Source organism: Pedobacter sp. NEAU-ZC8, from assembly GCF_059278965.1.
The window spans coordinates 57,672-173,014 of sequence record NZ_JCAJXC010000005.1 but is presented as its reverse complement, the minus strand read 5'-3'; the positions used below and the strand labels follow the sequence as shown (position 1 = coordinate 173,014).

The window sequence follows — 115,343 nt, the reverse complement described above, 5'->3', positions numbered from 1 at the left end:
GGGCCTCTGATTTGATGGAAGCGCCGAAGAATAAGGAACCTAAAGTATCAAAGACCTCCGGATCACCGCTGGTTACAAAGCGCTGCCCAGCTTCCAGGCTAAGATGCCCTTCAATCTCCGGATGCCGGGAGAGGTAATCTTTCAGGCTGTCCGCTACGATATCGCCCTGGCTCAGCAAGGTAATACCTTCCGGTAGATACGCTTTCAGCTTCGGAATGAGCAGTGGGTAATGCGTGCAGGCCAACAGTATGCAGTCTATACCGGCTGTTTTATCCAACAGCCTTTGCAGGTAGGTTTGTACAAAATAGTCGGCACCGGGGTTCAGGTGTTCGTTGTTCTCGATCAGCGGAACCCACATCGGACAACTTTGCTGAACGACCTCAACATGCGGATATAGCTTATTAATCTCCAGTTGATAAGAAGCGGATTTCACCGTACCCCTGGTGCCCAACACGCCAACTTTATTGCTGGTCGTATATTGATCGATCACTTCTGCTGTTGGCCGGATTACGCCAAGCACCCGGTGATCTGGATATTTATGTGGAAGGATATGCTGCTGAATGGACCGGAGTGCTTTCGCGGAAGCCGTATTGCAAGCCAGTATAACAAGCGAGCAGCCCTGAGCAAACAACCATTCCACACAGTCTAAAGTATACCGGTACACCGTTTCATAGGAATGATCCCCGTAAGGTGCCCTGGCATTGTCCCCGAAGTAGATGTAGTTATATTCCGGGAGTTGCGGAATAATGGATTTGAATACGGTAAGGCCACCGTAACCTGAATCGAAAATACCAATAGCGTTGTTTCTCATGAGGGCAAAAAAAAGCGGAACCAGACCTGAGTCTGATTCCGCAATTTACACTTAATTCTTAAGATTATTTCTTTGTCGCAGGTGCAGCAGCTGCTGGTGCAGGCGTTGCAGAAGCTGAAATACCTAACTTGGTTTTTACGGCATCAGTGATGTCATCACCACCTTCGAAGTAAACCACGTTGTTTCCATCTTGTTGTGCAGCTACGTCAAGTACATAAGCTAGACCTTTTTCTTTAGCAACAGTTTTAATGGCGTTGCTTAGTTTTCTAAGGATTGGCTCAGTTAATTCACCTTGTTTTTGAGCTAATTCTTGTTGCGCTTTCACAGAAGCATCTTTAATTCTGGTATCAAGATCTTTTAACTCGGTATCCATTGCTTGCAACTCTTTACCTACAGTCTCTTTATTCGCTTCACTTAAGGTTTTTTGTTTGGCGATAGCCGCTTGATATTTCGTTTGAAACTCAGCCTGCATTTTCTCAATTTCTCCCGACTTGGTTTTATTCAGATTTTCTAGCGTAGTCTGTGTTGTTTTAGCCTCTGGCATCAACATTAAAATTGTCTGTGAATTCAGGTGTGCTACCTTTTGTTGTGCATTCGCAATGTTAGCAGTGAATACCAATCCTGCTGCTACAAAGAATACATTAATTAACTTTCTCATTTTATTCTTGTTTGTGATTTTATGTTTGATTTTGTGTTTACTTAACTAACGCGCCCGGCTTGTACCCTAGTCTGGTGATGATGTCATTGCTGACGTCATAGTTTGCACTAGAGTAGATCATCATCGTAGCGCCGCTGCTTTTATCGAAGATGAAGTCCAGGAGTTTTCCTTTTGCATACTCTGCTATGGTGTTAGACACTTTTTCCTGAATAGGTTTAAGCAGCTTTACACGTGATTGAAAAAGATCGCCTTCAGGACCAAATTTAGAACGTTGAAATTCTTTAGCGGCTTTCTCTTTTTCGATGATTTCATTCTCCCGGCGTTTACGCATATCGTCTGTCAGCAATACCTGATCAGCCTGATAAGCTTTGTACATTTTGTCCAATTCCGCAAAGGAGTTGTCAGCTTGTTTCTGCCATTGTTGTGCGAGTACGTCAAGCTGGTTTTGTGCTGATTTGTACTCAGGCATGTGTTTTAAAATATATTCGGAATCTACATAAGCGAACTTTTGTGCAAATGCACTCATTCCGGCAATAAGCAAGAAGCTTAATAAAAGATACTTTTTCATAAGTGTGATTAGTTAAATCCTCCTAATTGTTGTGCAATACTAAAGTGGAACTGGCCTTTGTTGGCATCAGGTATACCAGGTATTTTATCAAATCCATAACCATAATCAATGCCAAGTAATCCAAATATCGGTAAAAATATTTTCGCACCTACACCCACCGATCTTCTGATGTTGAAAGGATTGAAGTCACTGAACTTATCCCAGGTGTTACCACCCTCTGCAAAAGTTACCAGGAACGCTGTTGCCGATTGTGAGGCAATTACTGGATATCGTAGTTCTAGTACATACTTGTTAAAGATTGGGCTACCTGATTGTCTGGCGGTATTCTGATTTGCACCAACCGGAATTACAGAGTTGTTAGAATAACCACGCATTGCAATCAGCTCAGATCCTTGTAAGAAGTCAAACCCTTGCATACCATCACCACCCAATTTGAAACGTTCGAATGGAGACTGACCTACAGCTGAACTATACGAACCTAAGAAACCAAACTGTGCCTGTGCTTTCAATACTAACTTGCCAGTGATACGTTGAAACCATTGCGACTCGAATTTCCACTTGTGATATTCAGTGAACTTATAACGCTCTTTATCGGATGCTGTTGCATAGTTCGTATTATTAAATAACGAATATGGTGGCGTAGCCTGTACCGTGAATCTGAAGTACGAACCACCGGTAGGGAAAATTGGGGAATCCCTTGAATCCCTGCTCAGCTCTTGTGTTAAGTTGAAGTTATATGAGGTACCAGTTGAAAACAAGAAACCACTGTAATTCTCCAGAATGTACTGCTGTGCATTGATGGCATGCGACAACTGGAAGTAGTTATCCGGCCAGTTCAACCTTCTACCCAAACTTACGGTAACACCGTTCATGCGGATACTCTGGTTTTCAGTTGTAGTAAGCCTGTATTTCTGAGAAGAAGTGAAAGCACTTAATCCAAAACTTACCGGTTTCTTACCACCTAACCATGGCTCGGAGAAGGAGAAGCTGTAAGACTGGTAGTACGAACCGTTGGTCTGCCCTCTAAGGCTTAGCTTTTGTCCATCACCTTTTGGAAGTGGTCTGTATGCCTTACCATTGAAGATATTTCTTAAAGAGAAGTTGTTGAAGGTTAAACCTAAAGTACCGATTACACGGCCACCACCAAAACCACCTGAAAGCTCAATTTGATCTGAAGGTTTTTCTTCTACGGTGTACTCAATATCTACCGTACCATCTGCAGGGTTCGGCTTCGGTGTAGGTACTGTTTTCGATTCGTCGAAGTTACCCAGCTGACCGATCTCCCTTACGGTACGGATCAATTGTTCTTTTGAAAACTTCTCTCCCGGTTTGGTACGGATCTCACGTAATACTACACGATCATTCGTAATGGTGTTACCTTTTACCGTGATCTTGTTGTTGGTGTACTGCGGACCTTCATAGATACGCAACTCCAGATCTACCGTATCACTGTAAATTTTAGTCTGTACAGGATCTACGTTAAACGTAAGATAACCGTCGTTCAGGTAAATACTTGAAACGTCATCACTGTTACCATCGCCTCTAAGTTTCTTTTCCAGTTTCAATTCACTGAATACATCACCCTTTTCTATACCCAATACTTTCTCCAGGTATTCCGTGCTGTATTTGGCATTACCTGCCCAGTTAATGTTACCGAAGTAATACTTGTTACCTTCAAAAACCTCAATGTCGATCGCAACAGCTTTATCACTATACTGATAAACACTATCCCTGATGATCACCGCATCGCGGAAACCCTTGTCCTGCATTTTCTCTACCAAGGCAAGCTTATCTTCTTCGTATTTCTCTTTATTGAATTTTCCAGAACCGAAGATCTTGTAGAAGGCCTGTTGGTGAGTCTTCTTCAGGAACTTTCTAAGCTTCGCTGAACTAAACTCCTTATTGCCGGTAAAGTTGATCTTACGAACCTTTACCTTACGTCCGCGATCAATATCAACTTCCAGGATCTGGCTGTTTTCCGCATTCGGATCATCTTTGGCTTTGAATTCTATGTTGGTAAAGAAGTAGCCTTTATCAGAAAGATATTTCTTAATGGTTGTCGAGGTGCTGTTATAAAGGTTCTCGTTGATGATCGACTTACCAGATTTGGAGTTCAATCTTTCCAGAATGTCGGTGTTTTGAGATTTACTTACGCCTTTAAGCTCGAAAGAACTTAATCTTGGGCGTTCTACCACCTGTATATCAAAGAAAACACTATCTTCTTCAAGTCTGGTGATGTTAATTTCAATATCATCAAACAATCCATTTGCCCAAAGCGTTTTTATGGCATTAGACGTAGCATCTCCGGGCAAGGTAACTCGCTCACCTTTGATTAATTTAGAAAGTGTGATAATGACCTCTTTGTCCAGATATTTAGTACCACTTAAGGTTGTACCGCCAATGATATACTCCTTTGGATTGAAGTAATCGAGCTCCGTTCCAGAGACTTTTAAGGAAGGTGTAGCTTGTGGAGTGGCAGGTGGACGCGTGATCTGTGCTACTGCCGGAAACCCACACAATAGCAGTAATATAAGTTGGTATATTCTTTTCATTTATTTCTAAAAAACGATGCTAAGTTAATTTAAACACATGTTAAAAAGTGTTAAAAGTAAAATTAGTTCAGTTGTTCACTAATCTTTCCGAAGCGTCTTTCGCGCTTCTGGTAATCAACAATAGCTTCATAAAGATCCTCTGAACGGAAGTCTGGCCAGAGCACATCAGTAAAATATAATTCCGTATAGGCCATCTGCCAAAGAAGAAAATTACTGATACGATGCTCACCGCTGGTGCGGATCATGAGTTCCGGATCGGGAATATTGGTTGTGGTAAGTTGAGCTGCAAAGGCATCTTCATTGATCTGATCAACCTCAATCTGTCCGTCTTTTACCTGCTGTGCAAGTTTACGGGCGGCTTCGGTGATCTCCCATTTCGCACTATAACTTAAAGCCAGCGTGAGCGTACAACTGGTGTTGTTCTCCGTTTTCTGCATGGCGCTCTTAAGGTCGTCAATACAGCGTTGCGGAAGGGAAGCAATGTTGCCTATTGCGTTTAATTTGATGTTATTCTTGGTAAGTGTTTCAAGCTCTTGATTGATCGTGGAAATGAGCAATTCCATCAGGAAGTTCACTTCTTCAATCGGGCGGTTCCAGTTCTCTGTAGAAAATGCATACAGGGTAAGGTGTTTCACACCGATCTCCACACAGCCTTCCATGATGTCTTTAACCGACAGCACGCCACTTTCATGTCCTACACCGCGAAATTTCCCCTGATTTTTGGCCCAGCGTCCATTTCCATCCATAATGATGGCAATATGTTCCGGTAACCTGGATAAGTCAATTTGTTCTTTAAATCCCATTAATTTATATACGAAAACGCCGAAGCTCTGAAGTAGTTTTTAGAACTGCAAAGGTATAAGATATGCCTTTACGTTCCAAATTGTTAATGTCAAGTTCTGCGCTGATAAAACCTTAGTAGACAATCTGATACTTTTTAATGTTTTAAGAAGTTGAAACAGTCTTCTGTAAACGAAAATGATAGCCCGATAGTACCAAACATATAACTATCACGCTTTTTTCCATCACCACGCTGTGTATCCCTGGCCCCAATCTGGTTAGGTGAAGGATCAGAAATGATGTTGAAAGCGTGTTCATACTCCGTTAACAAAGGTTTTTCTGAAGAAGGAACATATTTCCTCGCATAATAGCCGCTCACATCGTCCAGATAGTCGGTTAGTGGGGTACGATAGCCAAGTTCCGCCAGTATACTGAAACTCGTGTTCTTTATCCTGGCTTTGAAGCCAGCACCATAGATCGCCGAAAGTGTGTAGGTACGATATCGCTGGCTTTGCCCTTCCGACTGCCATTTGTAAGTCTTGTAGAATTGATCGTATGTCGCCGTTGGCTTGAAGATTAAACCTCCTGCTCCGCCAAACACATAAGGACTGATGTTTCTTCTTCCACCGCCGGTAAAGTAATCCAGAAAATTAAAATCCAGCTGAAAGCTAATTTCATTTAGGGGAGTTTTGAAGTTGATGTTTCGTTCCCGGGATTGCGTTAAGTTAGATTTGGCATCGTCACCGGAAATGGTACCGTGCATATAATGAAGTCCTAATCCCCAGTATGGGTCGAAGTTCGCTTTCACGAACACCCCTGCTGCCAGGCCACTCATCTTAATAGGATTGTTCGGGTTAAGTTCACCCATGTATCCTGCCCCACCCACCTTAGCGCCAACTTCCCAAACCTGCGCATGCAGACCCAGGCTCGAGATTAGTAAAGTTATTCCTAGACTTATAAACTTCTTTGTAAACTTCATATTAGTAATTACGGGTATCTATGCCCCAGAGCAACTTATTCCTTAACGTGGTTAAGTAAGTTTCACCATTTAGCCGGATCAAGTTTACATGGAAGGAAGCCTTGGAAAGTTTGATTTTAACAGAACGGTCTACCGTTTCCGTCCTCGAATCGCAGGAAACCAGAAATTTGGCACTTCTTGCTTCGACCTTAAAGGTCAGGGTCGCATCATCGGGAACAATAAGCGGTCGCACGTTTAGGTTATGGGGAGCTATAGGTGTAATAACAAAATTTTGTGAACTGGGTAGTATAATCGGTCCGCCGCAACTTAAAGAATACGCGGTAGACCCCGTTGGTGTAGCAATAAGTAAGCCATCTGCCCAGTAAGAGTTGATAAATTCATCGTTCATGTAAGCATGAATGATCATCATTGCTGAATCATCGCGACGATGAATCGTTACATCATTTAACGCAAAGTTCTCATCTCCAAACAGATTGTATTTCGATGCCAGACTCAACACACTGCGCTTATCCAGGGTATAATTTTTATTGATCAATGCCGCAATTGCGGTCCTTACTTCGTTTTTGTTGATGCTGGCTAGAAAACCTAAACGACCAAAGTTGATCCCAATCACGGGAATGCCCGAATCGCGCACCAGTGCAAGGGTATCCAGGAGTGTACCATCACCACCGAGGCTGATCAGCAGGTCTGCTCTTTCAATCAGTTCTGCGTTATTTTGAAAGGTCGTGAAACCCTCACAAACCTTGCATTTGCTTTTTATGAATTCATGATATTCCTGATAGATAACGGCTTTAATCTGGTAGAAATCCAGGGCATCAAAAACCTCCTGTACATAGGGTAAAACAGTGTCATTAAATGCTCTTCCGTAAATTGCAATTCTCATGGAGGATTTTAAACGTTTAAGTAGTTCATCAAAGAGTTGTAACGGTCTTCTGTACCATTGTCAATCTTTGTGGTGTTGTAAACTGCCTTCACCTCATAGTTGTATCTTTCAAATGAAGCTATAATTCCAGACAGCTCGGTCTTGTTGATCTTAAGGGTGACCTCAAGCTTGGTAGAGTCCGGGAATGCACGGACAAAAGAAGAGAGCACCTGCGCATTGTCAGCCTCAACAACCTGAGACATGTGTGCAAGTGAGTTATTGCGGTTACTGATCTCCAGCACAATTGTTCCACCGGGTTCCTGAAGGGAAAAGATCTCTGCGGTGTATTTGATCAGATCTCTTTCCGTTATTGTTCCAAGAAAATTATTGCTGGCATCCAATACTGGTATAATGCAAAGCTGCAGCTGGTCCATCAGGCGAATTACATCGTAGATGTGCGTATCATGAAACACAAAGGGATTGAGCAGCCTTAATGGCCTATCCGAAATCCGGATTTCCGGGTCACGGATCTCCAGAAGCTCATCCTCGGTAATCACACCCAGGTATTGGTTATCATTCACAATAGGCAGCTGAAATACCTTGAACTCATTCATTCTGGACAAGCCACGCTGAATCGTATCAGCAGGGCTAAGTGGTACAATGACGTTAGATATGAGTTCAGCAGCTACCATTTATTTCAATAATATTCGGTTTAAAAATTTTCCAAGGTATTCATTAAACTCCTCAGGTCGTTCCATCATCGGTGCATGACCGCATTTATCCACCCAGTTTAATTCTGAGTTCGGCAATAACTGATGGAATTCCTCTGCCACATCTGGCGGAGTCACTTTATCCTGCTTACCCCATATTAAAGATACCGGAATAGTGATCTTCGGAATCTCCTTAGACATATTATGACGGATCGCCGATTTCGCAAGTGCAAGAATCCGGATCACCCTAGATCGGTCGTTCACCGATTTAAAGACCTCATCAACCAGCTCTTTTGTTGCTGTTGCAGGGTCGTAAAAGGTGTAAGCAACTTTCTCCTTGATGTACTCGTAACTTTCCCTTCTCGGAAAAGAGCCACCAAAGGCATTCTCATATAACCCAGAACTACCTGTAAGCACAAGCGCTTTTACATGTGCCTGGTGCGCCACGGTAAAGGAAAGTCCTACATGACCACCTAAGGAATTTCCGATCAGCACCACCTGGCTTAACTTTTTATGTTTAATAAATTTAAAGACGTATTTAGAAAGGCTTTTTACACCCAGGGTTAAAATAGGAAGTTCGTATATCGGTAAGATCGGAACAAGGATGTGATAACGATCTTTAAAATGGTCAATGGTTGCCTCCCAATTGCTCAATTCTCCCATCAATCCATGAAGTAATACCAGGGTCTCGCCTTTTCCTGCTTCTATATATTTGAACCCGTTTTCTTCTATTACTTCGTATTTCATCAGTTTGTATTAGTTTTCTACGCGGAGCCATGCAGGCCCCATATGTATCTTTTTAGTTAAACAGCTTATCGGATGAACAGCCGCTGAACAAAGAGATGTCACTAAGTTAGCAGACATATGCTACATTATGGCATTTATGTCGGATTTTTGTCCTTCAGCTGCCAAAATCCGAGCACAATTTATGCCAATTGCGATTTAACCACTTCCGCAATTAATTTGCCGTCAGCCTTACCTGCGAGTTCTTTATTTGCAAGACCCATAACTTTGCCCATATCTTTCACCGAACTGGCGCCTGTTTGCGAAACGATTCCAGCGATCACCGCTTCCACCTCCGCCCGATCCATCTGCTTCGGCAGGAACTGACTGATGACTTCAATTTCTTCATCTTCAACCTGCGCTAAATCCGCCCGGCCCTGTGTTTTATAGATGTCGGAGGATTCTCGCCGTTGCTTAATCAACTTCTGAATTATTTTAACCTCAGCTTCTTCCGTAATCTCCTCTGCCGGACCTTTCTCCGTTTTCGCAAGCAGTAAAGCTGCTTTAATCGCCCTTAGACCTCTTAATTGTGCCTGATCTTTAGCAAGCATGGCTTTTTTGATCTCCTGATCAATTGTATTGGAAAGCATATCTCTGTAATTAATGTTGATTATTTTTATACGTCAGTGATGCCGAGGCCTGTGCCGTTGGCATGATCAGCATATCGTTGATGTTCACATGAGCAGGCCTGCTTGCAGCAAACCAGATGGCATCTGCAATATCCTGCGCCATAAGTGGCTCCAGACCTTCGTACACGCTTTTTGCACGCTGCTCATCACCTTTAAAGCGCACGATCGAAAACTCCGTCTCCACCATCCCCGGATTGATCGCCGTTACCTTAATCCCATGTGGAAGCAGATCCATACGCATCCCTTTATTCAGCGCATCAACCGCGTGTTTCGTGGCACAATAAACATTTCCATTTGGATACACCTCTTTGCCCGCAATGGAGCCGATATTAACGATATGTCCAGTCTTGTACGAAATCATCCAATTGGATACGACCTTGGTTACATACAACAATCCCTTCACATTGGTATCTATCATGGTATCCCAATCCTCCGTATCACCTTTGTCAATCGGATCCAAACCCTGGCTCAAACCGGCATTGTTAATCAACACATCAACTTTCTTCCAGGCTTCTGGGAGCGACTCCAGCGCTTCCGTGATGGATTCCTTTTTGCGCACATCCGCGACGAGTGACTTTACCTCGATCTGGTGTGTATCCTGAAGTTCCTTTGTAATATCATCCAGCAATGCAGTTCTTCGGGCTACTAAAACCAGGTTATAGCCCTGTTGCGCAAACGTTCGGGCGCATGCTGCGCCGATGCCTGAAGTTGCTCCTGTGATCAATGCTATTTTTGAATTCATAACGATTATTGTTTCACAAAGCTAGAATTATTTCCAGCTGAGCGGTTATTCAAAAAACAAACTAAATGTCACATGACGCAACATCAACTTATTCAATGGATTTGAATATGGATTGTTGTTGTCATGTTCTAAAATGCTGTTGAAGCTAGACGAATATTTGATTTCAGGCGACATTTTAAAGTATTCAAAATAAAGATCCATACCCAGTCCAGCTTCATAAGAAAGGAAGTTTTTCTTATTCTGCAGTAGCATTTCCATCGAGGTTTTGCCGTCATTGCTCCGTTTTTTGGCAGAGGTGATATCCATGGAGTACTTCAAGCCTCCGATCATGTATGCACGGAAATTTTTGCGGCGGTCAGATTTCAGTTTAAAGCCTAAAGGGAAATCGATTACGGTGGTTTGCACCACTTGCTCGCGTGCAGGTTGTTCTGGCTCCCCACCTATCGTTTCATTCCTGATAAATTGATAATGTAAAATCCTATCGTTGAAAACAAGTGTTGGGGTTAAACGCAGATCTGCATGACTGCTTACACGCTTGTTGACCACAAAGCCTAATCCATATCCAATTTTATCCTCCGCATTTATGTAGCGAAAACCATCATGCACTAGTGCGGGAGGATTTTGAGTTAAGTCATAATATTGATCCCCCCAATCAGGCTTCTTCAAAACCTTATATTCAGAGCTAAGCACCTGGAAGGTAAATCCGAAATGTATATCTTTTTCATCAACACCACCGCCCCAGTTTTGCGCTTTCGCACTTGTTATGGCACCAAAGAACGCAATCAGGAGTATTAAGGTTTTTCTCATTTTATACCAGTATAGATTGAACTAATACCAAACGTTAAAGTAATCTGTTTGGTTTGACTGAAGCCTACCCTTTCCATCAACTGGGTAAAGGCGGTACCATCCGGGAAGGCCGCAACCGACTCAGGAAGATATTGATAGGCCCGGGCGTCTTTGGAAAATACTTTCCCGAAAAATGGCGTGATGTGCTTAAAATAAAAGTTGTACAGCTGCTTCACCGGGAAACCCTGCGGTTTTGAAAATTCAAGAATAACGATCTTGCCACCTGGTTTTAATACACGGCGCATATCGGCAAGCCCCTTTTCCAGATTTTCGTAGTTGCGTACACCATAGGCTACCGTAATGGCATCAAACTGATTGTCTTCGAAAGGCAGCATTTCCGAATCGCCAAGACGTACCGAGAATACATGTTCCAGCTTACGCTCCCTGATCTTTCTCTTGGCCACCTCAAGCATTCCAGCAGATATATCTACCCCGGTAATCTTTTCAGGCTTTAAGATCTTGATGGCTTCAAATGCAAAATCTCCCGTTCCGGTTGCCACATCTAAAATGGATTTAGGTTGCTGTGCTTTTAACTGCCGAATGGCCTTTTTACGCCAAAGGATATCAATACCAAGCGACATGAAATGATTAAGAAAATCATAGGTGCCGGAGATGTTGTTAAACATGGTAGCTACCTGTTCTTTCTTGGTAACCGTCTGATTGTGGTACGGGGTTATTTTTTCATTCATGGTGATTGGCAAAGATAAGTAATTGTTGAAAACTAATTTTCTACCTTTGTGAAATGATTATAAAATCAGCAACATTCGTTTGCAGCAATACCAAGGTATCGGCATTGCCAATCGCAAATATGCCTGAGTATGCTTTTATCGGGCGCTCAAATGTCGGCAAATCCTCCCTGATCAATATGCTGGTAAACCAGCACGGATTGGCGAAGACCTCCCAGAAACCTGGAAAAACACAGCTTATAAACCACTTCCTGATCAATGAGAAATGGTATATCGTCGATTTACCTGGCTATGGATATGCCAAGGTCTCGAAATCCAGCAGAGAAGCCTGGGAGAAGTTCATCCGCAACTACATCACTAAACGCGAAAGCCTGCAATGCATCTTTGTTTTAATTGATAGCAGGCTGGAGCCACAAAAGATTGATATTGAATTCTGCTGCTGGTTAGGTGAAATTCAGGTGCCATTTGCACTGGTATTTACTAAGGCAGATAAACAGTCTGCTCCAAAAACCGACGCCAACGTCGCTTTATTCAAAAAACAACTTTCAGGTTGGTTTGAGGAAATCCCGCCTTACTTTGTAACCTCCGCAGAAAAAGGTCAGGGTAAAGAAGCAGTGCTTCAGTTTATTGATGAGGTTAACCAGGATTTCGTAATGCCTGTTCTAACGCCAAAAGAAGATTTATAGAAGATGAAGAAATTCTTTTCGCTGGTACTCTTCGCCCACTCCATATTCGCACTACCCTTCGCGATGATTGGATTTTTTCTGGGCGTAACTACCAGCACTCAACCATTCAACTGGTTTTTACTTTTACTCGTACTGCTATGTATGGTATTTGCGCGAAATGCCGCCATGGCTTTCAACAGATACCTGGACCGCGATATTGACGCCAAAAACCCTCGAACGGTAATGCGTGACATCCCGGCAGGCCGCGTGTCGGCCAATGAAGCGCTCATATTTGTCATTGTCAACTGCCTGCTTTTTGTCATTGCCACAGCTTTTATTAATGATCTGTGTTTATACCTTTCTCCTGTTGCACTTTTTGTTGTACTCTTCTACAGCTACACGAAACGGTTTACCGCATTGTGCCACCTGGTACTCGGGCTGGGTCTCTCCCTTGCACCCATTGGCGCATACATTGCCGTAACCGGTGCTTTTGACATTGTACCTGTATTGTACTCCTTTGCCGTCCTGTTTTGGGTAAGTGGCTTCGACATCATCTATGCGCTGCAGGATGAAGACTTTGACCGGGCTGAAAAGCTACACTCTATCCCTGCTGCCTTGGGCATTAAAAATGCCCTGAGGCTTTCTGTGGTGTTGCATATCTGCTCCGCCATCTGCGTGATCCTGCCAATTTTCTTTAGCGAGTTTAGCTTTGTTTACTATATCGGTGTTGCTTTCTTTTGTTTCATGCTTACCTATCAGCATTTGCTGGTAAAGCCGAACGACATCAGTAAAGTAGACCGTGCCTTTGCTACGACCAATGGCTATGCATCTGTCGTGTTCGCATTGTGTTTTCTACTCGATGCGTTTCTAAGAACCAACTATAATTTCTAAACCATGATCGATTTAATAATTCCGAAAAAAACAAGAACATACATTCCACAGGAGCTTGAAATTAAATGGGAAACCCTGGCGCCTATCTTTGACGAATTGCAGAACAGAGCACTACCAACAGTGGCCGATCTGGAGCAATGGTTGAAAGATAAAAGTGAACTTGAAGCAGCACTGGAAGAAGACTTCGCATGGCGCTACATCAGAATGACCTGCGACACCAATAACGAAACACTGGTTCAGGCTTTTCAATACTTTGCAACGGAAATCGAACCCAAAATAGCGCCGATCAATAATACGCTAAATAAAAAATTAGTGAACCACGAGCTCGTTGATGAGCTCGATCAGGATAAATACTTCGTATACCTTCGTGCGATCAAAAAATCGCTCGAGATCTATCGTGATGAAAACGTCCCGCTATTTACCAAATTACAGGTCGCACAACAGAAGTACCAGGCGATCAGCGGCGCGATGAGTGTACACCTCAATGATCAGGAATATACGCTGGAACAAGCAGCGGCCTTTCTGAAGGATGTAAACCGCGAGGTACGTCAGCAAGCCTGGGAAGCAATTCAACAACGCCGCCTGGTTGATAAGGATGAACTGAATGTGCTGTTTGATGAGTTGATCACCATGCGTCATGAAGTGAGTTTAAACGCCGGCTTTGAGAACTATCGCGACTACATGTTTCAGGCTTTGGGCAGATTCGACTATACACCGAAAGACTGCTACAAATTTGCAGAAGCTATAGAGAAAGAAGTTGTGCCGATCTTAAAAGATCAGGCAGACAAACGTGCTGCAGACTTGGGTATTTCCCCGCTGAAACCATGGGATATGGATGTAAGTACAAGTGGTAAACCCGCATTGAAGCCCTTTGCGAACGGGGAAGAGCTAGTTGATAAAACCATAACCTGCTTTGAGCGCATCGATCCTAAACTCGGACAGATGCTGGCAACCATGAAAGCAAACAAGCTTTTCGACGTAGAAAGCCGTAAAGGCAAGGCACCTGGTGGCTACAATTACCCACTAGCAGAAACCGGGGCCCCGTTCATCTTCATGAACTCGGCAAACACCCTTCGTGATCTTACCACCATGGTACATGAAGGTGGTCATGCGGTACATACCTTTTTAACGGCAAACCTGGAGTTGAACGACTTTAAGCACTGCCCTTCTGAAGTTGCCGAGCTAGCTTCCATGAGCATGGAGTTGATTACTATGGACCAGTGGGATGTCTACTTTGACAAGGAGGAAGACCTGATCCGCGCCAAACGCGAACAGCTGATCGATGTACTGAAAACCTTGCCTTGGGTGGCAGTTATAGACCAGTTTCAACATTGGATCTATACCAATCCCGGGCATAACGCTGCAGAACGGGAATCCGCCTTCAAGCAGATCTACAGCAGATTTGGTGCAGGCTTTGCCGATTGGGAAGGTCTGGAAGCGTCCTATGGCAATCTTTGGCAGAAACAGTTACACCTGTTTGAAGTACCTTTTTATTACATTGAATATGCAATTGCTCAACTTGGCGCGATAGCGATCTATAAAAACTACAAGGAAGACCCCGCTAAAGCTTTAAAGCAATACCTTGAAGCATTGGCATTAGGGTATACCAAACCAATGAATGAGATCTATGAGACTGCAGGGATCAAGTTTGATTTCAGTGTTGATTATGTTGCTGAACTTGCTGACTTCATCAAAAATGAATTGGCCAGGTTAGATTAGTAATACAACAATTTATCTAAGTTTGAATCCATAACACACGGAAACTGATATATGCTTGAGAAACTCCTCAGAAAGAAATCCATTACTAAAATCTTAGAAGATGCAGATAAGGGCTATGGCGAACATGGCACCTCGCTGCACAAAACCCTTGGCGTCAGAGACCTTACTGCTTTTGGTATTGCCGCCATCATCGGGGCCGGGATTTTTAGTACCATCGGAAAAGCCAGTGCTGACGGCGGTCCGGCGGTGATCTTTCTATTTATCTTTACCGCATTAGCTTGTAGTTTCGCTGCATTTGCCTATGCTGAATTCGCCTCCATGGTGCCCGTTTCCGGAAGTGCCTATACCTACTCCTATGTTGCTTTTGGAGAGCTCGTGGCCTGGATCATCGGCTGGTCGCTGATCATGGAATATGCCATCGGAAACATTACCGTTGCCATTTCCTGGTCCGACTACTTCACGGGACTGCTCTCCTCCATACAGATACCGGCTTTAAACATCCAGGGCATACACCTGCCGGATTGGATGACCATGGACTACCTGACGGCATTGAACGCACATGAACATGCAGAGGCGCTGGTGGCGGCAGGTAAGGACTACTCTAACCTGGACGACGCAACCAGGATTGCAAATAACGCCTGGATTACAGCGCCAAAGATCGGCGACTTCCATGTGGTTGCAGATATCCCCGCACTAGGCATCATCATCTTTATTACCTGGCTTGTTTACCGTGGTATGAAAGAATCCAGAAATGCGAGCAATGCGATGGTGGTCATTAAACTTGCTGTAATCCTGTTGGTGCTTTCTGTTGGTGTTTTCTATGTCGAAGTGAGTAACTGGGATCCTTTTGCGCCAAACGGCGTTAGTGGAATTTTGAAAGGTGTTTCGGCGGTATTCTTTGCCTATATCGGCTTCGATGCCATCTCTACCACCGCTGAAGAGTGTAAAAATCCGCAGCGTGACCTGCCACGAGGAATGATGTGGGCCATCATCATCTGTACCCTTCTATATGTTGCCATTGCACTGGTACTAACCGGTATCGTTAACTATAGCCTGCTGGCCGTGGGTGATCCCCTGGCTTTTGTATTCGATCAGATCGATCTGAAGCTGATGAGTGGTATTATCGCTGTTAGTGCGGTGTTCGCCATGGCAAGCGTGCTGTTGGTGTTCCAAATGGGACAGCCAAGGATCTGGATGAGCATGAGCCGTGATGGCCTGTTGCCAAAGGCTTTTTCCAGGATCCACCCTAAATACCAAACGCCATCTTTTTCAACCGTGGTTGTTGGTTTCGTAGTGGCGGTACCTTCCCTGTTTATGAACCTGACCATTGTTACTGATCTTTGCTCCATTGGTACACTATTCGCCTTCGTTTTGGTATGTGCAGGGGTGTTGGTCTTGCAGGACCGCACAGACATTCAGCGCAAGTTTAAAATCCCTTATGTAAACAGTAAATACATTATTCCACCGGCGTTTATCGCTGCGCTTGTGCTTGGTTTCAGCATGTTCAAGGCAGAATCTACGGCTTTCATCACCAACCAACCGCAGCTGTACAGTCCCGTTGGCTTCGTTACTTCTCTAAATGCTGATGAGCTTAAAGCCGTTCAGGAGCAGATTAAACTGGATGAACAAAAGGCAAACCTGATTGAGAAGAATGTTGATACCGAAGCCTATTTGAACCGCTTAACCGAGGCACAGTACAAGGACTTTGTAGATCGTGCGCATGTAGATCAGGAGAAGAAATATGAATACGGCTGGAGCTTGTTTAAGCACAAGATTCCAATGTGGATCTTCTTTTTCATATGCTGTGCCATCACCTACTACTGCATCAAAAAGAACCTTTCTTTGATCCCGGTACTTGGACTGATGTGCTGCTTATACATGATGTGTGAGCTGGGCATTTCAAACTGGATCGGTTTCGGAATCTGGCTGATTGTTGGACTGGTTGTTTACTTCTGCTACGGCTACAGACATAGTAAATTGAATCAAGTGCCTTCGGCAAGCTAGCAAACAACTTTTCAAGTATACGAATCCTGACGATCAATGATTGTCAGGATTTTTTGTTTATATGCACCGATGAAGCTCCAAATTAGCTTCGCCTACTTTTCCCGGTTACCTATCTTTTTTACCCTATTTTTATTGGTGAAAGAAACGGCAGTGTGGTAACATAAAAATATGCATGTATAAGTCTAGGAGAAAATAACCTTGAATGATGTATATTCGCAATATTTTTTCCTTTAACGTTTCACTCAAATATGCTCTCAACAAAAACTGACCGTCAGAATGAATTAGATTTACTTAGGGTAATTGCCGCATTGTCCGTTTTTATCTTTCACTACACCGATTCATTTAATTATGCCAGCAATATTGTTCCTGGCAATTTAGGTATAGGTGTGTTTTTTAGGTATGGTTACCTGGGTGTACCGCTCTTTTTTGTAATAAGTGGCTACGTGGTCACCAGGACTGCTATGAACAAGTCGTTCACTGATTTTGCCCTTTCAAGAATCACCCGTCTGTATCCGGTATTCTGGCTGAGTTGTGTTATCGCTTTTGTACTACCGAGGGTTTTCCCTCAGGTGCCTACCTTTTTGCCCTGGCCATCTTTTAAAGGGTTTTTAGTTAATTGTACGATGATACCATCCGCTTTCGGCACAGAGCTGATCAATCCTGTATTCTGGTCATTGCTGGAAGAAGTGCACTTTTATCTGCTTATATCAGCGATTATCATTTTCAAATTATGGGATAAAATGATGCCGGTACTTATTTGCTGGCTGATTGTTTATTTGGTAGTAGGTGCTTTGGGCTTACTGAGGGCTGACGATAAAGTGGGAATATTAGTCCCAAAGCATAGTTTATACTTTATCGCAGGAATACTGTTCTATCTGGTAAAAATAAACTACACGGACAAATGGAAATTGAACACCTTTTTGCTGGTTGTCTTGGGATTATGCCTTACACAGGCCTTTTTTATGGCGAAATATGCCAACCTTTATTATAAATCGGTTGACGCAGTAAGCGCGTATGGCTATTATTTTATTATTCTATCTATATTCTCGACATTTTTTCTAATTGCAAACGACAAGTTTTCCATAAGATCTAATAACGTATTGAGGAAATTGGGAGATATCACCTATCCGTTTTATCTTTTACATTTATATGGATTAGGCTTGTATTGGGCTTTGAGAAATACAGTGCAAAGCCAGGTGCTTCTCCTTTCTATATTGGTGATTATGGTTTGCATTTCGAATTTGGTCAACAAATATTTTGAAAAACCAGCAACAAAGTGGTTCACAAAAATCCTGAAGTTTATATCGTCCATTTTACCGCAAAGAACTACGCTCACGATGAACGTCATAAAATCAAAAGGTACTTCGTAGATACAAATGCAGCGTGTATAGCTCATACAGGAATACAAATCCAAGTGTATTACCACTTTAGAATTAACAGCTAAACAAGTATAGCTATATTAGGATAGGACAGCTTTGGATCAAACGCACATCAACCCCACATCAAACCCACATCAAACGCACATCAAGCGCACACGACGTGTGTGTTTCATGTGCGTTTGATGTGTTTATGTGCTCAGGTTGATGTGTCTTATTTTCAACTCTATACTTCCCCTATCTGGGCGTACACTAAGATTAACTCTGTTCGTTCTTCAATCCAAGCTATCTGCAGAACCGGCTCTACTTATTGCATAAAAAAGCCGCTTCCAATTTTACAGGAAGCGGCTTTGAAGCTATACTTAAAATCCAGTTTAAGCTGGAAGCCTGGTAAGTTCAATATCGTCTGTGGAAACGAAGATTAATGGCACTTTCTCCACATCAACATAACTGGAGTCCAGGCCGAAACTTCGCTCCTCAGAAAGACTCAGACGTTTCAGTAAGAAGTAATAAGTCATTATGCTGCGCTCATAAAGATTTAAGGTTGTAAACCTGGAAAGGTGCTTCTCCAACAGAATAAACCTGAAATCCCCGGCAATCCGGTGTTTCTTCAAGGAAGCATACTGACTGGTGATGTCGACCTCACCGTTGGCCACCAGGTCTTCCACCACTTTCCGGAACAGGATGTTGATGCGCTGTTCTACACGGAAGCCAAGTTTGAAGTCGATCCGGATCAGTTTCCCCGGGATCAGGAACTCGACCTTGTATTCCCGTGTAAAAGGTTCATCTACCACATCCACGTGAACCAGCCAGTAGATATCCGCCCTTTTTGGTTCCTTTTGCAATATGGAATAAATGATCTTGGATTCAATTTCTGTTTTGAAGTTTGCGCTGGTTAGGTAGACCAATTGAGAGGAATGTTTCGCAATGGTAGTGTCCTCGCTCAACTCGCTGATCAGCTCGAAATAGTCATCGATACCGACATATTTAACAAATCTGTTTTTGATCTTTCTGGCAACGTACCAGCCCCACATGACGCTAAACAAGGCTGCGCCAATGAGCAGCGTTACAAATCCACCATGAAGGAATTTCGTCATGTTACCTACCAAAAAGGATAGTTCAAGCGCACCGTAGATCGCCAGGAAGATCACAATGATGTACAAAGGCACTTTCTTGGCCTTCATGTAATAAGCGATCAGAATGGTGGTGGCAAGGAAGGTCAGGTTGATGGCAAGTCCGTATGCCCCTTCCATATTGATCGACTTCTTAAACAATAATACCACGGCAATACAGCCAGCGCACAACAGCCAGTTGATCGATGGCACGTAGATTTGCCCCTTGTGATTGCTTGGATAAGAGATCAGCACTTTAGGCCAGAGGTTCAAACGTACTGCTTCAGAAATCAGGGTAAAGGATCCGGTGATCATTGCCTGGCTGGCAATAATGGCGGCTAAAGTTGCCAATGCAACCATGAATAGCAGGTACTGCGGAGGCACAATTTCGTAAAACGGATTGATGTTGGCGTTGTAATCGGGGTGTTTTAATAACCATACCCCCTGTCCCAGGTAGTTGATGATCAGTGTGATTTTAACAAATACCCAGCTAACCCGTATGTTATCCTTACCGCAGTGTCCAAGATCTGAATACAAGGCTTCAGCTCCCGTGGTACATAGAAATACACCGCCAAGGATGACCAGCGCCATAGGATTGGTAGCCAGTAAATGTCCCGCATAATAAGGGTTAAGTGCTTTCAGGATACTAAGATCCTGCACCACGTATAACATTCCCAGTACACCAAGTGTGCTGAACCAAAGCAGCATTATGGGTCCGAACATCTTACCAACCAGGCTGGTACCATATTGCTGTATAATGAACAAACCTGTTATGATGGCAATAACAATTGGGATCACCTGAACGGCAGGAAACTTGAACTGGAGTCCTTCAATCGCCGTAGTGACCGTAATGCTGGGCGTGATGATCCCATCCGCAAGCAAAGCACAGCCGCCAAGAATGGCCGGAACAACCAACCACTTTGCTTTTTTACGCACCAAAGAGTAAAGCGAAAGGATACCACCCTCCCCTTTGTTATCTGCGCGCAGGGTGATGGCGACGTATTTAATTGTTGTTTGTAAGGTCAGCGTCCATATAATACAGGATAGAGCGCCAAGCACAATCATTGGTGTAATTGGTTGCCCTGCGTCACTGACGGTATTAAAGATGGCTCTTAAGGTGTATAATGGAGATGTTCCGATATCTCCGTAAACGATTCCCAGACTGATGAGTAGACCGGCTCCGGAGAGCTTTTGAATATTCGTTGTACTTGACACTGAAAAAAATTGAAGTAAAAATCGTGTTCAAAAATGCACTTTATTAAGGAAAGAAATGTGGTTATGTTAATTTTTGTTAAATCTCAACATTGTAAACATTTCCGGGATGTTTATTGTTTATTTATTTATACTTTTGGCGCTATCGATGAGAAAAAACCTGACTAAATCTAAGCTGCTTCAATTCTTCTGCATATTATGCATTGGTATTTTATGCAACAGTAGTGTTTTTGCTCAGCGGTCGGACAGTTTGAACTATTTCAGCAGATCTAAAAAGACGCCAAAGCCGACAACCATCAAGCCAAACTTACCTTCGTATCGTCCGCTTTTTGATGGTTTTACTTTTCTTCCCAACAATAACCCTTTAGCAAGTAAAGGTGCTACGAAAAGCGAAAAGAACTTAACCTTCATTAAAGTTTCACCAAGCACTATTGACGATCAGATTACCGTGGTCTATAAGCTGGAGCGTGAAAGCAATATTTCCATCAAGATCATGGACCTTTTAGGTAATGAGGTGACTACGCTGGCTACCGAGCGCTCAGGCAGCGGGGAGCAGACCAAAACTTTTTCTATTGCCAACCGTTTAAGCAGCGGAATCTATTTCGTTCGGATCGTTGCTGGTGCAGAAACTTCAGTAAAACGCATCTCCGTTTTATAATTCTGCTAATCTTTTTTACTTTCGGTTATGAAAATCATTGCAATTGGGCGCAACTATGCTGCGCACGCTCAAGAATTAAACAATCCTATACCAAGCTCGCCGGTAATATTTCTTAAACCTGATACTGCACTCTTAAAGGACAATCGTCCATTCTACATTCCAGATTTTTCATCAGATATCCATTACGAACTGGAAGTCGTTTTGAAGATCTGTAAGGAAGGCAAGCACATTCAGGAGAAGTTCGCTTCAAACTATTACGAAGAAATCGGCTTAGGAATTGATTTTACGGCACGTGATATTCAAAGTATTCACAAAGAAAAAGGCCTGCCTTGGGAACTCGCTAAAGCTTTCGACAATTCCGCAGCGGTTAGTAACTTCATTCCCAAATCCTCGGTTACGAACATGTACGAGCTTCCGTTTGAACTTAAGATCAACAAGGAAAGCAGGCAGAACGGCAACACTAAAAATATGCTGTACTCCTTCGAAAAGATCATTGCTTTTGTTTCGCAATATATTACCCTTAAAAAAGGCGATATGATCTTTACTGGTACACCGGAAGGTGTGGGTCAGGTTCATCCTGGAGACAGACTTGAAGCCTGGTTAGAAGGGCAACAATTATTGAATTTTGAAATTAAATAAGCTTGATGCGTAGATCATTCCTGTTCCTTATCCTATTTTTTGCAGTTATCCCGGCTTCTAAAAGCCAACTTTTAATCAGCAACAACAAATATCCTTTGGTCGACTTCCGGCCACCATTAAACATCAGTCCTCCTGCTTTGTCGGGTTCATTTGGAGAGCTAAGGGCTAATCACTTCCATTCGGGTATTGATTTAAGGACCAATCAGCAGGAAGGTTATCCGGTTTATGCCATTGCAGATGGTTATGTAGCAAGGATCAGGATTCAAAGCAGTGGATTTGGAAACGCATTGTATATCAATCATCCAAATGGATATACCTCGGTTTACGGCCATTTGCAGCGATACAACGCTAAACTTTCTGCGAAAGCGAAAGCAATCCAATATGAAAAGAAATCCTTTGATATCGATGAATTTCCTGCAGCGGATCTTATCCCGGTGTATAAGGGTGAGATCATCGCCTATTCCGGGAACACTGGCAGTTCTGGGGGGCCACACCTGCATTTCGAGATCCGCGATACAAAAACGGAGGCAACCATCAATCCGCAGCTCTTTGGCATTGAAGTGCCCGACCGGGTTAAACCAGTGATATCCGGCTTATACGCCTATCGTTTGGATCACCAGCCATTCAGCGAATTTACGCAGAAGATCCCTATCCCCCTGGTGGGTAGCGGTGGCGCTTACCGGGTGAACAATACCGTAAGTTTAAGCGGTGAAATTGGCTTCGGTATCGTTACTACGGATAGACACACCGGGATGTCTGGCACAAACGGCGTTTACTCCATCACCCTTGAAGTGGATGGCAGAGCGGTATTTACCTCGGCATTAGAGCGCTTCTCCTTTGAGAATAGTAAAGGCATCAACAGTCATATCGATTATCCTACGTTCCTGAATACACGGAGAAGCATTCAGAAGAGCTTCGTGGATCCTGGAAATCCATTGCAGATCTATAGCAACCTGGAAAACCGCGGCCGCATCAGTTTCAATGACGGCCTATTGCACGATCTAAAATATACCGTTACCGATGTTAAAGGTAATACCAGCACCATCAGTTTCAAGGTACAAGCAGCAGAGAACCCCGTGGTAGCTACAGTTCGCCCATTGAAAGGCATACTGTTCCCGTATAACCAGGTAAATGAATTCAAAACAGACAGTGTGTTTGTGCAGATCCAGCGTGGCAATCTGTACAACGACCTGGATTTTGTTTATAAAGCAGGCAATCAACTTGCGCCCCGTGGATACTCTGTGATCCATCACATACAAAATCGCTTAACACCTTTACATACTGGCTTTGACCTTTGGATTAAGCCAACCGCTTACTTGGGCGGCCTGGAAGAAAAGGCATTAATTGTGAGTACAACGGGTGCATCGCAAGGCGGCAGATATGAAGATGGTTTTGTGAAGGCAAAGCCACGTAACTTCGGAAGCTTCTACATCGCTGTAGATACCATTGCACCAACCATCACACCGCTGAACATTACCGATGGCAAGAGTATGCGTGGCTTTGGTAAGATGAATTTTAAGATCCGGGATAACCTCTCCGGCATCAAAAGCTTCAACGGATATATCGATGATAAGTGGGTGCTGATGGAGTTTGATGCGAAAACCGCGACGTTGTCACACACGTTTGATGGTAGTCTATCAAATGGGAAACATAACTTAACGCTCATTGTTGTAGATATGAAAGATAATTCAAAAACATTGGCGCTATCATTTTATAAATAAAAGATATGACAGAACTATCGGCAGGCATGCAGGCACCTGCAATCAATTCCAAAGACCAGGATGGCAATCCCATCAGCTTAGAGCAGTTTCGTGGCAAAACTGTGGTACTATACTTTTACCCGAAGGATGATACCCCAGGCTGTACGGCAGAGGCTTGCGACTTTAGAGATAACTACCAGCAGTTACTTAGTAAGGACATTGCAGTTTTAGGGGTTAGTGTGGATGATGAAGAATCTCACAAGAAGTTCATTAGTAAACACAGCTTACCCTTTCCGCTGATTTCCGATACAGATCACAAGATCGTAAATGACTATGGTGTTTGGGTTGAAAAGAACATGTATGGAAAGAAGTACATGGGTATCAACCGTAGAACATTCATCATTGATGAACAAGGTGTAATTAAAACGGTAGTTAAAAAGGTAGACACTAAAAATGCTTCTGCGCAGGTGCTAGAACTACTTTCAGTTTAATAAAAAAATTAAGCCTTAAATAATACCTTTACAAATATTAACTATTCCAGCTAAATGAAACATACAATCAAAGAATTAGAAGATATTGCTTCTCAAGTCAGAAGGGATATCGTACGAATGGTGCATGGCTGTCAATCAGGTCACCCGGGAGGGTCACTTGGCTGTGCGGATTTCATGACTGCCCTGTATTTTGAAGTTATGAACCACAACACCGACTTCAATATGGATGGCATCGGAGAAGATTTATTCTTCTTGTCTAACGGGCACATCTCCCCGGTTTGGTACAGTGTACTTGCAAGGTCGGGCTATTTTGATATTGCAGAACTGGCAACTTTCAGAAAGCTTAACGCAAGGTTACAAGGGCACCCGACAACGCATGAGCACCTTCCAGGTGTGAGAATTGCTTCCGGATCTCTGGGTCAGGGCTTCTCTGTTGCGATCGGTGCTGCCATGGCGAAGAAGTTGAATAAGGACAAATCTTTGGTATTTACGCTGCATGGTGATGGAGAGTTACAGGAAGGTCAGAATTGGGAAGCAATCATGTTTGCACCTTTCAACAAAGTTGACAACCTGATTTCTACAATCGATTATAATGGTCAGCAGATTGATGGCCCAACAGAAAAAGTATTATCCTTGGACAACCTTCAGGCTAAGTTTGAAGCGTTTGGCTGGCATGTAATTACTTCTGACGGTAACGATATGGATAATATCTGTAAGGCATTGCACTACGCAAAATCACTTACCGGAAAAGGAAGGCCAATTCTTAACCTGATGAGTACACAGATGGGTTATGGAGTTGACTACATGGTTGGCTCACATAAATGGCACGGCACTGCGCCAAATGATGCGCAGTTAGAAAGCGCATTGGGTCAAATCTCTAGTTCATTATCCGACTATTAATCAGAATCACGTGAAAAAGTATACATATACAGAAAAAAAAGACACCAGATCTGGCTTTGGTGCCGGACTGCATGAAGCAGGAAAACGCAACGAGAACGTCGTAGCACTATGTGCCGATTTGAAGGGTTCATTGAAAATGGACGACTTCGCGAATGAATTTCCTGATCGCTACATTCAGGTTGGTATTGCAGAAGCAAACATGATCGGGATGGCAGCAGGTTTAACCATCGGCGGCAAAATCCCTTTCACCGGAACGTTTGCGAACTTCTCTACTGGCCGTGTTTATGACCAGATCAGACAGTCTGTTGCCTACTCGAACAAGAACGTAAAGATCTGTGCTTCTCACGCCGGTTTAACCTTGGGTGAAGATGGTGCAACACACCAGATCCTTGAAGATATTGGGTTGATGAAAATGCTGCCTGGCATGACCGTGATTAATCCATGCGATTATAACCAGACCAAAGCGGCTACCTTAGCGATCCTTGAACATGAGGGCCCTGTTTACCTGCGTTTTGGTCGCCCTAGTGTGCCAATCTTTACGCCTGCGGATCAGGACTTCCAGATCGGTAAAGCCTGGATGGTTAATGAAGGTAAAGATGTAACCATCATTGCCACCGGCCACATGGTTTGGAAAGCGATTGAGGCTGGTGAGGAACTTGAAAAGCTTGGCATAGATGCGGAGATCATCAACATTCACACGATTAAACCGCTGGATGAGGAAGCAATCCTGAAATCTGTACAGAAAACTGGCTGTGTGGTTACTTGTGAAGAGCACAACAAGTTTGGTGGACTAGGTGAAAGCGTTGCCCGCTTACTTACTACACAGTTCCCTGCACCTCAGGAATTCGTGGCCGTAAACGACAGTTTCGGTGAGAGTGGTACCCCGGATGAATTGATGACGAAGTACGGTTTAGATACTGTGAACATTGTTGAGGCTGTTCAAGCTGTCTTGAAACGTAAAAAATAATCTATGAAGCAGGTTGAAGACGCAGAAATTCTACAAAAGTTTTCAGATGAAAAAACCCGTCAGGAGGCCTTCGGCCTGCTTCTAAATAAATACCAGCAGAAAATATACTGGCATATCCGCCGTATGGTCATCAACCATGATGACACGGATGACCTTGTGCAAGACGTCTTTGTGAAGGTCTGGAAGAACCTGGGTAACTTCAGGAACGACTCACAGCTGTATACCTGGATCTATAGAATTGCTAGCAACGAATCCATTACCTTCCTGAACAAACAGAAGCGCCAGAACAATACCCCACTGGATGAGGTATCGCAGGAAGTCGTAGAACGTTTGGTAGAACCCTCCTACTTCAATGGCACAGAAATCCAGCTGAAACTGCAGCGTGCCATTCTGACCTTACCAGAGAAACAAAGACTGATTTTTAATATGAAGTACTTCGATGAAATGAAGTATGAAGAGATTTCTGAAGTATTGGGTACCTCGGTAGGTGCGCTTAAAGCTTCATTTCACATTGCGGTGAAAAAAATCGAAGCTTTCATGCTAAATGAAGACATCAGGTTTTAAACCTTTTAGCAATAACATCATCTATATAAGCGTAATGGATAATAATTTAGAACATAATGATTGGAAAGATGAGGCACCACATCTCTCCCGTTTGCCTAAGGTAAATCCTTTTGCTGTTCCTGAGCAGTATTTCGAAGGCTTAAGTGACAAGATCCGCGCAGCGGTTTTTGTAGATGAACTGAAAGCTAAAGCCGGTTTTCCGGAATCCAAAGTTCCCGCAGGCTACTTCGAGCAGCTTCCTGATGAGATCAATGCTAAAATCACCCTTGATGCGCTTCAGTTGCCCAAAGATGCAGGCTATACTGTTCCTGAAGGCTACTTTGATCGGATTAATACCACGATCCTGCAGGCGGTATCACAAGCAGCTACACCGGAAGTAAAGGTTAGGAAACTCTGGCCATCAAAATTGACCAGATACGCGGCAGCGGCATGTTTGGCCCTAATCACCAGCTTTGCCGTTTACCTGAACCAGGACAGGCTATTTAAGACTGCTGAAAAGGTAAGCAACACTGCCGCGCTGAATGAAGATCCGATGTTGTGGGATATCGAAGAGGACCTGATCATGGAGCAAATGGAAAGCGGAAGTTCCGGTATGATCACCAACACCTCTGCCACTTCCGCCGAACTGGAGGACTATATAATCAATCACTATTCGCAATATGAGATTGCATCGAACCTATAAGCAATGACGATTTGGGCGATAAAAGAAAATTAAAGAACATGAAAAATTTATGGATTGCAGTTTTACTCGTTTTCATACCAGCAATACTAAAGGCACAGGACCGCAGTGGCAGAAGTGAAGAGATTGAGTCTTACAAAATTGCTTATCTAACACAGAAACTGGACCTCTCCCCTAGTGAGGCTAAGGTTTTCTGGCCAATATACAACGAGTGGCAAAAGGAACTTCGTGGCCTATGGTCGGAAAGAAATAAGAATGTAATCAGCCATCGTAAAACGGATGAGATTGAAGCGCTTTCAGATAATGAAATCCATGCGCTGATTACCAATGAGATTAACTACAAACAACGCAACCTGAACATCGAAAAGAAATATTACAGTAAGTTGAAATCAAGCTTGCCTTTAAAGGTTGTCGGCAAATATTACCGAGCTCAGGAAACCTTCAAAAAGGAACTACTTAACCGGTTCGGAAGAGGTAGAAACAATGCTGGTAGCAAATAAACCTTAGATATACACATAAAAAAAGCGTTCATTTTCATGAACGCTTTTTTTATGTGTATATACTGGATTACAATTGTTTGTCTAACTTTCCTGATAGTACAGACTTAGGAACTGCGCCAACTTGTTTATCTACAACTTCACCGTTTTTGAAGAACAATAAAGCAGGGATATTACGGATGCCAAATTTGGTAGAGATCTGTGGATTGTTATCAACGTTAACTTTACCAACAACTGCTTTTCCTTCGTATTCTTTGGAGATTTCGTCTACAACTGGACCTACCATGCGACAAGGACCGCACCATTCTGCCCAAAAATCTACCAACACTGGTTTATCTGAATTTAATACAACTTCCTCGAAGTTTGCATCTGTAATTTCTAAAGCCATAATTTATATTTCTGATTAAGTTTCTTACTATCCTAAATGGATGATCTGATTTTACAAAGATAATAATCAATACTTATGCCACGGTATGCTTTGCAGGCTTTATGACATTAGTTCAACTTGTACGTAACAACGTTCAATGCAGTAACCTTCTCCAGGAATTCATTATTCGGATTTATCCTTAATGACTTGGAAGGCAAATCCAGAACAACATTCTGTTCCCTATCGTATACAGCGAAATGTAATTGGCAGTTTTGCTGTTCGGTACTCGACTTATTCTCTTCTATGATCCCGTTGATTTCGGCCATAAAGTCGTCGTTTATACCTTCTATGGGGATCTGGATGGTAATGCATTTTGCCAGCTTGTCACGTAGTTCAGACAGAAGTGCCATAGAGGTTACCTTGAACTCCCAATCGCCTTCTTTGCGGAAACGCTCGCCTACCCTTCCGCGGATTTGGAGAAAATAACCTTCCGTCAGGAACTGCTTGAACTTAATAAAATCATCACCAAATAACGCCAGCTCACAGCTTTCATCATAATCTTCAAACATGAAGGTTCCGAAAGGTTTACCGGTTTTGGTCATGCGTTGTGCAGCAGCAACAACCAGTCCTCCAACAACCAACTCCTTGTTCTTTAAAGCTTCGAACTCCGCAAGGGTTTCTTCATTTGTATCGCCTGTGCGGATCTTATTGATTATAGACAGGTGTTTAACATTATGTAAACAGAAGTTGTTCAACTCGAAACGATAGTTGTCTAATGGGTGACCAGACAGGAATATTCCGATTGCATCTTTCTCGTATTTGAGCTTGTCGATCAGGGTCCACTCTGGTGCTACAGGCAAACTTGGTTCCAGGATGAGATCTGCAACGGTACCACCGAATAAAGAGGATTGTGCTGATGATTCATTGTTCTGGAAGTCGTTCGCATACTTGATCAGCTTTTCAATACCATTCATCTTATCATTGATACCGATAAAGAAGTATTGTGCCCGGTGATAACCGAAGCCATCAAAAGCCCCGCTATATACAAAGCTTTCGTAAGCTTTCTTATTCACGGTACGGGTATTTGCACGTTTGGCGAAGTCATGAACACTTTTAAACGGTCCATTTAACTTACGCTCCTCGATAATACTTTCCACGGCCTTTTCACCCACGCCCTTCACGGCAGACAAACCAAAACGTACCTGTCCCCTGTCGTTTACGGAGAACTTAATGTCCGACTCATTTACATCGGGTCCAAGTACCTGAACACCCATCTGGCGACATTCTTCCATAAAGAAGGCCACCTGTTTGATGTCGTTCATGTTGTTGGATAGTACCGCAGCCATATACTCCGCTGGATAGTGTGCCTTCAGGTATGCCGTCTGGTAAGCAATCCAGGCGTAACAAGTAGAGTGCGACTTGTTGAAGGCGTAAGAAGCAAAGGCTTCCCAGTCTTTCCAGATCTTCTCCAGGGTGGCCGGTGAATGTCCCTTAGCTGCTGCTTGAGACACGAACTTCGGCTTCATCTTATCGAGTACATCCTTTTGTTTCTTACCCATCGCCTTACGCAGAACGTCGGCCTCACCTTTGGTGAAGTCAGCCAGCTTTTGCGAGAGCAACATCACCTGCTCCTGGTACACGGTGATACCATAAGTTTCTTTCAGGTACTCCTCACAGGCATCAAGGTCATATTTAATTTCTTCTTCGCCGTTCTTACGTCGTACGAAACTTGGAATGTACTCCAGTGGTCCCGGCCGGTACAAAGCGTTCATGGCAATTAAGTCCCCGAAGACGGTAGGCTTAAGTTCCTTCATGTACTTCTGCATACCGCTGGATTCGTACTGGAAGATACCTATGGTTTCACCCCTTTGGAAAAGCTCGTAGGTTTTTACGTCATCAATCGGGAACTGATCCGGGTCCAGCTGAATACCGGTACGCAAACGCACCAGTTTCACGGTATCCTTGATCAAGGTCAGGGTTTTCAACCCCAGGAAGTCCATTTTGAGCAATCCGGCGCTTTCCACCACCGAGTTGTCAAACTGGGTAACATATAAATTGGAGTCCTTAGCAGTTGCTACAGGAACAAAGTTTGTAATATCATCTGGCGTAATGATTACACCACAGGCGTGAATACCAGTATTTCTTAAGGATCCCTCGAGGATCTTCGCCTGCTGAATGGTCTCCCCGCTGAGGTTTCCAGCAGAAGCGGCGGCCTTCAGTTCCAGTACGCGTTCATATTCATCGGCACGAAGTCCGCCTTTTAAAGCTGCCTCATCAAGTGAGAATATCTTGGCGAGTTTCATGTTCGGGATCAGCTTGGCGATCTTGTCCGCCTCAAATAACGGTAGGTCAAGCACCCTTGCAGTATCCCTTATGGATGATTTCGCAGCCATTGTACCATAGGTGATGATCTGCGCCACCTGGTTTGCACCGTACTTATTGATTACATAATCCATGACACGGCTCCTGCCCTCGTCATCAAAGTCGATATCGATATCGGGCATGGAAACCCTGTCCGGGTTCAGGAAACGCTCAAATAGCAGGTCGTACTTGATCGGATCGATGTTGGTGATCCATAAACAGTATGCGACAACGGAACCCGCCGCAGATCCCCGGCCCGGTCCTACGGATACGTCCAGCTTTCTAGCCTGTGCAATGAAATCCTGTACAATCAGGAAGTAACCAGGGTATCCCGTCTTCTCAATAGTTTTTAATTCGAAGTCCAGGCGCTCGTCTATCTCTGGCGTAATGACCCCATAACGGCGCTTTGCCCCTTCGTAGGTAAGATGTCTGAGGTATTTGTTCTCCCCACGTTTGCCGCCGTCAACGTCATCTTCAGCTACAATAAACTCCTCAGGAATATCGAACTTGGGAAGTAATACTTCCCTGGCAAGTTTAAAGGACTCAACTTTATCTGCAATCTCCTGTGTATGGTAAATGGCCTCCGGCAGATCATTGAAGAGCTGCTTCATCTCTTCAGGCGATTTGAAGTAGTACTCTTGGTTTGGCAAGCCATAACGATAGCCACGGCCGCGACCTATTGGTGTGGCCTGCTTTTCGCCATCTTTAACGCACAACAAGATATCATGCGCATTGGCGTCCTTTTTATCGATGTAATAAGTATTATTGGTAGCCACCAGCTTCAGGCCGTGTTTACGCGCCAGCTGGATCAGTGTTCTGTTCGCAATATCTTCATCCTCCTGGTTATGGCGCATGATCTCGATATAGAAATCATCACCAAACTCGCCTTTCCACCATTCAAGTGCGGCTTCAGCCTGATGCTCACCAAGGTTCAGGATCTTACTGGCAATCTCCCCATATAAGTTACCAGACAGCACAATCAGGTCTTCTTTATACTGGGAAATCAGCTCGCGGTCTACCCTTGGCACATAGTAGAAGCCTTTGGTATAGGCTATGGAAGATAGTTTAGCCAGGTTATGGTAGCCATTCTTGTTCTTCGCAAGCAGCACCATCTGGTAGCCGTTGTCTTTTTTAGATTTATCCAGGTGATTATCGCAAACGAAGAACTCACAGCCAATGATAGGCTTCAGCAGAACCTCAGTAGGCGTTTCACCCGCTTCAAGGGCAGCCTTATTCTTTGCCTCCGCAGCTTTATTATGGTTGGCCACCTGGCTCACAAAGTGAAATGCGCCCATCATATTGGCATGGTCAGTCATGGCGACTGCAGGCATTTTATACTTTGCCGCAGCTTTGATAAGCCCGGGAATGTTTATGGTAGATTGTAATACGGAGAACTGCGTGTGGTTATGCAAATGAATAAAATTCGCATTGCTGAGTTCTCGTTTGTTGTCGTTTAAAGTAGCGCGGGAAATCACTTCCGCTGGTTTCTGTAAGCGACGTTTGATCTCTTCAGAAGCAGCCTTCAGGTTAATGTGTGTTAAACCTACGGTTTCAATAACACCCGGATTAGCCTGTTTGAAGTTGCGGAGGTATTCCTGATCAAGACCAAGTTCTTCCGGACGGAAAGCATCGGACTTCAGCAACTGCAGGAAACAGCGGGATGTTGCCTCTACGTCTGCGGTAGCGTTATGGGCTTCAGCGAAAGGTACGCCAAAAAGGTAGCTGTGGAGCTCTGTTAAGGTGGGCAGCTTGAATTTACCACCACGACCACCAGGCAGTTGCAGCAGATTCGCGGTCACCTCGGTACAGGTATCCAGTACCGGCATGTCGGTCAGCCTCGTTTCTATGCCCAAGCGGTGAAATTCACAGGCCATTACATTGACGTCGAAGCCGATATTCTGGCCTACAGCAAACCTGGATTTCGAAAGCGCGATGTTGAATTCGGCCAACACTGCTTCCAGTTCTTCACCTTCTTCCTGTGCAAGCTCCGTACATATTCCGTGAATCTTTTCCGCATCGTAGGGGATGTTAAAGCCATTTGGCTTTACTAGATAACTCTTATGTTCCAGCAACTTACCCAGATCATCATGCAGCTGCCAGGCCACTTGAATGCATCGCGGCCAGTTTTCCGTGTCCGTGATTGGTGCATTGTAGTTACGTGGTAAACCGGTGGTTTCTGTGTCGAAGATAAGATACATAGGAGTTTAAGCGTATTCTGAATTGGAGATCCAAAATTACTCAAATACCTGCTTAAAATACCGAATATTTCAATTTAGACTTTTGCCTTACAGTTTAGCCCTATTAGTTAATTTGTTCTTTAGACAGCTTCGGAATAGGATGTTCCTGAGAGATAAGTTTGTGGGTCTCGTAACCTTTTTGCTTGCAACGATAGATGATCTCATCCAGCAATTCCTGATCCAGGTAAGGCTTTCTGGACATGATGAACAGGAACTTGCATTCCGGATGACCGATAACCGCGTAAGAATAATCTTCGGCCAATTCAATAACCCAGTAATCTACCTTAAAAGGCCAGATAAACTGCAATTTGAACTCTGCGTTATTGGTGCCTTTAACAACATAGAGTTTCGATCGGATATATTTTGCGGTTTGCTCCCCCGCAACTTTGAAGTTCGTAAACACTGCGTAGTAACCGTCCGGATGGATTACATAGGTCTCCGTAGTCTGTCGCCAATGCTTATCCATGAAAGTAGATATGGAATATAATGTATACCATTTCCCTGCAAATGACAATATATCTACCCTTTCTACAGGTGTATTTTCCATAACTGTATTCTCTATTATTAAGCCCCCGGTGCCGGAATGTTAAATCTAGATAAATAACCACTTATTAGAAATAAAGTTTTAAAAACGATTTTTTAAAGCACCCAAAATTGATACCTTCGAAAGGGTCGCGAGGTACGCTTTTTGCCCTATGGAGCAGGCAAACAGGTCCCTTACCGGAGGGTTGAAGGACATTAAAACCGCTAACTTAAATTGGAAAATATGAAAATAACTGTAGTAGGTGCAGGAGCTGTCGGCGCAACATGCGCGGATAACATCGCCCGCAAGGAGCTGGCACAAGAGCTTGTGTTGTTGGACATTAAAGAAGGTTTTGCTGAAGGAAAAGCAATCGACATGATGCAGACCGCAGCACTCTTAGGCTTTGACACAAAGATCACCGGAGTAACCAACGACTACAGCCAGACCGCCGGATCTGCCGTTGCAGTAATCACCTCGGGGTTACCCAGGAAACCAGGTATGACACGCGAAGAATTGATCGGTATCAATGCTGGCATCGTAAAAGGTGTAGCAGAAAATATACTTAAATACTCCCCAGAGGCCATCATTGTAGTCATTAGTAATCCTATGGATACCATGACCTACCTGGCATTAAGATCCTTAAACTTACCGAAGAACAGAATTATCGGAATGGGTGGTATCCTGGACAGTGCGAGGTTCAAATACTACCTCAGCAAAGCGCTAGACTGCAATTCCAGCGATCTACAAGGCTTCGTAATCGGGGGCCATGGCGATACCACCATGATTCCACTGACCAGATATACAACCTACCAGAGCCTGCCAGTAAGTAACTTGCTTGATGAAGCTACGCTGGAGAAAGTTGCTGCAGATACCATGGTGGGTGGTGCAACATTGACCGGATTGTTAGGTACATCAGCATGGTACGCGCCGGGTGCCGCAGGTGCTGCACTGGTAGAAAGTATTGTACGTGATGAAAAGAAGATCTTTACCTGCTGTGTTGCCCTGGAGGGCGAATATGGCCAGGCAGACATCTGTCTGGGCGTACCGGTTGTTGTGGGCAAAGACGGCTGGGAGTCTATCATAGACTTCAAACTGACCCCTGAGGAACAAGCAAAATTTGACCGGAGTGCAGATGCTGTTCGCAGCATGAACAATGTGCTTACAGAAATGAAATTAATCTAATTGAATGAGAACAATTCGTGTCCCATTAAAACTGATAAACTTACAAGACGACGGTTTCCACCTCCTGGTGGAAATTGTTGTTTTTGGGGAAAGCCATTGGGCAGTATTAGATACCGGTGCTTCAAGATCGGTATTTGATAAAACTCTTTTGGAGAAAAATATTGCAGCAGATGATATTGAAGCTGTTAACACAGCGGATGAAAATGTTGCAACGACCTTATTTAGCACTTCCACAACCGCAGTCGCCACCATACCCAAGCTGAAGATCGGAAAGTTAAAACTGAAGAAGTATCAAGCTGTAGGGCTAGACTTGCAAAGCGTAAATGAGGCCTATGAACATTTAGGTCATCCGCTCGTTGCAGGGATTATTGGCGGTGATATCCTGATCAGGTACAAAGCGAAGATTGATTATAAACGGCTGCTGCTTAAGTTATATAAATAACTCCACCAGCTGTTCCCACTCTTCGTCCAACGTGATGGCTGGCCTTTTCTCCCCTGCTCTGCTATACCAGTAATCCGCATTCCAGATGTCTCCTTCTTTCCTGTGCAAGTAAGCATGGAGATGCGCTGAACGCTTGTCGCCCAGCTGATCAATGAGATCATGTGCCGCTTTCCAATCACCTTTGCCATCATACCAAAGTGACTGCAGATGCAGGGAAAGATTTTCCGGCAGTTCATCACTACTTAAACATGCTTTAAATTCTTCCAGGTTTTTCATAACGGCTAAATTTACTACTTTCCTGCAGGTATGGTCTTCTGATTACGTAACCCAAGCTGCTTAATCAAATCCCGGTAAGTCACCAGCTCGAACTGCTTACCCGCCATTTCCTGGAAATCCTTAGAAAGCACCATATCTAATTCCGTTTGCCGGTGACTACTTGCATTGCTGCTCATCATGCTGCTGTTCATATCTGTCATGGCGTCCATCTCGGGTGTCGCCTGTGCAATATGCAGAATTACCATATTTGCAGGCGCCGCAGCGGATAAATTCTCAAGCACCTTCATAAAGGCTTGTTTCTTTGTCGCAACGGGTTCGCCCCACATGTCATTATACGCTTCTCCGAAATAGGTTACCTCGCTTAAAGGCGATATCCCAAGCTTGTACTTCTTAGCCAGCTTTTCCGTAAGGCTACGCAGTTCTGGTGTAGACAAGGCAATCCCCATGTGCGGATCAATATAGGAGATCTGCAAACCGGAAGAAATCGCACGTTCAATCTGTGCACTCAGCTCCCGCTCTACTTCTTCAAGCTTGTATTTATTCTTCTGAAAGGCCGTGGTCGAAGGCAGGAAATACCCCAGGCTATCCACCAGGCTAGGCACAGCTGATTGCCCTAATACCGGGCCCCAGCGATAGTTCTTCCACTCCGCCGTCAGGGTTAAATGAACCCCTACCGCTACATTCGGATACTTCTTTAATACTTCTACCGCTTCCTGGTACCAGGGACAAGCAAACATCACAGAAGCGGAAAAGGGAATACCGGTTTTACCCACTTCATCAATGGCCGTATTCACCGCATGGTTCATACCGATGTCGTCAAACCGTAGGAGTACTTTAGGGAGTTTGCCAGATGCGCTTTGCGCAACAGCATGTAAACTGCCGATTAGCAGCATCAAAAAGAGGAAATGCTTTTTCATAGGATATTTGGTTATTCCTAATATCCGTTATTATCCCCTAAAGTGAATAACCAAGCAAAAAAACTTATCCAATTTTCAGGGAAGTCATGGTCAGAGAACCAGCAACGGCTTTATCATTAAAGAAGGATAGTTCATCAGCGGCGGTCCTCAATCCCAGCGTATACATCAGCGGCATATAGTGCTCCGGTGTGGGAACGGCCATCAAAGCATCAGTTCCCAAACTCTGGTAGTTAAAGAGTGGCTCATAGTGCTGCTCCATGATCAATGATTTAAACTTCTCGTTGATGTTCAGCGCCCAGTCGTAACCATATTCCGGTTCGTCCATTTTATCCCAGGCCACCATCCGGAGGTTATGTACCATATTACCCGATCCGATGATCAGCACCCCTTTTTTGCGCAAGGCACTGAGCTCCTTCGCCAATTCAAAATGGTAAGCCGGACCTTTTGTATAATCAATGCTCAACTGCAACACTGGGACATTTGCCTGGGGATACATGTGCCGAACTACAGTCCAGGTGCCATGGTCCAATCCCCAGTCATGATCAAGCTCCACCTGCGTAGAATGAAACAGCGAAGCCGTTTCCCTGGCAAGATCAGGCATTCCGGGTGCCGGATATTGTACATCGAACAAGGCCTGCGGAAATCCGCCAAAATCATGAATGGTCTCCGGGAAATCCATCGCCGTGATCTTCGTACCCCTGGATAACCAATGCGCAGAGACAACTAACACCGCTGCCGGTACAGGTATCTTTTCCGCCATAGCTTTCCAGCCACGTGAAAAGTCGTTATCCTGAATACCGTTCATTGGAGAGCCATGGCCAATAAACAATACCGGCATCACATATTCCTTTTCAGGTAATTGGTTCGTGAAGGTTTTGAATGATCTTAGACTGTCCATGATTGCTCCTTTTTTGTATGTAGTACAAATTTAACCTATCCTTGAAGGCTTTCCATTGACCCAGGTTAAGAAAGCCAGGTGTTGAGCGCTTATTTATTAACTTCGCAGCTTTAGTTAGACTTAAATCGGTAAGATGCCGAAAAAGCAATTGCAGGAATACACCAATAAAAAACCATGACTTCAAGAAAGACCAATACACCAGCAGCCAAAACGTATGAAAACCTGATCGAGCGAATTGACTTCAGTCTGGAAAGAACTGATCGTGCTTATGAATCCACCGAATTCCGCTCCTGCACCTTCAATGACCTTTCTGGCGTAGCCTTTACTGATTGTCTCTTCTCCTCCTGCAACTTGAGCAATGCCCAGGTGAGCAAAGCAAAAGCACAGGACTTAACCTTCCGTGACTGCAAGCTGATCGGCATCAACTTTTACCAAATGCTGGACTTCGGTTTTTCCTTACACTTCGAAAACTGCCTGCTGGACTATGCAAGTTTCGACAAGAAGAAAATGAACAAAAGCAGCTTTAAAAACTGCAAGCTGCATGGCGTAAACTTCAGTAAAGCTGACCTTTCAAAAGTTATCATGGTCGATTGCGACCTGGTAGATGCCATCTTCGACGGTACCAATCTTTCTGGAATGGACTTCAGCACCAATAGAAATTTCAGCATTGACCCGCAGTTAAACCTGGTGAAGAAAACAAGGTTTGCAGCTACTACTCTTTCAGCATTACTGACCAAGTTCGACATCATTATAGAATAACGTTACAGCAGGCGCTACCTTGAGGGGGACTATACAAGGTATTAACAGGGGCTTAACCCGTCGATAGCCTTGTCGGGGCCTTGTTAAGGCCCTGTCAACCCCTTGTCAACCCCTTGTTAACCTCAGCGCTGGCCGTCAGCTCTGCCGACCACATTAAAAACCAATTACACAAAAAAAGCCCTGCAAGTTTTACACCTGCAGGGCCTTCTATATCAAGCGAATCTAAGCGTTAAGCATCGATTTTCGCGTATTTTGCATTTCTTTCAATGAAGTCCCTTCTTGGTGCCACCTCATCACCCATTAACATGGAGAAGGTACGGTCGCAATCAGCAGCGTTTTCAATGGTTGCCTGCATCAAGGTACGGGTAGCCGGGTTCAAAGTCGTTTCCCAAAGCTGTTCAGCGTTCATCTCACCCAAACCTTTGTAACGTTGAATGTGAACACTTTCCTCTTTACCTGCACCTTTTAAGCGTTGTACAGCAGCATCACGTTGCTGATCATTCCAGCAATATTCCTGCTCTTTACCTTTTTTAACCAGGTACAACGGTGGCGCAGCGATGTAAACATAACCAGCCTCAATAAGCGCCTTCATGTAACGGAAGAAGAAAGTCAGGATCAGCGTCGTAATGTGCGATCCGTCGATATCAGCATCCGTCATGATCACGATCTTGTGGTAGCGAAGTTTAGTAAGGTTTAGTGCCTTATCATCTTCCGGCGTACCGATGCTCACACCAAGGGCGGTAAACATGTTCTTGATCTCGTCATTTTCGTAGATCTTGTGCTCCATGGCTTTCTCCACGTTCAGGATCTTTCCTTTTAGTGGAAGAATGGCCTGGAAGTTACGATCACGTCCTTGTTTAGCAGTTCCACCTGCGGAGTCACCCTCCACCAGGTACAGCTCACATTTTACCGGATCACTGTCAGAACAATCCGCAAGTTTACCTGGCAAACCAGATCCACCCATTACAGACTTACGCTGTACCATTTCCCGGGCTTTACGAGCAGCAGCACGGGCAGTGGCAGCAAGGATAACTTTATTGATAATTAAACGGGCTTCCTTTGGATTTTCTTCCAGGTAATTGTTTAAAGCTTCACCAACGGCGATATCAACCGCACCCATAACCTCAGAGTTACCCAATTTGGTTTTGGTCTGACCTTCAAATTGTGGTTCGGCAACTTTTACAGATACTACAGCGGTAAGTCCTTCTCTAAAGTCATCACCGGTAATTTCAATCTTCAGGTTTTTAACCAACCCTGATTTATCTGCATAAGCTTTCAGCGTACGGGTTAGACCTCTTCTGAAACCAGCGATGTGTGTACCACCTTCGTGAGTATTAATATTGTTTACGTAAGAGTGTACGTTCTCTGCGTAGCTGTCATTATACTGAAGTGCTAGCTCAACGGGGATACCGTTTTTCATGCCTTCAACGTAAATCGGCTCCGCAATAAGTGACGGACGGTTACCATCAAGGAACTGAACGAACTCTTTTAGACCACCTGAAGAAAGGAAAAGCTCTGATAAAAAGTTTCCTTCTTCGTCTTCTTCACGCTCGTCGGTCAGCGTTAAGCTGATGCCTTTATTTAAGAAAGACAATTCTCTTAAACGTGAAGCAAGCGTGTCATAACGATATTCTGTAGATTGTGAGAAGATCTCCGGATCTGGAGAGAAAGTGATTACCGTACCACGCTTTTCTGTTTCGCCTACGACTTTAACGTCGTACTGCGGCTTTCCCTTTGCATATTCCTGAACCCAAACTTTTCCTTCACGATGTACTTCAGCTTTAAGGTGTGTAGACAAAGCGTTCACACAACTTACCCCCACACCGTGTAAACCACCGGATACTTTGTAAGTATCTTTATCGAATTTACCACCGGCGTGAAGCACGGTCATTACAACTTCTAATGCAGATTTCTTTTCCTTCTGCATCATTCCGGTAGGAATACCACGACCATTATCGGATACGCGGATAGAATTATCTTTAAGAATAGTAACAGTAATGGTGTCGGCATGACCAGCTAAAGCTTCGTCAATGGAGTTATCGACAACTTCATACACCAGGTGGTGTAGACCTTTAACACCGGTATCCCCTATATACATCGAAGGGCGCTTACGCACCGCTTCCAATCCTTCTAATACCTGTATATTATCTGCCGAATAATTTGACTTTGGATCTTTTTCTTCGCTCATATTTTTTAGTAATACAATAAGCTTCAAAAATAGCGATTTTAGCCCAAATAGCCGAATATTTGAGCAACTATTTGACTTAATGGGGACTAAAAAAGCGTTAAAAAAGCATCTTTCTTAGGATACTAAATTTGAAATTTTATATTTGCTAAAATTATCAGTTCTGTTTAACGGGCGACGAGGCATTTTGAGCTTCCATTGCAGAATAAATCCAAGAAATTTCAAATCAACAATTCAAAATAGATGAACATTAAGACGTTACAATTCGGTAAAATAGCAGCTGCAGTTGCACTGGTTTCAGTTATGGCTGCTTGTCAGAACAAAGAAACCGCTACCACTACCCCAACCAAATCTGCTGATGCCGGTACCGTAAGCACTAAAGATCAGATTGTATATGTGAACTCAGATTCATTATTGACCAAATACGATTACTTCAAAGACTTAAAAACCAAACTTGACGGGAAAGCAAAAAGCGCTGAGCAGGATATGGGTTCAAAAACACAAGCTTTTCAGCGTGAGGTAGCACAATATCAGCAACAGCAAAACACCATGGCTGCTGATCAGCGCGCTGCTACAGAACAAAGACTTGCACGTAAACAGCAAGAGTTGCAGGCTTATCAGCAAAATGCTGGTGCTGCTTTGCAGAATGAGCAAGCTACAGAACAAGAAAAACTTTACGACAAAGTTGCTGACTACCTTAAAGGTTATGCAAAAACCAAAGGTTACAAAATGGTGTTGACTTACTCTAAAGGCAACAGCGCAATCTTATTTGCTGACGAATCTTTAGATATCACCACCGAAGTGATCAAAGGTTTAAATGAAGACTATAAATCAACCAAGAAATAGTTAGAAGCTTATATAATATTTAAAAAATGCCCTAGTGATAGGGCATTTTTTATGTGATTAGTTTAGTCGTTCAGATCGCCCTCTTTCTCAAAGAAATTGTCGGTATGTTCATCGATCTCCCTTCGGTCGCGCTTGGTAGGCCTGCCTGTTCCACGATCACGCTTCATCACTGGTGAGTGGAAAACAGATTTATATGCAACGGTATCCTCCAAAGGCGTGATGTCTTTGTACTTGGTAACAGCAATCTTATACTCCGAACGCTGGTGTAGCAGTTCGAGTACTTCAATAACCTTCTTCTCTATACCCTTAGATACCTGGTAAACATCACCCGGCTTAACGATGGCCGAGGGTTTAACGTTCTGACCATTCTGTTTTACGCGGCCCGCCCGGCAAGCTTCCGTTGCGTTGGTGCGGGTTTTGAAGAGCCTTATCGCCCACAAATATTTATCTATTCTCAGTTTTTCCTGTTCAGCCATAAAACAGCAAAATTACATAACAAACAGCCAGCAATACATAAAATTGATTTATTTTGTCAAAAATTAGATAAAAACATGATAGCAGATTTAAGAAAGTTAATTGAGGCCGCATGGGAGGACAGATCTTTACTAGAATATAGCGAGTATGCAGAGGCCGTTGAAACGGTGATTATGCAGTTAGACAGAGGCGAATTGCGCGTTGCTGAACCAGTTATGAACTCTTGGGGCATCAACGAGTGGGTTAAAAAAGCGGTAATCCTATACTTTCCGATCAGAAAGATGCGTGAAATTGAAGTTGGTCCTTTCGTGTTTCATGATAAAATGAAGCTGAAAACCAACTACAAAGAGCTTGGTGTTCGCGTGGTACCTCATGGTATTGCAAGATTCGGTGCTTATTTGGCGAAAGGCGTGATCATGATGCCTTCGTACGTGAATATTGGTGCTTATGTAGACGAAGGTACCATGGTTGATACCTGGGCTACGGTTGGTTCATGCGCACAGATCGGTAAAAACGTACACTTAAGCGGTGGTGTTGGTATTGGTGGTGTTTTAGAGCCTATTCAGGCTGCACCAGTGATCATTGAAGATAACGTATTTATCGGTTCAAGAGCCATCGTGGTTGAAGGTGTTCGTGTAGAATCAGAAGCGGTATTGGGTGCGAATGTGGTACTTACGGCATCAACCAAAATCATCGACGTAACTGGTCCTGAACCCGTAGAATACAAAGGTATTGTACCGGCAAGATCTGTGGTTATTCCAGGTACTTATGCTAAGAAGTTCCCTGCAGGTGAATATCAGGTACCATGTGCCTTGATCATCGGTAAGAGAAAAGAATCAACTGATAAAAAGACATCATTGAATGATGCGTTAAGAGAAAATAACGTAGCGGTTTAATGAAAATCGGATTTGACGGTAAACGGGCGGCCAATAATTTAACCGGCTTAGGTAATTATAGCCGCTCGTTGATATTACAACTGGCAAATTATTTTCCGAATAACGAATATTTGGTCTATACCTCCAAAGTAAAGGACCACCCCCAGATACAGGCATTCTTTAAAACAGAGGCGATCAAGCTGCAACTTGCCTGGAAAGATCTGCTCTGGAGAAGCTTCGGCATCCTCAAGCAACTGAAAGCAGACGACATACAGCTCTACCACGGACTGAGCCAGGAGCTCCCATTTGGGATTGCTTCATCCGGAATTAAGTCCATCGTCACCATTCACGACCTGATCTACATCAGGTTTCCACAGTATTTTCCATTTATTGACAGGCAGATCTACCGCTTCAAAGGGCAGTACGCCTGCAAACATGCAGATGGCGTTATCGCGATCAGTGAGCGCACGCGTCAGGATCTGATTGCGCTCTTCAAGGTTCCTGCTGAGAAGGTTAGCGTCATCTATCAGAGCTGCGATGACAGCTTTAAACAGGCTTTTGAACCTTCAAGGCTGGCTGTGATCAAAGAAAAATATGCACTACCAGATCAGTATATCCTGAATGTGGGCACCATTGAAGAACGTAAAAATCAGCTGTTGCTGGTTCAAGCAATGCCTTTGCTACCGGTTGATTGCAAACTGATCCTTATTGGTAAAGAACAGGCCTATGCAAAGAAGATTCGTGCAGCGATTGACCGTTTAGGTTTGCAGGACCGTGTAATATTTTTAAAGGATGTTTCCTTTCTGGATCTGCCGGGGATTTACCAACAGGCGAAGGTATTTGTATACCCTTCCCTGTATGAAGGTTTCGGTATCCCGATTATTGAAGCATTATATTCCGGTGTACCGGTTATTGCCGCTACAGGCTCCTGCCTGGAAGAGGCTGGAGGACCGGATAGCATCTATGTAAATCCTCGGGATGTTGAAGGCCTTGCTGCTGCGCTGAACAATCTGCTACATACACCTGAGTTAGGCGGGCAAATGATTGATAGAGGCCTGAAGTTTGTGCAGAAATTTGACAATAAGGTTATTGCTTCAGCGGTTATGGCCTACTATGAGGCTATTGCTTCAAAAAGATAATTGCATTTCTATTCGTAATTTTGCCAGATGTTTAAAACTGATATTGACAAGTGTCTTGCCGTGTTGAAGGAAGGTGGTGTGATCCTTTATCCTACGGATACGATCTGGGGTCTTGGCTGCGATGCCACCAACGAGGCCGCAGTAGAGAAGATTAACCAGATTAAAGGCCGCGCAGCGGATAAGAGCTTCATCATTCTGCTGGATACCGACTCCAAGATCCAGAGCTATGTTTCTGAAGTGCCAGAGGTAGCGTACGACCTGATTGAATATGCGGAGAACCCGATGACAGTGATCTTCGACAATGCCCGCAACCTGGCTAAAAACGTGATCAATCAGGATGGCAGTGTAGGTATTCGCGTCGTGCGTCATGATTTTGTGCAGCAACTGCTACAAAGATTCCGCAAGCCGATCGTCTCTACTTCAGCGAATATATCCGGTGAACCTAGCCCTAAAAACTTTGACATGATCAGCGAAGAGATCAAGTCTAAGGTAGATTACATTGTGGAACACCAACAAGATGACCGCGCAGAGAAGAAGCCTTCTACCATCATTAAAATCGGGGCTGGCGGCCAATTTTCCTTTATTAGAAAGTAAGTTTTGCTACTTTTGCAAAACTCAGCAGATGACCCTATTTAAGGGTTAAAGCACGAGGAATATGCTATGGAAGAACATTTGAGGCATCCTGTTTTTAAGTTGCTGGCCAATATTGCCGACAAAAACCAGATCGAAGCATACGTGATCGGTGGTTTTGTTCGCGATCTGCTGTTGAAGCGCCCATCTAAAGACATAGATATCGTTGTCTTAGGCAACGGTATTGAATTTGCCGAACTGGCTGGTAAACAGCTGAACGCTAAAGTGAGCGTGTTTAAGAACTTTGGCACCGCCATGTTGCGGTATCAGGATCTTGAAATTGAGTTCGTCGGCGCCAGAAAAGAGTCTTACCGTGCAGATTCCAGAAAGCCCATCGTAGAGAACGGCACCATTAAAGATGATCAGCTGAGACGTGATTTCACCATCAATGCCTTGGCCATTTCCCTGAATAAGGCTAACTACGGTGCAATGGTTGATCCATTTAACGGGATCAACGATCTGGAGCAGAAAATCATTAAGACACCGCTTGAACCGGAACTTACGTTTTCTGATGATCCCCTGCGTATGATGCGGGGTATCCGCTTTGCATCCCAGCTTTCCTTTGCGATTGAAGCCGAAACATTGGCCGCTATTGCTAAACAGAAAAACCGGATCAGTATCGTGTCGAAGGAACGTATTACTGACGAGTTGAATAAGATCATTCTTTCTCCGGTGCCTTCTGTAGGTTTCAAATACCTTTTCGATACAGGGCTGCTGCATCTGATCTTCCCGCAAATGGCAAACCTGTATGGCGTGGAGATCATCAACGGTAAAGGTCATAAGGATAATTTCTACCATACGCTGCAGGTGCTTGATAACATCTGCAAGGATACCGATGACCTTTGGTTACGCTGGGCGGCCATTCTGCATGATATTGCAAAGCCCGCAACCAAGCGCTTCGAGAACGGTCATGGCTGGACTTTCCATGGGCATGAGGATAAAGGTGCCCGTATGGTGCCGCAGATCTTCGCGCAGCTGAAACTGCCTTTGAACGAGAAGATGAAGTTTGTGCAGAAGCTGGTGCAGCTGCATTTACGCCCGATCGTACTGGCACAGGAAGTGGTGACCGATTCTGCGGTTCGCCGTTTGCTCTTTGATGCGGGCGACGATATTGAAAGCCTGATGATGCTTTGCAATGCTGATGTAACTACAAAAAACGAGTATAAAGTAAAAAAATACCGCAATAACTTCGAACTGGTGAAACAGAAGCTGAAGGATGTTGAGGAACGCGATAAGGTGCGGAACTGGCAGCCGCCGGTTACAGGCCAGGATATTATGAATACCTTCGGCATTGCCGCCGGTAAAGAGGTTGGTTTGATTAAAAACGCCATCAGAGAAGCTATTTTAGAAGGCGAAATACCAAACAGTTATGACGAGGCGTTAAAGTTCATGCTTCGAAAAGGCGGTGAATTTGGCTTGAAACCCGTGACACCATTACCATTATAAATAATAAACTTTATTTTTTAATTTTAGTAAGAAAATAGACCAATGGCGATATATAGATTTAAGGTAAGCTTTGAAGATTTTGATGAGGTAGTGCGCGAAATTGATATTAAGTCAAACCAGACTTTTGAAGATTTACATAAGGCCATTCACCAGTCTACAGGCTATAATCCAGAGAAATCGTCTTCATTTTATATCAGTACTGATCACTGGATCAAAGGTGATGAGATTGCTTATCTGCCAAATCAGCGTAAGGTTGACCGTGGCGTAGCGCTAATGGAAAATTCTAAGCTTAGCAGTTTCATTGAAGATCCACACCAGAAATTTTACTACATCTATAACTTTGATCGCCCTTTTGATTTCCATGTGGAATTGATAAAGATCATCCTGCAGGCAGATCCTAATTTGCAGTACCCTGCCATTATCAAAAAGATCGGCGAAGCACCAAAGATCATTGATAAGAACAACTTCGGCCAGGTGGCGGTATCCAGCAATCCGGTGTCTAACGACTTCGATTTTCTTAACGAGATGAACTTCGTTCCGGAAGATACTGAAGAGATCGAAGCGATGGATGGTCGTGGTATTAGTGCCAGTCAAACTGATGACGACGATCATGAAGATGACAGCGATACGGATGAATTCTCAGATGATGAAAATTATGAGGATGAAACCTACGACGATAAAGAAGACTATTAATGCCCACAGATGGCATTGTCTAAAACATTAATTTCTATTGTTGGCCCTACGGCTGTCGGCAAGACGGCCCTGGCCATTCAAGTGGCGCAGCACTTAGGTACCGAGATTATCTCTGCAGACTCCCGGCAGTTCTTCAAGGAAATGGAGATCGGGACCGCAAAGCCTTCTGCGGAGGAACTATCTGCTGCGCCTCATCACTTCATCAACTCCCACCACATCACGGAATTCTTCTCCACCGGCGACTTTGAAATACAGGTCATGGAGCTTTTAGGCGACCTGTTCAGAGAAAAGGACCAGGTGGTGATGTGTGGCGGTTCCGGGCTCTATGTAAATGCCGTGCTAAACGGACTGGACGAACTGCCGGCGACTGACCTTTCCATTCGTGCTGCGCTAAACGACCGGTTCCAGTCCGAAGGACTTGAGGGCATAAAGGCCGAATTGGCGAGTCTCGACCCTGAATACTACGCTCAGGTTGACCAGTACAACACCCAACGCCTCGTCCGCGGACTGGAGTTTGTGTTATCAACTGGAAAGAAGCTATCTTCTTTTCAGCAGAACAGCAAGAAGGTAAGACCATTTAACATTTTAAAAATCGGGCTTAATAAAGACCGCCAGGCGCTGTATAATCAGATTAACAGGCGTGTGGACCAGATGATGGACTTGGGTTTGTTAGAAGAGGTAAAAAGACTTCTGCCCTACCGCGAGTTGAATGCCCTGAAAACTGTTGGTTATGCCGAGCTATTCGAGTACCTGGATGGTAACTGCAGCTTAGCGGAGGCTGTGGATAGGATTAAACAGAATACCAGGCGTTTTGCTAAAAGGCAGCTTACCTGGTTTAGAAGGGATGAAGAAATCAAGTGGTTTGAACCGGAGCAAACCACTGAAATCCTTGCTTATATTGATCATTACAGATCAAGTCAATGATACGATTAGTAGCACAAACGACTAATGCAACAGCTTTAAGCCTGTGCAGTTGGTCCGCCGAAGCCCATTGGCAATACCGGTGGCTCCTGTGTTTTAATCCTTCCATGTAAAGCTTCATATTTCTCTACATTGTCCTGCATGGCCTCTACAAGCCTCTTCGCATGCTCTGGTGTAAGAATAATCCTGGATTTTACCCGTGCTTTAGGTACTCCAGGCATCACCCTGATGAAGTCTAATACGAACTCGGTGTTGGAATGCGTGATGATGGCCAGGTTGGAGAAGATACCCTCTGCAACTTCTTCTGACAATTCTATATTTAGCTGGTTTTCGTTGTTTTGCTCTTCCATATAACAAAACTACCTTTTTAATATTACAGGAAACAAGGTTTAAAAGATTATTCAAAAAAAAATCCCCCGACATTACTGAAGGGGGATTTAATATGATTATAGAAGATATTAAGCTTCTACTTCTTCTTGTTTTGAAGCCAACAACTTGTCGTATTCTTCTTGAGACCCCACAATGATACGCTCGTAGCCACGTACACCGGTACCTGAAGGAATCAAGTGACCAACGATAACGTTTTCTTTTAAGCCTAACATATGGTCACGTTTACCTGCGATAGCTGCCTCATTCAATACTTTGGTCGTTTCCTGGAAGGAAGCTGCAGAGATGAATGATTTAGTACCTAGGGATGCACGTGTGATACCCTGAAGGATAGAACTTGCAGTTGCAGGTCTTGCATCACGTACCGTGATCTGTTTCATATCCTTACGTTTCAACTGAGAGTTTTCGTCTCTTAGTTTACGCATAGATAAGATCATACCTGGTTTAACGGTTTCTGAATCACCAGCGTCTACAACAACTTTCTTATCATAGATCTCGTCATTCTCTACCATGAAATCCCAACGGTCTACAGAGTTATTTTCTAAGAAAATAGTGTCTCCCGGATCCTCGATGTGAACTTTCTGCATCATCTGGTGAACAATCACCTCGAAGTGCTTATCGTTAATTTTCACACCTTGTAAACGATAAACCTCTTGTACACCATTTACCAGGTATTCCTGTACAGCTGCAGGTCCTTTGATTGCAAGGATGTCAGCAGGTGAGATCGAACCATCAGACAGAGGCATACCCGCTTTGATGAAGTCATTATCCTGTACAAGGATGTGTTTCGACAACGGTACAAGGTATTTTTTAACCTCACCATCTTTAGATTCAATGGTGATCTCGCGGTTACCACGTTTCACACCACCTAAAGTTACCACACCATCAATCTCTGTTACTACAGCAGGGTTGGATGGATTACGTGCTTCGAACAACTCGGTTACACGTGGAAGACCACCCGTAATATCTCGTGTTTTTCCGCTTGTACGTGGAATCTTAACTAAGATCTGACCTGGTTTAACAGTATCACCTTCGTCAATCGCAATGTGTGCACCTACCGGAATGTTGTATCCACGGATCAGCTCACCTTTTTTATCCACTACTCTTACAGAAGGGTTTTTAGTTTTATCCCTGGTATCGATAATTACTTTCTCACGGTGACCAGTTTGCTCATCTGACTCCTCACGGAAGGTTACACCTTCAACGATGGCATCAAACTCGATCTTACCAGCGAACTCGGAGATGATAACTGCATTATATGGATCCCACGAACAGATCTTGTCGCCTTTGGTGATTTTCGCACCGTCTTCAACAAATAAGAATGAACCGTAAGGGATGTTATTGGTCATTAGAACCTTGTCAGTTCCTGGCTCAATAATCTTAAACTCACCTGAACGACCTAATACAACTTGTTGTACACCGTCTTCAGTTTCATTCTCTACTGTACGTACGTTTTCAAACTCGATCACACCATCAAACTTAGCAACTACCTGAGATTCGGCAGCAATGTTTGATGCAGTACCACCGACGTGGAACGTACGAAGTGTAAGCTGTGTACCCGGCTCACCGATAGACTGTGCAGCAATTACACCTACAGCCTCACCTTTTTGAACACGTTTACCAGAGGCAAGGTTACGTCCGTAACACAATGCACATACACCGCGTTTATTCTCGCAGGTTAATACCGAACGAATTTCAACACCTTCAATTGGAGATTCTTCGATCGCTTTAGCAATGTCCTCGTCAATGTCCTGACCAGCAGCTACCATAAGCTTTCCATCTACAGGGTTGTAAACATCATGCAGGGAAATACGACCTAAGATCCTGTCATATAACGGCTCAACGATATCCTCGTTATCTTTAAGGGCAGTAGTATACATACCTCTCAAAGTACCGCAATCTTCAGAATTCACAATCATATCCTGTGCAACGTCATGCAGACGACGGGTCAAGTAACCAGCATCAGCTGTTTTCAAGGCCGTATCCGCCAAACCTTTACGCGCACCGTGGGTAGAGATGAAGTACTCTAATACCGATAGTCCTTCTTTAAAGTTTGAAAGGATCGGGTTTTCAATAATTTCACCACCAGAACCAGATTTTTGTGGCTTAGCCATCAAACCACGCATACCGCAAAGCTGACGAATCTGCTCTTTGGAACCACGGGCTCCGGAATCAAGCATCATGTATACAGAGTTGAAGCCCTGGTTATCGCTCGATAACTGCGTCATCACGAATGATGTTAAACGGTTATTAATGCGGGTCCAGATATCAATGATCTGATTGTAACGCTCGTTGTTGGTAATGAATCCCATGTTATAGTTATTCCTTACTTCTTCAACTTCCGCTGATGCCTGCTCTAATAATGTATGTTTTTCAACAGGGATGTTAACATCCTGAAGGTTAAATGATAGTCCACCACGGAATGCCATTTGGAAACCTAGTTCTTTGATATCATCCAAGAACTTGGCTGCACGTGCCATACCCGTAACTTTTACTACGTGACCAATGATATCTCTAAGAGATTTCTTAGTCAATAGTTCGTTGATGTAACCTACTTCTTCCGGTACCATTTGGTTAAACAATACACGACCTACAGTAGTGTCAATCAATTGCATCTTAATCGATCCATCTTCCTGTTTAACGTTCGCTTTTACTTTGATGAAAGCATGTAAGTCGATGCGTTTCTCGTTGTAAGCGATGATAACCTCTTCAGATGAATAGAAGATTGAACCCTGACCTTTAACCACGCGGGTCTCATCAGTTTTACGGCCTTTAGTAATGTAGTAAAGACCCAAAACCATATCCTGAGAAGGTACTGTAATCGGGGTACCGTTCGCTGGGTTAAGGATGTTATGGGCAGCAAGCATCAAGACTTGGGCTTCCAAAATAGCTGCATGACCTAAAGGTAAATGCACGGCCATCTGGTCACCGTCAAAATCCGCGTTGAATGCTGTACAAACAAGTGGGTGTAATTGGATCGCCTTTCCTTCAATTAGTCTTGGTTGGAAAGCCTGGATACCCAACCTGTGTAACGTAGGTGCACGGTTAAGCAATACAGGGTGACCCTTTAATACGTTTTCCAGAATATCCCAAACTAATGGATCTTTTCTATCAACAATTTTCTTAGCAGATTTAACCGTCTTCACAATACCACGTTCAATCATCTTACGAATAATGAACGGTTTGAAAAGCTCGGCTGCCATATCTTTAGGTAAACCACATTCGTGTAACTTCAGGTTAGGACCTACAACAATTACCGAACGAGCAGAATAATCCACACGTTTACCCAACAAGTTCTGACGGAAACGACCTTGTTTACCTTTCAGGATATCTGAAAGTGATTTCAAAGCACGGTTTCCTTCAGTCTTAACGGCGTTTACTTTACGTGAGTTATCGAATAACGAGTCAACAGCTTCCTGCAACATACGTTTTTCGTTACGTAAAATTACCTCAGGCGCTTTGATCTCGATCAAACGCTTAAGACGATTGTTACGGATAATCACACGACGATACAAATCGTTCAAATCTGAAGTCGCGAAACGGCCACCTTCCAATGGAACTAATGGACGTAACTCAGGCGGGATCACAGGAACAATCTTGATAATCATCCATTCAGGATTGTTCTCAATACGTGTTCTTGCACCACGGAAAGCTTCAACAACCTGTAGACGTTTCAAAGCTTCGTTTTTACGTTGCTGAGAAGTCTCAGTTGCTGCCTGGTGACGCAGGTTGTAAGATAAAGTATCTAAATCAATACGTTTCAACAAGTCTTCCAAAGCTTCAGCACCCATCTTAGCGATGAATTTGTTTGGATCCTTGTCATCAAGGTACTGGTTTTCTTTTGGTAACTTATCTAAGATATCCAGGTATTCTTCCTCCGTAAGGAAGTCCATGTGCTGGATGCCTTCTTCTGCCATAAAACCAGGCTGAATAACTACATAACGCTCGTAGTAAATGATCAGGTCTAATCTTTTGGTTGGAAGTCCTAATAAGTAACCGATTTTGTTAGGCAATGAACGGAAGTACCAGATATGCGCAACAGGCACAACAAGGTTGATGTGGCCCATACGCTCTCTACGTACTTTCTTTTCCGTAACCTCAACACCACAACGGTCACAAACAATACCTTTATAACGGATACGTTTGTACTTACCGCAATGACATTCGTAATCTTTTACCGGGCCGAAAATACGCTCGCAGAACAAACCATCACGTTCAGGCTTGTAAGTACGGTAGTTAATCGTCTCAGGTTTTAAGACCTCACCACTTGAACGCTCCAAAATAGCCTCAGGCGAAGCCAGGCTAATGGTGATCGAGGTGAAATTGCTTTTTAATTTATTATCCTTTTTGTAAGACATAGCTTTTTTGAGTTTTAAGTGATAAGCTTAAAATGGTACGCCTCGCAGCGTACCATTCTTTCTTAAAACTTTTAGTCTAACGTAATATCCAAACCTAATCCACGTAGCTCATGTACCAATACATTGAATGATTCCGGTACACCTGGTGTAGGGAGGTTCTCTCCTTTCACAATGGCTTCATAAGTTTTCGCTCTACCAATAACATCATCCGATTTAACGGTTAAGATCTCTTGTAGAATGTTGGCTGCACCAAATGCTTCCAGTGCCCAAACCTCCATCTCACCAAAACGCTGACCACCAAACTGTGCTTTACCACCCAGAGGTTGTTGTGTAATTAATGAGTATGGTCCGATTGAACGTGCGTGCATCTTATCATCAACCATGTGACCCAGTTTCAGCATGTAGATAATACCTACTGTAGTTGGCTGGTCGAAACGCTCACCTGTTAAACCGTTGTATAAATAGGTTCTTCCTGTTGCAGGTACACCAGCTTTGGCGATCCACTCTTCAACCTCATGTAACTTCGCACCATCAAAGATTGGAGTCGCGAATTTCACGCCCAGTTCTTTACCAGCCCAAGCCAATACAGTTTCATAGATCTGTCCAAGGTTCATACGTGAAGGTACACCCAGTGGGTTCAACACGATATCAACCGGTGTTCCGTCTTCAAGGAACGGCATATCTTCATCACGAACGATACGGGCAACGATACCCTTATTACCGTGACGACCAGCCATCTTATCCCCTACTTTCAATTTACGCTTTTTAGCAACATAAACCTTAGCCATTTGTACAATACCTGATGGCAACTCATCACCAACAGAGATGGCGAATTTGTCACGCTTGTATGCACCAAGCTCTTCGTTTACGCGGATACCATAGTTATGGATCAACATTTTGATCTGCTCGTTTTTGTCATCATCAGTAGTCCATTTGTATGGATTGATGTGCGCATACTCCAGATCAGCTAAACTTTTCTGCGTAAACTTCGCTCCTTTAGGGAACAACAGCTCCTTGTAAACATTGTAAACACCTTGTGAGGTCTTACCATTTACAATCTGGAACAATTTGTCTACCAGCTCATTTTTAAGGTTAGTTGTTGCCAATTCATATCTCTTGTCTAATTTTTCTATAGCAGATTTTTCTTCCGCTTTAGAAGTTTTCTTAGCTCTAGAGAACAACTTGGTATCAATTACCACACCTTTAATAGATGGAGGTGTTTTAAGCGATGCATCTTTCACATCACCAGCTTTATCTCCAAAAATCGCACGAAGTAATTTCTCTTCCGGAGAAGGATCAGACTCGCCTTTAGGTGTGATCTTACCGATTAGGATATCACCTTCTTTAACCTCAGCACCGATACGGATAATACCGTTCTCATCTAAATCTCTGGTTGCTTCTTCAGAAACGTTAGGGATATCTGGTGTTAACTCCTCTTCCCCACGTTTAGTATCACGCACCTCTAATTCAAACTCCTCAATGTGAAGTGAAGTAAAGATATCTTCTCTAACAATACGCTCGTTAATTACGATCGCATCCTCAAAATTGTATCCTTGCCAAGGCATGAAAGCTACTTTTAAGTTTCTTCCTAATGCCAGCTCACCATTTTCGGTTGCATATCCCTCGCAAAGTACTTGTCCTTTAACAACACGCTGACCTTTCTTAACGATAGGCTTCAAGTTGATACAAGTATTCTGGTTGGTTTTCTTGAATTTAATTAATTTATAAGTCTTGCTGTCACCTTCAAAAGAAACTAAACGATCTGCATCGTTACGCTCATATTTAATAGTGATCTCGTTAGCATCAACATATTCTACAACACCATCACCTTCAGCATTGATCAAAGTTCTGGAGTCACGGGCAACGCGACCTTCCAAACCTGTACCAACGATTGGTGCTTCAGGACGTAACAATGGTACAGCCTGACGTTGCATGTTCGATCCCATCAAAGCCCTGTTCGCATCATCATGCTCCAGGAAAGGAATCAACGAAGCAGCGATTGAAGTAATCTGATTCGGCGCTACGTCCATTAAGTCTAATTTCTCAGGCTCAATAACCGGGAAGTCACCCTCGTAACGTGCTTTAACACGTGAGGTAGTGAAGTTACCTTTATCATCATACTCCGCATTTGCTTGCGCGATGGTTTTACCATCCTCATCTTCAGCAGATAAGTAAACAACCGGCTCATCAACAGAAACCACACCGTCAACTACACGTTTGTATGGCGTCTCAATGAAACCAAGGTTATTGATCTTCGCGTGAACGCAAAGCGATGAAATCAAACCAATGTTTGGTCCCTCTGGCGTTTCGATGGTACACAAACGACCGTAGTGCGTATAGTGAACGTCACGAACCTCGAAACCTGCACGCTCACGTGAAAGACCACCTGGACCTAAAGCTGATAAACGACGCTTGTGCGTGATCTCTGCCAATGGGTTAGTTTGGTCCATGAACTGAGACAACTGGTTGGTACCGAAGAAAGAGTTAATAACCGACGATAAAGTACGGGCATTAATCAAATCTGTAGGTGTAAAAACCTCATTGTCGCGAATGTTCATACGCTCGCGGATGGTACGGGCCATACGTGCTAAACCAACACCAAACTGGGCGTATAACTGCTCACCTACGGTACGAACACGACGGTTCGACAAGTGATCGATATCATCCACCTCTTCTTTGGAGTTGATCAATTTGATCAGATACTTAACAATCGCAATGATATCTGCTTTTGTCAATACCTTCACGTGCTCCGGGGTATCCATTTTCAGTTTCCTGTTGATGCGGTAACGACCTACATCACCAAGGTCATAACGTTTGTCTGAGAAGAACAAACGCTCAATGATACCTCTTGCAGTTTCCTCATCAGGTGGTTCTGCGTTACGCAAAGCACGGTAGATGTTTTCAACAGCCTCTTTTTCAGAGTTTGAAGTATCTTTCTGTAAAGTATTATATATGATGGTATAATCAGCCTGGCTGGCGCCGTCCTCTTTAGATAAGATGATTGTTTTCACGCCAGCATCGATGATCATATCGATGTGATCTTCTTCTAAAACAGTATCCCTGTCTAAGATAACTTCGTTACGATCTATTGACACAACCTCACCGGTATCCTCGTCAACAAAATCTTCAACCCATTTTCTAAGAACCCTTGCAGCAAGTTTACGACCGATGTATTTCTTCAAACCAGACTTGCTAACTTTTACTTCGTCAGCTAAATCAAACAGTTCTAAGATATCCTTATCAGAGTCATAACCAATAGCACGCAATAAAGTGGTTACCGGGAATTTTTTCTTACGGTCGATGTAGGCATACATTACGTTGTTAACGTCTGTAGCAAACTCGATCCATGATCCTTTGAAAGGAATTACACGGGCAGAATAAAGCTTGGTACCGTTAGTGTGACGGCTTTGGCCAAAGAACACACCTGGAGACCTGTGTAATTGAGAAACAATAACACGCTCTGCGCCGTTGATAACGAATGTACCCTTAGGGGTCATGTAAGGTATAGTACCTAAGTATACATCCTGAATAATGGTTTCAAAATCTTCGTGCTCCGCGTCGTTACAAGAAAGCTTTAACTTAGCCTTCAACGGAACACTATAAGTCAATCCACGGTCGATACACTCAGGTATATCATAACGCGGTGGATCGATAAAATAATCTAGAAATTCAAGAACGAAAATATTTCTTGAATCTGTAATTGGGAAGTTCTCCGCAAACACCTTAAACAAACCTTCTGTGTGACGGTTATCTGAAGTGGTTTCGATCTGGAAGAACTCGCGGAACGATTGCAACTGCACATCCAGAAAATCTGGGTAATCTATGATATGCTTACTACGTGCAAAATTTACTCTTTGGTCGACTTTATTTGCCAATGGACTAAAGTTAATTTACTTTAAGAATAAACTATTTGTTTGGTTTGCCGTTATACATTTTCATCAACCAAGCAAAATGAAAAGTTTATAAACAGGTATAGACTCCGACTATTCAGTCGGAGTCTATATTAAAATGTGGTTAAATTAAGTGATTACTTAATTTCAACTACAGCTCCAGCTTCTTCAAGTTGTTTTTTCAACGCTTCAGCTTCGTCTTTAGCAACACCAGCTTTAAGTTCTTTTGGAGCACCATCAACTAAATCTTTAGCTTCTTTCAAGCCTAGACCAGTTAAGTCTTTCACCAATTTCACAACTGCTAATTTAGCACCACCAGCTTCTTTCAATATTACATCAAAAGTAGTTTTTTCTTCTGCAGCCGGAGCAGCATCAGCAGCAGGGCCTGCAACAGCAACTGCAGCAGCAGCTGGTTCAATACCATACTCGTCTTTCAAGATTTGAGCTAATTCGTTAACTTCTTTAACTGTTAAGTTTACTAATTGCTCAGCAAACGCTTTTAAATCTGCCATTTTTATAGATTTTAAAAATTTACGTAAAATAATTTATTATAATATGAAACTTATCAGGTGTTCCTTAACCTTCTCTTTCTTGAAGAGTTTTAACAATTCCTGCAATTTTGCCACCGCTTGATTTTAACGCTGAAATAACGTTTTTAGCAGGTGATTGTAATAATCCAACGATGTCTCCGATAAGCTCTTCTCTCGATTTGATGTTTACCAAAGCATCTAAGTGGTTATCACCAACGTATACCGAAGCATCGATATAAGCTGCTTTTAACACTGGTTTATCAGATCCTTTTCTCAACGCTTTGATCAGCTTAGCTGGACCATTGCTTTGTTCTGAGAATAATAATGCTGACTGACCTTTTAGTGCTGCAAAGATCTCTGATGCATCGCCATCTAATCCTTCAATCGCTTTTCTGATTAAAGAGTTTTTAGCTACCTGCATTTCAATCCCGCTCTCAAAACATTTGCGGCGGATATTATTCACTTTTGCAACTGTCAATGCTGAAGTATCTGCAATATAGAAATTGCCATACTGTTGCATTTTAGCTTGCAGAGTTGAAACTAGTTCGTGTTTTTCTTCTCTGTTCATAATTAGATCCCCGCTACTGATTTAGTTTCGATTGCAATTCCAGGACTCATTGTTGAAGAAACGTGAATGCTCTTGAAATAAGTTCCTTTTGCAGCAGATGGTTTTAATTTCGAAATTACCTGAAGTACTTCTAAAGCATTTTCATATATTTTCTCTGCTGGGAATGATACTTTTCCTATCGAAGCATGAATGATTCCAGTTTTGTCAACTTTAAAATCGATCTTACCTGCTTTTACCTCATTAACTGCTTTACCAACTTCATTGGTTACAGTTCCTGATTTAGGGTTTGGCATAAGGTTACGTGGACCTAAAACGCGGCCCAGTTTACCTACTTTTGCCATACACGCAGGAGTAGTGATAATAATGTCAACATCTGTCCATCCACCTTCAATCTTAGACACATATTCATCTAAACCGACGAAATCTGCACCTGCCGCTTTAGCCTCTTCTTCCTTATCAGGATTACAAAGAACTAATACACGTACAGTTTTACCTGTACCATGTGGTAAAGTAGCAATACCACGTACCATTTGATTGGCTTTACGTGGATCTACGCCCAAAGATACATCAATATCTACTGATGCATCAAATTTAGTTGTAGTAATTTCTTTTACCAAAGCAGCCGCATCCTGTAAAGAATACGTTTTACCAGATTCTAGTTTAGCATGTGCCTTTTTTTGATTTTTTGTTAATTTAGCCACTGTTGTAAACTGTTTTTTGTTAATTAATTTGTCCAGGGCGCATCACCGCTAACGGTGATTCCCATACTGCGTGCTGTACCGGCAACCATACTCATTGCCGACTCGATAGTAAATGCATTTAAATCTGACATCTTATCTTCAGCAATCGATCTAACCTGATCCCAAGTCACCGAACCAACTTTTTTACGGTTGGGCTCAGCAGAACCACTCGTTAATTTAGTTGCATCTTTTAACTGGATAGCAACCGGAGGGGTTTTGATGATGAATTCGAAAGACTTGTCAGCATAAACAGTAATTACAACTGGTAATACTTTACCGGGCTTATCTTGGGTACGAGCATTGAATTGCTTGCAAAACTCCATGATGTTAACACCTTTAGCACCCAATGCAGGTCCTACCGGTGGCGAAGGATTTGCAGCTCCACCCTTGATTTGTAATTTAACAAGCGCACTGACTTCTTTTGCCATTTTCTGTTTTGTTAATTTGAATACTCAATGTTATTTTTGGAAGCAAGTAACATTTAAGGCTTTTATGATAGTAGTAATCCCTCGAGATTACTCTTTTTCGACTTGCATATAGTTAAGTTCAAGCGGTGTTTTACGGCCGAAAATCTTAACCATTACTTTTAATTTTTTCTTTTCTTCGTTTACTTCTTCAATAACGCCGGTAAATCCGTTAAATGGTCCGTCCATTACTTTAATGTTTTCACCTACATAGTAAGATACACTCATCACCTCACTTTGCTGGCTCATCTCGTCAACCTTACCTAAAATGCGGTTAACTTCTGCCTGACGCATTGGAACCGGAGTACCATTTTTGTCACCCAGAAATCCGATAACACTATTTACACCTTTTATAACGTGTTCAAGCTCACCATCCAGTTGAGCTTCGATTAACACGTAACCAGGGTAGAAGTTACGTTCTTTGGCTATTTTCTTGCCCTCTTTCATTTGGTAGTATTTCTCCATGGGGATCAATACTTGAGGAACTCTTTCAGAAAGACCTAAACGGCTGATTTCAGAATCGATATACTGTTTTACCTTCTTCTCTTTTCCACTAACAGCCCTAACCACATACCACTTTAACTGATCGTCCATTCTAGCTTATTAATTTGAGAGTGATTTATAAAAAGTATCCAGTACAAATACAGAACCCTTATCCATTGCAAAGATAACGATTGCAATGACTAAAGAGGCAACTAAAACCAACATCGCGGAATTTTGCAAATCCCCCCATGTAGGCCAGGTAACCTTTTGGGTCATTTCTTCATACGATTCTTTTACAAACTGAACTACTTTAGCCATTATTCTATTTTTTGCACGGGAACAAGGATTCGAACCCTGATCAAAGGTTTTGGAGACCTCTATTCTACCATTGAACTATTCCCGTGTTTAAAAAAACTTAGTACTTGAATGAGCCAAATTTCGCCGTATCCAAGTACTAAGCTCTATTTTATATCAGATTGCTCCGATAATTATTTTACGATTTCAGTTACCTGACCAGCACCTACTGTTCTACCACCTTCACGGATAGCGAAACGTAGACCTTTTTCCATTGCGATTGCGTTGATCAATTTAACATTGATGGTAACGTTATCACCTGGCATAACCATTTCAGTTCCTTCAGCTAGTGAGATCTCACCAGTTACGTCTGTGGTACGGAAATAGAATTGTGGACGGTATTTGTTGAAGAATGGTGTGTGACGACCACCTTCTGCTTTTGATAATACATAGATCTCAGCTTGGAAATCAGTGTGAGGTGTTACAGAACCTGGTTTACAGATTACCATACCACGACGGATATCAGTTTTCTCAATACCACGTAATAATAGACCTACGTTATCACCTGCTTCACCATAATCAAGGATCTTACGGAACATCTCAACACCTGTTACAGTTGATTTAAGATTTTCTGCACCCATACCCAAGATCTCAACTGGATCACCAGAGTTGATTACACCACGCTCAATACGACCAGTTGCTACAGTACCACGACCAGTGATCGAGAATACATCTTCAACAGGCATTAAGAATGGAAGATCAGTTAAACGTGGAGGAATTGGTACGTAGTTATCTACAGCATCCATTAATTCCATGATTTTAGCAACCCATTTCGGATCACCGTTCAATCCACCTAGAGCAGATCCTTGGATAACTGGAATGTCATCACCTGGGAAATCATAGAAAGATAATAGTTCACGAACTTCCATCTCTACTAGTTCTAGTAACTCAGGATCGTCAACCATATCCACTTTGTTCATGAATACTACCAATGAAGGAACACCTACCTGACGAGCCAATAGAATGTGCTCACGAGTTTGTGGCATCGGACCATCTGTAGCCGCTACAACGATAATAGCACCATCCATTTGCGCCGCACCTGTAACCATGTTTTTCACGTAATCCGCGTGACCTGGACAGTCAACGTGAGCATAGTGACGGTTAGCAGTTGAATACTCAACGTGTGCAGTGTTAATAGTGATACCTCTTTCTTTTTCCTCAGGAGCTGAGTCAATAGAATCAAATGAACGCGCCTCAGATAAACCAGCATCAGATAACACTTTAGTGATAGCTGCTGTTAAGGTTGTTTTACCGTGGTCAACGTGACCGATTGTGCCGATGTTTAAGTGCGGCTTACTGCGGTCAAACTTTTCTTTTGCCATGTTTTTATACTTATTAGTAGGTTAACTTTTATTTTTATTTGTTGTTGTAATTTCAATGCAGAAGACCTTGTTCATGCTGTGTGTTATTACAGATTAACAAAGTCTCTTGTTTCTTTTTTGAGCCAAAGATGGGACTTGAACCCACGACCTCTTCCTTACCAAGGAAGTGCTCTACCGCTGAGCTACTTCGGCTTTTAAATCCTTATGTCCTGCCGAACAGCCCATCCAATTTTAGAGCGGAAGACGAGGTTCGAACTCGCGACCTATAGCTTGGAAGGCTATCGCTCTACCAACTGAGCTACTTCCGCTTCTTAATGGTGGGGAGAGAAGGATTCGAACCTTCGAAGTCTTGCGACAACAGAGTTACAGTCTGTCCCATTTGGCCACTCTGGTATCTCCCCGTATTGAGCCTCCTATCGGGATCGAACCAATGACCTACTGATTACAAGTCAGTTGCTCTACCAGCTGAGCTAAGGAGGCTAATACTATAATTTCACAGAACAAATCCATTTCTTGTTTAGAAGCGAACCGCTGTCCCTGAAATGGAATGCAAATATACACGCATATTTCAACTGTCCAAAACTTTTTTCAAAAAAAAGATTGGCAGTTTTAGTGCTGCCAATCCATTTTTGTCGCTATTAGAAAATATATCCTTAATACTCAGCAACTTCATAAGTCCGTAAAAATTCTTTGTGCTCAAAACTTTTTGCACGATTTTTTGCTTTATGCCTGGTGATTTGTTTAATCAACGACTCGACCGACAAATCCGTAGCCTCTTCAAAGGATTTACATTGTGCTTTTGCAAACATGGTTCCGCCCGGTACATTGAGCTTAATCTCGCAAATTTTGTTTGCCTCATCTTCCACTTTGGCCAGTTTCAGGTAAACTGCCCCACTCACAATCTGGTCAAAATACTGGTCCAGCTTGTTTGCCTTCTTCTGAATAAAGTTTAACAACTTGATGTCTGCATCGAAGCGGATTGATTGAATTGTAATCTTCATGTTTTCCTCCTTTTGTTACGCCTTTGGATGGGCTTGTTTATAAATTGATTTTAGTCTTTCAATAGAATTGTGTGTATAGACCTGTGTGGCCGCCAGGCTGGCATGCCCAAGCAACTCCTTTATCGCATTCAGGTCGGCACCACGGTTCAATAAACTGGTGGCATAAGAGTGCCTTAATATGTGCGGGCTGCGCTTTTCCTGTGTGGACACGAGTGCCAGGTAGTGCTTTACTTTATTATAAACATACTTCGCATATAGCGGCTCGCCTTTGTCGGTAACGAAGAGCGATGCTGTTGCGGTATCAAATTGCTGCAGGTGTTTTAGATCCAGGTAAGCTTTAAGCTGCGCAGATAGCTGTGGCGTAACCGGCACAATGCGCTCCTTGTTCCCTTTACCCAATACACGAACCGTGTGCTCATAGAAGCTTACATCTGTTTCTTTCAAGCTGATTAGCTCCGAAAGTCGCATACCGGTACCGAAAAACAGTTCCATCATCATCTTATCGCGCAGGGATGGGAAACTGTTGTCGAACACAACCTCCGAATCCAGCAGTTCGTCCATCTTCTGTTCATCCACAAACACCGGTAGCTTTTTAGTGATCTTAGGTGCCTTCACAAGCATCATCGGATTACGGGATACCAGGCCCTGGCGTTGCAGGTACTTATAGAAGCTGCGTAAGGTAGAGAGCTTTCGGCCGATAGAACTGGTACCCAGCCCCTGCTCCATCAAGTAAACGATATACTCCCGGGCATGGATATGCTGCACAGCTTCAAAGCTGAGCGCATAGTTGCATCGAATGAAATCTTCAAACTGCAGCAGGTCCTGTGCATAGGCGGTCTGCGTATGAGCGGAGTATTTCTTCTGCTCTGAGATGTATTGTATAAAACGCGCTTTCAACATAATCCCCTGATCTTCGAAATCAAGATACACATTGCCAATTAAAGAACAAAGCAAAAGGCTGATTTAATGAGACGACCCTGGCTGATCTGACCTTAAATCGCTATAATATGGACCAGTTTACGATGTCCTGCCATGATGTATTTTGCTCCATTCCGATCTTCAAAATTCACGAAAATGCGGGCAAATTTCTCCAGCAAACCGGAAGAACCCTAGACAGAAGTGAATTGTCAATTTACATAATCAAAGTACCTTTAACCATTATTTTTCGTTAAATTGCTTGATGAGTCAGGCCTTACTTGATCAAACGGTTATACAGTAAATCAATGGAGTCCAATACGCATCCCTGTCACTGTTGGAATATCGTCTCACAATCCAAAAGAGATGTGGAAGACGAGCAATTTTTCCGGAACTACTTTGACGCCAAAAGGGACTTTCCCGACTTTCCCTTCGTCATCTTTGCAAATGGTGTCCCCAACCCTTTCGAACTGGCACAAATTCAGGGCTTGCCCACAACTTTCCAGAAAACGGCTAGGCCCATTATACTGGTATTGAAACAGCCCCTTAGTGATGTTTCCGATTGTCTGCAAATGCTGATCACCGGAATTGACGACATGGTGGAATGGTCAGGCAGAAATGAGCTTGTTGTCTATTTCGAATCGAAGTATGCGCACAGCAACAGCATTAAAAAGGTACTTGACTCTGCATTCGTAAGAGAGACATTAATAGGCAGCAGCATAATCTGGAATACCTTTCTTTTTGAACTGATAGAAACCATCCTGTTTTCACAGGCACCGGTATTGTTGATTGGTGAATCTGGCACAGGCAAAGAACTAATTTCAAACCTGATCCATACAGTTGATTTGCGGAAAAACAAAAAAAATCTGATCGTCGTAGATTGTACAACCATCGTTGGGGAGCTTTCTGGCAGTGAGCTTTTTGGCCACGAAAGAGGATCGTACACCAATGCGGTTCAGAGCAGAGAAGGTGCTGTTGCCCTGGCAAATGGCGGGACGCTCTTCTTAGATGAGATCGGAGAGTTGCCGCTGAACCTTCAGCCAGAACTATTGCGGGTACTTCAGGAAGGAACATATAAGAAGATCGGCAGCAATACCTGGCAGAAATCATGTTTCAGATTGGTATGCGCTACAAACAGAAATCTCCTGTCGGAAGTTGAACAAGGTCGCTTCCGACAGGATTTATATTTCCGTATTTCCGACTGCCAGCTGCGGGTTCCATCTTTGGACGAGCGACGGGAGGACATCCCTGCCCTTGTCGATTACTTCCTGACGCAATTGTTCGAAGACAAAGAACGCCCGGAACTTGACAAACCTGTTTTGCAGTATTTGCTTAACCGACCATATGTGGGCAATATCCGGGAATTGCGCCAGCTCGTCCAGAGAATGGCTTTAAAACATGTAAGGCACAACAAAATCACCATAGGTGAACTTCCGGCCGCAGACCGGCAACTCGCCAGTGCCACACAAAGGTCCAATAGGCCTCCAGAAAGTATGGAAGCGCTCATCCGTAAGGCCCTGCTTACCGGCGAAGACTGGTGGAAGCTCAAGGATAGAATATCAGAAACAGCCATTGAAGTGGCCCTTGATCTTGAAAATAACAACAAACAAAAAGCAGCAAAAAGACTTGGTGTTGACGTGAGAACCGTTCAGCAATATGTAAAAAAGAAAGTAACAGCCGCCTTGAGCAATCTATAAGTTTATACGCACAGCGCTTTTCCGCTAAACTTTCCCGCCGCAAAACAATGTGTTGGAAACTGACCGGCTTTACTAAGATTATTTAAGGTCCTGACAAACATGGCGGAACCACCACGTGGCGCAACAAACATTCCATTTGGCTTTACAACAGGTCTTCCACTTGAATTGATCACGATATCAAAGCCCCATGTGAAGGCATTTAGCAGGACATTCTTGTTTCCCTTACGCACACCAACCAAGGCAACTTCAGCATTCCAGAACACGCGCTTACCTGCCGTCGCACTTGCCAAACTTCTGCTGGGCTGGTCTTCAAAAAGCAGGTGGTAGCACAAATGATTGTGGGAAGAAGGCCGGTCCATGAAGGCCGTGACCTGTAAATTTGGATCGCCGACACCGGGTTCATTCCAATAATACGGATTATCGGCCACAGCGCCAGATGCAGGAATCGGATCAACATATTTGCTGTATTTTTTAACTGTTCTACCGGTCGTTTGGTTGAGCGTCTGATTCGTTTCTATCACTTGTATCCATCGAAATTGAGGTTTACCTGCAGCATCCACAAATCCAGCCTTTTTAACCGCATCCATATCTGTAATCCTGAAACCCAACTCGATGTGCATGGCTCCTCTGTCGTTTCCTGCTGTTGGAGCCGGCCTGCAAATACTTCCATCTAGGTAACATACCCTGTAGGCTGCAGTCTTCTCTAGAATACCGAGTTTCCGGCCGCCGTAATAGACCACGGTCGACAATGGATATTGTAATTTGGGCAGCAGGTTCATGGTTGCCCAGCTTCTTTTATCAAGTATTCCTGTTGCCGGTAATTTAGCCTTTGCTTGCCAGGTGGCAATTGCACAAGCCAGGTCAGCTTCTGTTACAGCAGCGCCGAGTCTCAATAGCCTTAGCAACTCTGGGATGGCATTTACTTTACCTGAGATGAGGCAGCCCCATCCAATGTCTTTGGCAGCAATCCTGTTTGCTGTGCGCGCGCTGCCAACTTTGGCGGCAGACAACTTTCCACAGGCTGCAGGAGCCACTTCTGAGTATAGTTCATCCTCATAAGAATACTCCTGGAGGATAGATTCGAGTTCGGGAACAAGCTCGAACTCTCTTGATTGACAATTGTTGCACATCTTGTGTTCTGTTTAGTAGGTGTATGTACTTTTTTCGAAATGCATTTTATTCCTAGAACCTTCTGGAAAAGCGTTGTTTTTCCCGGTTTAGCCGGCGGTAAATATGTAAGCCAGGTAACAGCGCACTGACCTCCGGATTGATATTTACGGTGGGTGCAGAAAGTTCTATTCCGGTCACGGTATAATAGCTGTGAATGTAACGCTGAATGGCATCCCGGAAAGCATCGGCCCAATTGGTCGCATGGTCCCTGCTGGAAACATTGGTCCAATTGCCATAACGAATGCCGAGAATAATCTTCTCACCATTTACAGCCAGGTCGCGGTAAAAGGAAATACTTGTATTATCCCAGCCCTGTAAGGCCTTCATGCTGTCCACACGATCCATCCAGGGCTCTTCATAAGGAACCATGATGCGTCCCCCCAAAAACTCCCGCACTTCAGGTCTGGAAAGAATCCATTGTTCAATAAGCGTCTCAATTCTGGCTACAGTTGGCAGGTCGCCAAATTGATTGTGTGCACCTTCCGCTAGTATCCGGTGGGTATCCCTTAAGGCATTCAGCAGTTTGAATCCGTCCGGCCTGATCGTTGTATTGTCCGACTGCACAAAGTATTCGGTCGCCTCATGGATCAAACGATGAAAGGACTGCAGGAACTTCGATCTCCTGTCTGCCGGGTTAAATCCTGGCTTCACGTTTCCAAGCACAGCCAGATCATATTCACTGGTATATTCATAGTTCTTGCGCGTTGCCGTAAGACGATGCTGCTGATCTTGAATATAACCCCAAAGAATGTGGTTTAACGGCCGAAGTGGGTCGAGTGCAAAGTTGAGCAGCGGATCTTTGTACCCGTTTTCGATATTCTGAAACCTTCTGGCCAATGCGTTCATGGTTTGGCTAACCTTGCCTTCTTCATGCCAGTAGTTCCAGATCAGTTCAATCAGGGTCGCATCCGCATTCCCCTTTAAATATCCGGATTCCGCCCCTGTTCTGATAAAATATTCTTTAATCTTGGCTTTGATCAAATCGTAATACGAAATGATTTTGTCCTTGCCCAGGTAATCATTTAAGTCGAAGCTATCTTCGTTCGAACTATATTCGTCGGCAAATCTAGCGAGGCTATAAACATGTTCTACATACCGCTCTGTGGCAAACTTCAGCAAACTATAAGCTTCTGTCCGGTTGAATGGTAAACGCATGGAATCAGCAAGCTTCATTTGCTGACTTTCACTCAGCTTATCTTTTTTTGAACCGGCAGTTGGAAACCCAGAATTGAAGTAGGCTCTTCCTTTTCCACCTGGCCCCTCAAAACGCAACACCTCATCTATGAAATTGCTGTAGTGCTTAAAATTGAGTTTATGACTGTTGATCGTATCCCATAGTGCCTGATCCTTGGTTTGTCCGCCACTCGTTGGCGTTAACCGGATCTCCAAAGGCTCTTTAAACCCAAAGGATTTTAAATTCACATTGACATCGCTCTCTATAGACACAGGGTTGAGTTCTGAATTTTCAGGCGGATGAATAATCAGTGTGATGGTATGGTCTGAATTTGCCAGCTGTGCAGGATCAATGACATGCGTATATCTGGGATTATCGGCCAACGATATCAACTGATCAATCCCTCTGTAAGTAAGCCTGATGGTGTCGTTCGGCTGCAGATCTGCGTTCGGAATGAAATTCTTGTTTGTTAGCCGGAACTTTTTGACAATCGATGAGCCATCCTCTGCTTTCTCTCTTGTAATGGAAACTTCCAAATCAGCCGGATCATAATTTCGGGTTATGTCGAGTGGCCTAATAATTATCTTGGTCATGATTTTATGTATTTAGGGTTGAAATTCTAATTTCTTTCAAATGCCCACCTCCGCAATTGTTGTGTGAGTACCTGACTTTCTTCTTCGGCGCCAATGGCCAAGTCGAATTTAGCTTGGCCGAATAAGGCGAATACAAGCGTTGGAGGCATGGATTGTAGTTGTAATTTTTTAGATCTCCATAATTGATACAGTGCTTGAAGTTTCCGCGGCTCCCGCTTTTGCAAGGGAAAGAGTTCATATAGCTTTTTAGCCTGCATCTTCCCTGTTGTATGATGAATCACCAGATCTACGAAAGGATCTATTTGCTTTTCAATGGTGCTTATGATTCTGACTGAAGCAGCATCAAGTCCCTGTTTTGGATAAAACCTGGTCCACATCTCCCATAAAGTATCCCATTGTTCATGTGGATACAACTGTTTTCCAAATGCACAGCTAAGCTGAACCCGGATATAAGGTGTTGGATGGGGATCAACGACATCCAACCGGAACTGAAAATATCTGGGCAAGGTTACCACGCCCATCAATCCAAGTGTTGCAGAAATGCCCAGATGGCCCATGGCCCATACGTCACTTACGATCTCCGAAATACAGCGGTTATAGTATTCCCAGGCGAGTTTATCGGGAGAACTGGTTGCCTTTTTTGCCAGGACGGTGCTTAAACTGGGCACAAGATCCAACAAAGCAGCGGCCTGATGCCCGACCTCATGAATCAGGGACGAAGCAATTCCACTACCCACCATCCGCTCTCTGGGCACCTGAATAATTGCAACTGGATTCTGAACACCGCCTGGCAATCGTGTGCGGGCTCTCCTGATGGCTGCCCCATGGCCCCGGTCCAGGTAAACCATCAAATTGGGTATTTCTGTAAACGGCTCAAGTACCTTGAGGCCATCTTCAGCAAGCACATCCAAACCTGCCGCCCAAATACCAACATCGTATTCCCCACGTTGGGACAGCACATCGGCGAAAATGTCCAGTTGATCTAAAATGTTGTTAAATCGTATTTTTAGAACCGTAAAGCGGCTTTGAAAATGCCGTTCGTCAATCTTAAGCCTTTCAGCCTTTTTTAAATCTTCAATGAACTTGTTTATGCCTTTTCTTAATACTGATTTTTCACGCTCAAGCAAAGCAATCACTTCCTTGTACGCAGCCTTGCCGATTGAAGCACCTTTAACCATTGGCATGGTCATACTGAAAGGCTTGACCTGGTTTAATCGCGCCAGCAGTGATCGGGCTTCGTTGTTCAGGTATTCAAATGAATATTGCATCGTACCTGCCTTTATTGGTTCCTACGGCTCTTTCTCATCAATAAACCAGGTGCATGCCGCATTGCCGCGCTGATTAAAGCATTTCTGGCATCATCACCTTCGTTGCCGGAAGGCCTCACGTTGTCCAGGGAAGCGGCAGCATCGTTTGTCAGACGCACAAGCGCCCGTGCAACTTCAAATTCCTGATCCTCAAGACTCAATCCTTCCAACTCCAATTCAAACATGTTTGATGCGGCCGAACCCAGCTTCCCGCCAACCGCGGTACCTACTGGCCCGCCGAAAAAGGTACCTGCAGCAGCTCCCGCAACCGGTAGTGCGGTTTTAATGACGGAACGCAATATACCTTTAAGTGGCCCGCTGAGACCGCCCAGAAAGTGATCCAGCTCCCGATCGTTATTTGTAGCCAATAGCTCAGCTGCCAGCTCCATTTCTTCCATTTCATCTTGTTCCATTCCGCCGTCCATTTCAGACTCCATATGGTATTCATAATCTTCCATTTCGGACTGCGGCCCTTCCACTCCTGGCTGAGCTGCTGCAGCACCTTGCGGAGCTGGCCCTTCCGGGGCTGCCATTGATCCCGAATTTCCAGGGCCCAGCATCGACTGCTGCAACGCATTCACGTTTGCGTTGGTAGCGGCCAACTGACGGGAAAGACTCTGAATGGTGTCCATCAAATAGCTTGGTATACCAGCGGAAGCTGCTGGTGTTGCTGCAGTTCCTGCATCATAGTCCGCAAATCCAGATTGCCCAAGATTGCTGTAACCATAAGGCTGAGCGGAATAACCTCTGCTTTGGCCCCAATAGCGGTTGCGCCATGGGCGCAGGGCAGCGCGATAGGGATTGTTCCGGTAGTTCTGCCGCTGAAAACCAAAGCCGATATAGCCCGGACGTGACATTCTATAGTAAGGCGCTGCCCCTGCCCTTGGAGAAACCCGAACACCGGATCTGGACGTATAAGGCCGCTGCCTTAGGCTTGATCCGGAGGGCCGCCGGGAGCCGGTGCCGCCTGTCCGCCTATGATCACGAACATTTCGGCTGCTCTCCTCCTCAAATTCATCTTCATACTGGTATTCCTCTTCTCGTTCAGCTTCATCTTCAGCCTCGTACGCAGCTTCCCCTTCGTACGCACTTTCATCTTCGTACTCAAGCTCGTCTTCATAGTTTTGCTCCGTATTGAACTCTGGAATCAGTTCATCTTCGTTTTCATATTGGCTGCCAGACTCATCCTCGAATTCAAAACCTGACTCCTGTTGCGGCTGACTTCTTCTATAAGGATCATAGCCCGCCTGACCATATGCGTTGCCGTAGTTATACATGTGATATCGTTTTAGGTGTTTATAATTAACAAACCATTTTCACTAGGTTATCCCAAACTGATGCCAAATGCTAACTATCTAAAAATCAGGAATTTACATATCATACCTGCGAAAAGGAATTCGTTTTCCTGTTGGTTTTGGTTTGAACACGAAAAATCTGTCGCAATAAATAGGATCTTGCTGTCGGTTTTAATTCTTTAAACGAGTTTTACATTGAGGCTTTGAATGAAATTACAGGATCAAGCAAAGAATCAGTCCCTCGGAGTTTTACCTACACTAACCCCAACTTTCCCGCTGCCAAGTTTAGACAGTCCAGATCTGATCATACTGGAAATTAGGCCGGATAATAAAAGAAATCGCCTGTTTTATGATCAAACCAAACCATTCCGTAAACCTCTTAATGAGGTTTGATGCATCTTGCTATGATGACCATCATCTTAGCAGAACATGCAAATAGTGCCATTGATGTGCTTAAAGTATTAAAAATGGTGCTAGTACATGACATAGTTGAAATCGACGCCGGCGATACATTCATTTATTATACCGCGAAAACTTGACAGGTTTGAACCACTTTTGCAGAATACTTCTAACAATTGGGGGTACTTGGGCTGAATTCCATGTGAACTATGATAAGGTTTACAACAAGAAAAAAGCCATTGAACGGGGACCAAGTTCTATCTGGATGTATGCCGTAAACCTCCTTCAGGAAAGTGTTGAAAAAGAAATTCTTAGAAAGTAGTTGACTGTCATTTTTCTAAATCGGGATAATGGCAGCAAAAGAAAAGTTTGAAATTTATCTACATTGCAGTAGACCGAACCCTGCTTTTTTAATGCATGGATGAACAGACCTGTAGTAAAGGCCTGGTAAACACCTGACCACACTTTGAACTTCTTGATGGCCTTCAGGGGATAGCTGCTGTATCTGTAGTAGACTTTCATTTATGGAGTTTGTCTTTACGTACTACAAAGACAACTTAATTTCACCTGCATATCTTGCTATAGACTTCTTCTTTTGCCTCTCAGGATTTTTGACTGCCTATGCTTGCGATTCTAATATATCGACTTTAGGTTTGATGGCTTTTCTAAAACTAAGGCTAAATCGCTTTCATCCGCTTGTAATCATCGGTTCCATTATAGGCCTAGCGGGGCATAGGTTTGTACATTTGTGCTGAAATTATCAAAAATTATGGCGGGTGATTATGAGTGGAAAGTGAAAAATGACATGGATCAAACTTCAGTTTTACCTTGCCCATAGAATACAAGACTTTTTTGTAAAGATGTATTTCGTTTAAAGTAAGCAGAGGTGGTGGTTTCTACACCTGGTTGAAGCCTCCACAATCAAGCCGGAATGGTGAAAATCAGATACCTGAGCAGGAACTTTGGGAAGTTTTTAGGGAAAGTAAATGCAGATCTGGAAGCCCCAGAATTACTAAAACGCTGAAATAAGAAGATAAAGTGTACAGACCTCGGGTTACCAGAATTATGAAAAAGATCCATCTAAGAAGTATGTGAAAAAGAAATTCAAGATAACTTCTGATTCGAATCATAAATCTACGGTACATGAAAATAAATTAGACCGGAATTTCAAGCCAGGTACTTTAGGGGCCGCCTGGCTATCGGATATACCATATATTAAAACAAAGCAGGGATGGTTGTGCCTGCTGACAACTGTTATAGATATTGGTGACAGGAAAGTAATCGGTTGGGCGCTGAGCGCAACAATGAAAACCAATAATTCGGTTGTCCCGGGCATTTAGAATGGCACAAAGAAATAGGCCAATTACACAGAAACTGATCTTCCATTCTGACCAGGGTGTTCAGTACGCCTGCAATGAATTCAAAACATTACTTGAAAGCAATCCCTTAATTATAAGAAGCATTAGCAGAAAAGGAAATTGCTGGGACAATGCGGTGGCGGAGAGCTTCTTTAAAACATTAAAGGCCGAATGTATATACAAGAACAAGTTCGAAAATCAAGCCCAGGTAGCAATCGTGGTGTTTGAATACATAGAAGCCTGGTACAACCGAAAAAGAATGCACTCTACCATAGGCTTAATGTCCCCAGAGAGCTTGAAAGAAACTTAAACAAACGGAATATTGCAGCTTAACAAAATGTTCGTTTTATTGTTGCAATTCCACTATAAAGATGTTGTCAACATCGTTAAACAAGTTAGGTTTTTTGCCCCCCACTTGTCGGTACTATCTAAGGTAAATCAAATCAATCTAGGTCTCCACATATACAAACTCAACTATGTATATGTGAAGAGGTAGATTATCGATGCATCGAATCATCGTGCAGATAAAAAGGACCAGAAGAAATCGAAAACGTCGATCACTAAGGAGAACTATTTACTCATTATAAATCGATAAATTAGGTGCTAGCATCTTAGTAGACATTCCGACTAAATACTTCAGACTCTACATACTTGTTCTTCTAGTTAAATTTTTGAACCTTTGTATAAGTTCGAGTTTGCTAACCGCATGAATATTAGTTGTTGCAACGTATACTGGATAAATAACAACCTGTTGAGTTGGTGAACCCCCATCGGGATCATTGGGGGAAAGGCCACTTTCCTGCCTGATTAACTGTGCTATGCGATACGCATCTTTACTAAGCAACAGTTCTTTTTGCTCTTTTGTTAAGCCAACTTTTTTTGCGGCTTTATTCGGTTCATTTTGAAAGGACTCAGATAACAGGGGGTCTGTCGCTAGTTCAATGAGAAAGTCTGCAAAATTTTTCATAACTGTCCATACAATTATTTCGTTACTGAAAGACGCTTAACTTTGTGCCTCGACGCTGGACTCGGTCTCGGTAACAAGAGATACGTCCGGAAGTATTAGATCATTAAGTGTCAAACCCAATTTATACAGCATGTCTTCATTGATCTCCGCTAAACCCTTTGGTGGAATATAAAGGGTTGATATGCCAGAAATATTTGCTGTTGACAATTGATTTAGCGTAGTTTCGATTATTTTAGGCTGACAGATCGGGTATTGAGCCGCTTCATAAACCACCACAAGTTGGTCAGGTGAGTATTCCTTAAGTAGGACATCGATTAACACTTCAAGTCCATTCTTATTGTATTTCCGCTCAGTGTTATAGCCCAATTCCCCAATTACACTTATCTGCCACAACACCAACGATACATATGGATCAAACCTTCTGTTGAACAATAGAAAATCAGATGCTTCAAAGCTTTGGCATCCATCGGCGCCGGGATCTACACCTAGATCAGCATACAAACAGTCTTCTGCCGATATTCCGGGCAACATTCTAGCGTCAAAGCCTTCGGATCGGGCTTGCTTGATCGCCTCATGACTAGGAAAGACGAATACCCCTGGATGGCCATAGAACGCGGCACAAACCTTTTCACCTGCACGAACACACGTGAGAATTCTTTTTACCATCTCTAAGTAGGTAATAATGCGTTTTTTCTCAGCGTGATAGTAGTGCTGTAAAGATTCATTGTTCGGGTTTAAGTTTCTTACCCAGTGTATAGTTGCCGGGTCCGCGACAAGGTAGATTAAACGATCAGCTTGTTCCATATGCGCCTTACTTTCCAAAGTTATTTGACCAACAACACTGATACCAGTACCAACAATGATTAATGAGCCTTTTTTATTTGCTTCCATATTAGTAATTTAAATAGTGGTTAATAATTTCGATCACCTCTTCATGTACTGTGAAAATGTGAATCCTCGTGTAGCCTCTAACGCGATTGTTTTACTTTCTACATTCACGATGACGACCACCCATTCAAATGCTGCCTGATCACCTACACTTATATCACTTGCTATTGCTTCACGTAATTTGATTGCATCTTTACTTGAGATTATTGCTTGTTGTTCAGACGATAAGCCAGATTGCCTTAGATACTGTTCTGGATTATTAGAAAACTCCTCAAGTGTTCTTGGATCTTCAGCAAGCCGAAGAATCAAATTTGTTAATTCCTGTGCCATAATGGTTGTTGTTTAAAGTTTATCCTCTACCTAATGAACCTCCGCCTGTTAGGCGGTTTGAAAGGGCCGAGAAGTCTCGACGTGTTGTTAAAACTTTGTCCAAGCTTCCCCTAGTCCAAGTCAATACAACTACGGTTATTCCATCCGCAGAATCTGCTGATGCACCCAAAGACGTATCATTAATGACTGCATCACGGACGAGTGCTGCATCGTTACTTTGCAAAATGGCTCTTTCGGCCGCTGATAACCCAGCTTCTTTTGCGGACTTTTCCGGTTCTGCTTGGTACTTTGCCAATGCTTGAGGGTTCTCTGCAAGCACCAGAAGAAACTTTGTGAAATTTTCTGCCATGATCTTAAAATTTTGATTTTAATATATGTTAATTGGCATTCTTTTAGATTACATGAGAATAAAAGTAAGTTGTCTAAAATAGTACGCTCAACTACTTTTAAAATTGAATTAGCTGATTAGGATTCTCTCTTCCATGAATGTATAAGCTTTGCAAGGAGTTATTATGCCGCTAGTTCTAAGCTCGAGACTGATTTGCTTTGACAGAATACTGGAAATGAGGTGATAAAAGCTAGGGATGAGCCAATTCGTTTAAAGCATATTGCTCACTAATTTTATTAAATATAAGAAAGGATCAGAGTACAGGAAATAGCTAGTTATAGCTATTTTGAAACCTGGATGAATGCTACTATCCATGGCAGATATTCTGACTAAAGTGGTTCTCCGTCACTTTTGGTGATTCAATCTGATTTTATTAGGATCATTTTTCTTAGTAACTGAAAGCCAGCTCTGCCGTACATTCTTCTCTTGATGTTTTTAATGCGCTTAACCTGCCCTTCAACTTGGCCGTTACTTGTTCCAGTTTTTAAAGCGTTATTTACCGCCTCGTAGTCCTTCAATAGGTTTTTGGCGAAATTTCTAAGGCCACACTTTGGAGTTGCTACAGATTGCCTGGTGCCTTTCAGGCATATGATCTTTGATAGTGGTATAACCATGGCTGGTATAATTTCTGGTATGGACAGCGATTCTTTGACCTTCGTAATAGACCTCAACGGTGTCCTGATCATAAGCAATCCGCACTTCATAATTACAGCTTTTAGAGACCCACTGTCTCATGTTATCTGACTTTACGGTCAGGGGAACTCCCCAGAAGTAATTGATGGTATGATTCAAAGCCTTCACCACTTGAGCTAGTTTGGCATCAGGAAGCGCCTCCACATAACCATAACCGCTAAAAGGAAGTACGGCAACATATACCGGGCAGGGTATAAGTTCTCCTGTTGAGGGATCTGCATAATGTAGCACATCGCTTGCGAAGTCCACTTCCAAAAGCTTTGCCGGGGAAAGCAGTAAACGGGTCACCCTAGTGCGGCTAAGTTCCTTTTTAAAGTACATGATCTGGTTGATGAAATGAGCTTTGCGGGGTCAGCATTCTGTGGTACAGATGGCTTATGCAAGCCAAGAATCTGCTCCAACCGTTCGTCTGGAAGTTTCAAAAGTTCGGTTAACTCCTGGCCAGTTTGCTGGAACTTTTGCAGGTAGAGTGCAATTGTTTTTCTTGTCGTCTTTATTTCCTTCTCAATAGCGCGCTGGGAAACACCGCGCTCCAGGAATAAAAGTATCTGTCTTATCTTATGTATACTAAGTAGCTTATTTACCATACTGCAAGTGGTTTTTGGTTACAAAACAAAATTAGCGTAACTGGCGGTTAAACACTGCTTAGTGGTATATTTTGGCGCGGAATATCCAATAAAGATCATGTACTACTGCAAACCGGCTGGTGTGGCAGAATATGAACATCTTAGCACATACTGAATTTTGTGCTCTTAGCTTCGACGCTGCATTTGCTACATAAGTAGCAAGCGCCTCTTCCATCGGGGCCAGTTCAGTTTCCATGGTACCAAAAGATCTTGCTGTTGAAATACCTTCCTTGTCGGGGCGGTCATACTCCATCGGAATACACCTATGCCCATGCAGTTCCCGGTAAGTTCTTCTGCCTTGAATGGTCATCAACTTCAAGACAAAGTCTTCTGGTAAGCTCATAAAATCATGAGCATTCTGAACACCAACCTTGATCAACTTTATGGCATATCGTGGACCAATGCCCCAAACATCATCAATCTCGATAAGTCTCAGTGCAGCTTCAATCTGAGCCGGTGCTTCCAACACAAGTACGCCCGTATCTTTATGATGCTTTTTTGCAAGCTTATTAGCCACTTTAGCAAGGGTTTTAGTAGGGCCTATTCCTATACAAACCGGTACTCCAGTATATTGAAGAATCTTGGCTCTAAGATCTAAAGCAAGCTGCTGCAGGTCATGACACTTATAACCCTGAAGGTCACAAAAGCATTCATCTATGGAATAGATCTCCTGATCAGGAAAGGTCTTGCGGACAATGGAGGTTATCCTTCTCATCATATCCTGATAAAGGGTATAGTTGGAGGACCGCCACCAGAGCGCACCACTTTGCTGCTGCTCACGCATGGCAAAGTAGGGTGTTCCCATCTTTATGCCTAGCTCTTCTTTAGCCTCATCGGACCTGGAAATTGCGCACCCATCATTATTGGAGAGCACACAACCTGCTTTTCCTCGCAGCTCGGGCTGAAAAACCCGTTCAGCACTAACGTAAAAGTTGTTCGAATCTATTAATGCGAGCACCGTTCCTCCTCCTTTGATCTAAAATACTATGCGGCACCACCCCCCAAATTTCAAAATGAGTAATTTCATTTCTTTCGATGGGCTTAAAATATGGGTTATCGGGCATCAAGTATTCTTTCTGCCCTTTCCTAAAATAGGAACGGAGGATAAATTCATTATCAATAATACCCACTACAATATCGCCTGATGACGGTGTTAATGATTTATCAACAACAAGCAGATCATCAGGAAAGATTCCTGAAGCTACCATACATTCACCAGTTACTTTTGCAAAAAAGGTTGCTTCCGGATATTTTGTAACATAATCATTCAGATCAATCCTTGCTTCCTCGTAATCAGCCGCTGGGCTTTCAAATCCGGCATGTATTTTTTCTGCAAAAAGAGGCATTAAAGCACCTCTCCCTTTTCCTCGCTCGTAAATTAATATTTCTTTCATCAGCTAACCATTTGAGTCTACAAATACTACTAATATTTTTAGTATTCCAAGGCTATTCTGTACATTGTTAAAAAAAATAGGTCTACCTCAAGCTAATGCTTTAGTGTTAACGTCGCCGGTAAAATAAAAAACGACCGTTTAGTAAACCAAGCTTATTAACCTTCTTATGTTAAGGTGCCTTAGCAAACGTGGTAGACCAAAGGAGCCTTGTAAAGGAACTACCTGAATAGGCTGTTCACTCATCATAGACTGAAAAGGTAGTTTGGTCATCTGGTAACTCATTATAAAAACTATAAAACTAAGATTTCATTGCTTTGGCGGTATATGCTGAGCGTTAAACCTTTTATGCAAACTAGTCAAGTGATCAGTCATTGCTAAAGCTCGTATATCTGGCCTACAGAGACTTCTCTAAAAAGTGGACAATGCCTATGTGGAATAGGGCTTAACAATGTCGCAGCTGCACATTAAATTTGGTGATTGATTGAAAGTCTTCGGCGACTTTACACTCTTCTTACCAAGAAAAAGGGACCATGATCCAATGATCAAAGTCCCCTTTATCTAACATTAACACTCTTACTTACTATAGCATTTAGACGCTGATTATAGCTGTTCTGCTTTCCATTGAATGTCAGATTTCTCTTGATCTTAATTGATTTTTCTTTTGAAAGGTCCTTGCGGTGCAATTATCTCCAGATTTGTTCCATCAGGATCTTTAAAATAAGCAACAGCAGTACCAACCCCCGAACTCAATCCGTCTTCTTTCGTAAAAACGATTGATTCACCGTCCGGTTCGATTCCGATTTCTTTTAAACGCACAAGGGATGCATCTATATCGTCCACTTCGAAACAAAGATGCATGGCGCTTATCTGGTTGTTTTGATAAGAAGCAGTCTCTGGTCTGGGAAGCACGTATTCCAAAATATCAATATTCAAATTGTCCAAATGAAGGTTGGCGTATTTGATTCTCGTATCTTCCAGCCCCTGTGTTTTGGCCATCCTTGCGCCGCCTATTTCATCGATATTAGATACTTTGATACCTGTTAGTGCTTCATAAAAAGCAATTGACTTTTCAAGATTGCTAACGGTGATTCCTACGTGATTGGCACGTGTAAAACCTAATGTTTTTTTGTTTTCCATTTTATATATTAATATTTAGATGAATACATAGACATAAATAGTTAAAACAGATAAAATTTGGATCATCTTTGGCAGAGCAAATTTATCTTTTGACTGCTTATTGTATACACGGGAGTTGAAGTACGTTTGCATTTAAGGGCTGTTCCACTTTTCGTTCTAACTTTTGTTGATTAACCGTGATGTAGATCTCCACAGAGCCTGTTCCTACTATTAAGGAAAGTATATGTCCTCCATAGGCGTTGAACTGATTGTCTGTTGCCACACCGTGTATGTGAATAGACGGGGTAGATCCATTCCAGGCTATGGAGCCTGTAAGACTTCCCATCTCTACCTTATTCAAAGTTCTTGGATTAAATTTCTTAAGAGTAAAGTCGTAAAAACCAAAAGTCACTTCTTCTGAAAAACCTATCCCCCTAAAACTACCTGATGGAATTTTTTCTGTTACAGCAAGTTTTTCAATTTCCTTGATGACATTATCAGACTCTCTAAGTACCATTAAATAACCCGAAGAAGTTTTTATATAGCGACAAATGGAATTACTAGTAGTTTGCTGAGCCTTCAATGTACAAGTGGCGGAGCAAAGTAAAACGACAAGGATGATTGATTTAAATGACCTAAACATAAACCGAAATTGTATAATAAAATTGCTCTGAATTGTTAATTATTTTGATTTTTCGAGTCTTCCGTTTTTTTAAACACTTCCATGATTTGAGTGGAAACTCCAGCCTTTCTAAACTCCCCAATTAAGGTGTCGCTTATTTCCCTGGTGCTTATTATACGCAGGACTTTATCTTCATCTTCCAGATCGCAACTCCATTCTTTAATACTCTTAAACTGCGAAATGATTATTTGAGTTTTTTTTAAGTCATTTGATGTGTTAATCATTGTTGAGAGGACAATTACAAATAAAACCATTTTGACATTATTTATTAATTTGAGATCTGGCCTATAAGTAACTGAGCCATTTTTTTTATTCTTTTAGGGTCACCATGAAGGATATAAGATTCCTGCCATCCGGTAAACGAACTAATAATAAAATTCGTTGTAGTTTCCGCCTCTATATCTGCACTTATCTCCGTTAGTTCCTGGGCTCGGATAATAAGTTTTAATAGCATCTGATGAATGAAGCCACTGCTTTCCTTGATTAAAGCTTGGACTTTAGCATCACTGGAGGCTAGTTCAAATGTCGTTTGAATAGCCATACAGCTATTACCAGAAATAATTGTATTCACAGAATTATTTATAAAACTAATAACCGCTTGTAGAGGAGATTCAAATTTAGAATATACACCTGCTGCAACCATCCCCTTTTTAGTGTAGTTACTGATACATTTTACAAATAGCTGGTGTTTATCACCTATGGTATTGTACAAGCTACTGCTGTTAATATCCATTGCCTCAGTAAGATCCCGTATGGTTGTACCACCAAAGCCTTTCTTCCAAAAAACAGCCATAGCTTTTTGAATTGCTATGTCTTCGTCGAATTCTATATTCCTTGCCATAATTTATTGGGTATAATTACATGCATTATACATGCTGAATTCAGAAGTTGCCATCTCCCTAATTGAAGAGATGGCAACTAAGCTTTAAAGGTCAATAAGTTTTATATCAATCAGATCATTCAGTAATCCCTCGCCATATGCAGATGCCGGGGATTGAAAACCGGGTTCAAATAAGCCGCCTAGTGCGCGTGATACAATTTCCAAAGAGGAAGTCACTGTGGGCATATAGCCATCTGGCATTTCTATCATAGACCTGGCTATTGTTCCATCAGCATCGGTTACTTCAGCCACAATTTTACTCTTTTCTTGTTCAGCATGCGCTACAGTTTGTCCCTGCTGAAGTTTTAGCGTTTCAACTTCTGATGTTTCTGCCGGAAGCGCCATCTGGAAATACTCTTCGATATTTGGAATGCCTGTTGATTTGTAACTTAATACAATTCCACCAAGTGGGGTTGGGAAGCACTCTTCAGGCCCGCTTCCAAAATCGAACGATGCAGGCGAAGCCTCCCTTAATTTTTGGATATCCCCATTTATTCTAACAAGTAACCCTGCACTAATGATATTAGCACTGCTAGCTATAGAACCGGGGGTAAACCCCCCTGAGTATTTAAATGCGACCCGCAGGGAAATAGGATTTTTAACTCTTTTTGCAGTATGCAATACTAGCGGATCGTAGGAGGCAAACAGGCCGGCACCGGAAAGAATCATAATGCCAGCTGCTTTTGCAGCCTCATCTTTAGATTCCGCAAGGCGGTAAATATCAATTTCTGCTGTAATATCAAAGTAATGTACTTTATAGAGCAAACAGGCTTCCATTGCCATCTCTGCTGTTTCGCTAAACGGCCCCGCGATATTAAGTAAAGCAGTCTTGCCATCGAGGCTTTGCTGCCAGCCAGAGATATCGTCAACTTCGAATGCATGAAAAGGAATTTGCAGTTGCGCTGCAAGCATGGAAAGTTTTTCTGCATTTCTGCCAGCGATCTCAAAATCGATTCCTCTTCGGGCAGCCTCATGGCAGATCATAGTACCGGTATAACCCGTTGCCCCATAGATTAGCAATTTACCGGGAATAGTCTCGTGATTCATAGATTATTTATTTAAAAGTTTTTCTGTGTTAGTAAGAAAACCATCAAGGCTAGCATTAATATCAAGCCCTGTTCGGTTAGCAATTATGATCAACCACCAGATACATTCCCCCAGTTTATGGGATAGCTCCTTCTCTGTATTTTCTTTTGGCCAGCGGCCTTGTTGAGACATGATTAACCTGCCAACCAATCCTGCGTCAGTAAGAAAGGCAAGGGCATCTTCTTCAACAGTCCATTCACTGCCGTGATGGGCAAGTTCCAGTAGATGATACAGTTTCCTTATCTCTTCAGATCTGTGGATTACATCATTAAGATTCAATGCTTTGCTCATATGGTATTAATATTTGTAAATCAATAAACTACAATTTGCTTAGTCGGTTACCAGGGTAATATCCCTTCAGGTCCAAAAAAACCACCATTTGGAACATCAAGTTTCATTGTTGCATACCGCAGAGGCACGGTGGCCCCGTCCTCGGTGCTGAGTGTTCCCGTGTTATCGTTAAGGTCTGTCTTTATATGCCCCGGCTCAACCGAATAAACCTTTATGCCCGCAGGCCCAAGTTCCTTAGCGAATGCAGTGGTAACTGCATTTAAGGCTGTTTTTGAACTTGAATAGCCCATGAAATTGACCTGTCCATAAATGGTGTCGGGATCAGAGCTGAGACTTATAGAGCCTACAATACTGCTAACCATTACTATTTTTGCATGATCGGCAGCCTTTAGCAAAGGCAGTAAAGCCTGCGTTACGCGGATTGGTCCAAAAACATTAACCTCATAGGTTTCTCGGATAACATCCAAACTTTCAAGACTCGGTTGGCTTTTTAGGTTCAACGCAACGCCGGCATTATTAATTAGAACGTTCAGGTGCCCCGTTTGGTCAGCCAGAGCGCTGGCAGCTTTCATCACACTGCTATCCTCGGCAACGTCAAGCATAAGCAGATGCACATCCAGACCCTTGGCACGAAGTTTTTCAACCGCAGACTGACCGCGCGAAAAATCCCGCGATCCCAGCCATACCTTATACCCTTGTTTTGCCAATCCTTCTACAGTGGACAGTCCGATGCCTTTGTTTGCCCCGGTTACCAGGGCGGTTTTAATCTGCTTCATCTTCTTTTAATTTTTTTGCAGAAGGTCCCTCAGGATGGGCGTGGTGTGACAGGTCACCTGTTAGAATTAGCGACAGGCTTCGTTCCCTGAAATGCCATTCACCTTCCAGGTGATCAAACGTATCATCATACTGACCAACCATAATCGGCTGTAATGGAAAAGACCTATCTGCGTCCTGTTGAAAAATAGTCACATAGGATACTGCTGTAGCGGATGTTTCCGCTTCATTTATCCTAATCACCGTATTGGTTGTTACATGTGCCGTTTGGGGGGTGCCGCCTGGATATACCTGCAGATTAGATTGAAGCATTTTTTCAATATCTGCACCATCTGTGAATTCTCCTATGGAACCTATTCTGCCATGAGTAAACATTGCACCAATTCCGGCGAAGTCACCTTTATCAAGAAGGTGGGTATATTGCGCGATTAAATTTTCAATAGCTCTTTCACTACTGATTTTATATTTTGACTGATCCATGTCTCAAGTTTTAAAGATTTGATACTAAACAGTCGGGTTTGAGCCGCCATCAATTATATAGTTTGCTCCCGACAGGTATGATGCCCTTGGTGAAACCAGGTAACCAACCATTTCAGCAATATCTTGCGAATTTGCCATCCTGCCCATTGGAATGCCACCCAACTTTTTCATTAAATTTTGCGTAGTTTCCTCGACACTTATCCCGGCCTCGGTAGCTAATGATTGCAGGTAACCGTCCATAGTTTCCGTTTTTACCATTCCTGGGGACACCGTCAACACGCGAACCCCTTTTGGCGAAACTTCTTTCGCCAAACATTTGCTGTAGCTATTTAAAGCTGCCTTTGCAACTGCATAAGCACCAAGAGATTCCCATAGCGGAATAACACCACTCAATGATGAAATATGGATAATAACCCCGCTTTTCTTTTCCAGCATAGTTGGAAGTATGGCTCTGTCCACCCGTACCGGGGCTAACAAATTTAGATGTAAGTCATTTTCCCAGTGTTCGTCCGTTAAAGTGCTGAAGCCACCTGAAGGACTACTAGATCCACCCATGTTATTAACCAGAATATCGATTATTCCGAATTCTTTTAGAATTCCATTGATAACAGGTGCTGTTTCTTCTGCTTTTGCTAAGTCACATTTGATAAAATGATGTCCGAAATGATTATCTGCCGGCGCATTTCTTGCAGTAATAATCACCGTAGCTCCAGCCTGAGCTAGTCTGTCTGCGATTGCTTTTCCAATGCCTTTTGTACCACCGGTTACCAGAGCGATTTTACCGGCTAATTCTGTGGAGATCAAGTCTTTGTTGTCCATTTTCTTTCTTTTTAAAATTTGATACTATTGTTGTAAAGCTTTTTTAGATATGCGTAAATCTTGTTTCTGTTATTGGGTCAATTATTCTATTCTGCTTTTGTCAGCAGAGGTATATCGGCATTTCGGTGTATTAATGTTGTTGGCATTGCAATGGGATACTTGAAGTTTAAATGAATTTTACCCTGCTTTTATGCTTATTTCTGAATCGATCGTTTTAAATAAAGACGTCATTAATATGTAAATAAATTTGAATCGTTTGTTTCAATATTGGTTAAAAAATTTTTAGCTTGAAATCTGGTTTATTAAATATTTAGCCATTTTCTTAATTTTTATAGGATTCTTATGCAAGATGTATGACTCGTGCCAGCCCGCAAACATCATGATGATAAAATCAGTAAGCGTCTCAGCGTCTGTATCAGCATCAATCTCTTTAGCCTGTATAGCCTTGTTAATTAGATCAAGGAGGAATTTATGCGTAAAATCATTGTCTTCCTTAAGTACTGCCTGCACATCAGGATCTGAGGCAGCCACTTCAAAGGTTGTTTTTATGGCTAAACAGCTATCATTATTATAAAGAATAGTATTAACAGCATCGTTAATGTAATTAATTATAGCCTTCAAAGGTGATTTAATATTACCTGCATGAGCAAGAGCATCACGCATCCTCCCTTGAGTATAATTACGGATACATTTTACAAAAAGCTGGTGCTTATCTCCGACGGTATTATAGAGGCTACTGCTGTTTATATTCATGGCATCGGTCAGATTACGCACAGAAGCGCCATTATAGCCCTTTTTCCAAAAGACCTCCATCGCTTTTTGAATTGCTTCATCCTCGTTAAATTCTACGTTCCTTGCCATATTTACCTGCAAACATAACTTAATTTTAAAACATTTGTTTTATATTAATGTCATTTTTAGATTACAATTTCCAGCATTAAGAAGCTTTCATAATGTACGAACAGGATAGTAGTTTTAAATAACCGTGCCTTTTAAATGCCGATGCCCCTATAGATATTACCCAGCAAACTTAAAAACCGGGTGTAGAAACAGTACAGCAGGTTTTTTGCAAATTCTTGTAATGCCATTTCCAAGACTATGGAAGCCAATGTTTAACCTTGGTCTTTCTTTTTGGTGGAAACTAAAAATGTCTAAAGAACTTACAACTAATTGAGAATTAGCATCTCATTAAATGTCCCGGCAAAGTAATTAAAAATATTTAAATCAGGAACAATCGTTTCAGAACATACTTTTGTATAGATTTGATTTTTATGCCAATCACGGGTTACAACAAAAGGCTAGCACTTAAAAATACTTCATTGGCATAGTTAAGACAAGAAAACTATAGAATACTTAAGAAGTGTTCTATATCATCAGATTTAAATTTGAAACAAACGATACAGAAAACATAAAGTGGAGATTATGAATACACAGCTTTTAATGCCCGAGCACCATATCGACTCTGATAATAAGTGGGTTTTGCGTGAAGAATTGTTTCCTGGTGATTTTAAGGTGGTCCATGCACCTGTTGATCAACATCTCCTCTGTCAGCCTTATAACCGTAAAGGACTTTTTAAGATTAGTCTTCATCATGGGCATAGCCGTATGTATTATGCTGATAAGGTCATTGAATATAAAGAGTATGCTATTCTTTTTTCAAGGCCTAACATGGTTTATCGCTTTGAGCCGATTGGTAAGCAATATCCAGGGTATTTTTGTGTTTTTAAGGAACACTTTTTTGATCAATTTGCTAAAATCAGCGACTATCCACTCTTTAAACCAGGCGTTTCCCCTCTTATAGAAATTACTGCTGCTCAGATGGAATTGTTTACAAAAGTTTTTCAGCAAATGGAAAATGAAATGGCTATGGATTTCGGCTACAAATATGACGTACTGAGAACGCAGGTACTACAATTAATCCTGGACACACTTAAGCTACAGCCTGCAGCGGAATTACATCCTAGGGAATCTAACAGTTCCCTCCGGATTGCTGCCTGCTTCAATGAACTTTTAGAAGGACAATTCCCGATTTTAAATACATCCAATCGGATGCATCTTCGGCACCCTGTTGAGTTCGCAGATACATTGTCAGTTCATGTCAATCATTTAAACCGTTCTTTAAAAGAAGTGACTGATAAAACAACTTCACAACTAATTGCTGACCGAATTATGCAGGAAGCAAGGATTTTGCTTCAAAATACAGACTGGAATATTATGGAGATTGCCTGGTGCTTAGGGTTTGAAGACCTTGCCCACTTCATCAAATTTTTTAAGAAAAACGGACATGCCACCCCGAGCGCCTTCCGTAAAACCTTAGTTGTTTGAAATTGCAATATTTCCGTTTGATTATGCAATATTTCCTAGACTAAGGGCCTCCTACCTTTACACTGTTAATAAAGCTATCGCCATTTAGGGATATGCTGACAGATAAGTTACTATGGGAAGCAAAGAAAGAATTAACAGGCATAAAGAAAATATCCGGCATAATATCCTGGGTGCCGCACTAGTTATTGGAAAAGAAGCTGGCTGGAATTCGCTGAGCATGCGGAAGATTGCCGATTTCATAGAATATACCCCTCCCATCATATATGAATATTTCAGCAGTAAGGAAGCATTGCTTCAGGAGCTGGCACGGCTGGGCTTTTTGAAGCTTTCGGAAAAAATCGATCAGGCAAGAAAGAACAGTAATGACCTTAAACAGCAACTGCTGCTCATGTGGCTTGCTTACTGGGACTTTGCTTTTGCTGAGCAACATCTTTATCAAATTATGTTTGGCATAGAAACAACCTGCTGCGATATTAATGAGCCACTAACAGATTCGCAGGTTCCTGCTACACTTTTCTCCGAGGTAATCGGCCTGCTACTGGACCAGAAAGAAGAAGCCGGTGAGACTATTGAAAAATATTATTACGCATGCTGGTCATTTGTGCATGGTCTAATATCAATCAACCTGATTGGCCGTCATGTTCCGCAGAAAATAAGCGAACAAATCTTAACCGAAGCCATCTCTGGCATTATCGACACCCTTATTGCTCCTGACAACAACCTTTCGAAAGAGCCATACATCGAAGAAGTATAACCCTTTCTTTTAACTAACGAACACTTAAACCAGTAAATACTTAATTATGTCAAATTTCAGATCTAACCTCGATAAAGGGCTATTTTCTTTATTTAATAAACAACGAATTGCTCCCCTGATATTAGTTGCCCTATTCTGGGGATGCAGCGAGGACCAACCAGTTCAGCTCTCCGCTGTTAAAGAACTGCCGGTTATGACCGTCAGGGCCGATACAGTAACCACATTTAAGGAATATCCTGCAGCTATTGAGGGATTAATAAACGTTGAAGTACGCCCACAGGTGGACGGCAAAATTCAGCAGGTTTTTGTTGATGAGGGTAAATATGTACAGAAAGGTCAGCTGCTGTTTCAACTTGATGACCGTCCATTTAGGGAACGATTAAACAACGCGAAAGCCAGTCTTCATGCTTCTGAAGGCGCGCTGGCCAATGCCAAACTGGAAATTGATAAACTTACCCCGCTTGTTCAAAATAAGGTCATATCAAGCTATCAGTTAAAAACAGCGTATTCAGCAAGGGAGACGGCGGAAGGAAATATAGAACAGGCCCGTGCGAACGTCAGAACAGCGCAGATAGATCTGGAGTATACCAAGTTAAAGGCACCAGTAAGTGGCTATATCGGCAGGCTGAACAAAAGAATGGGTAGTCTGGTTACATCGAATGATCCCGCGCCACTTACTTTGCTTTCCGATATCCATGAAGTCCATGTATATTTTTCACTGAGCGAAAGTGACTTCATCAGCTTTAAAAAGCTGTACAAAGGTGCAACGTTGGATGAAAAGTTAAAAAACCTGCCAGCGGCCAGGCTGGTTCTTGCCGACAACAGTGTCTATAATCTGCCGGGCCGGATTGATATGGTAGACGGGCAGTTCGATAAAAATACGGGTGCGGTGACTTTAAGAGCCACTTTTGACAACCCGGAAATGATGCTGCGATCAGGCAATACAGGAAAAGTTCGCCTAAGTCTGGTCCATGAAAACACAACTTTAATTCCCCAGGAGTCTACTATTGAATTGCAGGATAAAACATTTGTCTTTGCAGTAGGTGACAGTAATAAGGTTAGCAGGCAGCCAATTATTATAACCGGTAAAAGCGGGGATAAATATTTGGTCAGCAACGGAATTAAGGCAGGTACCAAAATCGTGGCCTCCGGCATTGAACATTTGAAAGAAGGTGACCAAATTAAACCACAAAGCATAACGAATATTCCGTTAGCCGCTAACGAAAACAATAAATAAATTATCATGATAAAAAAGTTCATACAGCGCCCGGTGCTCGCAACGGTCATATCCGTGCTACTAGTGATATTGGGTATATTGGGGTTGACCCAGTTACCACTTGAGCAATTCCCGGATATCGCTCCTCCTGCAATTCAGGTAACGGCTACCTATCCGGGAGCAAATGCAGAAACCTTATTAAGATCGGTAGCGCCATCTCTGGAAGAATCTATTAATGGTGTGGAGAATATGATGTACATGAACTCTACTGCCAGTAATGATGGTATCCTTGTGATCAGCGTATACTTCAAACTCGGTACTGATGCCGACCAGGCAGCAGTCAATGTACAAAACCGGGTATCACAGGCGCAAAGCCAATTACCCCCCGAGGTTATCCAGCAAGGTATTACCACCACAAAGCAGCAGAATAGTAATATAATGTCAATCGATCTGATCACAGACGATACCAGTAAGTATGATTACACCTTCCTGGTCAATTACGCACAGATTAACATCATTCCGGAAATTAAACGGATTGAAGGTGTGGGTGCTGTTTCTATGCTTGGAGGTAATAAAGATTATTCTATGCGGGTTTGGCTAAAACCTCAGCAAATGGCCAGCTATAACGTAACACCTAAAGACATTATGGCTGTCATTCAGGATAAAAGTTTGGAGGCAGCACCAGGACGACTCGGAGAGAGCAGTTCAGAAGCATTCGAATATATCATCAAATATAAAGGGAAATTAAGTAAGCCTGAAGATTACGAAAATATAGTGATCAGAGCAAATGCAGATGGTTCAGTGCTTCGCCTTAAAGATGTAGCGCGGATTGAATTCGGCTCCTATACATATGGAAGCAGTACATCCATCAATGGTAAGACCGGATTTATGATTGGCATTTTCCAGTTGTCCGGTTCAAACTCCAATGAAATTCAGATAAAAATTCTGGAGGTCATGGACAAGGCAGCAAAAGACTTCCCAAAAGGAATCAAATACATCGTTCTTTACAACACGAAAGATGCGCTTGATGAATCTATTACCCAGGTAAAACATACACTGATTGAAGCATTTATTCTGGTATTTATTGTTGTTTACTTATTCCTTCAGGATTTCCGCTCTACCCTGATACCAGCAATTGCAGTACCGGTGGCGATACTTGGTACCTTCTTTTTCATGAACTTATTCGGTTTCACGGTTAACTTGCTGACGCTTTTTGCACTCGTGCTGGCTATAGGAATTGTAGTTGATGATGCGATTGTCGTCGTCGAGGCGGTTCATGCAAAAATGGAACATGATCACCTTCCTGCAAAGAAAGCTACTATCAAAGCCATGCATGAAATTTCAGGAGCGATCATAGCCATTACGCTTATTATGGCAGCGGTGTTCCTGCCGGTGGGATTTTTAAAGGGATCCACTGGCGTCTTTTACCGGCAATTCGCTTTTACCATGGCCATCGCTATTGTGATTTCGGCTGTAAACGCGCTTACCCTGAGTCCTGCCCTGGCTGCATTATTTCTAAAGAATGTCCACATGGAAGAGGAAGGCTCACACCGCAAAGGCTTTGCCGGAAGATTCTTTAAGGGGTTTAATACCAGCTTTGACAACATGACTAACCGCTATAGTAATAGTTTGCGGTTCCTTATAGGCCATAAATGGATAAGCATGGCAGCGTTGGCCATATTGATTCTAGCTACAGGTGTACTGATGACCCGCACCAAAACCGGGTTTATCCCTTCAGAAGATCAGGGCTTTATTGCAGTATCTGTATCACTTCCGCCAGGCGCATCGCTTGATCGAAACGTGAAGGTCGCTAAAGAGATCGAAAAGATCCTGCTCGATGAACCCTACCTGCGTGTGCTCAGTACGACCAGTGGTTTTGATTTACTGACCTTCACCGGCAGCCCTTCTGCCAACATTACCTTCGTGCTGCTTAAGCCTCGAAAAGATCGTGGACCAGTAAAGGATATCAATGAGATTGTGGGCATTATCCAAAGTAAGCTTGCAGCCATCAAAACAGCAGATTGCTTTGTATTTACTTTTCCGACTGTACCTGGCTTCAGCAATATTGATGGACTTGACTTTGTTTTGCAGGATAAAACCGGCAGCGGTCAGTTGGCAAAGTTTGGTACAGTTGGTAACGAGTTCATCGCTGAATTGATGAAACGGCCCGAGATCGCTCTTGCTTTTACTACTTTCCGCGCTGACTATCCGCAATTAGAGCTAGAAGTTGATGATGTCAAAGCAGATCAGCTTGGCGTAAGTACCAAGGATATACTACAAACAATGCAGACATACTTCGGCTCTACTCAGGCATCCGACTTTAATCGCTTTGGGCGGTATTACAGAGTAATGGTACAGGCTGATAAAGCTGACAGGACTGATCCATCAGCCATAAACGGCGTATACGTCAAGAACAAAACCGGTGAAAGTGTTCCGATCAGTACCCTGGTTAAACTTAAAAGGGTTTACGGTACAGAAATGGCTTCCAGGTATAACCTGTTCAATTCGATCAAGATCAATGCCATTCCAAAACCCGGCTTTAGCACCGGCGATGCGATTAATGCCGTAAAAGAGGTTGCCGCAAGCAAGCTTCCAACCGGATACAGCTATGAGTTTAGTGGTATCACTAAGGAGGAAATCGCTTCCGGCGGACAGTCTACCATTATCTTTATCCTGTGTCTGGTGTTCGTTTACTTCCTGCTCTCGGCCCAATACGAGAGTTACATTTTGCCATTTGCGGTAATGCTTTCTATCCCCACCGGTATTTTCGGTGTTTTCGCCACCATCGGGCTTGCGGGTATCGAAAACAATATTTATGTACAGGTAGCGCTGATCATGCTGATTGGCCTGCTCGCTAAGAACGCAATTTTGATCGTAGAGTTTGCTTTACAGCGGCGCAAGAACGGAGAAAGCATTCTTGATGCTGCAATTAACGCTGCTAAGGCAAGGATCAGACCAATTATTATGACCTCGGCAGCGTTTGTTGCCGGTCTGATTCCGATGATGTTTGCATCCGGACCATCGGCTCAGGGTAACCACTCGATCAGTATCGGCGCTGCCGGCGGCATGACTGCAGGGGTTCTGCTTGGACTTTTAATTATCCCGGTGTTATTCGTGATTTTCCAGGGATTGCAGGAACGGTTCACGGGGATCCCTACGGACCTGGATCCTGATGAAGAGTCATTATATGACCTGCCGACACCTGAAGTACATTTTAAGCACCAGACCAATCATTAGTAAAATGAAAATAAAAGCATTTATAAAACAGCCAACTACCTATTTATTGACCGGCATCCTGATCGCGGTGAGTTCCTGTAAGGTCTCCCGGGATATTCCCAAGCCATCGGATATACTTCCTGGAAGTTATCGCGGTTCCCAATCAAGCGATACGACTTCAGTTGGATCGTTACCCTTGAGAGAATTTTTGCAGGAAAGTTATCTTAAAGTGCTGATTGATACCGCGCTTATAAGAAATAACGATCTCCAGGTTGCGATCCGAAACATTGATGCCGCTCAAAAGTTATTGAAGCAGGCAAGGGTCGGCCAGTTGCCCACCATTAATCTGGCAGTAACGGGCACAACCAGCCGCCCTTCAGACAATAGTTTAAATGGCTTGACGCTAAGTCAGTTTTTAGATAGTAAGCATATAGAAGACTATACAGCTGCTGCTGCCCTCTCCTGGGAAGCTGATATCTGGGGTAAAGTCCGGAATCAAAAATCGGATGCGCTGGCGGCTTTTCTCCAAACAACCGAAGCAAGAAAAGCCATTCAGACACAGCTTGTTTCGGATATATCGCGGGGTTATTATAATCTGCTGATGCTGGATGCTCAGGTTGGAATTGCCAGGGAAAACGTTGCCCTTAATGACAGCACGCTCCGGATTATACAGTTACAGTATGATGCTGGACAGGTAACCTCTTTAGCTGTCCAACAAGCACAGGCGCAGCAATTAACCGCTGCGCAGTTGGTGCCCCGCTTTGAACAAGATATAACTATACAGGAAAATGCCGTCAGTCTCCTGCTGGGTAAAGTACCAGGACCTGTTCAGCGTGCGGCTTCACTCGATCAGTTTTTTCCATTAAATTCAATCAGTGCGGGAATTCCTGCTGCACTGTTGAATATGCGTCCTGATGTTAAAAGTGCGGAGCTGGAAATTGACAGGGCAAATGCACAGGTTGGTTTAAATAAGGCCAATATGTACCCTGCACTGACTATTACTGCCCAGGGTGGCATTAATTCCTTCCGTGCAAGCAACTGGTTCACGCTCCCTGCTTCACTGTTCGGAAATGCCATGGGTAATCTTACTCAGCCGGTGTTTCAAAAGCGACGATTAAGAACTCAATATGAACTTGCTGTAATTGAGCGGGAAAAATCTGTAATCATGTTCCGTCAGCAGGTTCTGACCGCCGTTGGAGAAGTGTCGGATGCATTGGTCAGGATTGACAAATTAGCACAACAGCGGTCCGTCGCTGATCAGCGAACAGAGACCCTGCAACAAGCAACTATAAATGCAGGGCTCCTTTTCAGGAATGGAATGGCCAATTACCTCGAAGTGATTACCGCACAATCGAATGTTTTGCAAAGCCAGCTGCAATCAGCGGAATTAAAACGTGCGCAGCTGGATGCGTCAGTTGAATTGTACCGCTCAGTGGGTGGAGGCTGGAAATAATTATATAAGAAGATTAACTAACAAAAATTACCATGAGTACACTTAAAGAAAAAACAATTGTGATCACAGGGGCAGCAATGGGACTTGGACTAGCGGCTGCGAAGGAAGCGGCATCACAAGGAGCTCACCTTGCACTGGTAGACCTCAACGAAGCTGCCTTGCAGAAAGCAAAAGCTGCGATTGTTGAATCGTTTCCTGGGGTAGAACTGATCACTATTATTGCGGATGTTTCGGATGAAGCAGCGGTAAAAAATTATGTCCAGGAAACAGTTGCTGCTTTCGGCAGAATTGATGGATTTTACAACAATGCAGGAATTGAAGGTGGTCAGGCAAAATTAATTGATTACGATACTGACTTGTTTAAAAAAGTAATTGATGTCAATTTAATGGGAATACATTACGGATTACGCTATGTGATCCCGGTTATGAAGAAGCAGGGTTATGGCAGAATTGTAAATGTATCATCAGTGGCCGGAATACATGGCGTGGTTGATAGAACAGCCTATGTAGCCACCAAACATGCAGTTGCAGGATTAACAAAAGTTGCTGCAATTGAATATGCAAAGAATGGGGTTATTACTAATGCTATTGCGCCTGGTTTTATTTACACGCCAATGGTAGAGGAGGCTTTTCTAATAATGAACCCTGAAAACCCCAAAGCCGCGGAAATAGAAGCCTCACAAAGGAACCCTGCTAAACGATTAGGTCAGCCTGAAGAGGTTGCAAAAGTGGTTGCATTTCTTTTAAGCGAAGACTGTTCATACCTAAATGGGCAAGTTATTGCTGTTGACGGTGGGCAGGCAAGCGCATTTGGACCCGTATAAAAGAACATTTCAGCTGAAGAGTAAAAACAATTTATCACCCTTGTTCACCAGGAAATATGGTTAGATCAAGGGTGATATTATTGCAAAAAGCTTCTACTTTATAACAATGATGCTCCATTCCGGCTACAGGTAACCCCATTCCGGCAACATGCGGCACGCCTGGTTATTACACCTTTGTATTAGTCCTTTTAAAGGAAATAGAAAGTGATACTACTTAATACGCACATCATGAAATATCTGCAATACAACAACTCCCCGGGCACTGGAAGTGAAACTTCTGATTTTGCCACTTTAAACCAGGGCAGTCTGCTCATTCCTGATATCAGTGGATTTACAAAGTTTGTACACGACACTGATATTGGCACCGGCAAATATGTAATCTCCAGATTGCTAACGGTATTACTGGACTGCAACATTCTGGGGCTGAAAGTTTCAGAAATCGAAGGTGACGCTATTCTTTTCTACAAGCTTGGCAGAAGGTTATCTTCTGAAGAAGTTCTGGCACAATTTAGCACAATGCAGCATAGATTTAGCATTGAATTATCCAAATTGTCGCGTGAGACCGGCATTGAACTTAAGCTCAGCCTGAAAATGATCGCTCATTACGGGCCTCTTACTGAGTACCACATAGGCAGGTTCACAAAACTATATGGGACATCGGTTATTGAAGCCCATCGGCTATTAAAGAATTCTATTGACGGCGATGAATATCTAATCATAACAGACAATCTGCTGAATAGTGAGCTATTACCGGATAATCGTATAGGTTTTGCAAACAGGGTTTGCGAGACTTACAACCATTTAGAACGTATTTGTTTTACCTGGCTCCGCTTCATTCCTGAACTTCATTCGAAATCCCTGGTTGCTGTATAGATGTATGTCATTAACTGCTGTTTATAATACCATTACGGCTACAATAAGCACCATTTCGGCTAATCAGTCCGAAAAATTGAACCAGACATTTGTATAAGCGAAAACAGAAGAATTAAAACTTAACAAAATGGAAAAGAAAACAATTTTTATTACCGGAGCTTCATCTGGATTAGGCAAAGCAGCGGCTAAACTGTTTCAAACAAGTGGATGGAATGTGATTGCCACCATGCGTAACCCGGCCAGCGAAAAAGAATTAAGCCAGCTTGATAATGTATTTCTATATGCTTTAGACGTTACCGATCCAAATCAGGTAAGATCTACAATTGACGAAGTATTAAATCAATTTGATGTAGATGTAGTGTTCAACAACGCAGGATATGGTATGGTCGGTGGCTTTGAAGCGTATTCGGATGATGATATCCGCCGGCAAATTGAAACCAACTTTATCGGTGTTCTTAGGGTAGCACAGCCTTTTATTACCTATTTCAGAAAGCATCAAAAGAAAGGAATCCTGCTAACTACGACATCTGCAGCGGGGATAGCGGCCAATCCATTGGCTTCTGTTTATAGTGCTACCAAATTTGCGTTGGAAGGCTGGAGCGAAGCTGTTAATTATGAAGTAAATCAATTCGGTATTCGTTTAAAAACAATTGCTCCCGGTGGAATGGCCACTGATTATGCAGGGCGATCATTAGCATATGTTGAAAGTGAGCCTTATTCACCTTTATGGAACAAGATGATTGCCGGATTTGAAGATGGTAGTACTGAAGTTCACTTTTCATCACCCGAAGATGTGGCTAAAGTGGTTTTTGAAGCTGCAACTGATAACAAGTCTCAATTACGCTATATAGCAGGCCCGGATGCTCAGAAAATAGCAAGTGACCGCGAAAAACTGGGACAACAGGAACAATTTGAACAAATTAGCAGACTATATTTCTAATGAAAACCATTTTTATTACCGGAGCCTCATCCGGACTGGGAAAAGCAACCGCTAAATTATTTCAGGCATCTGGCTGGCATGTAATTGCCACCATGCGCAAACCCGACAACGAAAAAGAATTAACGGAACTTCCAAATGTAACGGTGCTGCCACTGGATGTTACAGACGCAGCACAGATCAGAAGAACAGTGGCGGAAATTCTAAGCATGCATTCATTAGATGTAGTCGTGAACAATGCAGGTTATGGTTTAATCGGACCATTGGAGGCTTTCAGCGATGAACAGATCCAAATGCAAATAGACACTAATTTACTAGGTGTAATCAATGTTACCAGAGCATTCATTCCATATTTTAGAAAAAGGAGAAACGGTGTGTTCATCAACATTACTTCCACATTTGGGCTATTAGGATACCCTACGTGCTCAATTTACAATGCAACCAAATTTGCCGTGGATGGCCTTTCTGAAGCCCTTGCTTATGAGCTCGCCCAATTTGGAGTCAAAGTGAAAGTAATAGCGCCCGGTGGTATGCAGACTGATTTTGCTGGAAGGTCCTTGAAAGGAGGAATTCATGAAGCATATCAAAAACTAGTGGCCAAAGTTAGTGCGGGTTATAGTGCCGAACAAGTTGCTAATTACACAAAAGCAGAAGACGTAGCTCAAATAATTTACAATGCGGCTACTGATGAAAAAGATCAACTAAGATATGTTGCCGGTAATGATGCTATTGCTTTATACGGCGATCGTCTTGAATTGACACCGGAAGGACAATTTAAAAAAATACGTACTCAGTTTCTATTCTAGAGTCACTAACCCTGACCAGAATCTCATTTAAATTCTGGTTAGGGTTACTTTTTCATAGATTAATTAAATTCGCATACAATGAAAAAACAGCCAGTCATATTCAATTCCTTATCCCAGTTGCATAAAGCTATGGGGCAGCCAGCTCCATCACATCCGCTGATCAGTATAATGAATTATGGAGAAGCGCATTTTAATCCCAAAGATTTTGAACAGGGAATAATCCTAAACTTTTATAAAATCTCGTTCAAAACAAGTTTTTCCGGCAAGCTCAAATATGGTCAGGGATTTTACGATTTTGAAGAAGGCGGCATGTCTTTCATAGCTCCCGGGCAGCTGTTGAAAATGCAGGATGAGGAAGCTGATTATAGCGGTATGACACTTCATATTCATCCGGATTTTCTTCGGTCTTATTCACTAAATTCAATTATCAAACAATATGGCTATTTCAGTTATTCTGCTGCCGAGGCCTTATATCTGTCAGAGAAAGAAAAAGCAACAATTCTAAGCATCTATAGGTTCATCCAGGATGAACTGAACGAGCGTATTGATAAATTCAGTCAGGATGTAATCATTTCACAAATTGAATTGCTGCTCAATTATGCCAATCGATTTTATGACCGTCAGTTTCTAACTCGAAAGGCAGTGAACAATGATCTCCTTGCAAAACTGGAACAGCACCTGGAGGTTTATTTTAATGAAGAAAAGTCGTTGATAAAAGGATTGCCTTCTGTTAATGCGGTTGCAGAAAACCTGAATATCACACCTCGTTACCTAAGCGATCTGTTGCGAAATCTAATTGGTTTGAACACACAACAGTTCATCCATGAAAAAGTGATCGAAAAAGCAAAGGAATATCTTGCAAAAGATGAATTAACTACAGCCGAAATTGCCTATCAGTTAGGTTTTGAACATCCCCAGTCATTCAATAAGCTCTTTAAAAGTAAAACGTCATTGTCTCCTTCTGACTATAAAAAAAGCTTTCTGAACTAATGAAAATGACTTATCCGACCCTGTTACTGATAGAATAGCAAGTAATCAAAAACTCTTGCTTCTTTCGACTTTTACAACAATATGGAGGATTGATGCAGATCAATCATAAAATTCTTACAAAGTTAACTTAAGTGAAAAACTGCCTGCTGACTTATCCTGAATTTTGATCCATATTAAAAAACATAAACAATGAATACAGTTAAAAACAAGACAAAAAATGTAATTAGGCTATTTTCAATGATAGGCCTAATCTTAATGAGTGTAATCGTTTTTCCATCCTGCTCCAAAGATGATGATGCAAATATGGAAGTTGGAAAGGTACCAGTTGTATTGGTACACGGAGCCTGGCAGGCATCTTATGCATGGGAAGATGTTAAAACCAATCTAACCGCTCAAGGCTATCAGGTTAAAGTAGTCAATCTGAAAGGACATGGGGATGATAATACTCCAGTTAGTGAACTAAGTTTTTCTGGATACGTAGATCAGGTAAAAGCCGCCATCGATTCATTTAATGAACCAGTGATCTTAATAGGACATAGTTTAGGAGGTGCTGTTATTACACAAACGGCTACTCAAGTGCCTGCTAAAATTGCTAAGCTGGTTTATGTGGCTGGATTTATCCCTCAGACAGGAAAAAGTGTTTTGGACTACGCAGGTTTGGATAAAGCTTCGCTTTTAGGACCGGTATTGGAGTTTAATGCAGATCAAACATTAGCAGGGCTTGCTAATCCGGCCATCAATTTCATAAAAGTGTTTATTCAGGACGGCACAGACAACCAAAAGCACTTTGTGCTGGAACGTTACAGAGCTGAGCCTATTATTCCGCTTGCTACACCGCTGAACTACACTACCGAAAACTACACTGCTGCTGGAAAAAAATATTATGTGTTTACCACTGAAGACAATGCCATCAGCTACCCTTTTCAAAAGCAAATGGCAGCAGATGCAGGCATCACAAAGACATTCACTATTAACACGGGCCATAGTCCGTTTATTTCAAAGCCAACCGAATTAACATCCATCCTTGAAATCATTGCAAAAGATTAAAACGATGAGCACAAAGAGAAAAACAACATTAGACGTTGGTGATATAATTCCAATGTTTATACTAGATAATCAAGACGGTAAGCGCATAAATATTCAAGATTACCGAGGTAAAAAGTTAGTTATTTATTTCTACCCGAAGGATGAAAGCGGGGTTTGTACCAAAGAAGCCTGTGCTTTCCGGGACAGCTACAAATATTTTGAAGATAAAGGTGCGATGGTCATCGGTATTAATTCTGGTAGCGTGGGGAGCCATAAAAAATTCGCCGAGCTCCATAGCCTGAATTTTACGTTGTTAAGTGATCCCGATAATAAAGTATTGAAGTCCTTCGGGATCAAAAATGTATTGTTCCTTACAGGTCGGGAAACTTTCGTAGTGGACGAACAGGGAAAAGTGGCTTTCAAATACCGGGGTTTTCTAAACGGCGATGCTCACGTTGATAAAACGTTGGAGTATTTAAACAGTTGAATATGAAAATAGATATAGCAAGTTACTTGCAAGATATTGTAACCCCATTTGCAGGACTAACGGAAGCTGATGTTTCCGTTAGCCTCCCCTTTTGGCGGAAACGGGAAATTCCCAAAGGAAATTTTTACAACAAACAAAACGTCGTGTGTAAAGACCTCGGAATTGTGGTCAAAGGTATTTTTCGGGTTTATTACTATGATCCGGAAAAAGACGAAGAAAAAAACATATTCTTTTTTTCTGAAGGTCAGTTCATCGTTTCCTTTCGGAGTTTCATTTATCAATATCCCTGTAACTATTATATCGAAGCCCTGGAGGATGCAGAGATTCTATATGTTCCCTACGTCGATTTACAAAATCTCTACCTGGACAGTAAATCCTGGGAACGATTTGGGAGAATTCTTGCCGAACATTTTTTTAATCACGCTCAGGGACGAGCAGAGGATTTATTGTTTCTCTCCCACGAACAGCGTTACCTCAATCTGCTGAAGGAGCACCCGAATATTGTGCAACGGGTAGCGTCCTTTCATATCGCTTCCTTTTTGGGAATCAAGAATCCCTCGTTGAGCAGAATGAAAAAGCGGATTTTAGAAAATGACTTAAAATAAATGATTCTGAAATGAACGTTTCATATATTTTTGTATCTTTACAATACATTCATTTTCATCTGGAAAATGATTAGAATTGAAAAACAATAAAGTAACTGATTAAGCAATAAAAATAATTTTTTAGTAAAGCCAAACTTTCTTATAATGCATATGATAGACATTCCAAACGAATTAAGCGGTTATTACTCCGCCAAAACACAACCGGAAATAGTAGAAATTGGAGAATTCAGCTACTTATCTATTCTTGGGAGCGGAAGTCCAGGAACAAACATTTTCTATCAAAAGAAAAAAGCAATACTCGAATTCGTCATTCAACTTCAAGATCAGTTTAAAGGAACGCAGAAATCATTTAAAAATGATATTGTCGAGATTTTTTATTGGTTTGACGACAAAGAGGGATTTGTTGATATTGGAGATTTTTATACTACGGTAGATTTAGACTTGCTCCAGTACAGGATAGCAGTACTTATTCCGGATTTTGTTACAGAAGAAGACATTAAAACAACTGCTGCAAAAAGTAAAGGTATTTCTCTTGCCACTGAATTTAAGCGATTCACTTATACTGCAGGAAAATCTGTTCAGCTAATGCACTTAGGGCCTCTTGCAGGTGAATTGGAGACATTGCCTATTCTGCAAGATTTTGCTACTGAAAATAGTCTGATCAAATCAGGAATGCACCATGAAATTCACTTGATCCATTTTGAAAAAGGGCAAAGTCAACAACATTTAAAAACCATTTTAAGGGACCCCGTGAAATCAATTCAATAATAAATATTTTTTTTTAAATAAATTTGAAACATACGTTTCAGTTAAAACAATGGAAAAATGAACAGTACAGAAAAAGAATTAACAGGAAAAGTAGCATTGGTTACCGGAGGAACGAAAGGCATTGGAAAAGCAATTGCAGACCAATTAGCAGTATTAGGAGCTACCGTTATTGTATCAGCAAGAAGCAAACCGACAGAAGGTATAAAACATGATTTTATAGCAGCAGATGTGACAAAAAGTTCAGATAACGAAAATCTAGCCTTAAAAATCACGGAACAATATGGCGGTTTGGATATTTTGGTCAACAATGTTGGAGGAACTTCTTCTCCAGCAGGCGGTTTCGGCGTCTTGTCTGATGAGGATTGGGAGAAAGATCTACAATTAAATTTACTAGCGGCCATCAAGCTAGACAAAGCACTTGTTCCCTCGATGATCGAGCGTAATACAGGCGTGGTTATTCATATTTCTTCTCTTAATGGCAAGTTGCCGCTTTATGCTTCCAATTTCTCCTATGGAGTAACCAAGGCAGCCCTTAATAATTATAGCAAGGCACTGGCTAATGAAGTTGCATCAAAAGGTGTCCGGGTCATAACCGTTTCACCTGGAATGGTAAAAACTACAGCCATGGAAGCCTTTCTTTCCAGCTACGGCAATTCTATAGGGAAAAGCTTGGACGAAGCAGCTCAATTAGTCATGGACAGCTTGGGAGGTGTACCGATGAACAGACTGGCTCAGCCCGAAGAAATAGCGCATTTGGTAGGTTTTCTTGCTTCACCCAAAGCGTCCTATATCACAGGAGCCAATTATGTCATAGATGGGGGAACCATCCCAACTACTTTTTAGGCTCCTATTTTAAAACAAATGTTACAGAAAACTAAACTTCAGGACAATTGGTTCTCTGGCGCAATTCAAACAGATAATGCCATTTCGTCAAAACGGCAACAATATGCTCCGTTTTGACGAATGCTGCCTTAATCATTCAGATCATCTTTGTGATATAAAGAAATAAAAAATGAGCTATTGTAACTATATACCTACGATGAAAGAGCCTAGCCGTAGTTTGCACCAGAACTATCACGACCAGCATTACGGTTTTCCTATTCACGATGATAATGAATTGTTCGGACGGTTGCTTATGGAAATCAATCAGGCAGGCTTGAGTTGGGAAATAATCTTAAAAAAAGAAAAAAGCATCAGGCAAGCTTATGATAATTTCAATATAGAAAAAGTAGCAAGTTACACAGATAAGGACCGTGAACGTCTTTTAAACGATCCTGGAATAATCCGTAATAAGTTGAAAGTAAATGCAGCGATTGCAAATGCAAAATCCATTTTAGCTATTCAAAAAGAATACGGGAGTTTCGAGAAATGGATGGAACATCATTATGCAAAAAGCAAAGAAAAATGGGTAAAGCTTTTCAAGAAAACGTTTCGTTTTACCGGAGGTGAAATCGTGAATGAGTTTTTGATGAGTATTGGTTACTTGCCGGGAGCACATTTAGAAACGTGTCCCATATATCAAGAAATTTTAAAAGCAAAACCTATGTGCTTTAAAAAGGTAGAGCAAATAAACTTTCAAAATTTCATCAATGATTGGATTGCTGCCAGCAACGCTTTCGATACTGAAAAATATCTGGATTTCTATTTACCCGATGCTGTATTGGATGATCCTTCAGTAGGAAGAAAGTTTAGTGGACATAAAGGTGTCAAAGAATATTTTGAAAGCTACTTCATTGGCTACAATACGCATACTAATCAAGTGAATCTAGCAATTGCCGATGAAGAAAATGCGCATTTAGAAGTCGAATTTACTGGTGATTTCCCACAAAGAAAAATTGGTGGAACCTTTGATTTCAAAATAAAGAACGGAAAAATAGCCTTCGCCAAAGCAGATCTGATTCACTGATTTAAGAAAATAAATAATACACAAATTAGTTCTGAGGAAGCCAATGTGCTGGCTTAATAGATCAATAATATTACTTAATAACTTCAAAAATGAGTTATTAAGTAGTCGAACTTCTGCTGAACAAGACTGGTGAACCAGGGCCTTAAGGGTGAACAAATTACAAAATGATAAACGATGAAAACTAGAAATGAGGGGTCAATTGACCAACTAAGTATAGACACAATACGCTTACTCTCCGCTGATATTGTCCAAAAAGCAAATTCAGGTCATCCGGGCCTTCCGCTTGGCGCCGCTCCTATGGCTTACGTGCTTTGGAGCCGCTTCTTGAAATTTAATCCAAAGGATCCAAATTGGATCAACAGAGATAGGTTTGTGTTATCCCCGGGCCACGGCTCAGCACTCTTATATAGTCTTCTGCACCTGTATGGTTATGACCTACCCGCGTTTGAGCTGGAAAGATTCAGGCAGATAGGTTCGAAAACTCCCGGGCATCCGGAATCCTTTCTAACATCAGGCGTTGAGGTTACAACCGGACCTCTTGGACAGGGCTTTGGAAACGGGGTTGGAATGGCTATTACCGAGGCATTTATCTCCACTCAATATAATCAGAATGGCAACAGAATCATTGATTACTTCACCTTCGGAATCGTAAGTGATGGTGACCTGATGGAAGGCATTTCTTCGGAGGCCGCTTCTCTTGCCGGACACTTGAAGCTTGGTAAACTGATCTACCTTTATGATGATAACAACATCTCACTTGACGGCCCAACCAACCTGTCCTTTACCGAAAACGTACAGGCCAGATTTGAGGCTTATGGATGGCACACGATCACAGTAACAGATGGTAATGACACTGAAGCCATCGAGCGAGCCATAGCATCGGCTAAGGCGGAAACGACAAGGCCAAGCCTGATATCTGTCAAAACCATAATCGGATTTGGAAGCCCTTTGCAGGGCACTAATAAGGTTCATGGTAACGCTCTTGGTGCTGAAAACCTTAATCAGACTAAAATTAACCTGGGATGGGATCCTCAGAGAAGCTTTTTTATTCCAGATTCGGTGCGATCCCACCTGTCGCAGGCCGGCGAAAAGGGTGAGCTGCTGCAGCGTGAATGGAATCAGACTTTTTCCAACCTAAGCCGGACCTATCCTAATCTTGCAGATAATCTGAAGGCCAGTTTTGAAGGAAGATTACCAATGGCCTGGGAAATGGGGTTTCCTACATTTACCACAGGTACTGAAATGTCTACGCGTGAGGCATCGGGCCAAGTACTCAATGTCCTCAAAAAAAATATCCCATGGTTAATCGGAGGGTCTGCGGACCTTGCGAGCTCAAACGAGACTCCCGGCACTACCACGGAAAGCTTTCAGGCTGGCAGACACGACAAAAGAAACATCTGGTTTGGTGTCAGGGAGCATGCTATGGGCGCTATATTGAACGGAATGGCCGCTAGTGGGGGCGTGAGGGTGTATGGGGCAACATTCCTGACATTCTCCGATTATATGAGAGGATCAATAAGGCTCGCCTCACTAAGCAAGCATCCGGTAACCTATATCTTCACCCATGACAGCATTGCAGTCGGTGAGGATGGGCCCACCCATCAGCCTGTCGAGCACATCACTGCGCTTCGAACCATACCTAACCTCACGGTGATCAGGCCTGCGGATGCTCATGAAACAATTGAGGCCTGGAAATTTGCAATAAATCATTTATCCGGACCGGTCGCGCTTGTTCTTTCCCGTCAAAAGTTGCCAATTCTGGATCAGAAAAAATATGGCTCAGCCACAAACTTGTCAAAAGGGGGTTACATTTTAAGCGATTCACAGGGAGCGCCGAAGCTTATAATCATTGCTACCGGGTCTGAGGTGAAACTTGCACTTCAAGCCCAGGAAAGACTTTTACAGGACGGCATACCTGTAAGGGTGGTAAGTTTACCTTCTTTTGAGTTATTCCAGGCGCAGTCAGGGGAATACCGGGACGAGGTACTTCCACCTTCGCAACATGTCAGACTGGCCATTGAGGCCGGGGTTACCATGCCATGGTACAAATACATCTCTGACCAGGGAGAAGTAATCGGTATTGACAGATTTGGCGAGTCAGGAGATGGGGAGTCTGTTCTCAATTATTTTGGCTTTACTGCCGAGAACGTGTACGTCACAGCAAAGAGAATCTTAACAAGGGCGAACCAATGAAAATAGGAATCGCAGCTGACCACGCAGGACTTAAGATCAAAAGAGAAGTTATAGACTTTCTCACCAAGGCGGGCTATCAAGTTCAGGATTTTGGAGCTTACCATTTTGATGAGGAGGATGACTATCCCGACATTGTCCTGCCCCTGGCGCAGGCAATCTCAGAGGGGTCGGTGGACAAGGGAGTAGCCATATGCGGAAGCGGTATAGGGGTGTCGGTTGTAGCCAATAAGCTTCCCGGTGTCAGAGCAGCAGTGGTCTCCGATACCTACTCAGCAAGGCTGGGCGTTCAGCACGATGGCCTGAACCTTCTGTGCCTTGGCGGGCGGGTGATCGGCCACGCTTTGGTCTTGGAGCTCACCCAGGCATTTTTAACAGCCAGCATTTCTGAGGAAGTAAGGTTTCAGCGGAGAATCCACAAGTTAGCATCGATTGAAGAAGCATATTTAAAATCATGAAAAATCACTTATTAAGTTTAGAAAGCTTTGGCCAGAGTATTTGGCTGGATTATATACAACGGTCATTCGTTGACCTAGGCGGTCTACGCAAGCTTGTACAACAGGATGGTGTCAAGGGACTGACCTCTAACCCAGCAATTTTTGCCGAGGCGATTGCCAACAGTAATGATTATGACCACTCCATTGCCGAGCTGGCATTAGCGGACCTCACAGCTGAGGAAATTTTCTTCAAGATGGCCATGGCTGATGTTCGAAATGCCGCCGATGAATTCGCTCATGTATATCAAAAATCGGGTGGTGTCGATGGCTACGTAAGTCTTGAGGTTAGTCCTGCCCTGGCAAATGACACCTCAAACTCTGTAGCCCAGGCAAAAAAACTTTGGAGGGAACTTGACCGGAAAAACGTGATGATAAAAATCCCTGCTACCAGGGAAGGTCTGCCGGCAGTTAGTGAGCTTATCGCTGAGGGAATCAATATTAATGTAACACTTCTTTTTGACGTGGCGAGATACAGGAAAGTGGCAGAGGCCTATGTTTCCGGGCTTGAGGAAAGGCTCAGCAAAGGTGGGCGTATTGAAAATATTGCATCTGTAGCAAGTTTCTTCCTCAGCAGAATAGATTCAGAGATTGATCCTATGTTGGATCAGATCATTTCAGAGCGTACAGAGCTAGCCACGGAAGCGAAATACCTAAAGGGAAAGATAGCCATCGCCAGTGCCAAGGAAGCTTATCAGGTTTACAGGAGTATTTTCGAATCAGAACGTTTTAAGCGCCTTGAACTTGAGGGGGCCAGGCCCCAGCGACTGCTATGGGCGAGCACGGGCACCAAGAATTCGGCATGTAGCGATGTGCTTTATGTTGACTCTCTCATCGGCAGGCAAACGGTCAGCACTCTACCGATGCCAACACTTGAAGCTTTCCGGGATCACGGTACAGCAAGCGCCTCACTGGAGGAGAAAACAGCAGAGGCCAGACTAATGCTTTATCATCTGGAGGGGCTTTTAGGTATTCGCATGGCAAAGGTGGGGAGGAAACTAGAAGCAGAAGGCTTGAAAAAGTTCAATGCCGCATTTGAAAATGTATTGGAATTAATAGAAACAAAGAAAAGGAAGGTCATCGTATCATGAGCACGATCAACAAAAACATAAAGGCTATCCTGTTGGATATTGGTGGCGTCATGCTTACTAATGGATGGGATACTGATTCAAGAGTCCAGGCAGCAGAGTTATTTAAGCTGAATTATGCTGAGTTAAATAGCAGGCACAGAATTATTTTCGATGCGTACGAGTCAGGAAAAATGACATTGGACGAGTATCTGGATCTGCTTGTATTTTATGAGCCAAGGGCGTTTAGCAAGCAGGAATTCAGGAATTTTATGCTTAGCCGGTCCGAGCCATATCCGGAAATGCTCGACTTTTTAAGAAGTTTGAAGGAACAGTACGGAATACGGACAATTGCAGTCAATAACGAGGGGCGTGAGCTCAATGAATACCGGATCAGGGAATTCAGACTTGATGACTTTATCGACGTATTCGCATCATCCGGAATCCTGCGTATGAGAAAGCCAGACGGTGATATCTATCGCATGGCCCTGGACCTTGCCCAGGTAAAGCCGGAAGAAGCCCTTTACCTTGACGACAGGCTGGTTTTCATACAGGCAGCACAGAGAATTGGAATTAACGGTATTCATCACCTGGACCTTCCGCAAACGATCATCGGGTTTGAAACCTATGGACTGAAGTTAAATATCTAAAACCTAAAATTAATAATAATGAACAACCACGATTTTGGCATTGTAGGCCTGGGAGTAATGGGCAGAAATCTGCTCTTAAATATAGCAGATCACGGTTTTTCCGTGGTAGGTATGGCAAGGGATCCAAAAAAGGCATCGACCTTGTTAAGTGAATCAGAAGATCATATGCAGGTAAGTGCGACAACGGATCCTGCATCTTTTGTGCGACAACTAAAAAGTCCAAGGGCAATAATGCTGCTTGTGCCTGCAGGAAAACCAGTAGATGAGACCATAGAAAGCCTCCTCCCCCATTTAGAAAAGGGTGACATAATAGTTGATGGCGGCAATTCATACTTCACCGATACCGACCGGAGATTTATAGAGCTTCAAGCAAAAGGAATACATTTTTTCGGAATGGGGGTTTCTGGAGGGGAAAATGGTGCCAGATTTGGACCCAGCATGATGCCCGGCGGTGATAAAAAGGCTTATGAGCGGTTGCGGCCGATATTTGAAGCCATTGCCGCTAAAGTAGACGGAGAGCCTTGCGTAACGTATTTAGGGAACGGGTCTGCCGGTAACTACGTGAAAATGATACACAACGGGATTGAATACGGTATCATGCAGCTGATCGCTGAAACATATGACCTGATGAGAAAGGTACTGGGAATAAACGATTCACTAATCCAGGAGACCTTCAGTAGCTGGAATAATACAAATCTCAAGTCCTTTTTGATCGAGATCACCGGGAAGGTGCTCAACAAATTTGATGGAAATACTGATGTAAGACTGATCAATGTGATTTCAGATGTTGCACGTGCAAAAGGTACTGGTAAATGGACATCACAGAATGCAATGGATCTTCAGGTTCCCGTTCCTACAATAGATGCCGCAGTTAACATCCGTGATCTTTCAAAATACAAGGACCAGAGGCGTCAGGCTTCATCAAAACTTATCTGGGAAAGCACTGCTCATTTCACTGATGATCAAACTGAGATCCTGAATACTTTACACGATGCGCTGTACTTTTCTATCATAAATACGTATGCCCAGGGGATGGCTCAGTTACAGGTAGCCTCTGAGCACTATGACTATGGTCTAAACCTGGAAGATATCTCAAGGATATGGCGTGGCGGCTGCATTATTCGTTCTGTTAGCCTGGAAGACTTCAGACAGGCTTACATCAGAGATCCTCGACTGCCAAATCTATTGCTTGATGAGAAGATTGGATCTGACCTGTCTGGCAAACAGAAGTCGGCAAGATCCACTATTAAGCTAGCCATCGACGCTGATGTGGCGGTTCCGGCCTTTATGTCCGCTCTATCTTATTTTGATGCCTATAGGAGTGCAGAACTCCCAACCAACCTAATACAGGCACAACGAGATTACTTTGGTGCCCATCTTTATGAAAGAACCGACAGCACGGGTACATATCATAGTATTTGGGAGTGATCCCGGTTAATCACAAGTATTTAAAAAATGGAAAAAAGAAAAAGAACTGTACCCGCCGTCATTGTCATCTTTGGCGGAACGGGTGATCTCGCTAAAAGGAAACTGATCCCGGCGCTATACAACCTTTATCTGGATGGACGCATGCCGCAGGATTTTGAGATCATTGGACTAGGAAGGACTGATCTTGAGAATTCGGCCTATAGGGAAAAATTATTTAAAGACCTTTCTGTCTTCTCCAGGAGCGGAGTTCCTTCCATGGAAGAATGGGAAGGTTTCGCCTCCCGCCTATTTTATTTCAGGTCCTCAATCGAGAGTTTTGATTCCTATAGTGAACTAGAAGAGAAGATTGAGGCGGCCGAAATAGGCTTCGGGGAAAGGTCAGACCGCATATTTTACCTTTCGGTCGCCCCACGATTTATCGCCAAGGTCACAGAGAACATTAAACTGGCGGGTCTTGCAGACGGACTTGATCACGACAGGATTATAATAGAAAAACCCTTCGGGCATAATAAGACATCTGCCGTAGAACTAAATGAGCTTCTGACAAGCTCATTCAGCGAGAAACAAATCTACAGGATTGACCATTATCTCGGGAAGGAAACCGTCCAGAACATATTATCCCTCCGATTCGCCAATGCACTGTTCGAACCTTTATGGAATGCAGAATACATTGAGTCCGTCGATATCACCGTTGCTGAAAAAATTGGCGTTGAGGGACGGGGAAGCTATTTTGAGGCTGCTGGTGCCTTAAAGGATATGATTCAAAACCATCTGCTGCAGATACTTTCCATGGTAGCCATGGAGTCTCCCGATATTTTTGAGGCAGAACACATCAGGGATAGAAAGGTAGAACTCTTAAAGGCAATCAGGCGTATTCCGGTCGAACAGGTTCGGGAATACGTAGTTAGAGGCAGATATGGTTCGGGAACCATAGACGGAAAAGCTGTTGTGGGATATCTTCAGGAGGATGGCGTACATCAAGGCTCTGTAACCGAGACCTATGTGGCTCTTAAGTTTTTTATCGATAACCCACGCTGGGCAGGTGTCCCCTTCTTTCTACGTACAGGAAAAAGACTGCTTGAAAAGTCTTCATCGGTAAAGATAAACTTTCGCAATCAGGCACACGGTCCGTTCAGAGACATCTATGGAGGCGATCAGTTACCCAACAGGCTTCTGATCAATCTGCAACCAGGTACCGATATCCGCCTTCGTTTAAACGCCAAGAAGCCAGGAGTTAAAACCGGGCTAAAGACAGCTGAAATGATCTTTGATTTCGGCGCAGATAATCAGTATAGCCCGGAGGCATATGAAACGCTGATATCCGATGTGCTTGCAGGCGATCCCTCGCTCTTTATGCGCGCAGACCAGGTGAATGAGGCTTGGGACGTAATCATGCCCGTATTGGATGCCTGGAGCCAAGGATCGGATGATCTTTTGGTCTATCCGTCCGGTATTGCCCCCGAGGAGCTGATCATTCCCCATGCCGATAGAACAGATATAGGTGAATTAACATCAAGATGTTTGCAAATAACATAGTTTGAACCTCCAAATTTTGCAGCAATCACCGCGATTTAATGAAACATCAGCATTAGTGTTTATCAATGCTTTTACCGGCTGGAATAAATCTTACATACTGCATCAGGATCCCATAAAAATCAAAAAGATGGCGCAACACATGATTTCTCAACTATCTAAATAATTTATAATAATAGACTTCATTAGTATTAGAATAGTGGGGTCAGAAACAGCAATAAATCTGAAACAATCAATACAGAATATGAGGCCACCAATAAATTTGGAACAATCATCCTGAATAACAAATAATACTATGCCATCAACTTTGATCTATCGAAAAACCGCCTTAGCCGTTATACTTACTGTACAACTCATGCTGGCGATGGACTTTTTAATCGTCATTGTTTCTTTAAAGAATATTCAGATTGATCTGGGCTTTACGGCAGCCGATCTTTCCTGGATCCCAAATGCTCTTGCACTCGCTTTTGGAGGCCTGCTTCTTTTAGGAGGTCGGTTAGGTGACATGATCGGACAAGTCAAAGCATTTCAGATCGGATTGGCAATCTTCGTTCTTGCTTCTCTAGCGGGAGGAATGGCGCCCTCACCTTCGGTATTGATTATAGCACGTGTTTTTCAAGGGGTTGGTTCTGCTTTAGCAGCCCCCAGTGTACTTGCACTAATTACAATTTTGGCCAGAAATGAAGAAGAAAAAAATCATGGCCTGTCCCTTTTTAATGCTATATCATCCATTGGCGCATCGGTCGGACTGATCTTAGGCGGTGCTTTGACAGCATTCATATCCTGGCGATGGTCATTACTCATTAACGTTCCTGTCGGTGTAGTTATATTTGCAGCGATAGGCTTTCTAGTACCTGAAACGAGTAAAGTAAAAGGTGAAATAGATTTGGCCGGAGCACTAACTGCTATCTTCGGATCGATGGCGCTTGTTTATGGCTTTATCAGCGTATCCGAAAATAGCTGGGTATCATTACCTACAATCGGGAGTTTTATCGCTGCTGTACTCTTATTTACCTTGTTTTTTTGGATCGAATCAAAAGTGGCAGAACCCTTATTGAGGCTCAATATCCTTCGTCCTAAACCAAGACAGGGTGGACTGATTGTTATGGCAGCAGTTGTAGGAATGCATTTTGCATCACTATTTCTTATCCTGCAATATTTCCAACAAGTATTAGGCTTAAATCCACTTTTGGCAGGATTTGCTTATATGCCACTGACCATCACAGTCTTTTCGGTTACCCAATTTGTGCCACGCATGGTAATCAGATTTGGTGTTCGCAACCTAATGGTGGTAGGCTGTATTCTTGTAGCAGCAAGTGTAATTGGTTTCTCAAGGCTTAATGCGAACAGCACTTATTGGGGAGATGTTCTTTTCCCATTGATACTACATAGCGTAGGTGTTGCCCTGGTTTTCACACCAGGTAGTATCATAGTTCTGAAAGGAGTTGAAGATCACGACGCAGGTATCGCGTCTGGCGTTTTACAAATCAGCCAGCAGATTGGTGGTGCTATTGGCATTGCAGCTATTGTTTCTATATATACGGCCAATTTAAAACCTCATGACTTTTCTTCCGGGCTAAGTAGTGCATTCTTAGCTGCAGCAGGCATATCAGTATTAGCAGCAATCATTACTATCATTTATGTACCACACAAGCCTAAAACCAACAAATAATTACATCATTCATAATAGAGATTTATCCAATTAACAATTTAAAAATAAAAACAAATGTCAAACTCACAAAAAACAAACACAAGATTAGACGGAAAAATCGCATTAGTAACAGGCGGTACTAAAGGCATTGGAAAAGCCATTGCAGACAGACTCGCAGATGCAGGTGCCACTATTATTGTAACGGCCAGAAGTCAGCCAGCTGATGCAAATGAATCCTATCATTTTATTGCGGCAGACCTCGCTAAAGTAGGTGAAACCGATAAAATAGCTAATGAAATCAGCAAAAAATTTGGAAAAGTTGATATTGTAATAAACAACCTTGGTGGTACAAGCAGCCCGGGTGGCGGGTTTGGTACATTAACACACGAACACTGGAACAATGAGTTACAATTAAATCTGATGGCACCAATTAATTTGGACAGGGCATTATTACCAAAAATGCTGGAAGCTAAAGAAGGTGTAATTATTCACATTTCTTCTATCAACAGCCAGTTACCACTTTGGGAGGCGAATATGCCATACGGTGCAGCCAAAGCCGCATTAGATAATTATAGTAAAGGCTTATCCAATGAACTTGCCAGCAAAGGCGTACGTGTGTTGACCGTTTCTCCAGGACCAGTTAAAACAGGTGCAATGCAAGCCTTTTTAGGTGATTTTGCTAGTGCTTTAGGTAAGACAGTTGATGAAGCTACACAAGTCATGATGGATAAGATAGGTGGCATCCCAATGGGCAAAATGGCCGAACCGGAAGACATTGCTGAACTTGTTGGCTTCCTGGTTTCACCTGCTGCTGCTTACATCACAGGCGTCAACTATGTAGTTGACGGCGGTACGATACCAGTAGTGTAAATATCAAGAACATAATAAATTAAAATGATCATAACAATTAAAAATAAGTTTTGCCATGGAACAATCAAGTTATAAAATCAGCAGCGAAAGAGAAATTGAAAATCTTATCGCACAGTACACCCACTATTTAGACGCAGCTAACTTCGCCGGGGTAGCCGGGTTATTTAAGTATGGAAAAATTATATCTGATGGGTTAGTCGCAGATGGCACAGCGCATATTGAACAGCACCTGACTGAAAATTTACAGGTATACCCGAATGGGACACCTCAAACGGCACATTTAACTACAAACACAGTTTTGAAAATTGATGCTGATGACCAGAGTGCAACGGCATCTTCTTATATGACGATATTCCAGCAGGATCTTGAAAGGGAATTTCCGCTTCAGCCGATCATTATCGGCCGGTATGAAGACACCTTTGCCCGGGTTGATGGCATATGGTGGTTCAAAGAGCGTAATTTGGTCATGAGCCTTTTAGGCGATTATACTCACCATGCAAGGCCAGACGGACAGAGTTCAAAAAACCTTCAGAATTGAGCAAATAAATACAGCCCTGGTTACCGGGCAAATAAAAGGAGTTGGTTTTGCCAGCGATAAATCGCTGGCAAATTTTGCTATAAAGTATAGCTTGGATCCCGCGACCAAACCAGGGGTTTGTTCAATTGTAGCATTTCTCTTTTTAGTTAGGATTAACGATTAACTTACTGCGGCTGCCAGAATTTTTACCGACCGTTCCAACTCCTCTACGGTCTGATTTCCAAAACCAAGTCTCATAGCCGCCAGACCCCTTCTTTGGTAAAGCAGGGTTTGTGGTAAATAAAGATGATTACGCATACAATTGTTACTAATTCGCATCAGGTTAAGGTCCGCCTTCCATATTGTCCACACTGCCAAACCACCAGCAGGTACATCAAAGGAAACAACATCACTCAAATGTGTTTGCAATAGTCCGCAAAAAGCATTTCTGCGTTCCATATAAACCTTTAACGTTTTTTTCAGATGCCGCTGGATTTCACCTTCTTCCAACAATTCTGCTAACGCCTGCTCCATTAAAACATCTCCCTGCCGGTCTATTAAACCCCTTAATTTACCCAGCTCCTTAATAAGGTTTTCCGGTGCCACCAGGTAACCGGAACGAAAACCGGGAGCCATCGACTTGGCGAAAGAGCCAATATAAATCACCATCCCATGGGTATCTGCGCTTGCTAGCGGTAAAACCGGACTGTTGGTAAATTGAAAATCATAATCGTAATCATCCTCCAGAATGATAAAACCATATGTTGCCGAAAGAGTTAACAGCTCCACACGCCTCTCTGCGCTTAAAGTAACGGTTGTAGGATAATGCTGATGAGGGGTGAGGTATAACATTCTGATGTGTTGAGTTTTGCACAGTTCCCTAACGGCGTCCACAATAATTCCCTGCTCATCAATGGGAACAGAAATGATCTTTGCGCCCACTTTTTGAAAAATCATATTGGCTACATAATAACTTAAATCCGCTACCAACACAAGATCCTCTCTTTGCAACAGCAGTTCGGCGGCCAAATAAATACCCATATCTACACCCCTAGTCACCATGACATTGCTTTTAGATATGTTTAATCCCCTTGTATTGTTCAGATAGGTGGTCAACATTTCTTTGAAATATTCACTGCCCTCATTGGGTGTAAAACCAAGGTGTTTTAAATTGCTTTTGCGTTTGAGGTTAGTGCCATATACCCTTGATAGATCTGCTAAAGGGGCCAGTCGCACATCTGGCAGTCCGTCTGTAAATTCCAGTTTAGCGTTTGTTTTAACCACACTAAGATCCAGTAAAATACTTTTCTTAAACTCGTAGCCCGTGCGGGAAGGGTAACTTGCCAGAAATTCCTGGTGGTGCTTTGAAGCGTCAGTTGGAATCACCTGGAATTTAGTACAAACGAAGGTTCCCTTGTTTGGTCTCACCTCAATCCAGCCCTGTGCGTCCAATTCATCATAAGCCGCAATGATTGTTTTTCGATGTAAGCCGAGCATCGTTGCCAATTGCCTGCTGCCGGGTAGCTGGATGCCAGCAACAACTACGCCGCGCTGAATCGCATTGATCAACTGGTAAGCCAATTGAAGATATACGGCCTTGTCTAAATCTTTATCAATTTTAATTAAGCTCTTGAATGGAATTTTGACCGGACTACTCATAAACTAAAAACTGGCTCTTTTGATGGTCCGACAAGATACTAAGTTTGAACAAAAAACCCATAATGCCCTTACAACAGCTATTATCGCTAATTATTAGTAATGACAACAATCACGCAAAGTTTTTAAATACCCTTTCTTTTATGGAGAACTCGGGTGCAAGGAAAATTTCTGCAAGCGAGCACGCTGAAACGGTGAGCCTGATGATTTTGAAGCATGCTGCAGAGGAACATCGCCATGCATACTATTTAAAAAAACAGTTGGGAAAAATTGCGCCGGGTATCTGCGCAACTTATGCCAGGGAAGCACTGATTGCTCCTGCAGAAAGTTGTTCTTATTTGAATATGCTCGATGTTTTAACAAGCAGGTATCTAAAAAAAGAAATAGGCCTCACGGGAACGAAACTGCGTTTTGCTGCTTATTTATTTGTGACATATGCAATTGAATTGAGAGCTGACGAGCTTTATCCGTTATACCAGCGGGAGCTAAGTCATATTCAGCACAAGGTTACTGTAAAGTCTATCATCCTTGAAGAAGCCGGTCACCTTGAGGAAATGATCTTTCAGCTGGAAAATTTCTCTTCCAACTGGCAAAGTCATGCTGCCGTGATCATAGATATAGAACAAAGACTTTTCACGAACTGGATTGCTGCAATGCAAAAAGCAATAACTTAGATGAATGCGTCCACCTTATTTATAAATGAACGATTGCAAAATCGTGCTGCGCAAGGTTTGCTCCGGAAATTACCATTACAGCAATCTTTGACGGATTTTTGTTCCAATGACTACTTGGGTTTTTCCCGTTCTGAGTCTTTAAAAATCAAGGTTTTTGAGGCGCTGCAAACTTATCAGGGGATGCCTCTAGGGGCAACTGGTTCTAGGCTGTTGACTGGAAATAGTCGGTTCGCTGAAAGCCTGGAAGCAGGACTGGCCGCTGATCACAAAGTGGAGGCCTCGTTGCTATTTAATAGCGGCTACACAGCAAACCTTGCGCTCTTCTCTTGTTTGCCTCAAAAAGGAGATACGATTATTATCGACGAACTCATTCATAGTTCTGTAATAGACGGTTCCAGGTTGAGTTTTGCTAATCGTGTAAAGTTTAAGCACAATAACCTGCAAAGTCTGGAAGAGAAAATTAAAAAAGCTAGGGGCAACTGTTATGTTGCAGTAGAGAGTGTCTATTCGATGGATGGCGATCTGGCGCCCTTAATAGAGATTGCGGCACTTTGCAAAACCTACGGTGCGCTGTTAATTGTAGATGAAGCACATGCATTTGGGGTGTTTGGAAAGGGTCTGGTACATCTTTCCGGTTTAACCCTCGATGTCTTCGCTGTGGTCATTACTTTTGGAAAAGCTTTGGGTGCTCATGGTGCTGCAGTTTTGGGCAGCCAATTGCTACGGAGTTACCTCGTCAACTTTGCAAGGCCTTTTATTTACAGCACAGCCCTGCCATTTTCAAACCTGCTGCAGCTCCAAACTTCTTTCCGGTTTTTAGAAGAAAACGAACATTTGAAACAAGAATTGCGTCGAAAAACTCTTCTATTTCAGCAATGCATGTACCCAACCTCAGCAAATACCCCTCTTCAAAGTCCTATTCAGGTCATTATTTTACCAGGTAAGGAGAAAGTTAGAGCCCTAAGCAGGGACTTAGCGGAAGAAGGATTAGCCGTCTATCCAATATTTAGTCCTACAGTTCCTAAGGGAAAGGAAAGACTAAGGATTTGCCTGCATGTTTTCAATACCGACCAGGACATTGAAAAACTATGTTTTACATTGCTTAAAGCCATTAATACACATGAATAAACCCCTATTTGTCACAGGAATTGGCACCAGCGTTGGTAAGACACTCGTTTCAGCAGTACTCACCCAACAATTGAAGGCAGACTACTGGAAACCGGTACAGGCCGGTGACCTCCACTGCAGTGATCGCGATACAGTATCCAGTTTGGTTTCTCATCAGCATACTGTTTTTCATCCCGAAACTTATCGTTTTCAAATGGCTGCCTCACCACACAAGGCAGCGCAGTTTGAGAATGTGAAGATTAAACTGACAGATTTTAATTTACCCCTTACAGAAAAGCATTTGGTTATTGAAGGTGCCGGCGGATTGATGGTGCCGCTATCTGATCAGTTCAGAATGATAGAGCTGATCCAGCACTTCCAGGCTGCTGCCATTCTGGTAATTCGGAACTACCTGGGCTGCATTAACCATGCATTGCTTTCTATGGAAGCCTTGTCCACCCGCAATATTCCATTGCGGGCTGTTGTAATCAACGGAGAAATGGAGGTTGCAACAGAAGATATTTTGCATAGCTATTTTCCTGCAGAAACAGCTTTCGCAAAGCTTCCCGAATTTAAAACACTCAATAAACACAGCATACAACGCTGCCCTACTTTACTGTCACCAACAAGATAATAACGTTAAAAAAATACGGATGAATTTCGAAAAGACTATTAGAACAGACTGGACCATGGATCAAATCAAGGCCATTTATAACCAACCCTTGTTAGACTTGGTTTACCAGGCAGCTACAATACATCGCCAATGGCATCAGCCTTCTCAAGTTCAGGTTTGCACTTTATTGTCGATAAAAACCGGCGGGTGCACCGAAGATTGCTCTTATTGTGGCCAAGCAGCACGTTACCATACAGACATTAAAGTTAAGGCATTAATGTCTGCAGAAGAAGTGATATCCTGTGCAAAACGAGCTAAGGAAGCAGGTTCATCGCGGTTTTGTATGGCTGCAGCTTGGCGCGAAGTACGTGATAACAAAGATTTTGATCGTATCCTTGAAATGGTAGAGGGTGTAAATGAATTGGGGCTTGAGGTAT

The 115,343-nt window shown here is 42.9% G+C and carries 114 protein-coding genes, 5 tRNA genes and 1 pseudogene (2 of these 120 cut by a window edge); 57 read left to right on the top strand and 63 right to left on the bottom strand.

All coding sequences use genetic code 11. From position 1 onward, the window contains the following. The 13 genes from murI to ubiE all read right to left on the bottom strand — a co-directional run. Positions 1-811: the 5' portion of a glutamate racemase gene (murI, locus tag AC5WJX_RS06210; protein WP_494483799.1), read on the bottom strand. 11 nt of this gene lie to the left of the window's left edge; the window shows 811 of its 822 coding nt (coding positions 1-811); the start codon lies at positions 809-811; its stop codon lies off the left edge, out of view. A gap of 64 nt (positions 812-875) precedes the next feature. Then, entirely contained in the window at positions 876-1,469 is a 594-nt protein-coding gene (locus tag AC5WJX_RS06205; protein WP_494483798.1) for an OmpH/Skp family outer membrane protein, read from the bottom strand. A gap of 37 nt (positions 1,470-1,506) precedes the next feature. After that, positions 1,507-2,037 (bottom strand): OmpH/Skp family outer membrane protein, encoded by a 531-nt coding sequence (locus tag AC5WJX_RS06200; protein ID WP_440431958.1) that lies wholly within the window; start codon positions 2,035-2,037, stop codon positions 1,507-1,509. Between the two features lie 8 nt (positions 2,038-2,045). Next, on the bottom strand, positions 2,046-4,589 hold the full coding sequence (gene bamA, locus AC5WJX_RS06195; RefSeq protein WP_494483797.1) for an outer membrane protein assembly factor BamA: 2,544 nt from the start codon (positions 4,587-4,589) through the stop codon (positions 2,046-2,048). A 62-nt stretch (positions 4,590-4,651) separates the two neighbouring features. Then, the gene (gene uppS, locus AC5WJX_RS06190) at positions 4,652-5,392 is read right to left on the bottom strand and encodes an undecaprenyl pyrophosphate synthase (protein ID WP_494483796.1); all 741 of its coding nucleotides are present in this window, start codon (positions 5,390-5,392) and stop codon (positions 4,652-4,654) included. Between the two features lie 134 nt (positions 5,393-5,526). Next, a complete protein-coding gene (gene porG, locus AC5WJX_RS06185; protein ID WP_494483795.1) occupies positions 5,527-6,348 on the bottom strand; it encodes a type IX secretion system protein PorG in 822 nt (273 codons plus the stop codon). 1 nt (position 6,349) lies between these two features. Then, positions 6,350-7,231, bottom strand: coding sequence for an NAD kinase (locus AC5WJX_RS06180; protein ID WP_494483794.1), 882 nt, complete (start codon positions 7,229-7,231; stop codon positions 6,350-6,352). 8 nt (positions 7,232-7,239) lie between these two features. Beyond that, the gene (locus tag AC5WJX_RS06175) at positions 7,240-7,902 is read right to left on the bottom strand and encodes a CBS domain-containing protein (protein ID WP_440431948.1); all 663 of its coding nucleotides are present in this window, start codon (positions 7,900-7,902) and stop codon (positions 7,240-7,242) included. Further along, the gene (locus tag AC5WJX_RS06170; protein WP_440431946.1) at positions 7,903-8,667 is read right to left on the bottom strand and encodes an alpha/beta fold hydrolase; all 765 of its coding nucleotides are present in this window, start codon (positions 8,665-8,667) and stop codon (positions 7,903-7,905) included. A 179-nt stretch (positions 8,668-8,846) separates the two neighbouring features. Continuing rightward, positions 8,847-9,293: a GatB/YqeY domain-containing protein gene (locus AC5WJX_RS06165; protein ID WP_494483793.1), complete on the bottom strand. Its 447-nt coding sequence runs from the start codon at positions 9,291-9,293 to the stop codon at positions 8,847-8,849. 10 nt (positions 9,294-9,303) lie between these two features. Then, entirely contained in the window at positions 9,304-10,074 is a 771-nt protein-coding gene (locus AC5WJX_RS06160) for an SDR family oxidoreductase (protein WP_494483792.1), read from the bottom strand. Positions 10,075-10,119: 45 nt separating this feature from the next. Continuing rightward, entirely contained in the window at positions 10,120-10,881 is a 762-nt protein-coding gene (gene porT, locus AC5WJX_RS06155) for a type IX secretion/gliding motility protein PorT/SprT (RefSeq protein ID WP_440431940.1), read from the bottom strand. Further along, a complete protein-coding gene (ubiE, locus tag AC5WJX_RS06150; RefSeq protein ID WP_440431938.1) occupies positions 10,878-11,609 on the bottom strand; it encodes a bifunctional demethylmenaquinone methyltransferase/2-methoxy-6-polyprenyl-1,4-benzoquinol methylase UbiE in 732 nt (243 codons plus the stop codon). Before ubiE ends, porT begins: the two co-directional genes overlap by 4 nt. A 53-nt stretch (positions 11,610-11,662) precedes the next feature. On the opposite strand from ubiE, the gene yihA reads away from it, so the two are divergent. The 5 genes from yihA (at position 11,663) to AC5WJX_RS06125 (ending at position 18,255) form a co-directional block, all read left to right on the top strand. Next, complete coding sequence (gene yihA, locus AC5WJX_RS06145; protein WP_440431936.1) at positions 11,663-12,292, top strand: ribosome biogenesis GTP-binding protein YihA/YsxC; 630 nt, start codon at positions 11,663-11,665, stop codon at positions 12,290-12,292. A gap of 3 nt (positions 12,293-12,295) precedes the next feature. Next, positions 12,296-13,162, top strand: a complete 867-nt coding sequence (locus tag AC5WJX_RS06140) for a UbiA-like polyprenyltransferase (RefSeq protein WP_440431934.1) — start codon at positions 12,296-12,298, stop codon at positions 13,160-13,162. A 3-nt stretch (positions 13,163-13,165) separates the two neighbouring features. Continuing rightward, positions 13,166-14,881 (top strand): M3 family oligoendopeptidase, encoded by a 1,716-nt coding sequence (locus AC5WJX_RS06135; RefSeq protein WP_494483791.1) that lies wholly within the window; start codon positions 13,166-13,168, stop codon positions 14,879-14,881. 51 nt (positions 14,882-14,932) lie between these two features. Next, positions 14,933-16,885, top strand: coding sequence for an amino acid permease (locus tag AC5WJX_RS06130; protein ID WP_494483790.1), 1,953 nt, complete (start codon positions 14,933-14,935; stop codon positions 16,883-16,885). 248 nt (positions 16,886-17,133) lie between these two features. After that, positions 17,134-18,255 (top strand): acyltransferase family protein, encoded by a 1,122-nt coding sequence (locus AC5WJX_RS06125; protein WP_494483789.1) that lies wholly within the window; start codon positions 17,134-17,136, stop codon positions 18,253-18,255. 380 nt (positions 18,256-18,635) lie between these two features. Here AC5WJX_RS06125 and AC5WJX_RS06120 read toward each other — a convergent pair whose 3' ends face one another. Next, complete coding sequence (locus AC5WJX_RS06120) at positions 18,636-20,588, bottom strand: KUP/HAK/KT family potassium transporter (protein ID WP_494483788.1); 1,953 nt, start codon at positions 20,586-20,588, stop codon at positions 18,636-18,638. Positions 20,589-20,733: 145 nt separating this feature from the next. Between AC5WJX_RS06120 and AC5WJX_RS06115 the strand changes: the two genes are divergently transcribed. The 9 genes from AC5WJX_RS06115 to AC5WJX_RS06075 are packed head-to-tail and all read left to right on the top strand — an operon-like array spanning position 20,734 to position 27,683. Then, on the top strand, positions 20,734-21,243 hold the full coding sequence (locus AC5WJX_RS06115) for a T9SS type A sorting domain-containing protein (RefSeq protein WP_494483787.1): 510 nt from the start codon (positions 20,734-20,736) through the stop codon (positions 21,241-21,243). A 27-nt stretch (positions 21,244-21,270) separates the two neighbouring features. Then, on the top strand, positions 21,271-21,882 hold the full coding sequence (locus AC5WJX_RS06110) for a fumarylacetoacetate hydrolase family protein (RefSeq protein WP_494483786.1): 612 nt from the start codon (positions 21,271-21,273) through the stop codon (positions 21,880-21,882). Between the two features lie 5 nt (positions 21,883-21,887). Further along, positions 21,888-23,603: a M23 family metallopeptidase gene (locus AC5WJX_RS06105; protein ID WP_494483785.1), complete on the top strand. Its 1,716-nt coding sequence runs from the start codon at positions 21,888-21,890 to the stop codon at positions 23,601-23,603. A gap of 5 nt (positions 23,604-23,608) precedes the next feature. Next, positions 23,609-24,073, top strand: a complete 465-nt coding sequence (gene bcp / locus AC5WJX_RS06100; RefSeq protein ID WP_494483784.1) for a thioredoxin-dependent thiol peroxidase — start codon at positions 23,609-23,611, stop codon at positions 24,071-24,073. A gap of 54 nt (positions 24,074-24,127) precedes the next feature. Continuing rightward, positions 24,128-24,973 (top strand): transketolase, encoded by an 846-nt coding sequence (locus AC5WJX_RS06095; protein WP_440431912.1) that lies wholly within the window; start codon positions 24,128-24,130, stop codon positions 24,971-24,973. Between the two features lie 10 nt (positions 24,974-24,983). Next, on the top strand, positions 24,984-25,940 hold the full coding sequence (locus AC5WJX_RS06090; RefSeq protein ID WP_440431911.1) for a transketolase family protein: 957 nt from the start codon (positions 24,984-24,986) through the stop codon (positions 25,938-25,940). Between the two features lie 3 nt (positions 25,941-25,943). Further along, positions 25,944-26,504 (top strand): RNA polymerase sigma factor, encoded by a 561-nt coding sequence (locus AC5WJX_RS06085; protein WP_494483783.1) that lies wholly within the window; start codon positions 25,944-25,946, stop codon positions 26,502-26,504. Positions 26,505-26,538: 34 nt separating this feature from the next. After that, entirely contained in the window at positions 26,539-27,186 is a 648-nt protein-coding gene (locus tag AC5WJX_RS06080; RefSeq protein WP_494483782.1) for a hypothetical protein, read from the top strand. A 38-nt stretch (positions 27,187-27,224) separates the two neighbouring features. Next, positions 27,225-27,683, top strand: coding sequence for a hypothetical protein (locus AC5WJX_RS06075; RefSeq protein ID WP_494483781.1), 459 nt, complete (start codon positions 27,225-27,227; stop codon positions 27,681-27,683). A 67-nt stretch (positions 27,684-27,750) separates the two neighbouring features. Here the strand turns inward: AC5WJX_RS06075 and trxA are convergent, their stop codons facing one another. From trxA to AC5WJX_RS06060, 3 genes are all read right to left on the bottom strand, one after another. Next, entirely contained in the window at positions 27,751-28,068 is a 318-nt protein-coding gene (trxA, locus tag AC5WJX_RS06070; protein ID WP_440431903.1) for a thioredoxin, read from the bottom strand. 107 nt (positions 28,069-28,175) lie between these two features. Beyond that, a complete protein-coding gene (dnaE, locus tag AC5WJX_RS06065; protein WP_494483780.1) occupies positions 28,176-32,606 on the bottom strand; it encodes a DNA polymerase III subunit alpha in 4,431 nt (1,476 codons plus the stop codon). Positions 32,607-32,709: 103 nt separating this feature from the next. After that, a complete protein-coding gene (locus AC5WJX_RS06060) occupies positions 32,710-33,192 on the bottom strand; it encodes a lipocalin family protein (RefSeq protein WP_440431899.1) in 483 nt (160 codons plus the stop codon). A gap of 219 nt (positions 33,193-33,411) precedes the next feature. On the opposite strand from AC5WJX_RS06060, the gene AC5WJX_RS06055 reads away from it, so the two are divergent. Both AC5WJX_RS06055 and AC5WJX_RS06050 read left to right on the top strand, forming a co-directional pair. After that, positions 33,412-34,350: a malate dehydrogenase gene (locus tag AC5WJX_RS06055; protein WP_494483779.1), complete on the top strand. Its 939-nt coding sequence runs from the start codon at positions 33,412-33,414 to the stop codon at positions 34,348-34,350. A gap of 4 nt (positions 34,351-34,354) precedes the next feature. Next, entirely contained in the window at positions 34,355-34,792 is a 438-nt protein-coding gene (locus tag AC5WJX_RS06050; RefSeq protein WP_494483778.1) for an aspartyl protease family protein, read from the top strand. Here AC5WJX_RS06050 and AC5WJX_RS06045 read toward each other — a convergent pair. From AC5WJX_RS06045 to ygiD, 3 genes are all read right to left on the bottom strand, one after another. Beyond that, positions 34,781-35,068: a hypothetical protein gene (locus AC5WJX_RS06045; RefSeq protein ID WP_494483777.1), complete on the bottom strand. Its 288-nt coding sequence runs from the start codon at positions 35,066-35,068 to the stop codon at positions 34,781-34,783. The genes AC5WJX_RS06050 and AC5WJX_RS06045 overlap by 12 nt on opposite strands. Positions 35,069-35,082: 14 nt before the next feature. After that, positions 35,083-35,985 (bottom strand): ChbG/HpnK family deacetylase, encoded by a 903-nt coding sequence (locus AC5WJX_RS06040; RefSeq protein WP_494483776.1) that lies wholly within the window; start codon positions 35,983-35,985, stop codon positions 35,083-35,085. A gap of 64 nt (positions 35,986-36,049) precedes the next feature. Continuing rightward, a complete protein-coding gene (gene ygiD, locus AC5WJX_RS06035; protein WP_494483775.1) occupies positions 36,050-36,883 on the bottom strand; it encodes a 4,5-DOPA-extradiol-dioxygenase in 834 nt (277 codons plus the stop codon). A 174-nt stretch (positions 36,884-37,057) separates the two neighbouring features. Here ygiD and AC5WJX_RS06030 point away from each other — a divergent pair, with 174 nt between their 5' ends. Next, entirely contained in the window at positions 37,058-37,642 is a 585-nt protein-coding gene (locus AC5WJX_RS06030) for a pentapeptide repeat-containing protein (protein ID WP_494483774.1), read from the top strand. A gap of 229 nt (positions 37,643-37,871) precedes the next feature. Here the strand turns inward: AC5WJX_RS06030 and gyrB are convergent, their stop codons facing one another. Continuing rightward, positions 37,872-39,830 carry a DNA topoisomerase (ATP-hydrolyzing) subunit B gene (gene gyrB / locus AC5WJX_RS06025; RefSeq protein WP_440427591.1) on the bottom strand — a complete coding sequence of 653 codons (1,959 nt, stop codon included), beginning with the start codon at positions 39,828-39,830 and terminating at the stop codon, positions 37,872-37,874. Between the two features lie 240 nt (positions 39,831-40,070). Here gyrB and AC5WJX_RS06020 point away from each other — a divergent pair, with 240 nt between their 5' ends. Further along, the gene (locus AC5WJX_RS06020; protein WP_440427593.1) at positions 40,071-40,673 is read left to right on the top strand and encodes an OmpH/Skp family outer membrane protein; all 603 of its coding nucleotides are present in this window, start codon (positions 40,071-40,073) and stop codon (positions 40,671-40,673) included. Positions 40,674-40,735: 62 nt separating this feature from the next. Here the strand turns inward: AC5WJX_RS06020 and AC5WJX_RS06015 are convergent, their stop codons facing one another. Next, complete coding sequence (locus AC5WJX_RS06015; RefSeq protein WP_494483773.1) at positions 40,736-41,149, bottom strand: RNA-binding S4 domain-containing protein; 414 nt, start codon at positions 41,147-41,149, stop codon at positions 40,736-40,738. A gap of 75 nt (positions 41,150-41,224) precedes the next feature. Here AC5WJX_RS06015 and AC5WJX_RS06010 point away from each other — a divergent pair, with 75 nt between their 5' ends. From AC5WJX_RS06010 to miaA, 6 genes are all read left to right on the top strand, one after another. Beyond that, a complete protein-coding gene (locus tag AC5WJX_RS06010; RefSeq protein WP_494483772.1) occupies positions 41,225-42,043 on the top strand; it encodes a 2,3,4,5-tetrahydropyridine-2,6-dicarboxylate N-succinyltransferase in 819 nt (272 codons plus the stop codon). Continuing rightward, positions 42,043-43,161, top strand: a complete 1,119-nt coding sequence (locus AC5WJX_RS06005) for a glycosyltransferase family 4 protein (protein WP_494483771.1) — start codon at positions 42,043-42,045, stop codon at positions 43,159-43,161. The genes AC5WJX_RS06010 and AC5WJX_RS06005 overlap by 1 nt, the downstream gene beginning before the upstream one ends. Before the next feature lie 27 nt (positions 43,162-43,188). Then, positions 43,189-43,755, top strand: a complete 567-nt coding sequence (locus AC5WJX_RS06000) for an L-threonylcarbamoyladenylate synthase (protein ID WP_494483770.1) — start codon at positions 43,189-43,191, stop codon at positions 43,753-43,755. Positions 43,756-43,821: 66 nt separating this feature from the next. Beyond that, positions 43,822-45,237, top strand: a complete 1,416-nt coding sequence (locus tag AC5WJX_RS05995; protein ID WP_494483769.1) for a CCA tRNA nucleotidyltransferase — start codon at positions 43,822-43,824, stop codon at positions 45,235-45,237. Positions 45,238-45,279: 42 nt separating this feature from the next. Beyond that, a complete protein-coding gene (locus AC5WJX_RS05990; RefSeq protein ID WP_440427602.1) occupies positions 45,280-45,930 on the top strand; it encodes an IS1096 element passenger TnpR family protein in 651 nt (216 codons plus the stop codon). Positions 45,931-45,939: 9 nt separating this feature from the next. After that, positions 45,940-46,854 (top strand): tRNA (adenosine(37)-N6)-dimethylallyltransferase MiaA, encoded by a 915-nt coding sequence (gene miaA / locus AC5WJX_RS05985; protein WP_494483768.1) that lies wholly within the window; start codon positions 45,940-45,942, stop codon positions 46,852-46,854. Positions 46,855-46,889: 35 nt separating this feature from the next. On the opposite strand, the gene AC5WJX_RS05980 is transcribed toward miaA, so the two are convergent. From AC5WJX_RS05980 to AC5WJX_RS05900, 17 genes are all read right to left on the bottom strand, one after another. Then, entirely contained in the window at positions 46,890-47,201 is a 312-nt protein-coding gene (locus AC5WJX_RS05980) for a DUF3467 domain-containing protein (RefSeq protein WP_440427606.1), read from the bottom strand. Between the two features lie 108 nt (positions 47,202-47,309). Continuing rightward, positions 47,310-51,596: a DNA-directed RNA polymerase subunit beta' gene (gene rpoC, locus AC5WJX_RS05975; protein ID WP_494483767.1), complete on the bottom strand. Its 4,287-nt coding sequence runs from the start codon at positions 51,594-51,596 to the stop codon at positions 47,310-47,312. A 71-nt stretch (positions 51,597-51,667) separates the two neighbouring features. Next, positions 51,668-55,471, bottom strand: coding sequence for a DNA-directed RNA polymerase subunit beta (rpoB, locus tag AC5WJX_RS05970; protein WP_494483766.1), 3,804 nt, complete (start codon positions 55,469-55,471; stop codon positions 51,668-51,670). Positions 55,472-55,623: 152 nt separating this feature from the next. Next, the gene (gene rplL / locus AC5WJX_RS05965; protein ID WP_188627861.1) at positions 55,624-55,998 is read right to left on the bottom strand and encodes a 50S ribosomal protein L7/L12; all 375 of its coding nucleotides are present in this window, start codon (positions 55,996-55,998) and stop codon (positions 55,624-55,626) included. A gap of 64 nt (positions 55,999-56,062) precedes the next feature. Continuing rightward, a complete protein-coding gene (rplJ, locus tag AC5WJX_RS05960) occupies positions 56,063-56,584 on the bottom strand; it encodes a 50S ribosomal protein L10 (RefSeq protein ID WP_440427611.1) in 522 nt (173 codons plus the stop codon). Positions 56,585-56,586: 2 nt separating this feature from the next. After that, positions 56,587-57,285 (bottom strand): 50S ribosomal protein L1, encoded by a 699-nt coding sequence (rplA, locus tag AC5WJX_RS05955; protein ID WP_188627863.1) that lies wholly within the window; start codon positions 57,283-57,285, stop codon positions 56,587-56,589. 23 nt (positions 57,286-57,308) lie between these two features. Further along, positions 57,309-57,752 (bottom strand): 50S ribosomal protein L11, encoded by a 444-nt coding sequence (gene rplK, locus AC5WJX_RS05950; RefSeq protein WP_440427613.1) that lies wholly within the window; start codon positions 57,750-57,752, stop codon positions 57,309-57,311. An 87-nt stretch (positions 57,753-57,839) separates the two neighbouring features. Further along, positions 57,840-58,382, bottom strand: coding sequence for a transcription termination/antitermination protein NusG (gene nusG, locus AC5WJX_RS05945; RefSeq protein ID WP_440427615.1), 543 nt, complete (start codon positions 58,380-58,382; stop codon positions 57,840-57,842). A 9-nt stretch (positions 58,383-58,391) separates the two neighbouring features. Then, complete coding sequence (secE, locus tag AC5WJX_RS05940; protein ID WP_440427617.1) at positions 58,392-58,589, bottom strand: preprotein translocase subunit SecE; 198 nt, start codon at positions 58,587-58,589, stop codon at positions 58,392-58,394. A gap of 14 nt (positions 58,590-58,603) precedes the next feature. Further along, positions 58,604-58,674 (bottom strand) — tRNA-Trp (locus tag AC5WJX_RS05935). Positions 58,675-58,759: 85 nt separating this feature from the next. Further along, positions 58,760-59,947: an elongation factor Tu gene (gene tuf, locus AC5WJX_RS05930; protein WP_440427619.1), complete on the bottom strand. Its 1,188-nt coding sequence runs from the start codon at positions 59,945-59,947 to the stop codon at positions 58,760-58,762. Positions 59,948-60,067: 120 nt separating this feature from the next. Next, positions 60,068-60,139, bottom strand: a tRNA-Thr gene (locus AC5WJX_RS05925). Between the two features lie 43 nt (positions 60,140-60,182). Beyond that, positions 60,183-60,255 (bottom strand) — tRNA-Gly (locus AC5WJX_RS05920). Between the two features lie 7 nt (positions 60,256-60,262). After that, positions 60,263-60,348, bottom strand: a tRNA-Tyr gene (locus tag AC5WJX_RS05915). 6 nt (positions 60,349-60,354) lie between these two features. Then, positions 60,355-60,427 (bottom strand) — tRNA-Thr (locus tag AC5WJX_RS05910). 173 nt (positions 60,428-60,600) lie between these two features. After that, positions 60,601-60,948 (bottom strand): ribosome hibernation-promoting factor, HPF/YfiA family, encoded by a 348-nt coding sequence (hpf, locus tag AC5WJX_RS05905; protein WP_494483765.1) that lies wholly within the window; start codon positions 60,946-60,948, stop codon positions 60,601-60,603. A 15-nt stretch (positions 60,949-60,963) separates the two neighbouring features. Further along, a complete protein-coding gene (locus tag AC5WJX_RS05900; RefSeq protein WP_494483764.1) occupies positions 60,964-61,902 on the bottom strand; it encodes a tyrosine-type recombinase/integrase in 939 nt (312 codons plus the stop codon). A gap of 269 nt (positions 61,903-62,171) precedes the next feature. Between AC5WJX_RS05900 and AC5WJX_RS05895 the strand changes: the two genes are divergently transcribed. Beyond that, entirely contained in the window at positions 62,172-63,560 is a 1,389-nt protein-coding gene (locus AC5WJX_RS05895) for a sigma 54-interacting transcriptional regulator (RefSeq protein ID WP_494483763.1), read from the top strand. A 2-nt stretch (positions 63,561-63,562) separates the two neighbouring features. Here AC5WJX_RS05895 and AC5WJX_RS05890 read toward each other — a convergent pair whose 3' ends face one another. Genes AC5WJX_RS05890 through AC5WJX_RS05875 form a run of 4 tightly spaced genes read right to left on the bottom strand, consistent with a single transcriptional unit; the run spans position 63,563 to position 69,081 of the window. Continuing rightward, positions 63,563-64,690: a hypothetical protein gene (locus AC5WJX_RS05890; protein WP_494483762.1), complete on the bottom strand. Its 1,128-nt coding sequence runs from the start codon at positions 64,688-64,690 to the stop codon at positions 63,563-63,565. A 52-nt stretch (positions 64,691-64,742) separates the two neighbouring features. Then, positions 64,743-66,497 carry a hypothetical protein gene (locus AC5WJX_RS05885; protein WP_494483761.1) on the bottom strand — a complete coding sequence of 585 codons (1,755 nt, stop codon included), beginning with the start codon at positions 66,495-66,497 and terminating at the stop codon, positions 64,743-64,745. A 26-nt stretch (positions 66,498-66,523) separates the two neighbouring features. Next, positions 66,524-67,765 (bottom strand): hypothetical protein, encoded by a 1,242-nt coding sequence (locus AC5WJX_RS05880; protein WP_494483760.1) that lies wholly within the window; start codon positions 67,763-67,765, stop codon positions 66,524-66,526. Between the two features lie 11 nt (positions 67,766-67,776). Continuing rightward, the gene (locus tag AC5WJX_RS05875) at positions 67,777-69,081 is read right to left on the bottom strand and encodes a hypothetical protein (RefSeq protein WP_494483759.1); all 1,305 of its coding nucleotides are present in this window, start codon (positions 69,079-69,081) and stop codon (positions 67,777-67,779) included. A 410-nt stretch (positions 69,082-69,491) separates the two neighbouring features. On the opposite strand from AC5WJX_RS05875, the gene AC5WJX_RS05870 reads away from it, so the two are divergent. Both AC5WJX_RS05870 and AC5WJX_RS05865 read left to right on the top strand, forming a co-directional pair. Further along, a complete protein-coding gene (locus tag AC5WJX_RS05870; RefSeq protein WP_494483828.1) occupies positions 69,492-69,638 on the top strand; it encodes an HD domain-containing protein in 147 nt (48 codons plus the stop codon). Between the two features lie 1,201 nt (positions 69,639-70,839). Then, complete coding sequence (locus AC5WJX_RS05865; protein ID WP_494483758.1) at positions 70,840-71,166, top strand: transposase; 327 nt, start codon at positions 70,840-70,842, stop codon at positions 71,164-71,166. Between the two features lie 333 nt (positions 71,167-71,499). Here AC5WJX_RS05865 and AC5WJX_RS05860 read toward each other — a convergent pair whose 3' ends face one another. The 9 genes from AC5WJX_RS05860 to AC5WJX_RS05820 form a co-directional block, all read right to left on the bottom strand. Continuing rightward, positions 71,500-71,823, bottom strand: coding sequence for a hypothetical protein (locus AC5WJX_RS05860; protein ID WP_494483757.1), 324 nt, complete (start codon positions 71,821-71,823; stop codon positions 71,500-71,502). A 36-nt stretch (positions 71,824-71,859) separates the two neighbouring features. Beyond that, a complete protein-coding gene (locus AC5WJX_RS05855; protein WP_440427637.1) occupies positions 71,860-72,714 on the bottom strand; it encodes an SAM-dependent methyltransferase in 855 nt (284 codons plus the stop codon). 33 nt (positions 72,715-72,747) lie between these two features. Further along, a complete protein-coding gene (locus AC5WJX_RS05850) occupies positions 72,748-73,041 on the bottom strand; it encodes a hypothetical protein (RefSeq protein ID WP_440427639.1) in 294 nt (97 codons plus the stop codon). 19 nt (positions 73,042-73,060) lie between these two features. After that, positions 73,061-73,390: a hypothetical protein gene (locus tag AC5WJX_RS05845; protein ID WP_440427641.1), complete on the bottom strand. Its 330-nt coding sequence runs from the start codon at positions 73,388-73,390 to the stop codon at positions 73,061-73,063. Positions 73,391-73,788: 398 nt separating this feature from the next. After that, positions 73,789-74,043: a transposase gene (locus AC5WJX_RS05840; RefSeq protein ID WP_440427643.1), complete on the bottom strand. Its 255-nt coding sequence runs from the start codon at positions 74,041-74,043 to the stop codon at positions 73,789-73,791. After that, positions 73,967-74,443, bottom strand: coding sequence for a hypothetical protein (locus AC5WJX_RS05835; RefSeq protein WP_494483756.1), 477 nt, complete (start codon positions 74,441-74,443; stop codon positions 73,967-73,969). Before AC5WJX_RS05835 ends, AC5WJX_RS05840 begins: the two co-directional genes overlap by 77 nt. Further along, on the bottom strand, positions 74,407-74,709 hold the full coding sequence (locus AC5WJX_RS05830; RefSeq protein WP_494483755.1) for a hypothetical protein: 303 nt from the start codon (positions 74,707-74,709) through the stop codon (positions 74,407-74,409). Before AC5WJX_RS05830 ends, AC5WJX_RS05835 begins: the two co-directional genes overlap by 37 nt. Positions 74,710-74,767: 58 nt before the next feature. Beyond that, positions 74,768-75,706 carry a Y-family DNA polymerase gene (locus AC5WJX_RS05825; protein WP_494483754.1) on the bottom strand — a complete coding sequence of 313 codons (939 nt, stop codon included), beginning with the start codon at positions 75,704-75,706 and terminating at the stop codon, positions 74,768-74,770. Further along, on the bottom strand, positions 75,669-76,142 hold the full coding sequence (locus tag AC5WJX_RS05820) for a LexA family protein (protein ID WP_494483753.1): 474 nt from the start codon (positions 76,140-76,142) through the stop codon (positions 75,669-75,671). Before AC5WJX_RS05820 ends, AC5WJX_RS05825 begins: the two co-directional genes overlap by 38 nt. A gap of 356 nt (positions 76,143-76,498) precedes the next feature. On the opposite strand from AC5WJX_RS05820, the pseudogene AC5WJX_RS05815 reads away from it, so the two are divergent. Beyond that, positions 76,499-76,623 (top strand): annotated as a pseudogene (locus AC5WJX_RS05815) (IS256 family transposase); the annotation flags it as partial. A gap of 164 nt (positions 76,624-76,787) precedes the next feature. On the opposite strand, the gene AC5WJX_RS05810 reads toward AC5WJX_RS05815, so the two are convergent. The 10 genes from AC5WJX_RS05810 to AC5WJX_RS05765 all read right to left on the bottom strand — a co-directional run bounded on the left by AC5WJX_RS05810 (position 76,788) and on the right by AC5WJX_RS05765 (position 83,131). Further along, a complete protein-coding gene (locus AC5WJX_RS05810) occupies positions 76,788-77,279 on the bottom strand; it encodes a VOC family protein (RefSeq protein WP_494483752.1) in 492 nt (163 codons plus the stop codon). 97 nt (positions 77,280-77,376) lie between these two features. Beyond that, on the bottom strand, positions 77,377-77,775 hold the full coding sequence (locus AC5WJX_RS05805) for a PPC domain-containing DNA-binding protein (RefSeq protein WP_494483751.1): 399 nt from the start codon (positions 77,773-77,775) through the stop codon (positions 77,377-77,379). A gap of 161 nt (positions 77,776-77,936) precedes the next feature. Then, on the bottom strand, positions 77,937-78,194 hold the full coding sequence (locus AC5WJX_RS05800) for a hypothetical protein (protein ID WP_494483750.1): 258 nt from the start codon (positions 78,192-78,194) through the stop codon (positions 77,937-77,939). Between the two features lie 14 nt (positions 78,195-78,208). Beyond that, the gene (locus AC5WJX_RS05795) at positions 78,209-78,781 is read right to left on the bottom strand and encodes a TetR/AcrR family transcriptional regulator (RefSeq protein ID WP_494483749.1); all 573 of its coding nucleotides are present in this window, start codon (positions 78,779-78,781) and stop codon (positions 78,209-78,211) included. Positions 78,782-78,865: 84 nt separating this feature from the next. Continuing rightward, positions 78,866-79,867: a saccharopine dehydrogenase family protein gene (locus AC5WJX_RS05790; RefSeq protein WP_494483748.1), complete on the bottom strand. Its 1,002-nt coding sequence runs from the start codon at positions 79,865-79,867 to the stop codon at positions 78,866-78,868. A gap of 3 nt (positions 79,868-79,870) precedes the next feature. After that, entirely contained in the window at positions 79,871-80,197 is a 327-nt protein-coding gene (locus tag AC5WJX_RS05785) for a MazG-like protein (protein WP_494483747.1), read from the bottom strand. Between the two features lie 47 nt (positions 80,198-80,244). Next, positions 80,245-80,973 (bottom strand): SDR family oxidoreductase, encoded by a 729-nt coding sequence (locus AC5WJX_RS05780; protein WP_494483746.1) that lies wholly within the window; start codon positions 80,971-80,973, stop codon positions 80,245-80,247. After that, positions 80,960-81,451 carry a nuclear transport factor 2 family protein gene (locus AC5WJX_RS05775; protein WP_494483745.1) on the bottom strand — a complete coding sequence of 164 codons (492 nt, stop codon included), beginning with the start codon at positions 81,449-81,451 and terminating at the stop codon, positions 80,960-80,962. Before AC5WJX_RS05775 ends, AC5WJX_RS05780 begins: the two co-directional genes overlap by 14 nt. Positions 81,452-81,475: 24 nt before the next feature. Continuing rightward, on the bottom strand, positions 81,476-82,270 hold the full coding sequence (locus AC5WJX_RS05770) for an SDR family oxidoreductase (protein WP_494483744.1): 795 nt from the start codon (positions 82,268-82,270) through the stop codon (positions 81,476-81,478). Positions 82,271-82,552: 282 nt separating this feature from the next. Next, entirely contained in the window at positions 82,553-83,131 is a 579-nt protein-coding gene (locus AC5WJX_RS05765) for a TetR/AcrR family transcriptional regulator (protein WP_494483743.1), read from the bottom strand. 561 nt (positions 83,132-83,692) lie between these two features. Between AC5WJX_RS05765 and AC5WJX_RS05760 the strand changes: the two genes are divergently transcribed. From AC5WJX_RS05760 to AC5WJX_RS05640, 25 genes are all read left to right on the top strand, one after another. After that, on the top strand, positions 83,693-84,595 hold the full coding sequence (locus tag AC5WJX_RS05760) for a helix-turn-helix domain-containing protein (RefSeq protein ID WP_494483742.1): 903 nt from the start codon (positions 83,693-83,695) through the stop codon (positions 84,593-84,595). Positions 84,596-84,707: 112 nt separating this feature from the next. Next, positions 84,708-85,349 (top strand): TetR/AcrR family transcriptional regulator, encoded by a 642-nt coding sequence (locus AC5WJX_RS05755; protein WP_494483741.1) that lies wholly within the window; start codon positions 84,708-84,710, stop codon positions 85,347-85,349. A 46-nt stretch (positions 85,350-85,395) separates the two neighbouring features. Continuing rightward, positions 85,396-86,586: an efflux RND transporter periplasmic adaptor subunit gene (locus tag AC5WJX_RS05750; RefSeq protein ID WP_494483740.1), complete on the top strand. Its 1,191-nt coding sequence runs from the start codon at positions 85,396-85,398 to the stop codon at positions 86,584-86,586. A 6-nt stretch (positions 86,587-86,592) separates the two neighbouring features. After that, positions 86,593-89,802 (top strand): efflux RND transporter permease subunit, encoded by a 3,210-nt coding sequence (locus tag AC5WJX_RS05745; protein WP_494483739.1) that lies wholly within the window; start codon positions 86,593-86,595, stop codon positions 89,800-89,802. A 4-nt stretch (positions 89,803-89,806) separates the two neighbouring features. Then, a complete protein-coding gene (locus AC5WJX_RS05740; protein WP_494483738.1) occupies positions 89,807-91,234 on the top strand; it encodes a TolC family protein in 1,428 nt (475 codons plus the stop codon). A 32-nt stretch (positions 91,235-91,266) separates the two neighbouring features. Continuing rightward, positions 91,267-92,058: an SDR family oxidoreductase gene (locus tag AC5WJX_RS05735; protein ID WP_494483737.1), complete on the top strand. Its 792-nt coding sequence runs from the start codon at positions 91,267-91,269 to the stop codon at positions 92,056-92,058. 228 nt (positions 92,059-92,286) lie between these two features. Beyond that, entirely contained in the window at positions 92,287-92,931 is a 645-nt protein-coding gene (locus AC5WJX_RS05730) for a DUF2652 domain-containing protein (protein WP_494483736.1), read from the top strand. Positions 92,932-93,058: 127 nt separating this feature from the next. Further along, complete coding sequence (locus AC5WJX_RS05725) at positions 93,059-93,871, top strand: SDR family oxidoreductase (RefSeq protein WP_494483735.1); 813 nt, start codon at positions 93,059-93,061, stop codon at positions 93,869-93,871. Then, positions 93,871-94,674 (top strand): SDR family oxidoreductase, encoded by an 804-nt coding sequence (locus AC5WJX_RS05720; RefSeq protein ID WP_494483734.1) that lies wholly within the window; start codon positions 93,871-93,873, stop codon positions 94,672-94,674. The genes AC5WJX_RS05725 and AC5WJX_RS05720 overlap by 1 nt, the downstream gene beginning before the upstream one ends. A 78-nt stretch (positions 94,675-94,752) precedes the next feature. After that, complete coding sequence (locus AC5WJX_RS05715) at positions 94,753-95,664, top strand: helix-turn-helix domain-containing protein (RefSeq protein ID WP_494483733.1); 912 nt, start codon at positions 94,753-94,755, stop codon at positions 95,662-95,664. Between the two features lie 189 nt (positions 95,665-95,853). After that, a complete protein-coding gene (locus AC5WJX_RS05710; RefSeq protein WP_494483732.1) occupies positions 95,854-96,711 on the top strand; it encodes an alpha/beta fold hydrolase in 858 nt (285 codons plus the stop codon). Positions 96,712-96,715: 4 nt separating this feature from the next. Next, positions 96,716-97,177, top strand: a complete 462-nt coding sequence (locus tag AC5WJX_RS05705) for a peroxiredoxin (RefSeq protein WP_494483731.1) — start codon at positions 96,716-96,718, stop codon at positions 97,175-97,177. Positions 97,178-97,179: 2 nt separating this feature from the next. Beyond that, complete coding sequence (locus AC5WJX_RS05700; RefSeq protein ID WP_494483730.1) at positions 97,180-97,782, top strand: Crp/Fnr family transcriptional regulator; 603 nt, start codon at positions 97,180-97,182, stop codon at positions 97,780-97,782. A gap of 144 nt (positions 97,783-97,926) precedes the next feature. Then, positions 97,927-98,550, top strand: coding sequence for a hypothetical protein (locus AC5WJX_RS05695; protein WP_494483729.1), 624 nt, complete (start codon positions 97,927-97,929; stop codon positions 98,548-98,550). A 57-nt stretch (positions 98,551-98,607) separates the two neighbouring features. Beyond that, positions 98,608-99,393: an SDR family oxidoreductase gene (locus AC5WJX_RS05690; RefSeq protein WP_494483728.1), complete on the top strand. Its 786-nt coding sequence runs from the start codon at positions 98,608-98,610 to the stop codon at positions 99,391-99,393. Between the two features lie 196 nt (positions 99,394-99,589). Next, on the top strand, positions 99,590-100,456 hold the full coding sequence (locus AC5WJX_RS05685) for a DNA-3-methyladenine glycosylase I (protein ID WP_494483727.1): 867 nt from the start codon (positions 99,590-99,592) through the stop codon (positions 100,454-100,456). Between the two features lie 174 nt (positions 100,457-100,630). Next, positions 100,631-102,649, top strand: coding sequence for a transketolase (tkt, locus tag AC5WJX_RS05680; RefSeq protein WP_494483726.1), 2,019 nt, complete (start codon positions 100,631-100,633; stop codon positions 102,647-102,649). Then, positions 102,646-103,104 carry an RpiB/LacA/LacB family sugar-phosphate isomerase gene (locus tag AC5WJX_RS05675; RefSeq protein ID WP_494483725.1) on the top strand — a complete coding sequence of 153 codons (459 nt, stop codon included), beginning with the start codon at positions 102,646-102,648 and terminating at the stop codon, positions 103,102-103,104. The genes tkt and AC5WJX_RS05675 overlap by 4 nt, the downstream gene beginning before the upstream one ends. Further along, positions 103,101-104,231, top strand: coding sequence for a transaldolase (gene tal / locus AC5WJX_RS05670; RefSeq protein ID WP_494483724.1), 1,131 nt, complete (start codon positions 103,101-103,103; stop codon positions 104,229-104,231). The genes AC5WJX_RS05675 and tal overlap by 4 nt, the downstream gene beginning before the upstream one ends. Further along, positions 104,228-104,857 (top strand): HAD family hydrolase, encoded by a 630-nt coding sequence (locus AC5WJX_RS05665; protein ID WP_494483723.1) that lies wholly within the window; start codon positions 104,228-104,230, stop codon positions 104,855-104,857. Before tal ends, AC5WJX_RS05665 begins: the two co-directional genes overlap by 4 nt. A gap of 18 nt (positions 104,858-104,875) precedes the next feature. After that, positions 104,876-106,285 (top strand): NADP-dependent phosphogluconate dehydrogenase, encoded by a 1,410-nt coding sequence (gene gnd / locus AC5WJX_RS05660; RefSeq protein WP_494483722.1) that lies wholly within the window; start codon positions 104,876-104,878, stop codon positions 106,283-106,285. A 27-nt stretch (positions 106,286-106,312) separates the two neighbouring features. Continuing rightward, entirely contained in the window at positions 106,313-107,821 is a 1,509-nt protein-coding gene (gene zwf, locus AC5WJX_RS05655) for a glucose-6-phosphate dehydrogenase (RefSeq protein ID WP_494483721.1), read from the top strand. A 292-nt stretch (positions 107,822-108,113) separates the two neighbouring features. Then, complete coding sequence (locus tag AC5WJX_RS05650) at positions 108,114-109,490, top strand: MFS transporter (protein WP_494483720.1); 1,377 nt, start codon at positions 108,114-108,116, stop codon at positions 109,488-109,490. Positions 109,491-109,544: 54 nt separating this feature from the next. After that, entirely contained in the window at positions 109,545-110,339 is a 795-nt protein-coding gene (locus tag AC5WJX_RS05645; RefSeq protein ID WP_494483719.1) for an SDR family oxidoreductase, read from the top strand. Positions 110,340-110,394: 55 nt separating this feature from the next. Then, positions 110,395-110,877: a nuclear transport factor 2 family protein gene (locus AC5WJX_RS05640; RefSeq protein ID WP_494483718.1), complete on the top strand. Its 483-nt coding sequence runs from the start codon at positions 110,395-110,397 to the stop codon at positions 110,875-110,877. A gap of 159 nt (positions 110,878-111,036) precedes the next feature. Here AC5WJX_RS05640 and AC5WJX_RS05635 read toward each other — a convergent pair whose 3' ends face one another. Beyond that, positions 111,037-112,515, bottom strand: coding sequence for an aminotransferase-like domain-containing protein (locus tag AC5WJX_RS05635; protein WP_494483717.1), 1,479 nt, complete (start codon positions 112,513-112,515; stop codon positions 111,037-111,039). 62 nt (positions 112,516-112,577) lie between these two features. On the opposite strand from AC5WJX_RS05635, the gene AC5WJX_RS05630 reads away from it, so the two are divergent. The 4 genes in view from AC5WJX_RS05630 to bioB are tightly spaced (at most 19 nt apart) and all read left to right on the top strand, a layout consistent with a single transcriptional unit that may run on beyond the window. Next, positions 112,578-113,186 (top strand): hypothetical protein, encoded by a 609-nt coding sequence (locus AC5WJX_RS05630; RefSeq protein WP_494483716.1) that lies wholly within the window; start codon positions 112,578-112,580, stop codon positions 113,184-113,186. Next, on the top strand, positions 113,187-114,314 hold the full coding sequence (locus tag AC5WJX_RS05625; RefSeq protein WP_494483715.1) for an aminotransferase class I/II-fold pyridoxal phosphate-dependent enzyme: 1,128 nt from the start codon (positions 113,187-113,189) through the stop codon (positions 114,312-114,314). Continuing rightward, positions 114,307-114,927 carry a dethiobiotin synthase gene (gene bioD / locus AC5WJX_RS05620; protein ID WP_494483714.1) on the top strand — a complete coding sequence of 207 codons (621 nt, stop codon included), beginning with the start codon at positions 114,307-114,309 and terminating at the stop codon, positions 114,925-114,927. The genes AC5WJX_RS05625 and bioD overlap by 8 nt, the downstream gene beginning before the upstream one ends. Positions 114,928-114,946: 19 nt before the next feature. Beyond that, positions 114,947-115,343, top strand: partial view of a biotin synthase BioB gene (gene bioB, locus AC5WJX_RS05615; RefSeq protein WP_494483713.1) — the 5' end (the start) only. 584 nt of this gene lie beyond the right edge of the window; only the first 397 of its 981 coding nucleotides appear in the window; its start codon is at positions 114,947-114,949; the stop codon falls past the right edge of the window.

Coding starts and splice junctions, on each gene's coding strand:
- AC5WJX_RS06205 (WP_494483798.1), bottom strand. CDS start 1,469: ATGAGAAAGTTAATTAATGTATTCTTTGTAGCAGCAGGATTGGTATTC.
- AC5WJX_RS06200 (WP_440431958.1), bottom strand. CDS start 2,037: ATGAAAAAGTATCTTTTATTAAGCTTCTTGCTTATTGCCGGAATGAGT.
- bamA (WP_494483797.1), bottom strand. CDS start 4,589: ATGAAAAGAATATACCAACTTATATTACTGCTATTGTGTGGGTTTCCG.
- uppS (WP_494483796.1), bottom strand. CDS start 5,392: ATGGGATTTAAAGAACAAATTGACTTATCCAGGTTACCGGAACATATT.
- porG (WP_494483795.1), bottom strand. CDS start 6,348: ATGAAGTTTACAAAGAAGTTTATAAGTCTAGGAATAACTTTACTAATC.
- AC5WJX_RS06180 (WP_494483794.1), bottom strand. CDS start 7,231: ATGAGAATTGCAATTTACGGAAGAGCATTTAATGACACTGTTTTACCC.
- AC5WJX_RS06175 (WP_440431948.1), bottom strand. CDS start 7,902: ATGGTAGCTGCTGAACTCATATCTAACGTCATTGTACCACTTAGCCCT.
- AC5WJX_RS06170 (WP_440431946.1), bottom strand. CDS start 8,667: ATGAAATACGAAGTAATAGAAGAAAACGGGTTCAAATATATAGAAGCA.
- AC5WJX_RS06165 (WP_494483793.1), bottom strand. CDS start 9,293: ATGCTTTCCAATACAATTGATCAGGAGATCAAAAAAGCCATGCTTGCT.
- AC5WJX_RS06160 (WP_494483792.1), bottom strand. CDS start 10,074: ATGAATTCAAAAATAGCATTGATCACAGGAGCAACTTCAGGCATCGGC.
- porT (WP_440431940.1), bottom strand. CDS start 10,881: ATGAGAAAAACCTTAATACTCCTGATTGCGTTCTTTGGTGCCATAACA.
- ubiE (WP_440431938.1), bottom strand. CDS start 11,609: ATGAATGAAAAAATAACCCCGTACCACAATCAGACGGTTACCAAGAAA.
- yihA (WP_440431936.1), top strand. CDS start 11,663: ATGATTATAAAATCAGCAACATTCGTTTGCAGCAATACCAAGGTATCG.
- AC5WJX_RS06140 (WP_440431934.1), top strand. CDS start 12,296: ATGAAGAAATTCTTTTCGCTGGTACTCTTCGCCCACTCCATATTCGCA.
- AC5WJX_RS06135 (WP_494483791.1), top strand. CDS start 13,166: ATGATCGATTTAATAATTCCGAAAAAAACAAGAACATACATTCCACAG.
- AC5WJX_RS06130 (WP_494483790.1), top strand. CDS start 14,933: ATGCTTGAGAAACTCCTCAGAAAGAAATCCATTACTAAAATCTTAGAA.
- AC5WJX_RS06125 (WP_494483789.1), top strand. CDS start 17,134: ATGCTCTCAACAAAAACTGACCGTCAGAATGAATTAGATTTACTTAGG.
- AC5WJX_RS06115 (WP_494483787.1), top strand. CDS start 20,734: ATGAGAAAAAACCTGACTAAATCTAAGCTGCTTCAATTCTTCTGCATA.
- AC5WJX_RS06110 (WP_494483786.1), top strand. CDS start 21,271: ATGAAAATCATTGCAATTGGGCGCAACTATGCTGCGCACGCTCAAGAA.
- AC5WJX_RS06105 (WP_494483785.1), top strand. CDS start 21,888: ATGCGTAGATCATTCCTGTTCCTTATCCTATTTTTTGCAGTTATCCCG.
- bcp (WP_494483784.1), top strand. CDS start 23,609: ATGACAGAACTATCGGCAGGCATGCAGGCACCTGCAATCAATTCCAAA.
- AC5WJX_RS06095 (WP_440431912.1), top strand. CDS start 24,128: ATGAAACATACAATCAAAGAATTAGAAGATATTGCTTCTCAAGTCAGA.
- AC5WJX_RS06085 (WP_494483783.1), top strand. CDS start 25,944: ATGAAGCAGGTTGAAGACGCAGAAATTCTACAAAAGTTTTCAGATGAA.
- AC5WJX_RS06080 (WP_494483782.1), top strand. CDS start 26,539: ATGGATAATAATTTAGAACATAATGATTGGAAAGATGAGGCACCACAT.
- AC5WJX_RS06075 (WP_494483781.1), top strand. CDS start 27,225: ATGAAAAATTTATGGATTGCAGTTTTACTCGTTTTCATACCAGCAATA.
- trxA (WP_440431903.1), bottom strand. CDS start 28,068: ATGGCTTTAGAAATTACAGATGCAAACTTCGAGGAAGTTGTATTAAAT.
- dnaE (WP_494483780.1), bottom strand. CDS start 32,606: ATGTATCTTATCTTCGACACAGAAACCACCGGTTTACCACGTAACTAC.
- AC5WJX_RS06060 (WP_440431899.1), bottom strand. CDS start 33,192: ATGGAAAATACACCTGTAGAAAGGGTAGATATATTGTCATTTGCAGGG.
- AC5WJX_RS06055 (WP_494483779.1), top strand. CDS start 33,412: ATGAAAATAACTGTAGTAGGTGCAGGAGCTGTCGGCGCAACATGCGCG.
- AC5WJX_RS06050 (WP_494483778.1), top strand. CDS start 34,355: ATGAGAACAATTCGTGTCCCATTAAAACTGATAAACTTACAAGACGAC.
- AC5WJX_RS06045 (WP_494483777.1), bottom strand. CDS start 35,068: ATGAAAAACCTGGAAGAATTTAAAGCATGTTTAAGTAGTGATGAACTG.
- AC5WJX_RS06040 (WP_494483776.1), bottom strand. CDS start 35,985: ATGAAAAAGCATTTCCTCTTTTTGATGCTGCTAATCGGCAGTTTACAT.
- ygiD (WP_494483775.1), bottom strand. CDS start 36,883: ATGGACAGTCTAAGATCATTCAAAACCTTCACGAACCAATTACCTGAA.
- AC5WJX_RS06030 (WP_494483774.1), top strand. CDS start 37,058: ATGACTTCAAGAAAGACCAATACACCAGCAGCCAAAACGTATGAAAAC.
- gyrB (WP_440427591.1), bottom strand. CDS start 39,830: ATGAGCGAAGAAAAAGATCCAAAGTCAAATTATTCGGCAGATAATATA.
- AC5WJX_RS06020 (WP_440427593.1), top strand. CDS start 40,071: ATGAACATTAAGACGTTACAATTCGGTAAAATAGCAGCTGCAGTTGCA.
- AC5WJX_RS06015 (WP_494483773.1), bottom strand. CDS start 41,149: ATGGCTGAACAGGAAAAACTGAGAATAGATAAATATTTGTGGGCGATA.
- AC5WJX_RS06010 (WP_494483772.1), top strand. CDS start 41,225: ATGATAGCAGATTTAAGAAAGTTAATTGAGGCCGCATGGGAGGACAGA.
- AC5WJX_RS06005 (WP_494483771.1), top strand. CDS start 42,043: ATGAAAATCGGATTTGACGGTAAACGGGCGGCCAATAATTTAACCGGC.
- AC5WJX_RS06000 (WP_494483770.1), top strand. CDS start 43,189: ATGTTTAAAACTGATATTGACAAGTGTCTTGCCGTGTTGAAGGAAGGT.
- AC5WJX_RS05995 (WP_494483769.1), top strand. CDS start 43,822: ATGGAAGAACATTTGAGGCATCCTGTTTTTAAGTTGCTGGCCAATATT.
- AC5WJX_RS05990 (WP_440427602.1), top strand. CDS start 45,280: ATGGCGATATATAGATTTAAGGTAAGCTTTGAAGATTTTGATGAGGTA.
- miaA (WP_494483768.1), top strand. CDS start 45,940: ATGGCATTGTCTAAAACATTAATTTCTATTGTTGGCCCTACGGCTGTC.
- AC5WJX_RS05980 (WP_440427606.1), bottom strand. CDS start 47,201: ATGGAAGAGCAAAACAACGAAAACCAGCTAAATATAGAATTGTCAGAA.
- rpoC (WP_494483767.1), bottom strand. CDS start 51,596: ATGTCTTACAAAAAGGATAATAAATTAAAAAGCAATTTCACCTCGATC.
- rplL (WP_188627861.1), bottom strand. CDS start 55,998: ATGGCAGATTTAAAAGCGTTTGCTGAGCAATTAGTAAACTTAACAGTT.
- rplJ (WP_440427611.1), bottom strand. CDS start 56,584: ATGAACAGAGAAGAAAAACACGAACTAGTTTCAACTCTGCAAGCTAAA.
- rplK (WP_440427613.1), bottom strand. CDS start 57,752: ATGGCAAAAGAAGTCAGTGCGCTTGTTAAATTACAAATCAAGGGTGGA.
- nusG (WP_440427615.1), bottom strand. CDS start 58,382: ATGGACGATCAGTTAAAGTGGTATGTGGTTAGGGCTGTTAGTGGAAAA.
- secE (WP_440427617.1), bottom strand. CDS start 58,589: ATGGCTAAAGTAGTTCAGTTTGTAAAAGAATCGTATGAAGAAATGACC.
- tuf (WP_440427619.1), bottom strand. CDS start 59,947: ATGGCAAAAGAAAAGTTTGACCGCAGTAAGCCGCACTTAAACATCGGC.
- hpf (WP_494483765.1), bottom strand. CDS start 60,948: ATGAAGATTACAATTCAATCAATCCGCTTCGATGCAGACATCAAGTTG.
- AC5WJX_RS05895 (WP_494483763.1), top strand. CDS start 62,172: ATGGAGTCCAATACGCATCCCTGTCACTGTTGGAATATCGTCTCACAA.
- AC5WJX_RS05890 (WP_494483762.1), bottom strand. CDS start 64,690: ATGTGCAACAATTGTCAATCAAGAGAGTTCGAGCTTGTTCCCGAACTC.
- AC5WJX_RS05885 (WP_494483761.1), bottom strand. CDS start 66,497: ATGACCAAGATAATTATTAGGCCACTCGACATAACCCGAAATTATGAT.
- AC5WJX_RS05880 (WP_494483760.1), bottom strand. CDS start 67,765: ATGCAATATTCATTTGAATACCTGAACAACGAAGCCCGATCACTGCTG.
- AC5WJX_RS05875 (WP_494483759.1), bottom strand. CDS start 69,081: ATGTATAACTACGGCAACGCATATGGTCAGGCGGGCTATGATCCTTAT.
- AC5WJX_RS05870 (WP_494483828.1), top strand. CDS start 69,492: ATGCATCTTGCTATGATGACCATCATCTTAGCAGAACATGCAAATAGT.
- AC5WJX_RS05865 (WP_494483758.1), top strand. CDS start 70,840: ATGGCACAAAGAAATAGGCCAATTACACAGAAACTGATCTTCCATTCT.
- AC5WJX_RS05860 (WP_494483757.1), bottom strand. CDS start 71,823: ATGAAAAATTTTGCAGACTTTCTCATTGAACTAGCGACAGACCCCCTG.
- AC5WJX_RS05855 (WP_440427637.1), bottom strand. CDS start 72,714: ATGGAAGCAAATAAAAAAGGCTCATTAATCATTGTTGGTACTGGTATC.
- AC5WJX_RS05850 (WP_440427639.1), bottom strand. CDS start 73,041: ATGGCACAGGAATTAACAAATTTGATTCTTCGGCTTGCTGAAGATCCA.
- AC5WJX_RS05845 (WP_440427641.1), bottom strand. CDS start 73,390: ATGGCAGAAAATTTCACAAAGTTTCTTCTGGTGCTTGCAGAGAACCCT.
- AC5WJX_RS05840 (WP_440427643.1), bottom strand. CDS start 74,043: ATGGTTATACCACTATCAAAGATCATATGCCTGAAAGGCACCAGGCAA.
- AC5WJX_RS05835 (WP_494483756.1), bottom strand. CDS start 74,443: ATGTACTTTAAAAAGGAACTTAGCCGCACTAGGGTGACCCGTTTACTG.
- AC5WJX_RS05830 (WP_494483755.1), bottom strand. CDS start 74,709: ATGGTAAATAAGCTACTTAGTATACATAAGATAAGACAGATACTTTTA.
- AC5WJX_RS05820 (WP_494483753.1), bottom strand. CDS start 76,142: ATGAAAGAAATATTAATTTACGAGCGAGGAAAAGGGAGAGGTGCTTTA.
- AC5WJX_RS05810 (WP_494483752.1), bottom strand. CDS start 77,279: ATGGAAAACAAAAAAACATTAGGTTTTACACGTGCCAATCACGTAGGA.
- AC5WJX_RS05805 (WP_494483751.1), bottom strand. CDS start 77,775: ATGGTACTTAGAGAGTCTGATAATGTCATCAAGGAAATTGAAAAACTT.
- AC5WJX_RS05800 (WP_494483750.1), bottom strand. CDS start 78,194: ATGGTTTTATTTGTAATTGTCCTCTCAACAATGATTAACACATCAAAT.
- AC5WJX_RS05795 (WP_494483749.1), bottom strand. CDS start 78,781: ATGGCAAGGAATATAGAATTCGACGAAGACATAGCAATTCAAAAAGCT.
- AC5WJX_RS05790 (WP_494483748.1), bottom strand. CDS start 79,867: ATGAATCACGAGACTATTCCCGGTAAATTGCTAATCTATGGGGCAACG.
- AC5WJX_RS05785 (WP_494483747.1), bottom strand. CDS start 80,197: ATGAGCAAAGCATTGAATCTTAATGATGTAATCCACAGATCTGAAGAG.
- AC5WJX_RS05780 (WP_494483746.1), bottom strand. CDS start 80,973: ATGAAGCAGATTAAAACCGCCCTGGTAACCGGGGCAAACAAAGGCATC.
- AC5WJX_RS05775 (WP_494483745.1), bottom strand. CDS start 81,451: ATGGATCAGTCAAAATATAAAATCAGTAGTGAAAGAGCTATTGAAAAT.
- AC5WJX_RS05770 (WP_494483744.1), bottom strand. CDS start 82,270: ATGGACAACAAAGACTTGATCTCCACAGAATTAGCCGGTAAAATCGCT.
- AC5WJX_RS05765 (WP_494483743.1), bottom strand. CDS start 83,131: ATGGCAAGGAACGTAGAATTTAACGAGGATGAAGCAATTCAAAAAGCG.
- AC5WJX_RS05760 (WP_494483742.1), top strand. CDS start 83,693: ATGAATACACAGCTTTTAATGCCCGAGCACCATATCGACTCTGATAAT.
- AC5WJX_RS05755 (WP_494483741.1), top strand. CDS start 84,708: ATGGGAAGCAAAGAAAGAATTAACAGGCATAAAGAAAATATCCGGCAT.
- AC5WJX_RS05750 (WP_494483740.1), top strand. CDS start 85,396: ATGTCAAATTTCAGATCTAACCTCGATAAAGGGCTATTTTCTTTATTT.
- AC5WJX_RS05745 (WP_494483739.1), top strand. CDS start 86,593: ATGATAAAAAAGTTCATACAGCGCCCGGTGCTCGCAACGGTCATATCC.
- AC5WJX_RS05740 (WP_494483738.1), top strand. CDS start 89,807: ATGAAAATAAAAGCATTTATAAAACAGCCAACTACCTATTTATTGACC.
- AC5WJX_RS05735 (WP_494483737.1), top strand. CDS start 91,267: ATGAGTACACTTAAAGAAAAAACAATTGTGATCACAGGGGCAGCAATG.
- AC5WJX_RS05730 (WP_494483736.1), top strand. CDS start 92,287: ATGAAATATCTGCAATACAACAACTCCCCGGGCACTGGAAGTGAAACT.
- AC5WJX_RS05725 (WP_494483735.1), top strand. CDS start 93,059: ATGGAAAAGAAAACAATTTTTATTACCGGAGCTTCATCTGGATTAGGC.
- AC5WJX_RS05720 (WP_494483734.1), top strand. CDS start 93,871: ATGAAAACCATTTTTATTACCGGAGCCTCATCCGGACTGGGAAAAGCA.
- AC5WJX_RS05715 (WP_494483733.1), top strand. CDS start 94,753: ATGAAAAAACAGCCAGTCATATTCAATTCCTTATCCCAGTTGCATAAA.
- AC5WJX_RS05710 (WP_494483732.1), top strand. CDS start 95,854: ATGAATACAGTTAAAAACAAGACAAAAAATGTAATTAGGCTATTTTCA.
- AC5WJX_RS05705 (WP_494483731.1), top strand. CDS start 96,716: ATGAGCACAAAGAGAAAAACAACATTAGACGTTGGTGATATAATTCCA.
- AC5WJX_RS05700 (WP_494483730.1), top strand. CDS start 97,180: ATGAAAATAGATATAGCAAGTTACTTGCAAGATATTGTAACCCCATTT.
- AC5WJX_RS05695 (WP_494483729.1), top strand. CDS start 97,927: ATGCATATGATAGACATTCCAAACGAATTAAGCGGTTATTACTCCGCC.
- AC5WJX_RS05690 (WP_494483728.1), top strand. CDS start 98,608: ATGAACAGTACAGAAAAAGAATTAACAGGAAAAGTAGCATTGGTTACC.
- AC5WJX_RS05685 (WP_494483727.1), top strand. CDS start 99,590: ATGAAAGAGCCTAGCCGTAGTTTGCACCAGAACTATCACGACCAGCAT.
- tkt (WP_494483726.1), top strand. CDS start 100,631: ATGAAAACTAGAAATGAGGGGTCAATTGACCAACTAAGTATAGACACA.
- AC5WJX_RS05675 (WP_494483725.1), top strand. CDS start 102,646: ATGAAAATAGGAATCGCAGCTGACCACGCAGGACTTAAGATCAAAAGA.
- tal (WP_494483724.1), top strand. CDS start 103,101: ATGAAAAATCACTTATTAAGTTTAGAAAGCTTTGGCCAGAGTATTTGG.
- AC5WJX_RS05665 (WP_494483723.1), top strand. CDS start 104,228: ATGAGCACGATCAACAAAAACATAAAGGCTATCCTGTTGGATATTGGT.
- gnd (WP_494483722.1), top strand. CDS start 104,876: ATGAACAACCACGATTTTGGCATTGTAGGCCTGGGAGTAATGGGCAGA.
- zwf (WP_494483721.1), top strand. CDS start 106,313: ATGGAAAAAAGAAAAAGAACTGTACCCGCCGTCATTGTCATCTTTGGC.
- AC5WJX_RS05650 (WP_494483720.1), top strand. CDS start 108,114: ATGCCATCAACTTTGATCTATCGAAAAACCGCCTTAGCCGTTATACTT.
- AC5WJX_RS05645 (WP_494483719.1), top strand. CDS start 109,545: ATGTCAAACTCACAAAAAACAAACACAAGATTAGACGGAAAAATCGCA.
- AC5WJX_RS05640 (WP_494483718.1), top strand. CDS start 110,395: ATGGAACAATCAAGTTATAAAATCAGCAGCGAAAGAGAAATTGAAAAT.
- AC5WJX_RS05635 (WP_494483717.1), bottom strand. CDS start 112,515: ATGAGTAGTCCGGTCAAAATTCCATTCAAGAGCTTAATTAAAATTGAT.
- AC5WJX_RS05630 (WP_494483716.1), top strand. CDS start 112,578: ATGCCCTTACAACAGCTATTATCGCTAATTATTAGTAATGACAACAAT.
- AC5WJX_RS05625 (WP_494483715.1), top strand. CDS start 113,187: ATGAATGCGTCCACCTTATTTATAAATGAACGATTGCAAAATCGTGCT.
- bioD (WP_494483714.1), top strand. CDS start 114,307: ATGAATAAACCCCTATTTGTCACAGGAATTGGCACCAGCGTTGGTAAG.